The sequence below is a fragment of the Streptomyces sp. Inha503 genome (assembly GCF_047215865.1).
In the GTDB taxonomy this organism is placed as follows: Bacteria; Actinomycetota; Actinomycetes; order Streptomycetales; family Streptomycetaceae; genus Streptomyces; species Streptomyces lycopersici.
Genome location: NZ_CP178360.1, coordinates 2,004,289 through 2,119,631 on the forward strand (window position 1 = coordinate 2,004,289; position 115,343 = coordinate 2,119,631).

General features: G+C 71.8%; 68 protein-coding genes and 2 pseudogenes (2 of these 70 only partly in view). 37 read left to right on the forward strand and 33 right to left on the reverse strand.

Annotated features, from left to right (window positions below):
- On the forward strand, positions 1-521 hold the 3' portion of the coding sequence (locus ACJX2R_RS08280) for a lysophospholipid acyltransferase family protein (RefSeq protein ID WP_210945995.1). The gene continues 211 nt to the left of window position 1, outside the view; the window shows 521 of its 732 coding nt (coding positions 212-732); its start codon lies beyond the left edge, outside the window; the stop codon is at positions 519-521.
- Positions 522-645: 124 nt separating this feature from the next.
- On the opposite strand, the gene ACJX2R_RS08285 is transcribed toward ACJX2R_RS08280, so the two are convergent.
- From ACJX2R_RS08285 to ACJX2R_RS08295, 3 genes are read right to left on the reverse strand one after another with little or no spacing between them, the layout of a single operon-like run.
- Entirely contained in the window at positions 646-1,707 is a 1,062-nt protein-coding gene (locus ACJX2R_RS08285) for a threonine aldolase family protein (RefSeq protein WP_413099482.1), read from the reverse strand.
- Positions 1,704-2,486, reverse strand: a complete 783-nt coding sequence (locus tag ACJX2R_RS08290; protein WP_078957079.1) for an SDR family NAD(P)-dependent oxidoreductase — start codon at positions 2,484-2,486, stop codon at positions 1,704-1,706. The genes ACJX2R_RS08285 and ACJX2R_RS08290 overlap by 4 nt, the downstream gene beginning before the upstream one ends.
- 53 nt (positions 2,487-2,539) lie before the next feature.
- Entirely contained in the window at positions 2,540-3,937 is a 1,398-nt protein-coding gene (locus ACJX2R_RS08295) for a DUF6421 family protein (protein WP_413099483.1), read from the reverse strand.
- A 308-nt stretch (positions 3,938-4,245) separates the two neighbouring features.
- Here ACJX2R_RS08295 and ACJX2R_RS08300 point away from each other — a divergent pair, with 308 nt between their 5' ends.
- Positions 4,246-4,929, forward strand: coding sequence for a glycerophosphodiester phosphodiesterase (locus ACJX2R_RS08300; RefSeq protein WP_121823819.1), 684 nt, complete (start codon positions 4,246-4,248; stop codon positions 4,927-4,929).
- A 108-nt stretch (positions 4,930-5,037) separates the two neighbouring features.
- On the opposite strand, the gene ACJX2R_RS08305 is transcribed toward ACJX2R_RS08300, so the two are convergent.
- Complete coding sequence (locus ACJX2R_RS08305; RefSeq protein WP_413099484.1) at positions 5,038-5,595, reverse strand: GNAT family N-acetyltransferase; 558 nt, start codon at positions 5,593-5,595, stop codon at positions 5,038-5,040.
- Between the two features lie 202 nt (positions 5,596-5,797).
- Here ACJX2R_RS08305 and ACJX2R_RS08310 point away from each other — a divergent pair, with 202 nt between their 5' ends.
- Complete coding sequence (locus tag ACJX2R_RS08310; RefSeq protein WP_413099485.1) at positions 5,798-6,184, forward strand: VOC family protein; 387 nt, start codon at positions 5,798-5,800, stop codon at positions 6,182-6,184.
- A gap of 66 nt (positions 6,185-6,250) precedes the next feature.
- On the opposite strand, the gene ACJX2R_RS08315 is transcribed toward ACJX2R_RS08310, so the two are convergent.
- Complete coding sequence (locus ACJX2R_RS08315; RefSeq protein ID WP_413099486.1) at positions 6,251-6,670, reverse strand: PPOX class F420-dependent oxidoreductase; 420 nt, start codon at positions 6,668-6,670, stop codon at positions 6,251-6,253.
- 217 nt (positions 6,671-6,887) lie between these two features.
- On the opposite strand from ACJX2R_RS08315, the gene ACJX2R_RS08320 reads away from it, so the two are divergent.
- From ACJX2R_RS08320 to ACJX2R_RS08330, 3 genes are all read left to right on the forward strand, one after another.
- Positions 6,888-7,514 carry a DUF5134 domain-containing protein gene (locus tag ACJX2R_RS08320; RefSeq protein WP_413099487.1) on the forward strand — a complete coding sequence of 209 codons (627 nt, stop codon included), beginning with the start codon at positions 6,888-6,890 and terminating at the stop codon, positions 7,512-7,514.
- A 120-nt stretch (positions 7,515-7,634) separates the two neighbouring features.
- A complete protein-coding gene (locus ACJX2R_RS08325; RefSeq protein WP_262698935.1) occupies positions 7,635-8,570 on the forward strand; it encodes a M56 family metallopeptidase in 936 nt (311 codons plus the stop codon).
- A 54-nt stretch (positions 8,571-8,624) separates the two neighbouring features.
- Positions 8,625-9,314, forward strand: coding sequence for a phosphatase PAP2 family protein (locus ACJX2R_RS08330; protein WP_413099488.1), 690 nt, complete (start codon positions 8,625-8,627; stop codon positions 9,312-9,314).
- A 49-nt stretch (positions 9,315-9,363) separates the two neighbouring features.
- On the opposite strand, the gene ACJX2R_RS08335 is transcribed toward ACJX2R_RS08330, so the two are convergent.
- The gene (locus ACJX2R_RS08335; protein WP_413099489.1) at positions 9,364-10,041 is read right to left on the reverse strand and encodes an O-methyltransferase; all 678 of its coding nucleotides are present in this window, start codon (positions 10,039-10,041) and stop codon (positions 9,364-9,366) included.
- 123 nt (positions 10,042-10,164) lie between these two features.
- Between ACJX2R_RS08335 and ACJX2R_RS08340 the strand changes: the two genes are divergently transcribed.
- Complete coding sequence (locus tag ACJX2R_RS08340) at positions 10,165-11,139, forward strand: pirin family protein (protein WP_413099490.1); 975 nt, start codon at positions 10,165-10,167, stop codon at positions 11,137-11,139.
- Positions 11,140-11,170: 31 nt separating this feature from the next.
- Here the strand turns inward: ACJX2R_RS08340 and ACJX2R_RS08345 are convergent, their stop codons facing one another.
- Entirely contained in the window at positions 11,171-11,572 is a 402-nt protein-coding gene (locus ACJX2R_RS08345; RefSeq protein ID WP_262698931.1) for an ArsR/SmtB family transcription factor, read from the reverse strand.
- Positions 11,573-11,679: 107 nt separating this feature from the next.
- On the opposite strand from ACJX2R_RS08345, the gene ACJX2R_RS08350 reads away from it, so the two are divergent.
- Positions 11,680-13,653 carry a heavy metal translocating P-type ATPase gene (locus ACJX2R_RS08350; RefSeq protein WP_413099491.1) on the forward strand — a complete coding sequence of 658 codons (1,974 nt, stop codon included), beginning with the start codon at positions 11,680-11,682 and terminating at the stop codon, positions 13,651-13,653.
- Between the two features lie 5 nt (positions 13,654-13,658).
- Here ACJX2R_RS08350 and ACJX2R_RS08355 read toward each other — a convergent pair whose 3' ends face one another.
- The 3 genes from ACJX2R_RS08355 to ACJX2R_RS08365 all read right to left on the reverse strand — a co-directional run bounded on the left by ACJX2R_RS08355 (position 13,659) and on the right by ACJX2R_RS08365 (position 17,278).
- Positions 13,659-15,149, reverse strand: a complete 1,491-nt coding sequence (locus tag ACJX2R_RS08355; protein WP_413099492.1) for a hypothetical protein — start codon at positions 15,147-15,149, stop codon at positions 13,659-13,661.
- On the reverse strand, positions 15,146-15,982 hold the full coding sequence (locus ACJX2R_RS08360; RefSeq protein ID WP_413099493.1) for an undecaprenyl-diphosphate phosphatase: 837 nt from the start codon (positions 15,980-15,982) through the stop codon (positions 15,146-15,148). The genes ACJX2R_RS08355 and ACJX2R_RS08360 overlap by 4 nt, the downstream gene beginning before the upstream one ends.
- A 63-nt stretch (positions 15,983-16,045) precedes the next feature.
- A complete protein-coding gene (locus tag ACJX2R_RS08365) occupies positions 16,046-17,278 on the reverse strand; it encodes a glycosyltransferase family 4 protein (RefSeq protein WP_413099494.1) in 1,233 nt (410 codons plus the stop codon).
- A gap of 242 nt (positions 17,279-17,520) precedes the next feature.
- Here ACJX2R_RS08365 and ACJX2R_RS08370 point away from each other — a divergent pair, with 242 nt between their 5' ends.
- Positions 17,521-17,898 carry a BlaI/MecI/CopY family transcriptional regulator gene (locus ACJX2R_RS08370; RefSeq protein ID WP_020873437.1) on the forward strand — a complete coding sequence of 126 codons (378 nt, stop codon included), beginning with the start codon at positions 17,521-17,523 and terminating at the stop codon, positions 17,896-17,898.
- Positions 17,899-17,913: 15 nt separating this feature from the next.
- Positions 17,914-18,846: a M56 family metallopeptidase gene (locus tag ACJX2R_RS08375; RefSeq protein WP_413099495.1), complete on the forward strand. Its 933-nt coding sequence runs from the start codon at positions 17,914-17,916 to the stop codon at positions 18,844-18,846.
- 13 nt (positions 18,847-18,859) lie between these two features.
- On the opposite strand, the gene ACJX2R_RS08380 is transcribed toward ACJX2R_RS08375, so the two are convergent.
- From ACJX2R_RS08380 to ACJX2R_RS08390, 3 genes and pseudogenes are all read right to left on the reverse strand, one after another.
- On the reverse strand, positions 18,860-23,131 hold the full coding sequence (locus ACJX2R_RS08380) for a molybdopterin-dependent oxidoreductase (RefSeq protein ID WP_413105801.1): 4,272 nt from the start codon (positions 23,129-23,131) through the stop codon (positions 18,860-18,862).
- Positions 23,132-23,332: 201 nt separating this feature from the next.
- Positions 23,333-23,695, reverse strand: a complete 363-nt coding sequence (locus tag ACJX2R_RS08385; RefSeq protein ID WP_413105802.1) for an ArsR/SmtB family transcription factor — start codon at positions 23,693-23,695, stop codon at positions 23,333-23,335.
- Between the two features lie 69 nt (positions 23,696-23,764).
- Positions 23,765-24,217, reverse strand: a pseudogene (locus ACJX2R_RS08390) (tellurite resistance TerB family protein); the annotation flags it as partial.
- Positions 24,218-24,521: 304 nt separating this feature from the next.
- On the opposite strand from ACJX2R_RS08390, the gene ACJX2R_RS08395 reads away from it, so the two are divergent.
- Genes ACJX2R_RS08395 through ACJX2R_RS08415 form a run of 5 tightly spaced genes read left to right on the forward strand, consistent with a single transcriptional unit; the run spans position 24,522 to position 69,654 of the window.
- The gene (locus ACJX2R_RS08395) at positions 24,522-45,164 is read left to right on the forward strand and encodes a type I polyketide synthase (RefSeq protein WP_413099496.1); all 20,643 of its coding nucleotides are present in this window, start codon (positions 24,522-24,524) and stop codon (positions 45,162-45,164) included.
- A gap of 58 nt (positions 45,165-45,222) precedes the next feature.
- The gene (locus ACJX2R_RS08400; RefSeq protein ID WP_413099497.1) at positions 45,223-55,458 is read left to right on the forward strand and encodes a type I polyketide synthase; all 10,236 of its coding nucleotides are present in this window, start codon (positions 45,223-45,225) and stop codon (positions 55,456-55,458) included.
- 26 nt (positions 55,459-55,484) lie between these two features.
- Positions 55,485-67,238 (forward strand): SDR family NAD(P)-dependent oxidoreductase, encoded by an 11,754-nt coding sequence (locus ACJX2R_RS08405; protein ID WP_413099498.1) that lies wholly within the window; start codon positions 55,485-55,487, stop codon positions 67,236-67,238.
- Between the two features lie 8 nt (positions 67,239-67,246).
- Complete coding sequence (locus ACJX2R_RS08410) at positions 67,247-68,020, forward strand: arylamine N-acetyltransferase family protein (RefSeq protein ID WP_413099499.1); 774 nt, start codon at positions 67,247-67,249, stop codon at positions 68,018-68,020.
- 17 nt (positions 68,021-68,037) lie between these two features.
- A complete protein-coding gene (locus tag ACJX2R_RS08415; RefSeq protein ID WP_413099500.1) occupies positions 68,038-69,654 on the forward strand; it encodes a bifunctional 3-(3-hydroxy-phenyl)propionate/3-hydroxycinnamic acid hydroxylase in 1,617 nt (538 codons plus the stop codon).
- A gap of 70 nt (positions 69,655-69,724) precedes the next feature.
- Here ACJX2R_RS08415 and ACJX2R_RS08420 read toward each other — a convergent pair whose 3' ends face one another.
- From ACJX2R_RS08420 to ACJX2R_RS08445, 6 genes are read right to left on the reverse strand one after another with little or no spacing between them, the layout of a single operon-like run.
- Complete coding sequence (locus ACJX2R_RS08420; protein WP_413099501.1) at positions 69,725-70,018, reverse strand: O-linked N-acetylglucosamine transferase; 294 nt, start codon at positions 70,016-70,018, stop codon at positions 69,725-69,727.
- A 4-nt stretch (positions 70,019-70,022) separates the two neighbouring features.
- A complete protein-coding gene (locus ACJX2R_RS08425) occupies positions 70,023-72,083 on the reverse strand; it encodes a carbamoyltransferase (protein WP_413099502.1) in 2,061 nt (686 codons plus the stop codon).
- Positions 72,084-72,134: 51 nt separating this feature from the next.
- Positions 72,135-73,253 (reverse strand): HAD-IIIC family phosphatase, encoded by a 1,119-nt coding sequence (locus ACJX2R_RS08430; RefSeq protein WP_413099503.1) that lies wholly within the window; start codon positions 73,251-73,253, stop codon positions 72,135-72,137.
- A complete protein-coding gene (locus ACJX2R_RS08435) occupies positions 73,250-74,383 on the reverse strand; it encodes an acyl-CoA dehydrogenase family protein (RefSeq protein ID WP_413099504.1) in 1,134 nt (377 codons plus the stop codon). Before ACJX2R_RS08435 ends, ACJX2R_RS08430 begins: the two co-directional genes overlap by 4 nt.
- Complete coding sequence (locus ACJX2R_RS08440; protein WP_262698916.1) at positions 74,380-74,655, reverse strand: acyl carrier protein; 276 nt, start codon at positions 74,653-74,655, stop codon at positions 74,380-74,382. The genes ACJX2R_RS08435 and ACJX2R_RS08440 overlap by 4 nt, the downstream gene beginning before the upstream one ends.
- Positions 74,652-75,518, reverse strand: coding sequence for a 3-hydroxyacyl-CoA dehydrogenase family protein (locus tag ACJX2R_RS08445; protein ID WP_413099505.1), 867 nt, complete (start codon positions 75,516-75,518; stop codon positions 74,652-74,654). The genes ACJX2R_RS08440 and ACJX2R_RS08445 overlap by 4 nt, the downstream gene beginning before the upstream one ends.
- Before the next feature lie 229 nt (positions 75,519-75,747).
- Between ACJX2R_RS08445 and ACJX2R_RS08450 the strand changes: the two genes are divergently transcribed.
- Complete coding sequence (locus ACJX2R_RS08450) at positions 75,748-76,404, forward strand: O-methyltransferase (protein ID WP_413099506.1); 657 nt, start codon at positions 75,748-75,750, stop codon at positions 76,402-76,404.
- Positions 76,405-76,492: 88 nt separating this feature from the next.
- On the opposite strand, the gene ACJX2R_RS08455 is transcribed toward ACJX2R_RS08450, so the two are convergent.
- The 5 genes from ACJX2R_RS08455 to ACJX2R_RS08475 all read right to left on the reverse strand — a co-directional run bounded on the left by ACJX2R_RS08455 (position 76,493) and on the right by ACJX2R_RS08475 (position 85,183).
- Positions 76,493-79,294, reverse strand: a complete 2,802-nt coding sequence (locus ACJX2R_RS08455) for an AAA family ATPase (protein ID WP_413099507.1) — start codon at positions 79,292-79,294, stop codon at positions 76,493-76,495.
- 219 nt (positions 79,295-79,513) lie between these two features.
- The gene (locus ACJX2R_RS08460) at positions 79,514-80,602 is read right to left on the reverse strand and encodes a 3-dehydroquinate synthase family protein (RefSeq protein ID WP_413099508.1); all 1,089 of its coding nucleotides are present in this window, start codon (positions 80,600-80,602) and stop codon (positions 79,514-79,516) included.
- Between the two features lie 83 nt (positions 80,603-80,685).
- Complete coding sequence (locus tag ACJX2R_RS08465; RefSeq protein WP_037961789.1) at positions 80,686-80,880, reverse strand: ferredoxin; 195 nt, start codon at positions 80,878-80,880, stop codon at positions 80,686-80,688.
- A 119-nt stretch (positions 80,881-80,999) separates the two neighbouring features.
- Complete coding sequence (locus tag ACJX2R_RS08470; protein ID WP_413099509.1) at positions 81,000-82,193, reverse strand: cytochrome P450; 1,194 nt, start codon at positions 82,191-82,193, stop codon at positions 81,000-81,002.
- A gap of 146 nt (positions 82,194-82,339) precedes the next feature.
- Entirely contained in the window at positions 82,340-85,183 is a 2,844-nt protein-coding gene (locus ACJX2R_RS08475) for an AAA family ATPase (protein WP_413099510.1), read from the reverse strand.
- 819 nt (positions 85,184-86,002) lie between these two features.
- Between ACJX2R_RS08475 and ACJX2R_RS08480 the strand changes: the two genes are divergently transcribed.
- Together ACJX2R_RS08480 and ACJX2R_RS08485 are read left to right on the forward strand one after the other, a co-directional pair.
- Positions 86,003-86,716, forward strand: coding sequence for an HAD family hydrolase (locus ACJX2R_RS08480; RefSeq protein ID WP_413099511.1), 714 nt, complete (start codon positions 86,003-86,005; stop codon positions 86,714-86,716).
- Positions 86,717-86,901: 185 nt separating this feature from the next.
- On the forward strand, positions 86,902-87,543 hold the full coding sequence (locus tag ACJX2R_RS08485) for a TetR/AcrR family transcriptional regulator (RefSeq protein ID WP_262698909.1): 642 nt from the start codon (positions 86,902-86,904) through the stop codon (positions 87,541-87,543).
- An 11-nt stretch (positions 87,544-87,554) separates the two neighbouring features.
- On the opposite strand, the gene ACJX2R_RS08490 is transcribed toward ACJX2R_RS08485, so the two are convergent.
- A complete protein-coding gene (locus ACJX2R_RS08490; protein ID WP_413099512.1) occupies positions 87,555-89,036 on the reverse strand; it encodes an LVIVD repeat-containing protein in 1,482 nt (493 codons plus the stop codon).
- 192 nt (positions 89,037-89,228) lie between these two features.
- Between ACJX2R_RS08490 and ACJX2R_RS08495 the strand changes: the two genes are divergently transcribed.
- The 3 genes from ACJX2R_RS08495 to ACJX2R_RS08505 all read left to right on the forward strand — a co-directional run bounded on the left by ACJX2R_RS08495 (position 89,229) and on the right by ACJX2R_RS08505 (position 93,061).
- A complete protein-coding gene (locus ACJX2R_RS08495) occupies positions 89,229-89,912 on the forward strand; it encodes a DUF305 domain-containing protein (protein ID WP_413099513.1) in 684 nt (227 codons plus the stop codon).
- A gap of 215 nt (positions 89,913-90,127) precedes the next feature.
- On the forward strand, positions 90,128-91,471 hold the full coding sequence (locus ACJX2R_RS08500) for an FAD-dependent oxidoreductase (protein ID WP_413099514.1): 1,344 nt from the start codon (positions 90,128-90,130) through the stop codon (positions 91,469-91,471).
- 201 nt (positions 91,472-91,672) lie between these two features.
- Positions 91,673-93,061 (forward strand): nucleobase:cation symporter-2 family protein, encoded by a 1,389-nt coding sequence (locus ACJX2R_RS08505; protein WP_413099515.1) that lies wholly within the window; start codon positions 91,673-91,675, stop codon positions 93,059-93,061.
- Here the strand turns inward: ACJX2R_RS08505 and ACJX2R_RS08510 are convergent.
- Both ACJX2R_RS08510 and ACJX2R_RS08515 read right to left on the reverse strand, forming a co-directional pair.
- Positions 92,975-93,376 (reverse strand): ArsR/SmtB family transcription factor, encoded by a 402-nt coding sequence (locus ACJX2R_RS08510; RefSeq protein ID WP_262698904.1) that lies wholly within the window; start codon positions 93,374-93,376, stop codon positions 92,975-92,977. The genes ACJX2R_RS08505 and ACJX2R_RS08510 overlap by 87 nt on opposite strands.
- Positions 93,377-93,489: 113 nt before the next feature.
- Positions 93,490-94,569, reverse strand: coding sequence for an NADH:flavin oxidoreductase/NADH oxidase (locus ACJX2R_RS08515; protein ID WP_413099516.1), 1,080 nt, complete (start codon positions 94,567-94,569; stop codon positions 93,490-93,492).
- A gap of 230 nt (positions 94,570-94,799) precedes the next feature.
- Between ACJX2R_RS08515 and ACJX2R_RS08520 the strand changes: the two genes are divergently transcribed.
- The 5 genes from ACJX2R_RS08520 (at position 94,800) to ACJX2R_RS08540 (ending at position 99,911) form a co-directional block, all read left to right on the forward strand.
- Positions 94,800-95,888, forward strand: coding sequence for a WD40/YVTN/BNR-like repeat-containing protein (locus ACJX2R_RS08520; protein ID WP_413099517.1), 1,089 nt, complete (start codon positions 94,800-94,802; stop codon positions 95,886-95,888).
- A 78-nt stretch (positions 95,889-95,966) separates the two neighbouring features.
- Positions 95,967-96,644, forward strand: coding sequence for a uracil-DNA glycosylase (locus ACJX2R_RS08525; protein WP_413099518.1), 678 nt, complete (start codon positions 95,967-95,969; stop codon positions 96,642-96,644).
- A 39-nt stretch (positions 96,645-96,683) separates the two neighbouring features.
- On the forward strand, positions 96,684-97,505 hold the full coding sequence (locus ACJX2R_RS08530; RefSeq protein ID WP_262698900.1) for a phospholipid scramblase-related protein: 822 nt from the start codon (positions 96,684-96,686) through the stop codon (positions 97,503-97,505).
- Positions 97,506-97,509: 4 nt separating this feature from the next.
- Positions 97,510-98,568, forward strand: coding sequence for an N-acetylglucosamine kinase (locus tag ACJX2R_RS08535; RefSeq protein ID WP_413099519.1), 1,059 nt, complete (start codon positions 97,510-97,512; stop codon positions 98,566-98,568).
- A gap of 344 nt (positions 98,569-98,912) precedes the next feature.
- The gene (locus tag ACJX2R_RS08540) at positions 98,913-99,911 is read left to right on the forward strand and encodes a hypothetical protein (RefSeq protein WP_262698898.1); all 999 of its coding nucleotides are present in this window, start codon (positions 98,913-98,915) and stop codon (positions 99,909-99,911) included.
- 86 nt (positions 99,912-99,997) lie between these two features.
- Here ACJX2R_RS08540 and ACJX2R_RS08545 read toward each other — a convergent pair whose 3' ends face one another.
- Positions 99,998-101,032, reverse strand: coding sequence for a lactonase family protein (locus ACJX2R_RS08545; protein WP_413099520.1), 1,035 nt, complete (start codon positions 101,030-101,032; stop codon positions 99,998-100,000).
- 103 nt (positions 101,033-101,135) lie between these two features.
- On the opposite strand from ACJX2R_RS08545, the gene ACJX2R_RS08550 reads away from it, so the two are divergent.
- Both ACJX2R_RS08550 and ACJX2R_RS08555 read left to right on the forward strand, forming a co-directional pair.
- Positions 101,136-101,816, forward strand: a complete 681-nt coding sequence (locus ACJX2R_RS08550) for an HAD family hydrolase (RefSeq protein ID WP_413099521.1) — start codon at positions 101,136-101,138, stop codon at positions 101,814-101,816.
- A gap of 115 nt (positions 101,817-101,931) precedes the next feature.
- Positions 101,932-102,873 (forward strand): D-alanyl-D-alanine carboxypeptidase family protein, encoded by a 942-nt coding sequence (locus tag ACJX2R_RS08555; RefSeq protein ID WP_262698895.1) that lies wholly within the window; start codon positions 101,932-101,934, stop codon positions 102,871-102,873.
- An 88-nt stretch (positions 102,874-102,961) separates the two neighbouring features.
- On the opposite strand, the gene ACJX2R_RS08560 is transcribed toward ACJX2R_RS08555, so the two are convergent.
- Entirely contained in the window at positions 102,962-104,392 is a 1,431-nt protein-coding gene (locus ACJX2R_RS08560) for a DUF1996 domain-containing protein (RefSeq protein WP_413099522.1), read from the reverse strand.
- A 308-nt stretch (positions 104,393-104,700) separates the two neighbouring features.
- Between ACJX2R_RS08560 and dacB the strand changes: the two genes are divergently transcribed.
- Positions 104,701-106,044, forward strand: a complete 1,344-nt coding sequence (dacB, locus tag ACJX2R_RS08565) for a D-alanyl-D-alanine carboxypeptidase/D-alanyl-D-alanine-endopeptidase (RefSeq protein WP_413099523.1) — start codon at positions 104,701-104,703, stop codon at positions 106,042-106,044.
- A 57-nt stretch (positions 106,045-106,101) separates the two neighbouring features.
- Here the strand turns inward: dacB and ACJX2R_RS08570 are convergent, their stop codons facing one another.
- On the reverse strand, positions 106,102-106,791 hold the full coding sequence (locus tag ACJX2R_RS08570; protein ID WP_413105803.1) for an SDR family NAD(P)-dependent oxidoreductase: 690 nt from the start codon (positions 106,789-106,791) through the stop codon (positions 106,102-106,104).
- A 36-nt stretch (positions 106,792-106,827) separates the two neighbouring features.
- Between ACJX2R_RS08570 and ACJX2R_RS08575 the strand changes: the two are divergent.
- Positions 106,828-106,938 (forward strand): annotated as a pseudogene (locus tag ACJX2R_RS08575) (TetR family transcriptional regulator); the annotation flags it as partial.
- 166 nt (positions 106,939-107,104) lie between these two features.
- Positions 107,105-107,461: a hypothetical protein gene (locus tag ACJX2R_RS08580; RefSeq protein ID WP_413099524.1), complete on the forward strand. Its 357-nt coding sequence runs from the start codon at positions 107,105-107,107 to the stop codon at positions 107,459-107,461.
- A gap of 30 nt (positions 107,462-107,491) precedes the next feature.
- On the opposite strand, the gene ACJX2R_RS08585 is transcribed toward ACJX2R_RS08580, so the two are convergent.
- Together ACJX2R_RS08585 and ACJX2R_RS08590 are read right to left on the reverse strand one after the other, a co-directional pair.
- Positions 107,492-108,151, reverse strand: a complete 660-nt coding sequence (locus ACJX2R_RS08585) for a response regulator (RefSeq protein ID WP_413099525.1) — start codon at positions 108,149-108,151, stop codon at positions 107,492-107,494.
- Positions 108,124-109,386, reverse strand: a complete 1,263-nt coding sequence (locus tag ACJX2R_RS08590; RefSeq protein ID WP_413105804.1) for a sensor histidine kinase — start codon at positions 109,384-109,386, stop codon at positions 108,124-108,126. Before ACJX2R_RS08590 ends, ACJX2R_RS08585 begins: the two co-directional genes overlap by 28 nt.
- Positions 109,387-109,580: 194 nt before the next feature.
- Between ACJX2R_RS08590 and ACJX2R_RS08595 the strand changes: the two genes are divergently transcribed.
- Both ACJX2R_RS08595 and ACJX2R_RS08600 read left to right on the forward strand, forming a co-directional pair.
- Positions 109,581-110,318: an ABC transporter ATP-binding protein gene (locus tag ACJX2R_RS08595; protein WP_413105805.1), complete on the forward strand. Its 738-nt coding sequence runs from the start codon at positions 109,581-109,583 to the stop codon at positions 110,316-110,318.
- Entirely contained in the window at positions 110,312-112,777 is a 2,466-nt protein-coding gene (locus ACJX2R_RS08600) for an FtsX-like permease family protein (protein WP_413099526.1), read from the forward strand. The genes ACJX2R_RS08595 and ACJX2R_RS08600 overlap by 7 nt, the downstream gene beginning before the upstream one ends.
- Before the next feature lie 66 nt (positions 112,778-112,843).
- Here the strand turns inward: ACJX2R_RS08600 and ACJX2R_RS08605 are convergent, their stop codons facing one another.
- Positions 112,844-113,263 (reverse strand): YjbQ family protein, encoded by a 420-nt coding sequence (locus ACJX2R_RS08605; RefSeq protein ID WP_262698887.1) that lies wholly within the window; start codon positions 113,261-113,263, stop codon positions 112,844-112,846.
- Positions 113,264-113,364: 101 nt separating this feature from the next.
- Between ACJX2R_RS08605 and ACJX2R_RS08610 the strand changes: the two genes are divergently transcribed.
- The 4 genes from ACJX2R_RS08610 to ACJX2R_RS08625 form a co-directional block, all read left to right on the forward strand.
- Positions 113,365-113,448: a putative leader peptide gene (locus tag ACJX2R_RS08610; protein ID WP_350203233.1), complete on the forward strand. Its 84-nt coding sequence runs from the start codon at positions 113,365-113,367 to the stop codon at positions 113,446-113,448.
- A gap of 131 nt (positions 113,449-113,579) precedes the next feature.
- Positions 113,580-114,389 carry an ABC transporter permease gene (locus ACJX2R_RS08615; protein WP_262698886.1) on the forward strand — a complete coding sequence of 270 codons (810 nt, stop codon included), beginning with the start codon at positions 113,580-113,582 and terminating at the stop codon, positions 114,387-114,389.
- The gene (locus ACJX2R_RS08620; RefSeq protein WP_413099527.1) at positions 114,362-115,177 is read left to right on the forward strand and encodes an ABC transporter ATP-binding protein; all 816 of its coding nucleotides are present in this window, start codon (positions 114,362-114,364) and stop codon (positions 115,175-115,177) included. The genes ACJX2R_RS08615 and ACJX2R_RS08620 overlap by 28 nt, the downstream gene beginning before the upstream one ends.
- Before the next feature lie 114 nt (positions 115,178-115,291).
- Positions 115,292-115,343 carry the beginning of an ABC transporter substrate-binding protein gene (locus tag ACJX2R_RS08625; protein WP_413099528.1) on the forward strand. It continues 983 nt past the right edge of the window, so the window shows 52 of its 1,035 coding nt (coding positions 1-52); the start codon lies at positions 115,292-115,294; its stop codon lies off the right edge, out of view.

A 115,343-nucleotide genomic window follows, 5' to 3' on the forward strand; every position in this document is an offset into this window, starting at 1 on the left:
CGGTCTTCCGGCACAAGGTCTCCGGGCCGCTGATGCGCGCGATGAAGCACATTCCGGTGGACCGCGCGGCGGGCATGGACGCGTACAAGCACGCCCTGCGGGCGCTGCGCTCCGGCGAGATCATCGGCGTCTTCCCGGAGGCGACGATCTCGCGGTCCTTCACGCTCAAGAACTTCAAGTCGGGCGCGGCCCGGCTGGCGCAGGAGGCGGGCGTTCCGCTGCTGCCCATGGCGCTGTGGGGCACGCAGCGGCTGTGGACCAAGGGCCAGAAGCGGGCGCTGGGCCGCCATCACTTCCCGATCACGATGCGGGTCGGCGAGCCGATGGAGGCCGACCCGACCGAGCCCTCGGACACCCTGACCGAGCGGCTGCGCGGCCGGGTGCAGGAGCTGCTGGAGGCGGCACAGCGGGCGTATCCGGTGCGGCCCAAGGGCCCGGAGGACACCTGGTGGGTCCCGGCCCACCTGGGCGGCACCGCCCCCACCCCGGCCGAGGCGCTGGCCCTGGACCGAGGCCGCTGAGCGCTCCGTTGGAAGTGCCCTGGCCTGCCGTCGATCGGCTGCGGCGCCGTCGTGGCCGACTGAGGACGGACGACCGCGGGGCGGGCCGTGCGGCCCGCCCCGTGCGCTCATTACCGGAAACGGCCTACCGGCCCATCTCCTCCTTGAGTGCCGTGAGGAAGCCGTCCACGTCCTCCTCCGTGGTGTCGAAGGAGCACATCCAGCGCACATCGCCCGCGGCCTCGTCCCAGAAGTAGAAGCGGTAGCGCTTCTGGAGGCGTTCGCTCACCTCGTGCGGGAGCCGGGCGAAGACCGCGTTGGCCTGGACCGGGTGGAGGATCCGCACCCCGTCCACCGCGCGCACGCCGTCGGCCAGCCGCTGGGCCATGGTGTTGGCGTGGCGGGCGTTGCGCAGCCAGAGGTCGCGGGCGAGCAGCGCCTCCAGCTGGACGGAGATGAACCGCATCTTGGACGCCAGCTGCATGGACAGCTTGCGCAGGTGCTTCATGGCGCCCGCCGCGTCCGGGTCGAGGACGACGACGGCCTCGCCGAAGAGCATCCCGTTCTTGGTGCCGCCGAACGACAGGATGTCGACGCCCACCGCGTTGGTGAACGCGCGCATCGGCACATCCAGGGACGCGGCCGCGTTGGCTATCCGGGCGCCGTCGAGGTGGACCTTCATCCCGCGCTCGTGGGCGTGGTCGCAGATGGCGCGGATCTCGTCCACCGTGTAGACGGTGCCGAGCTCGGTGTTCTGGGCGATCGAGACCACCTGCGGCATCGCCCGGTGCTCATCGTCCCAGCCCCACGCCTGGCGGTCGATGAGCTCGGGGGTGAGCTTGCCGTCCTCGGTGGGGACGGTGAGCAGCTTCAGCCCGCCGACGCGCTCGGGCGCCCCGCACTCGTCCACGTTGATATGGGCGGACTCGGCGCAGATGACCGCGCCCCAGCGGTCGGTGAGGGCCTGGAGGGCGACGACGTTGGAGCCGGTGCCGTTGAAGACCGGAAACGCCTGTGCGTGCGGGCCGAAGTGGCTGCGCATGACGAACTGGAGATGCGCGGTGTAGTCGTCCTCGCCGTAGGAGACCTGGTGGCCTCCGTCGGCGAGGGCGAGCGCGGCGAGGATCTCCGGGTGGGTGCCGGCGTAGTTGTCGCTGGCGAAGCCGCGCACCTCGGGGTCGTGGTGGCGGCGGGCGTCGGTCCTCACTGCTTGGGGGTCAGCCACTGGCGGGTTCCGTTCACTTCCTGGGCGGGCCGGTCCCAGAGTCCGGTGATGGCCTCGGCCAGCTCCTTGACGTCCGTGAAGCCCGCGAACTTCGCGTTGGGGCGCTCCGCCCGCATGGCGTCGTGCACCAGCGCCTTGACCACCAGGATGGCAGCGGCGGCCGGCGGACCGCTCTCGCCCCCCAGTTTGCGGAAGGAGTCGGCGAGCGCGAGCGTCCACGCCTCGGCGGCGGCCTTGGCGGCGGCGTACGCGGCGTTGCCCGCGGTGGGCTTGGACGCGCCCGCCGCGCTGATCAGCACATAGCGGCCCTTGCCGCTGCGCAGCAGGGCGTCGTGGAAGGCGAGGGAGGTGTGCTGGGCGGTGCGGATCAGCAGATTGTGCAGGGTGTCCCAGTCGGCGAGCGGGGCGTCGGCGAAGGTCTTGCTGCCGCGCCAGCCGCCGACCAGGTGGATCAGCCCGTCGACCCGGCCGAACTCCTTCTCCGTGCGGTCGGCCCAGGCGCGGGCGGCGCCGAGGTCGAGCAGGTCGACCGTCTCGCCGGTGACGCTGGCGCCGCCGTGGGCGTAGCGCGCCGCGTCCACGGCCTCGGCCAGCCGGGCCGGGTCGGCGTCGGAGGCGACGACGGTGGCGCCCGCCTCGGCGAGGCGGAGCAGCGTGGCCCGGCCCGCGGGGCCGGCCGCGCCGGCCACCGCCACCACCGCGCCGTCCAGCGGCCGCTCGCCCGGCTCGTTCGGGCTGGGGCTCGACGTCGGTGTGGTCATGCTCGCCGCCTCCTTGTCCTGCCCCGCCTGGGGGCTGTGCGCCGCTGCGGTGCTCATGCCGCCGCCGGCAGGTCGCTGTCGGCCGTGATGCCCTTGGTGGAGGCGACCACGTCCCGCAGCTTCTTCCCGAGCGCCTCGTAGAACATGCTCAGCGGAAACTCGTCGGGGAGCACGTCGTCGACGAGTTTGCGCGGCGGCTGGCTCAGGTCCAGGGCTTCGGGGCCCTTGGCCCAGACCGAGCCGGGGTGCGGGGCGAGATAGGTCGACACCAGCTCGTACGCCTTGAACCAGTGGACGAGCTTGGGGCGGTCGATGCCGTCGCGGTAGAGCTTCTCGATCTCGCCGCACAGCTGGTTGGTGACCTGCGAGGCGCGGGACCAGTCGATGTGCAGGGTGTTGTCCGTCCAGCGTACGACGTCGTGCTGGTGGAGGTAGGCGAAGAGCAACTGGCCGCCGAGCCCGTCGTAGTTGCGGACCCGCGCACCGGTGACCGGGAACCGGAACATCCGGTCGAAGATCACGGCGTACTGGACGTCACGGCCCTGGGTGACGCCCTCGGCGTCCAGCTTCACGGCCTCCTTGAAGGCGGTGAGGTCGCAGCGCAGCTCCTCCAGCCCGTACATCCAGAACGGCTGCCGCTGCTTGATCATGAAGGGGTCGAACGGCAGGTCGCCATGGCTGTGGGTGCGGTCGTGGACCATGTCCCACAGGGCGAACGCCTCCTGGCAGCGGCGCTGGTCGGCGAGCATGTCCCGGATGTCGTCGGGGAGTTGGATGCCCAGGGCCCGGACGGCGGCCTCGCTGACCCGGCGGAACCGGGCCGCCTCACGGTCGCAGAAGATGCCGCCCCAACTGAACCGCTCGGGGGCCTCGCGGACGGCGATGGTCTCGGGGAAGAGCACCGCGGAGTTGGTGTCGTAGCCGGAGGTGAAGTCCTCGAAGGCCAGTCCGCAGTAGAGCGGGTTGTCATAGCGGGTGCGCTCCAGCTCGGCCAGCCACTCCGGCCAGACCATGCGCAGCACCACGGCTTCCAGATTGCGGTCCGGGTTGCCGTTCTGCGTGTACATGGGGAAGACCACGAGGTGCTGGAGGCCGTCGGCGCGCGTGCGGGCGGGCTGGAAGGCGAGCAGCGAGTCGAGGAAGTCGGGGACGCCGAATCCCTCCTCGGTCCAGCGGCGCAGATCCGCGACGACCGCCCGGTGGTAGTCGGCGTCGTGCGGAAGCAGCGGGGCGAGCTCCTCGATGGCCGCGATCACCCGGTCGACGGTCGCCGCGGCGGTCTCCCGCGTGGGTGCGCCCTCGGCGTCGAAGTCGATGGAACCGTCCTTGGACTGCCACGGGCGAAACGTTTCGACAGCGTTCTTGAGGGTTGGCCAGGCCGAATGATCGACCACACGCTCTGCGGGCAGAACGGCACCTTCAGCTATCGCAGACGAAAGGATTTTCGCCATGACCACTCCTTCACCGAAGAAACTCGCGTATGACCACCGTATCTATGGACCCTCCCTCGCTCAAGCGGTGGTACGGGAAATCATCCTGCGCCACACCCGCACCACCGCAGTTTTTCCTGCCCCCATCGGCTCAGCTCATGCCACGGCCCCGCTTGAACGGTCCGGTCATGAGCGGCCGGTATGGTGTGCGCCGGTCCGGGCGGCCCGTCCGCCGCGTGCCGATGAATCAGCCACCCCACTGCCTCCCCCGACCCGACGTGGACGACCCGGCGAAGGCCGTCGAGGGCCGTCAGAAGAGCGAGACAGCGTTGACTTTTCTCACCATCGGACACCGCGGAGTGATGGGTGTCGAACCGGAGAACACCCTGCGGTCCTTCGTTCGCGCCGAGCACGAGGGCATGGACGTCATCGAGCTGGACCTGCACCTCAGCAAGGACGGCGCACTCGTGGTGATGCACGACGCGGACGTCGGCCGCACCACCGACGGCAAGGGCCCGATCAGCGACTTCACCCTCGCGGAACTGCGTGGGCTGGACGCCGGGGAGGGTGAGCGGATCCCGGTCTTCGAGGAGGTCGTGGACGCCGTGGAGGCGCCGCTCCAGGCCGAGATCAAGGACACGGCGGCCGCGCGGGCGCTGGCCCAGGTGCTGACCCGTCGCGATCTGCTGGACCGGGTGGACATCCTGTCCTTCCACGACGAGGCGCTCGCCGAGATCCGCACCCTGCTCCCGACCGCCCGCACCGCCCTCGTGGCCAGCCGCTACGGCCTCGATGTGATCGACCGGGCGCATGCCGTCGGCGCCGGGATGCTGGTGCTCAACATCCGCAGGCTGACGCTGGAGCTGGTGGAGAAGGCACACGCCGACGACCTCAAGGTCATCGGCTGGACCGTGAACACCCCCGACCATCTGAAGCTGGCGCGCGGCCTCCGCCTGGACGGCGCCACGACCGACTTCCCGGAGATCCGGCGGGCGGCACGCTTCACGGCGTGACGCACTCGCGGGCGACAATCACCCGTACGGCGTAAGCGGCGCGAGACCCTCGGGGGCCTCAGGAGGGCTCCTCAGAGAGGGGCCCTCGGAGGGGGCCCTCGGAGCGGTTCAGCCGAGGGGCTTGATCAGCAGCTCGAACTCGAGGTCGGCGCGGCGCGGCACGCCGAAGCGCTCATCGCCGTACGGGAACGGGGTCATCCGGCCGGTACGGGCGTAGCCGCGCCGCTCGTACCAGGCGATCAGCTCCCCACGGGCGGAGATCACCGTCATATGCATCTCCTTCGCGCCCCACTCCGCCCGCGCGAACCGCTCGGCCTCGGCGATGATCACCTTACCCAGGCCCCCGCCCTGGAGCGCGGGCCGGACCGCGAACATGCCGAAGTAGGCGTGGTCACCACGGTGCTCGAGGCGGCAGCAGGCGATCAGCTCACCGTTCCGCTCGACGATCACCATCCGGCCGTTCTCGGCGCCCACCACGTCCGCGACGTCCTGCGGGTCGGTGCGCTGCCCGTCCAGGAAGTCCGCTTCCGTGGTCCATCCGACGCGGCTGGCTTCCCCGCGGTAGGCCGACTCGATCAGGGCCACCAGCCCCTCCACATCGGCCTCGGTGGCGGTGCGGAAGGTGAGCGGGTCGGTGGCTCGTACGGTGGCGTCCGCGGTGTCCATGACGTCGGCGGGATTCCCTTCGGTGACGGCCGGGCGGCCGGTGGCGGATGGCGGGTGGCGGATGGCGGGTGGCGGGTGGCCGATGTGGCCAACCGGTGGCCGGTGTGGGCCGGTGTGGCGGTGGGTGGCGACCGGTGGCGACGGTGGCGGCAAATAGACCTTAACCTGCTCCGAAGGGGTCAGGTTGCGTAGGGTCGCGGGCATGGTTCACGTACTGAGCAGCCGCGTCCTGCTGCGGCCGACGGACCCCGAGCGCTCCCGTGCGTTCTACGGCGAGGCCCTGGGCCTGGCGGTCTACCGGGAGTTCGGCACGGGCCCCGAGCGCGGCACGGTCTACTTCCTCGGCGGGGGCTTCCTGGAGGTCTCCGGCCGCTCGGACACCCCGCCCGCCCCGGGCCTCCAGCTGTGGCTCCAGGTGGCGGACGCGACGGCGGCGCACAAGGAGCTCACCGCGCAGGGGGTCGAGGTGCTGCGGCCGCCTAAGAAGGAGCCGTGGGGGCTGGTGGAGATGTGGATCGCGGATCCGGACGGCGTGCGGATCGCGGTCGTGGAGGTCCCCGAGGACCATCCGCTGCGCTACCGCCCCTGATGGCTCGTCCTCGTCCGTCGGCCCCGCCACAGCTCGCGGTGGCGGGGCGGGCGGCGCCGAGGGGACTCAGCCGGGCTGGGTGTTCTCCTTGTGCTCGCCCCAGCCGTGCCAGCGGTCGATCTCGATCCAGGCGCTGATCCGGCCGCGGTCCCGCTGCGGATAGTCCTTGCCCAGGTACTGCTGGGCCAGCCGGTCGATTCCGGCCAGGTCCTTGTCGTCCTGGAGCTCGACGACCCGGCCGATGAGGGTGATGTGGTTGTACCAGTTCGCCTCGTCGATCACGGTGAGCGTGACCCTGGGGTCGTTGCGGATGTGGTCGAGCCGCTTGCGGCCCTCGTCCATGTTGACCAGGACCCGGCCGTCGTCCCAGAGGTACCAGGTGGCCGTGGACACCGGCTGACCGTCGGACCGGATCGTCGCGATCACGGCCGGATTGGGCTTCTCGAGCATGGCGACCGCGGCCTCGGGAAGCGGTGGATTCGACACGGGCTCTCCTCCTCTTTGGACAGCTGTTCACGTTCCCGTGGTGCGGCTGGGGCCTGCGTGATCCACGGGCCGCACCTCTCACCGTGCCATACCGCTCCTCGCGCTCCCCACCACTCCGCACGCCTCGCGCTCCCCCACTGCGCCCGTGCGCTCCCGTGGCCGGTGCCGGGGAAGGGGATGTCTCCTGGTATTACGTCCCCGTTCGGGAGGTGTGACCGTGCACGGACCTCCGCTCATCGGCTGGCTGCTGGTCGCGCTGTGCGCGGCCACGGGTGGCTACTGTCTGCTACAGATGCGCGGTGAGCCGCCCGGCCCGGGACGGCGGGTCGCGGGCGCCGAGGCGCTGATGGGATTGGGGATGGCCGTGATGGCGGTGCCGTCCACCGTGCTGGACCCCCGGCCCTGGGGTCCGCCCGCCTTCGCGGCGGTCTTCGCCGTGGCAGCCGTAAGGGCGTTACTGCCGGTCCCGCGCGGCGTGGGGCTCCCGGGGCACCGTCTGCATCACGCCGTCGGGGCGCTGGCGATGGTCTATATGGCGCTCGCGATGATGGTGGGCACCACGGGCGGCCACCATCACACCGGCGGGATGGCCCCGGGCCGGATGGCGGGCGGGGTGCCGCTGCTGACCGGGGTACTGCTCGTGTACTTCGCGGTCTACGTCGTACGGTCCGGGCTCCGGCTCGTACCGATGACGGACGGGGCCGTGGACGGCGCGGTGGACGGCACGGTCGACGGCGCGAGGGCGGGACCGCCCGGCGCCGGATGGTCGCGGCGGCCCGAGCTGCGGCATGCATGCAGGCTGTCGATGGGGATAGGGATGTTCGCCATGCTGCTGGCCCTGTGAACGGGCGGCGGGCCGGGCCGTGGCCCGATCCGTAGCGCATCCGTATCCGCACCGTGGTATGCGTCACTTCCCCGCCGTGACCGTACCCGGCCCGAGCGTCGCGATCATAGGCTGACGGCCATGATGGTCCCGTTCGCGCTGATGGGCCTCGGCGCACTGGCGGCGGCAATGGCGCCGCGCCTGTTGTCCCGCTCCGACTGGATCGACCGCGAACCTGTGCTCGCCCTCTGGGTGTGGCAGTGCGTGGTCGTCGGGGTGCTGTTGTGCTGTGCGCTGACCATGGCGCTCACCGGGGCGGCCGCCTGGGACGCCGTGCGCGGCAATGTCTTCGCCCCCGCGCCCAAGGGCGTGGTGGAGGCGTACGCGCTGTCCGGCTACGGGCCGTTGGCCGCGCCCGTCGCCCTCGTGCTCGCCTTCGGGGCCGTCTGGAGCGCGGTGATGCTCACCCGCGAGATCGGCCGCGCCCGCGCCTGGCGCAGGCAGCACCGGGCCGAACTCCTCGTCCGCTCCCCCGCCTTGCCCGGTGAGGAGCCCAGCGAGGAGCGTCTGGTGGTCCTGGAGAGCGACAAGCCGGACGCCTGGTGGCTGCCGGGCACCACGCCCCAGCTCGTCATCACCACGGCGGCGCTGCGCCGCCTCAAGGGCCGTCGGCTGGACGCCGTCATCGCCCATGAGCAGGGCCACGCCCGCGCCCGCCACCACTGGCTGCTGCACTGCTCGGGCGCGCTGGCCATCGGCTTTCCGCGGGTGACCATGTTCGCCGCGTTCCGCGACGAGGTGCACCGGCTGGTCGAGCTGGCCGCCGACGACTCCGCGTCACGGCGCTTCGGGCGGACGACCACCGCGCTCGCGCTGGTCGAACTCAACGAGGACCGCGGGGTGTTCGGCCCCTGCCCCAGCGCGCTCGCCCAGGTGCCGCAGCGGGTGGACCGGCTGCTGGCCCCGGCCTCCCGCCTCCCCGTGGCGCGCCGCTGGCGCCTTACGGCCACCGCGGCGCTCGTCCCGGCCGTCCCGCTGCTGGTCACGTTCGTCCCGGCGCTGCGGGTGCTGGGGTAGACGTTCTCGCGTTCTCGGCGTACTCAGTACAACGTTCTTGGTACAACTCGACCCATGCAGCCGGCAAACCTCCACCGCCGGGCCGCCCGCGCCGCGGCCGTGTTCACCGCGCTCTTCCTGGTGCTGCTCGCCCTGGTGGCCGCCCATTGGGGGCCGCTGTGGACCGTCGACCGGGACATCGTCGTCGCCCTGCACCACTCCGCCGTGCGGCACCACGGCCTCACCCGGGCCAACAGAGTGCTCACGGACTGGGTCTGGGACCCCTGGACGATGCGTGCGCTGCTGGCCGTGGCCGTGGGGTGGCTGCTGTGGCGCCGGGAGTGGCCGCTCGCGCTCTGGGTGGCCGTCACGGCGGCGCTGGGCACGGCGCTGCAACAGGCGGTGAAGGCCGCGCTCGACCGGGAGCGCCCCCGGTGGTCGAACCCGGTGGACTCGGCGCACTACGCGGCCTTCCCCTCCGGCCACGCCCTGACCGTGACCGTCGCCTTCGGGCTGTTGCTGTGGCTGCTGACGCTGCACGGGGCACCGGCGAAGTGGCTACGGCTCATGGCCGCCGTAGGGGCCGTATCCGTGCTGGGCGTCGGCTTCACCCGCCTCTATCTGGGCGTCCACTGGCCCAGCGACGTCCTGGCCGGCTGGCTGCTGGGCGCGGCACTGGTGTACGGGGCGATCGCCTCGTACGGATACGTCCGGAGCCGTACGAGCGAGCGCGAGGCGTCCCCCGAGGGGAGAGTGCGGTCATGAACCCCGAAACCGCGCTCCGGCCTGCGGGAAGGGCGGCCGCACCCGGGTGCTAGCCGAGCCGCACCCCGGCCAGGATCCCGTGGGCGACCGGCAAGCGCAGCGAGAGATAGCCGCTCGCGGGGTCGGCGAGGTACTCCCGCATCTCCCGGTGGATGTCGAAGCCGAACTCCATGTCCATGTCGTCCACGAGCACCAGCGCGCCCCGGCGCAGCCGGGGTTCCACCACCTTGAGCACCTCCCGGTTGAGGTTCGGCCAGCCGTCCATCAGCAGCAGGTCCACCGACCCGGGCAGGTCCCGCAGCGTCTCCCGCGCGTCGCCGACGCGGACGGTGGCGATGTCGGAGAGCCCGGCGGCGGCGATGGCCTCCGTGGCCCTGGCCACCTTGTCCGCCTGAAGCTCCGTGCCGATCACCTGCCCGCCGCCGTTGTCCCGCACCGCGCTGGCCAGGTAGAGGGTGGACACGCCGAAGGAGGTTCCGTACTCGACGACGGTCCGCGCGCCGGTCGCGCGGGTGAGCAGGTAGAGCAGCTCACCGCCCTCCTTGGACACCGACATGGAGGCGTCCTTGAACGTCTCGGCCATCTGACTGGCGTCCAGTTCGGCCCAGGCCGACTTGGGGTCGGTCACACCGGTCTCGGCGAACGCGCGCTCGTCGCCTTCGCGCTCGGCCTCCAGCAGTCCGTCCAGGACGGTCGCCACGGGCTCGGTGTGCAGTGTGGACGGCATGCGATCTCCTTCAGGGTCGGTGCGGTCACCGGATAGATTCTTCTTCCGGCGGCGATCCGACCGCCCCCTAAACATCCCCCTGGCTCCCCCTGAGCCGCCCGGGGGCGATGGGAGAGTGCGGTCATGAGCAATCTCGATCTGAGGCCCGCGCCGACCGTGTGCGGCGGCCGCCAGGACGTCACCGCCCAGCCGGTCCGCGAGCTGCTGGCCGCCAAACGGGTCCCGCTGGGCGAATCCACCATGGTGCGCCGGCTCCTGCCGAACCTCGGGCGGCGCATGGTCGGCGCCTGGTGCTTCATCGACCACTACGGCCCGGACGACATCGCCCAGGAGCCGGGCATGCGGGTCCCGCCGCATCCGCACATGGGACTCCAGACGGTCAGCTGGCTGCACGACGGCGAGGTGCTGCACCGCGACAGCGTCGGCAGTCTCCAGACGGTACGCCCCGGCGAGTTGGGGCTGATGACGTCGGGCCGGGCCATCTCACACTCCGAGGAGTCCCCTCGCGAGCACGCCCGGCTGCTGCACGGCGCACAGCTGTGGGTCGCGCTGCCCGACGGCGACCGCCATATCGCCCCCATGTGGGAGCACCACGCCGAGCTGCCCCGGGTGACCGGCGGCGGCGGGCTGCGGGCGACGGTCGTCCTCGGCGAGCTGGACGGCGCGGCCTCGCCCGGCACCACGTTCACTCCGCTGATGGGCGCGGACATCGCCCTCGCGGCCGGCACCGACGCCCGGCTGCCGGTGCGGCCCGACTTCGAGTACGCGGCCCTCACCATGTCCGGTGAGTCCGAGGTCGACGGGGTACGCCTCGCCCCCGGCTCGCTCCTCTACCTCGGCTGCGGACGCGCCGAACTGCCGCTGCGGGCGGATGTGGACAGCGCGCTCATGCTGCTGGGCGGGGAGCCCTTCGAGGAGAAGATCGTGATGTGGTGGAACTTCATCGGGCGCTCCCACGACGAGATCTCGCAGGCCCGCGAGGACTGGACGTCGGGCTCGGGCTCCCGCTTCGGCGAGGTCCACGGCTACGACGGCGCCCCCTTGCCCGCCCCGGAGCTGCCGCCCGTACCCCTGAAGCCACGCGGCCGGGCGCGCTGACCCGCGAATCACGGGCGCGCTGACCCGCGAATCAGAGGGCCGCGGACACCTCGTCCACGTCCCCGGCCGATTCGGCGGAGGCGTCGCTCAGCCCCAGCCGCAGGTGTTCAACGTGGTAGAGGGCCTGGTCCAGCAGTTCGGCGACATGGTTGTCGTACAGCGAGTACACCACCGAGCGGCCCTCGCGGTTGCCCACGACCAGGCCGAGGTTGCGTAGCAGCCGCAGCTGGTGGGAGCACGCGGACTGCTCCATCCCGACCGCGGCGGCCAGTTCGGTGGCCGGCAAGGGCCCCTCCCGCAGCCGGGCCAGGATCAGCAGCCGGGATGGCGTCGCCAGCGCCTGAAGTGTCGCGGCGACTCTCGGGGCGCTGCCGGCGTCCAGGCGGGCGCGCGGTACGGCGTTGTCAGCGGCGGGTGCGACTCCATGGCCCATGCGTCCAGCCTACCGACCCGTTCAGGAATACATGAAGAGCTGTTCATTCAGTCCTGTAATGTGTGGGGCGAGCCCATTGCCACCTCCCCTGAAGGACGCCTCCTGCCATGTCGTCGACCCTCACCCGCCCGGCCGCGCCGCCCGGGGTGGTCCGTGATCCGGTGGCGCCCGGACGCCGGACGCGGATCTTCGCCCTGCCCGAGGCCCGCTGGGCGGCGGCCGCCCTGGCGCTGTTCCTGATCGCGCTGCCGCTCCAGCTGTTCGGCGCACCGGCATGGGCCTGGGGGCCGCTCTACGCGCTCACCTACGTCACCGGCGGCTGGGAGCCGGGATGGGCCGGAGTGCGGGCCCTCAAGGACCGGACCCTGGACGTCGACCTGCTGATGGTGGTCGCCGCGCTCGGCGCGGCCGCGCTCGGGCAGGTGCTGGACGGGGCGCTGCTGATCGTCATCTTCGCCACCTCGGGGGCGCTGGAGGCCATCGCCACCGCGCGGACCGCGGACTCGGTGCGCGGTCTGCTCGACCTGGCCCCGGCCACCGCCACCCGGCTGTCCGGGGACGGCGCCGAGGAGACGGTGCCCACCGAACAGCTGACGGTGGGCGATGTGATCCTGGTACGTCCCGGGGAGCGGGTCGGCGCGGACGGCCGGGTGCGGAAGGGCGCGAGCGAGGTCGACCAGGCCACGATCACCGGGGAGCCGCTGCCGGTGGCCAAGGCGGCCGGTGACGAGGTGTTCGCCGGCACGCTCAACGGCACGGGCGCGCTGACCGTACGGGTCGAGCGCGATCCGTCGGACTCGGTGATCGCACGGATCGTGCGGATGGTGGCGGAGGCCTCGGAGACGAAGGCCCCCACCCAGCTGTTCATCGAGAAGGTGGAACAGCGCTATTCGCTGGGCATGGTGGCCGCCACCCTGGCGCTGTTCGCGGTGCCGCTGCTCTTCGGCGCGGCACTCCAGCCGACCCTGTTGCGGGCGATGACCTTCATGATCGTCGCTTCCCCGTGCGCCGTGGTGCTGGCGACCATGCCGCCCCTGCTGTCCGCCATCGCCAACGCCGGGCGCCACGGTGTGCTCATCAAGTCCGCCGTGGTCATGGAGCGGCTCGGCCAGGTCGACGCCGTGGCCCTCGACAAGACGGGCACCCTGACCGAGGGGACCCCCCGGGTCACCGACGTGTGCCCGCTCGACCACTCGGGACTGACCGAGGAGGCCCTGCTGACCCTGGCGGCGGCGGCCGAGCACCCCAGCGAGCACCCGCTGGCCCGGGCCGTCGCCGATGCCGCCCGGAAGCGTGGCCTGGAGCCTCCGGCGGTCCAGGACTTCGACTCCGCCCCGGGTACCGGCGTGACCGCCACGGTCGACGGACACACCGTCACGGTGGGCAGCCCCGGCCGGCTGCGGGAGCCGCGCCCCGGCCACCCCGCCGCCGCGTCGGTGACCCGGCTGGAAGCGACCGGCCGTACCGCCGTCCTGGTGGAGGTCGACGGCTCGGCCGTCGGTGTGCTCGGCATCGCCGACCGCCTGCGCGAGGACGCCACCGCCACCGTCGCCGCGCTCACCACGCTGACGGGCACCGCACCGGTGCTGCTCACCGGGGACAACCCCCGCGCCGCCCGCCTTCTGGGAACCGAGGTCGGGATCACCGATGTCCGCGCCGGGCTGCTGCCCCAGGACAAGGTCACCGCGGTCGGGGAGTTGGCGGGCGCGGGCCGCAAGGTGCTGGTCGTCGGTGACGGCGTGAATGACGCGCCCGCCCTGGCCGCCGCCCATACCGCCGTCGCCATGGGGCGAGCGGGCTCGGACCTCGCCCTGGAGACCGCCGACGCCGTCGTCGTCCGGGACGAGCTGTCCACCATCCCCACCGCCGTCTCCCTCTCCCGGCGCGCCCGGCGCCTGGTCGTGCAGAACCTGGTGATCGCCGGGGTGTTCATCACCGGCCTGGTCGTCTGGGACCTGGTCGGCACCCTGCCGCTTCCGCTCGGTGTCGCCGGGCACGAGGGCTCCACGGTCATCGTCGGCCTCAACGGCCTGCGACTATTGCGCGACGCGGCCTGGCGGAGCGCCCGGGACCACGCGTAGGGCCGTCAGCGGGCGGCGCGGTGCGCGGGAGGCGGGGCCGCGGCCGTCGGGGTCCCCTTCCGGACGTACGCGGTGAGCCCGGTGCCCGGCAGGCGGTGAGGGGTCCAGGCGCGGGCGTAGTGGGGAGGGCCGGAGCGGGTCCTGCCGAGGGCGGCGGCGGGTTCGCGGGCGGCGCGGCGCAGCAGGGCGTGCGCGGTGGTGTCGCGGTTGTTGCCGCCGACGTTGGCCGAGGCGCAGCCGGCGTCGTAGCCGATGGGCGGGGCGTGTTCGCCACTGACCAGGCAGGGCGGGGTGAGCCCGAGGCGGCGCAGGTCGTGGGCGGTGGTGCGGTAGCGGGCGGCGGTGGCGCGGGCGGCGGCCGTGTCGCGGTCGAGGATCTCGTACTGCGCGGACAGGTGCAGGGCGAGCAGCGCGGCTGCCAGCCCGGCGGCCAGGGCGCGGGCGCGGGGCGGGCGGACGGCCCGCGCGGAGTGTGCGGCCAGGGCGGCGAGCGGAAGGGAGAGCAGGGCGTAGACGGGCAGCAGGAAGCGCGGCGCGGAGTAGTCGACGAGCAGCAGATAGGGGACGCTCAGCGTGGCGGCGCAGGCGATGGGGAGCAGGATGACCGCGTCGCGCCGGGAGCGCCAGGCCAGGACGCAGGCGATGAGGGCGAGGACGGGCAGGGCCAGCCACCACAGGGTGAGCTCGGGGTGGGTGAGCGGGACGTGGCAGGGGCGGCAGAGCAGGGGGCCGTTGAGGCTGCGCCATGCCATGCCGCCCGCCCAGTGCGCGCCCATGCCGCCCTCGGTGGCGCTGGAGACGTGCAGCCGGGCGCCGACCCCGCCCCAGCGTGCGTACGCCTCCGCGATCCACTCGGCGCCACCCACGGCGAATCCGCCGGCCACGGCGAGCGCGGGCGCCGGGCGCCGCCGGGCCGGGACGATCGCGCACGCCGCGAGCAGGGGCAGGGCGAGCCAGCCGCCGTCGGAGAAGCGGAAGCAGGTGGCGGCCGCGACCATGGCGCCCGTGCCGAGCAGGGCCCGCCGGCCCGCATGGGGGTGTGCGGCACGCAGGAACCAGCCGACTGCCGCCACCGCGGACAGGGCCACCCATAGGTTGGGCATGGCCTGCGGTCCGTAGAGCAGGGTGGTCCACAGGCCCGCGAACAGCAGCGCGGCCAGGGCGGTCCGCCCACGGCCGAGCAGCGGCTGCCAGATGCGGTAGGCCGCGTACAGGGCGGCGGCGGAGAGCAGCGCCAGCACGATCCGGAGCACGGTGGTGGAGTCGGTGATGGCGAGGACGGGGGCGGCCAGAAGGCTGATGCCGCGCGAGCGCGGGGCGCTGAAGTACGCCGCCGGGCGGTGCGGGTCGGCCTGGGAGAGGTACACCGTTTCGTCCCAGCCCAGCCCCAGATGCGGGACCACCAGGGCGAGCTGGGCCACGGCATAGGCGAGGGCGACCAGCGCCAACCACGGGATCCGGCGCGGTGGGCGGATGGCCGTACGCGAAGCGATCATGCCGTGAGCGCTCCGGTGCCCAGCAGGCCGAGGAGCAGCAGGCCGACGGCGACGCGGTAGATGACGAACGCGTTGAAGGAGTGCTTGGCGACGAACTTCAGCAGCCAGGCGATCGAGGCATAGGCGACCACGAACGAGACAGCGGTGCCCACCACGAGGGGGGCGGTGCCAACCCCGGCGCCGACCGCGTCCTTCAGCTCGTACAGACCCGCGCCGGTCAGCGCCGGAATGCCGAGGAAGAAGGACAGACGGGTGGCGGCCACCCGGTCCAGATCGAGGATGAGCGCGGTGGACATGGTGGCGCCGGAGCGCGAGAAGCCGGGAAAGAGCAGCGCGAGGATCTGCGAGCAGCCGACCAGCATGGCGTCCTTGAAGCCCGTGTCGTCCTCGCCACGCTTGTGGCGGCCCATCTGGTCGGCCACCCACATCACACCGGACCCGACGACGAGGGAACCGGCGACCACCCACAGGGATGCCAGCGGGCCCTCGATGAGGGGTTTCGCGGCCAGGCCCACGATCACGATCGGGATGGTGGCGCAGATGACCCACCAGGCGAACTTGTAGTCGTGGTGGTGACGCCGTTCGCGGTGGGCGAGTCCGCGGCCCCAGGCGGAGACGATCCGCACGATGTCCTTGAAGAAGTACACCAGCACCGCGGCGATCGCGCCCACCTGGATGACGGCGGTGAAGCCGACCACGGAGGTGTCGTCGACCGGGATGCCCATCAGCCCTTCGGTGATCTTCAGATGGCCGGTGGAGGAGACGGGCAGGAACTCCGTGATGCCTTCGACGATGCCGAGGACGGTCGCCTGGCCGATGCTGATGGCACTCATCTGGATCCGTTTCTGTGATGGCTCGAGCGGGCCGTGTCCGTAGGGGAAGACGGCGCGGCGCGGTCAGCGGGATGGGGGTCGGCGGCGCAGCCGGCGCAGGGCCCGGCCCGCACGGTTGCGCCAGCGGGCCTTGCGGCGCCGCCAGGCACGCGAGGAACGCGTGACGGCGAGGTCGCCGAACAGTTCCTCGTAGGCGTGCGCGACATGGGCCGGGTCGAAGCGGCGGGCGGCGGCACGGGCGGCCTCGCCCATGCGGCGGCGGCCGGGCTCGTCGGCGACGAGGTCGGTCAGCGCGGCGGCCAGCGCCTGCCGGTCGCCCGTGGGGACCAGGCGGCCGTCGACGCCGTCGTCGATGATCTCGGCGGGGCCGAGCGGGCAGTCGGTGGCGACCACCGGTATGCCACAGCGCATCGCCTCGACCAGCGTCATGCCGAAGGACTCCGCGTCGGAGGCGGAGGCGACGATGGACGCCTTCGCGAACTCGGCCTCGATCGGGGACACCGCGCCCATCAGCGCCGCCCGGCCGCCCAGTCCCCGCTCCTCGATCAGCCGCTGGAGCCGCTCCTTGTCGGCGCCCGCGCCATAAACCCGCAGCGACCAGTCGGGGTGCTTGGCGGCGACATCGGTGAACGCCTCGATGAGCAGGTCGAAGCGCTTGGCACGCACCAGGCGTCCGGCGGCGGCGATGACGGGGGCGCTGCCTTCGGCGGGCGACGGGCCCGGGTCGGGCACGCCGTTGGGGACGGCCAGGATCCGCACGCCCGGCAGCCGCATCCTCGCCCGGTAGACGGCCGCGTCGGCGTCGGTCGTGGTGACCACGGCATCCAGGTCGCGGTAGTGCCGGGCGAGCTGGGCGCGCAGCTTCTTGGTGTGCATGTCGTGGGTGAGGTGTTCCTGGGCGATGCGCAGCGCCCGGGGCGGGGCGAAGCGGGCCAGGTACACGTTGATGCCCGGCCGGGTGCCGACGATCACGTCCGCGTCGCAGCTCCGCAGGTACTCCCGCGCCCGCTGGTCGGTGAGGCGGCTGTACTGCTTGTACCGCTTCTCGGCGGTGGGGAAGACCTCGGCCGGCCGGCGCAGCAGCGGATCGCCGCCGTCCGCGCTGTTCTCCCGCAGGTCGACCAGGGGCACCACCGTCACCCGTGGATCGATGGCGAACCGCGGGCGGGCGCGGTGCCGGAGCATCGACACGATCGTCACCTCGTGCCGGTCGGCGAGGGCCGCGGCGAGATTGAGCGTGGTGCGGATCGTGCCGCCGATCGCGTACACGTTGTGGATCAGGAAGGTGATCTTCACTTGGCGCTCCCCACGGTCGGCGCGGCGGCGATACGGGTCCGGGCGCGGCGGCCGACCGGCGGTTGGGCGGCATCCAGCGGTTCGAGAGCCATGGGCACCGCGGGTTCCTTTCCGGCCGTGCGCCGCCCAGGGCAGGGTTCGGCCCGGGTACGAGCGCATGGCACACTTGGAGGACAGTGACTTTTACACCGGTGTAGGAGTTCTACACGACTGTAGAAGATGAGGGAAGGGACGCCAAATCCATGGGCACCCGGACACCAGGACAGGGCCCCAAGCGGCCCAACGGTGCACGCGAGGCCGAGATCCTCGAACTGCTCCAGCGGGCCGACGGCGCGCTGACCCCCCGCGAGGTCACCGAACGCCTCGGCAGCCAGCTGACCTACAACAGCGTGGTGACGATCCTCACCCGCATGCACACCAAGCAGCTGCTCACCCGCACCCCGCGCGGCCGCGCCTACGCCTACGCCCCGGTGACCGACGACCCCGGCTTCGCCGCCCGCCGCATGCGCTCGGTCCTGGAAGAGCGGTCCGACCGCCAGGACGTCCTCGCCCGCTTCGCCGACGGCCTGTCCACCACGGACGCGGACCTGCTGCGCCAACTGCTCGACCCCGACCAGTAGGAAGAGGCCGCCCAGATGCGCATCGCCGTCTACGTCCCCCTGCTGCTCTCCCTGCTCGCTCCCCTCGGAGCACGCCCCCTGGCGGAGCGATGCGAACCCCGCCTGGCGACCTGGCTGCTCACCGCCTCGGCCCTCGTACTGGGCACGGCGACCACCATCTCACTGGGGCTGCTGGCCATCACCGGGCTGATCCGCTTCCCCCAGCTGGCCGGTCTCGGCCACTGGTCGGCCCACACCGCGCAGCGCGACGACCCCGCCGAGCTGTCCGTCGCCCTGATCGCCGGGCTGCTGCTCGGCGCCGCCGTCCTCATGGCCGCCCGCATGCTCTGGCGGCGCGCCCGCACCCTGGCCACCGCCGCCCTGGAAGCGGCCTGTATGCCCGCCGAAGACGGCCTGGTCGTGATCGAGGACGAGACCCCCAACGCCTTCGCGATCCCCGGCCTGCCCGGCCGCGTCGTCGTCTCCACCGGCATGCTGCACACCCTGGACGAGACCGAGCGCCATATCCTGCTCGCCCATGAACGCGCCCATCTGACGAGCCGCCATTACGCCTTCGTCGCCCTGGCCCAGCTCGGTGCCGCCGCCAACCCCCTGCTTCGCCCCCTCGCCACGGCCGTGACGTACACCATCGAACGGTGGGCCGATGAGAGCGCGGCCGCCGCCACCGGCGACCGCGAGCGGGTCGCCCGCACCGTCGGCAAGGCCGCCCTCGCCGCCCACAGCGCCCCCGGTCGCACCCCGGGTGCCGCCCTGGCCATCCTCGGCCGCCGCACCCCGCTCGCCGCCGCCGGGCCCGTGCCCCGCCGCGTCGCCGCCCTCCTCGCTCCCCCCTTCGGCCGCCACCCCGTCCTCGCCGCCGCGACAGCCACGGTCCTCGCCATCACCGTCATGTCCACCGCCGAGGCCGCCCACGACCTCCATCTCCTGCTGAAAGCCGTCGGCGCCTGACAGAACGCGGCGGTCAGTAGACGTCGCGCAGATAGCGCTTGTCGGTGGCGAGCTGCTTGACGTACGCCGCCGCCTCGGCCTCGTCCAGGCCGCCGTGGACGGTGGCGATGTCCCGCAGGGCCTGGTCGACATCCTTGGCCATGCGGGAAGCGTCGCCGCAGACGTAGAAGTGGGCGCCGTCCTGGAGCCAGGACCACAGCAGGGGGCCGTGTTCCCGCATGCGGTCCTGGACGTATTTCTTGGCGCGCTCGTCGCGGGAGAACGCGGTGTCCAGGCGGGTGAGGACGCCCTCGGCGAGGAACCCGGTCAGCTCCTCCTCGTAGTAGAAGTCGGTCGCGCGGTGCTGTTCCCCGAAGAACAGCCAGTTCGGGGCGCGGTGGCCGCGGGCCCGGCGCTCCTCCAGGAAGGCGATGAAGGGCGCGATACCGGTACCGGGGCCGACCATCACCGTCGGCGTGGCGGGGTCGGCGGGCGGGCGGAAGTGCGGGGCCCGCTGGACCCGGACCGGCACCGGGGTGCCCGGCTCGGCGTCGGCGAGGAACGGGGAGCAGACGCCCTGGCGCGGACGGCCGCCCAGGTTCTCGTAACGGACGACGGAGACCGTCAGCGACACCAGGTGCGGGTCGGTCAGCGGGCTGGAGGATATGGAGTACAGGCGGTGCCGCAGGCGCCCCAGCAGATCGGTCCACTCCTGCGCCCCGGCCCGGACGCCGGACTCGGCCAATACGTCCACGGCCTGCCGTCCCCAGGACCACTTCGCCAGCTCCCCCTTGTTGTCCGGGCGCAGGAGCTTCCGCAGATCGCGGGGGCCGCGGGTTCGATCGGCGACGAAGCGCAGCAGGCCGGGAGTGATGCGGGTGATGTCGAGGTGGCGCGACAGGGCCTCGGCGAAGGGCACCTCCCCCACGCTCTCGACCTGGACGGTCGCGTTCGCGTCGAGACCGGTGAGGGCCAGCCACTCGGTCACGAGCTCGGGCCGGTTGAGCGGTTGCACCGCCAGGGCGTCACCCGCCTCGTAGCCCAGTGGGGTCTGGCCGTCGCGGGTGTCGAAGGTGATGCGGCGGACCTCCTTGCCCGCGCCCGGCAGGCTCAAGCGACGGTTGCCGGTCAGGCGGGCGGTGGCAGGAGCGGGACGGCTCGGCCGGGGGGCCGTCCCGGCTATGGGGGCCGGAGCGGGTGCGGGGGCCGGGGCCGGGGCGGGGGCGAGGGCCGGGGCGGGGACCGGTTGCTCCGCGCTCTTCAGCGCGATGAGCACCTGGTCGAGCCATGCCCCGGCCTCGGTCTCGTAGTCCGGTTCGCAGTCGGTGCGCGGCGCCAGCCGCACCGCGCCCAGCTCTTCCATACGCCGGTCGAGGCGGCGGCCGTGGCCGCAGAAGTCGTCGTAGGAGGAGTCGCCGAAGGCCAGGACGGAGTAGCGCCGGTCCGGCAGGCGCGGGGCGTCGGACGCGGCGAGGGCGGCCCAGAAGCGGGCGCCGTTGTCCGGCGCGTCCCCGTCGCCGAAGGTGCTCGTGATCAGCAGCAGGTCGGCGTCGGATGGCAGCGCGGCGAGGTCGGCCTCGTCCATGGACACGCGGGAGGCGGTGTGGCCGTGCGCGGTGAGCCGCTCCACCGTGGCGGCCGCGAACTCCTCGGCGTTCCCGGTCTGGGAAGCCCAGAGGATCACGACCTGGCGGCGCGGCGCGTCGGCGGGCGGGGAGGGCGGCCGCGGCGAGTCGCCGACGTCGTGCGCGGTGGGACGCGTCACCTCGGTTCTGGAGTACATCCCGGCCAGCACGCCGTTCACCCACAGGGCGTGCGACGGGCTGAAGGGGGCGTCCACGGGCAGCACCGGCACGCCTGGGGTGCCGGACGGGATGCCGGCGAGGAAGCCGGTCAGATAGCGGCGTTCGGGTTCGGTGAGGACCGGCGGCGGGGCGGGTTCCAGCCCGAACAGGCCGGGAGCGGACGCTGTGGGGAGGACGGCGGGCGGGGGCGGGACCACCGTGCCCGCGGTGGACGACACGGCCTTGGTGGCCGCCGTGGCCGCCGTGGCCGCCGTGGCCGCCGTGGACGACGCGGGCGCCGCGGACTGTGCGTCCGCCGTCCCCGGAGTCCGCACCGTCACCGGAGTGGCCACCTTGGTCAGCGAAACCGCGCACACCTTCAACTCGGGCTGGAACGACAGCGGATCGACGGCGTCGCCGGTCACCGCGTTCACACTGAGGTACTCCCCGAAAAGGTCGTTCCAGTGGAACGGCGCGAAACAACAGCCCGGCCGCACCCGGTCGGTGACGACCGCGGGCAGCACGGCCCGGCCGCGCCGCGAGGCGACCTCCACCGAATCCCCCTCGGCGACGCCCAGCTCGGCCGCGTCCCGCGGGTGCAACTCCACGAAGGGACCGGGGTTGAGCTTGTTCAGCCCGGGCACCTTGGCCGTCTTCGTCAGCGTGTGCCACTGATGCTGTAGTCGGCCCGTGTTGAGTGTGTACGGGTAGTCGTCGTCGGGCAGCTCCGCGGCCGGTATGTGCGGGCGGGGGTGGAAGACCGCACGGCCGCTCGCGGTCGGGAAGCTCAGCGAGCCGTCCTCACCGACGTACCGGATCGGATTGCGGTCGGCTCCCTCGGCGCTCGCGGCGGGCCACTGGACCGGGGTGGAGCGCAGCCGCTCGTAGCTCACTCCGCGCAGGTCCCAGCCGGTCGACGGGTTGAAAGCGCGCCTGATCTCCTCGAAGACCTCCTCCGCGCTGTCGTACGCGAAGCCCCTCTCGAAGCCCATGGCACGCGCCACGGCCGCGATGATCCGCCAGTCCGCCATCGCCTCGCCGGGCGGATCGGCGGCCGGCCGGGCCAGGGTGAGGTCGCGCTCGCTGTTGATCAGGACGCCCTCGGCCTCGGTCCACAGCGCGCCGGGCAGCACGACATCGGCGTACGCGTTTGTCTCCGTCTCGGCGAAGACATCCTGCGTGACGACGAATTCGGCCGCCTCCAGGCCCTCGATGACCGTCTTGCGGTTCGCCACGGAGGCGACCGGGTTGGTGCAGATGATCCAGCACGCCTTGATGTCCCCGTCGGCCATCTTCCGGAACATCTCGACGGTGCCCTTGCCGACGCCGTCCGCGCGGATCGTGTCCGGCGGCAGCTCCCACAGGTTCTCGACGAAGGCCCGGTCGGTGTCGGCGAGCACCGACCGCTGACCGGGGAGGCCCGGACCCATGTAGCCCATCTCCCGGCCGCCCATGGCGTTGGGCTGCCCGGTCAGGGAGAAGGGGCCGCTGCCCGGGCGGCAGATCGCGCCCGTGGCGAGATGGAGGTTGACGAGCGCGTTGGTGTTCCAGGTGCCGTGCGTGGACTGGTTGAGGCCCATCGTCCAGCAGCTCATCCACTCGCCCGCCCCGCCGATCAGCCGGGCGGCCTCGCGGATGTCGTCTTCCGGGATGCCGGTGATCTCGGCGACGGTGGCGGGCGGGTAGTCGGCGAGGAACTCCGGCATCGCCTCCCAGCCCTCGGTGTGCGCGGCGATGAACCCGGCGTCGGTGTGGCCGTTCGCATGCAGCAGGTGCAGCAGACCATTGAGCAGTGCCAGATCCGTACCCGGCTTGATCTGCAAGAACAGGTCGGCCTTGGCCGCGGTGGCGGTTCGGCGCGGATCGACGACGATCAGCTTGGCACCGGCCGACTTCACCCGGTCCATCATCCGCAGGAAGAGGATGGGGTGGCAGTCGGCCATGTTGGAGCCGATGACGAGGAAGACATCGGCTTTGTCGAAGTCCTGATAGGAGCCCGGTGGCCCGTCCGCGCCCAGCGAGAGCTTGTAGCCGGTGCCGGCACTGGCCATGCACAGCCGGGAGTTCGACTCGATCTGGTTGGTGCGGAGGAACCCCTTGGCGAGTTTGTTCGCGAGGTACTGCGCCTCCAGGCTCATCTGCCCGGACACGTAGAGGGCGACCGCGTCCGGCCCGTGCTCGTCGACGATCGCCCGCAGCCGGCGCGCCGTCTCGGCGATCGCCGCTTCCCTGGATATCGGCACCGGCTCTTCCTCACGGTGCGGACGCCGGAGCGCCGTGGTCAGCCGCCCGGGGGCGGCGAGCACATCGGCCGTGGTGGCGCCCTTGGTGCACAGCCGGCCGAAGTTCGCGGGGTGTTCCTTGTCCCCGGAGGCCCTCAGGACCGTACGGCGCCCGTCCGGCCCCCTGCCGACGTCGAGGACCAAGCCGCATCCCACACCGCAGTACGAGCAGACCGTCCGCACCTTCGTCGTGTTCGTCGTGTTCGTCGTGTCCTCGCTCCGGGAACCCGACGCGACCACGGGCGCCTCCTTGTCCTGTGCTCGGTCCAGTCCAGCCTTCCGTGACCGTACGAACCGCTCATTGCGCAGGTCTCTCAGGCCGGTCACCAGGGGTTAACTCCACCGCACAGGGCCTGGAGGGCGCCTGTGAGCGGGGATCATACGGCCTGTGGGCCCCGCGAAGGCGCCCGATCCGGCGAATCCGTGCGGTCGCGGCACTAGTCATGGGCTGGGAGGGGGGTCCTGCGGTTCGGAGGGGGCGAGGAGGTAGGAATGGAGCTGCCCGAGCAGTTCGGCGATGCCCTCCCGGTCCGCGCGGTAACGGACCAGCTTGCCGCTGCGGGTCGACTGGAGCAGGCCGCCGCGCCGGAGGACCGCGAGGTGCTCGGAGGTGGTCGACGGGCCGAGTCCGGCACGTTCGGCGGCCTCGCCGACGGTCAGCTCCTCCCCGTCGGCGAAGTGCGCGAAGAGCTTCTGACGGGTTCCGCTGGTCAGCGCCTTGAGGAAGACCTGGAGGTCGTCGCCGGGTACGGCCGCCCCGGGGCGTATCCCCCGTCCCGTACCGGCGTCCGCCCGCCCGGACACCCGGCCGCCGGCCGCCCCTGGGAGCTCGTCCGGGGCCCGGTAGGGGCGGGGGACGCGGAGGGGGCGGTGGAGGTCGAACTCGGTCGGGGGGATGTCCAGGGCTGAGCACGCCTCGCGGACGACGTCCCGTTCGCTCTCGTCGAAGTAGCCGTCGGCGCAGCCGATGACGATGCCGATCTGGATGACGGCCCGCGCCTCGGCGGGCCTCCGCTTCGCCTTGCCGATCTCCCGCATGGCGCTCGCCGTGCCGAGCACGAAGTCCGTGATGAGCTCGTCGAGGTGGTCCTCGAAGCGGCGGTGCAGATCGTCCGGGGGGAAGTTCTGGAGCACGTCATTGGTGGCGATGAGCTGGGCGACACGCTGCCGCTCGGACGGGTCGATCGTGCCGTCCGCCGCCGCCACCAGGGCGCACATGGCCATGCTCGCGTCCCGGAAGGCCCCGCTCTGCAACTCGTGCTTCTTCGCCGTGAGCTGAGCCTGCATCGTCTGGACCGAGTCCCTGAGGCGGTCCCACAGCGTCATCTGCATCTCCTTCTCAGTAATACCTCCATTGTGGGGAGAAAACAGAATCTACATGCTTGTAGAGCCCCCGTGCGAAAGCCTCAGGGGGAATGAGGGGGATGTTTAGGGGACGGTCCGCTCGCTGCCGGAACAAGAATTTCCACAACAGCGGCGAGCTTCTTCGAGCTCGTTGGAGCTTTCTCTCCCGGGCCTTCTTTCCCTCGGGCCGCGCAACCGGAGCGCGGCCGTCCCGCGCACGGGGCGATTCCGCGCGGGTCGGTCGCCACTCCCGCGCGCCCTGCTTCGAACCGAGAGGTGTGGCGGCATGCTACGGACTGACCTGATCCGGCCGGTGCCGGAACTGCTCCAGGCCAACGCGGATCGCTTCGGTGACAAGCCGGCCTGTTCCGATGGCCATCGTACGGTCAGCCACGCCGGACTCGAGCGCCGTACCCGGCGGCTGGCCGGTCATCTCGCCGGGCTGCGGCTGCACCCCGGCGACCGCGCGATGATCTGTCTGGGCAATCGCGTCGAGATGCTGGAGAGCTACTTCGGCGTCCTGCGCGCGAACGCCATCACGGTGCCGGTCAACCCGCGTTCGACCGATGCGGAGCTCTCGTATCTGCTCGCCGACAGCGGCGCCCGGCTGGTGCTCACCGACATCGCCCACGCCGATCAGTTCGACCGGCTGCGGGAGCGGTTCCCGGAGCTGAGGGTGGTGGTCAGCGGGGACGGTCCGCTGCCGAAGGGATTCGTCGCGTTCGAGCCGCTGCCGGACACGGAGCCGGAGCTGGCGGCCCGCGATGACCTGGGCCTGGACGAGATCGCGTGGATGCTCTACACCTCGGGCACCACCGGCCTGCCGAAGGGCGTGCTGTCCACACAACGGAACTGCCTGTGGTCCCTGGCCGCCTGCTACGTACCCGTGACGGGGCTGACCGCCGAAGACCGCGTGCTGTGGCCGCTTCCCCTCTTCCACAGCCTTTCGCACATCGTATGCCTGCTGGCGGCGACCGCCGTGGGGGCCAGCACCCGGATCGTGGACGGGGTGTCGACGGCCGATGTGCTGGAGGCGCTGCGCGAGGACCGCTCGACCTTCGTCGCCGGAGTACCGACGCTCTACCACCACCTGATCGAGGCGGCGCGGGAGCGTGACTTCGCCGCGCCCCAGCTGCGGATCGCCCTCGTGGGCGGGGCGGTGGCCACGGCGGACCTGGTCAGGTCGTTCGAGTCCACCTTCGGGGTGCCGCTCGTCGACGCGTACGGCAGCACCGAGACCTGTGGCTCGATCGCGGTGAACTGGCCCACCGGCCAGCGGGTCGAGGGCTCGTGCGGGCTGCCGGTGCCGGGGCTGACGGTGCGGCTGGTGGACCCGGACACCGGTGTGGACGTTCCGGCCGGGCAGGAGGGCGAGTTCTGGGTGTCCGGGCCGAACATCATGGCCGGGTACCACAACCAGCCGGAGGCGACGGCCGCGGCGCTGCGCGACGGCTGGTACCGCACCGGGGACCTCGGCCGCCGCGACAAGGCCGGATTCTGCACGGTGACGGGCCGGATCAAGGAACTCATCATCCGCGCCGGGGAGAACATCCACCCGGGCGAGGTCGAGGCCGTGCTGCGCACCGTGCCCGGTGTGGCGGACGTGGCCGTGGTGGGCAAGCCGCACCCGGTGCTCGGCGAGGTGCCGGTGGCCTTCGTGGTGCCCGGCCCGGACGGCTTCGATCCATCGGCGCTGCTGGCCACCTGCCGCGAGCGGCTGTCGTACTTCAAGGTCCCGGAGGAGATCTACGAGATCGCGCGGGTGCCGCGCACCGCCTCGGGGAAGATCACCCGGCATGTGCTGCTGGAGCTGCCCGCACGGCTGCGGGCCGCCGGGGACGGCCAGTACGACTCGCTGCTGCGGCTGGACTGGGTGCCGCAGGCGGCGCTGCCGAACGCCCCGGCGGGGAACGGCGGGAACGGCACTTGGGCGCTGGCGGACTCCGACGCGCTCGGCCTCGCGGAGGGGTTGCGGGGCGTCGGGCTGGACGTACGGGTGGTGGACAGCGCTGTTGTGGCGGACGGCTCACCGAGCCCGGATGTGGTCGTGGTGGCGCCCGCGGTGCGGGATATGCCGGATGAGGGGCAGGACCCGACCGGCGGTTTGGCGGCCCGGCTGGGCGCGTGGCTGGCCGACGACCGGCTGGCCGGGACGAGGTTCGTGGTGGCCACGACGGATGCGGTGGCCACGGGCGCCGTGGAGGCCGCGCCGGAGCCATTGGCGGCGGCGCTGTGGGGTGTGGTGCGGTCGCTACAGGCGGTGTACCCCGGCCGTTTGACGCTGGTGGACGTGGGCGGGGACGGGGACGAGGGCGTGGCCGGGGATGGGGGCGTGGCCGGGGGCGGGGGCGTGGCCGCGCACCGGGACATGGACGTGTCCGCGGACGGGGACGCGTTCGGAAACGGGGACGTGTCCGCACACGGCGATGTGTCGGCACGCGGTGACGTGTCCATGGACGACGGCGGGGGCGGGGAGGACGGCCGGGAGGCCGCGCTGCGGCGTGCCGTCGAGGACGGGCACGACCAGGCGGCGATACGTACCGGCGTACTGCTGGTGCCACGCCTGACGCGGATCTCGGTCCCGGCGGAGCCGGACCCCGCCCCGGCCCTCGACCCGGACGGACTGGTCGTGATCACCGGCGGCGACACCGCCCGTGGCACCGCGCTGGCCCGCCACCTGGTGACCGCGTACGGCGCCCGCCACCTGCTGCTGCTCAGCGCCAACGGTCTGCCGGAGGACGCGGCGGCCGCGTTGCGCACCGAGTTGGGGCTGGTCGGGGCAGAGGTCTCGATGGCCGTATGCGATCCGGCCGACCGGACGGCGCTCGACGCGGTGCTTGACGCACTGGACCGGCCGGTGACCGCCACGGTGCACATCGCGGACCCCGGCCCGGAGCGGTCGCTCGACGCGTCGCTGCGTGGCATGACACATCTGGAGGAGCGGACCCGGCGGGCCGGCCCGGCGCTGTTCGTCGTCGTCACCTCCGCGGCGGGGGTGCTGGGCTCGCCGGGCCGCCCGGAGCGGGCGGCCACCGACCAGTTCGGCGAGGCCCTGGTGCGGCGGCGCCGGGCGCTGGGCCTGGGCGGGCTGGCCCTGGCATGGGGCCCGCTGCCGGGCGAGCATGGCGCCGCGCCGGTGGCCGGTGCCGTTCCCCTGCCCGAGGCGCTGGCGCTCTTCGACGCGGCGCTGACCGCCGACCAGGGCCCGCTGGTGCTGCTCCGGCCGAGCACCACGGGTCTGCCGGGCGGCGAACCGGTGCCCGCGGTGCTGCGCCACCTGGTGGACGCGCCGTCCGGCGTACCGACGTCGGACGAGCCCGCCGTCGCGGAGTTCCGGCGGCGGCTGGAAGCCGAGAGCGAGTCCGGCCGACAGCGCACGGCGCTGGCGCTGGTGCGCGAACACGCGGCTGCGGTACTGGGGTTGGCCTCGGCCGACGCCGTTGAGGCCGACCAGGCGTTCAGCGCGTTCGGCTTCACCTCACTGACCGCGGTCGCGCTGAGGAACCGGCTGAACGCGGCCACCGGCGCACGGCTCACCGCCACGGTGGTCTTCGACCACCCGACCCCCGCCGCGCTGGGGCACCATCTGGTGCGGGAGATCACCGGGCGGCGGGGGGAGCGGGAGCAGGCGCCGGTGCGGGCGCGCGGGGTGTCCGACGAGCCGGTGGCGATCGTCGCGATGGGCTGCCACCTCCCGGGCGAGGTCAGGACGCCCGAGGACCTGTGGCGACTGGTCTCCGACGGCAGGGATGCGATCGCCGGGTTCCCGGAGGACCGGGGCTGGGACCTGGCCGGGTTGTTCGACGCCGATCCGGACGCGGTGGGCACGTCCTACGTACGCGAGGGCGGCTTCCTCGGCGACGCGGGCGGGTTCGACGCCGCCTTCTTCGGCATCTCACCCCGTGAGGCGCTGGCCATGGACCCGCAGCAGCGGCTGCTGCTGGAGACGGCGTGGGAGACGTTCGAGAACGCCGGAATCGACCCGACGTCGCTGCACGGCACCGACGTCGGCGTATTCAGCGGAGTGATGTACCACGACTACGGGACCGACGCCGGGACCGCGGCGGAGGGCCTGGAGGGCCATCTCGGCGTGGGCAGCGCAGGGAGCGTCGTCTCCGGACGCGTGGCCTACGCACTGGGCCTGACCGGGCCCGCGGTGACCGTGGACACGGCCTGCTCGTCCTCGCTGGTGGCGCTGCACCTGGCGGTTCAGGCGGTGCGCACGGGCGAGTGCTCGTCGGCGCTCGCCGGGGGTGTCGCGGTGATGAGCAGGCCGACGTCGTTCATCGAGTTCTCCCGCCAGCGCGGCCTCGCCCCCGACGGCCGCTGCAAGTCCTTCGCGGAGGGCGCGGACGGCACCAACTGGTCCGAGGGTGTCGGTCTGGTGCTGCTGGAGCGGCTGTCGGACGCCCGCCGCAACGGGCACCAGGTGCTGGCCGTCGTCCGTGGTACGGCGGTCAACCAGGACGGGGCGAGCAACGGCCTCACCGCGCCCAACGGCCCCTCCCAGGAACGGGTGATCCGGCAAGCCCTGGCGAACGCCGGGCTCTCGGTGGCCGATGTGGACGCGGTCGAGGCACACGGCACCGGTACGAGCCTCGGCGACCCGATCGAGGCCCAGGCCCTGTTGGCCACCTACGGGCAGGAACGGTCGGAGGATCGGCCGCTCTGGCTGGGGTCGTTGAAGTCCAACATCGGGCATGCGCAGGCGGCGGCGGGTGTAGCCGGTGTGATCAAGATGGTGCAGGCCATGCGGCATGGCGTGCTGCCGAAGACGCTGTACGCCGACGAGCCCACGAGCAAGGTGGATTGGGCTTCGGGGGCGGTATCGCTACTGTCCGAGGCGCGGGCATGGCCGGAGACGGGACGCCCGCGTCGCGCCGGAATCTCCTCCTTCGGCGTCAGCGGGACGAACGCGCACGTGATCCTGGAACAGGCACCGGAAGTTGCCATGGCCGAGGCGGAGTCGGATGGCGCGGGTGCTCCTGGGCTGGTGGCCACCGGCGGGGTGGTGCCGTGGGTGCTGTCCGGGAAGACACCTGCGGCGCTGCGGGCTCAGGCGGAGCGCCTGGTCAGCCACCTGGAGGCGGCGGATGCTCCGCGTGCGGTGGACGTGGGCTGGTCACTGGCCACCACCCGCGCCGCACTGGAACACCGCGCGGTCATCCTCGCCACGGACACCGACGCTGGCATTACCACCGCCCGCGCACTGGCGGAAGGACGGCCCGACCCAAAGCTGATCACCGGACAGACCGGGGCGGACGGCAAGACCGTGTTCGTCTTCCCCGGTCAGGGAGCCCAATGGGTCGGCATGGGAGCACAACTCCTGAAGACCTCGCCGGTCTTCGCCGCCAGGCTGAACGAATGCGCCGAGGCCCTGGCCCCGTACACCGACTGGTCGCTGATCGACGTCATCACCGGCGCACCCGACGCGCCGAGCCTTGAGCGTGTCGATGTCGTCCAGCCCGCCACCTTCGCCGTCGTCGTCTCCCTCGCCGCCCTCTGGCAATCCCTAGGCATCCACCCCGACGCCGTCATCGGCCACTCCCAAGGCGAAATCGCCGCCGCCCACGTCGCCGGACACCTCACCCTCCCCACCGCAGCCAAAATCGTCGCCCTCCGCAGCCAGACCATCGCCCACCACCTCGCCGGACACGGCGGCATGATGTCCCTCGCCACCCCCGCCAACACCATCGACCTCACCCCCTGGCACGGCAAACTCTGGATCGCCGCCCACAACAGCCCCAACGCCACCGTCATCGCAGGCGACACCAACGCCCTCCACCAACTCCACACCCACTACACCAACCAAGGCACCAGGGCCCGCATCATCCCCGTCGACTACGCCTCCCACACCGGACACGTCGACACCATCAAAGACCAGCTACACCACGTCCTCGACGGCGTCACCGCCTCCCCCGGCACCACCCCCTGGCTCTCCACCGTCACCGGCCAATGGATCGAAGCCGACGCCCCCGACACCGACTACTGGTACCGCAACCTCCGCCAAACCGTGCAATTCGAGCACACCATCCGCACCCTCGCCGACGACGGCTACCGCACCTTCATCGAAGTCAGCCCCCACCCCGTCCTCACCACCGCCATCCAAGAAACCCTCGAAGCACACGACACCCCCCACACCACCGTCACCGGCACCCTCCGACGCGACGACGACACCCCCACCCGCTTCCTCACCCACCTCGCCGAACTATTCACCGGTGGCCACACACCCAACTGGACCACCCTCTACACCACCACCCAGCCCCACCCCACACCCCTCCCCACCTACCCCTTCCAACACCACCACTACTGGCTCACGCGAGGCAGCGGCGCGGGCGATGTGAGTGCCGTGGGTCTCCAGGACACCGGCCATCCGTTGGCCGGGGCCGTGGTGAGCGTGCCCGACACCGGCGGGGTGCTGCTCACCGGGCAGTTGTCGCTGGCCACCCACCCCTGGCTGGCCGACCACGCCGTCTCCGGAACGGTGCTGCTGCCCGGCGCCGCGATGGCCGAGCTCGCCATCCGCGCCGGAGACGAGACCGACACCCCCACCCTGGAAGAGCTGGTCATCGGCCAGCCGATGACACTGCCCGAAGACGGCGCGCCGCACGTACAGGTGCTCGTCGGCGGCGCGGAGAACGGGCGGCGAAGCGTGCGGATCTACTCCCGCGCCGACGCGGCCCAGGAGTGGCTTGAGCACGCCTCGGGCACACTCGCCACACAGCCGGACGGCTCGGCCGAGGACGGCACGCGGGACGGCATGCGGGACGGCCCGGAGGACGGCGCCGCCGAGTGGCCGCCGCCCGGTGTCGAGCCGGTCGCTCTGGACGACTTCTACGACACCCTCGCCCAGGCCGGGTACGAGTACGGGCCCGCGTTCCGCGGATTGCGGGCGGTGTGGAAGCGCGACGGCGAGGTGTACGCGGAGGCCGCGCTGCCGGAGGAGCAGTCGGAGGTGGCCGGCCGGTTCGGAATCCACCCGGCGCTGCTGGACGCCGCACTGCACGCGAGCAACTTCTGTGTTCCCCCGACCCCGGGCCAGACCCCACTTCCCTTCGTATGGAACGACGTACGGCTGCTGGCGGCGGGAGCCACCGCCGTCCGGGTGCGCGCCCGCGCCACCGGCACGGATTCGTTCACCATCAGCCTGTTCGACAGCACCGGCTCCCCCGTCGCGTCGGTGGACTCCCTGGTGCTCCGGGCCATCAGTGCCGAGCAACTGGCCGCCGCCTCCAGCGGCGCCGATCGGTCCGCTGACGCGCTCTTCGCGCTGGACTGGACCGAGCACCCCGCCACCGCCGGCACCGAGGTCTCCTGGGCCACCCTCGGCGACGCCGACGCGCACGCCGACCGCGACGCCCATGCCAACGTGGACGCACTCATCGCGCGCGTCATCGCGGGCGAGGACCGGCCCGAGGCCATGGTCATCGACACCACGGCCTGGGCCACCGATGGCGTCGGCCTGCCCGCCCGAACCCGGGACCTGGCCACCCACGCTCTGGAACTGGTGCGGCAGTGGGTCGACCGACCCGAACTCACCGACGTCCGGATTGTGTTGCTCACCGAAGGCGCGGTGTCCGTGCACGACACCGCCGAGGTCACCGATCCGGCCGCCGCCGCGATCTGGGGCCTGGTCCGCTCCGCCCAGTCCGAACACCCCCGCCGTATCGCCCTGGTGGACACCGACGACGCATCGCGGGAGGCGCTGTCGGCCGCGGTGGCGTCCGGCGAACCGCAGTTGGCGCTGCGCCGTGGGCTGCCGTGGGCGCCTCGTCTGGTGCGGTCGCCGCAGGGTCTCGCCGTACCCGAGCACGAACACTGGTATCTGGACGTCTCGGAGAAGGGCAGCCTGGAGAACCTGGTGCTGCGGCCGGATCCGGAGGCCACCGCGCCACTGGCCACCGGTCAGGTCCGGATCGAGGTCCGGGCCGCCGGTCAGAACTTCCGGGATGTGCTCGTCGCGCTCGGCGGCGTGGCGGGCCAGGAGGGCCTTGGCGGCGAGGGTGCCGGTGTGGTGACCGAGGTCGGTCCGGGTGTCGAGGGTCTGGCCGTGGGCGACCGGGTGATGGGCCTGTTCCCGCGCTCGTTCGGCCCGGTGGCCACCGCGGACGCGCGAACCGTGGCGCCGATCCCCGAGGGCTGGTCGTACGCCACGGCCGCCGGGGTGCCGGTGGCCTATCTGACGGCGCTGTACGGGCTGCGGGACCTGGGCGACGTCCAGCCGGGTGAGAGGGTGCTGGTGCATGCCGCCGCGGGCGGGGTGGGCATGGCCGCCGTCCAGCTGGCGCGGCACTTCGGCGCCACCGTGTATGCCACCGCCCATCCGTCGAAGCACCATGTGCTGACCGCGCTGGGGGTGCCGGAGGAGCACCTGGCGTCCAGCCGCGACCTCGGCTTCGCCTCGGCGTTCCCCGCGCAGGACGTGGTGCTGAACTCCCTCACCGGCGAGTATGTGGACGCCTCGCTGGGGCTGCTCGGCGCCGGTGGCCGGTTCATGGAGATGGGCAAGAACGACATCCGCGACCCCGCCGCGGTCGCCGAAGCACATCCCGGTGTGGGCTACCAGGCGTACGACCTGGGAGGCGACGCGGGGCCGGACCGCATCCGGGAGTTGCTCGCGGAGCTGGTGGAGCTGTTCCGACAGGGCGCGATCCAGCCGCTGCCCGTACGGCACTGGGACGTCACCCAGGCGCCGACGGCCTTCCGCTGGATGAGTCAGGGCCGTCACACCGGCAAGATCGTGCTCACCCTCCCCCGCGCCCTGGACCCTGACGGCACGGTCCTGGTCACCGGCGGCACCGGAACCCTCGGCGCCACCATCGCCCGCCACCTCATCACCCAGCACGGCGCACGCCATCTGCTGCTGCTCAGCCGCCAGGGCCCCGACGCCCCCGGCGCCACGGACCTGACCGCCGAACTCACCGAACTCGGCGCCACCGTCCGCATCGCCGCTTGCGACGCCGCCGACCGCGGCCAACTCGCCGCCGCCCTCGCCGCCATCCCGGCCGACCATCCCCTCACCGCCGTGGTCCACACCGCCGGGACCCTGGACGACGGCATCCTCACCGCACTCACCCCGGACCGATTCGACACCGTCTTCCGCCCCAAGGTCGACGCCGTCACCCACCTCCACGACCTCGTCCAGGACAACCACGACCTGGCGGCGTTCGTCATCTACTCCTCCGCCGCCGGAACGCTCGGCAACGCGGGCCAGGCCAACTACGCCGCCGCCAACGCCTTCCTCGACGCCTTCGCGCAGTGGCGGCACGCCCGCCACCAGCCCGCCACCTCGCTGGCGTGGGGGCTGTGGAGCGAGACCAGCACGCTCACGGCGACGATGGACGCCACCGACGTACGCCGCACCCGGCGCGCGGGGGTGCTGGGCATGGACAACGCCGAGGCGCTGCGGGTGTTCGACACCGGGCTGCGGTCCGGGCTGCCCGCGCTCATGGCCGCGAAAGTCGACCTCACGGCCCTCCGCGCGCCGGACGCCGAGGTGTCCCCGCTGCTGCGCGGGCTGGCACGGCCGGTGCGGCGCACCGCGCGCGCCGTGGCCTCGGTCCCGGCGGCCGGTGGCCTCGCGGGGCAGCTGGCCGCGCTGTCGCCCGCCGCGCGCCAGGAGTTCCTGCTCAACCTGGTGCGGGCGGAGGCCGCGGTGGTCCTCGGCCACTCCGGCCCGGAGGCGATCGAGCCGACGGTGGCGTTCAAGGAGATGGGCTTCGACTCGCTGACGGCGGTCGAGCTGCGCAACCGGCTCAACTCGGCGACCGGGCTGCGGCTGCCCGCGACGCTGCTCTTCGACCACCCGGCCCCGGCCCTACTCGCCGAGCTGCTCCACACCGAGCTGGGCGGCGGTCCGGCGCCCGCCGCCGCGGCCCCGGTGGCCGTGCGCACCGTGGCCGCGGCGGACGAGCCGATCGCCGTGGTGGCGATGAGCTGCCGACTGCCGGGCGGAGTGACCGACCCGGACGGGCTGTGGGACCTGCTGCTGGGCGAGCGCGACGGCATCACCGACTTCCCCCGCGACCGGGGCTGGGACCTGGAGGCGCTGTTCGACGCGGACCCGGACCACAGTGGCACCTCCTATGTGCTGCGCGGTGGCTTCCTCGAGGACGCGGCCGGTTTCGACGCGGACTTCTTCGGCATCTCGCCGCGCGAGGCGCTGGCGATGGACCCGCAGCAACGGCTGTTCCTGGAAGCCTGCTGGGAGGCGTTCGAGCGGGCGGGCATGGATCCGACGGCGGTGGGAGGCCGGGACATCGGCGTGTTCGCCGGTGTCATCAACCAGGACTACGGCGTGCGCGGCGGGCCCGCCCCCGAAGACCTGGAGGGCTACCTGCTCACCGGCTCGGCGACGAGTGTCGCCTCCGGCCGGGTGGCGTATGTACTGGGCCTGGAGGGCCCGGCGGTCACGGTGGACACGGCCTGCTCCTCCTCACTGGTGGCCATGCACTGGGCCGTACAGGCGTTGCGGCAGGGCGAGTGCTCGATGGCCCTGACCGGGGGCGCCACGGTGATGGGGCGGGCCTCGGCGTTCGTGGAGTTCTCGCGCCAGCGCGGTCTGGCGCCGGACGGCCTGTGCAAGGCGTTCGGCGCGGGCGCGGACGGCACGACCTTCAGTGAGGGCGTCGGCGTACTGCTGCTGGAGCGGCTGTCCGACGCCCACCGCAACGGCCACGAGGTGCTGGCCGTGATCCGCGGTACGGCGGTGAACCAGGACGGGGCGAGCAACGGCCTCACCGCGCCGAACGGGCCGTCGCAGCAGCGGGTGATACGTCAGGCGCTGGCGAACGCGGGGCTGTCGGCGGCCGATGTGGACGCGGTCGAGGCACACGGCACCGGTACCGCCCTCGGCGACCCCATCGAGGCCCAGGCGGTCCTGGCCACCTACGGGCAGGAGCGCACGGGGGACGAGCCGCTGTGGCTCGGATCGCTGAAGTCGAACATCGGACACACGCTGGCGGCGGCGGGCGTGTCCAGCGTCATCAAGATGGTGCTGGCGATGCGGCACGGCACCCTGCCGCGGTCCCTGCACGCGAACGAGCCAACGCCTGAGGTGGATTGGGCGTCGGGGGCGGCGTCCCTGCTCACCGAGGCCCGGCCCTGGCCGGAGACCGGCCACCCACGCCGAGCCGGGATCTCCTCCTTCGGCATCAGCGGGACCAACGCCCACCTCATCCTGGAGCAGGCACCCGAACCGGAACCCGAAGCCGCGCCGAAGCCGGACTACGGTACGGACACCCCCGGGCTCGTGGCGACCGGCGGGAGCGTGCCCTGGGTTCTGTCCGCCAAGAGCCCGGCAGCCCTGCGGGCGCAGGCCCAACGCCTGCTGGACCACCTGGAATCCGGCGTGGACGCACACCCCGTGGACATCGGCTGGTCCCTGGCCACCACCCGCACCCTCCACGACCACCGCGCCGTCATCATGACCGACACCGAGGGCAGGGAGGCCACGGCCGCTCTCACCGCCCTCGCCACGGAACAACCCCACCCCAGCCTCACCACCGGTCACGCCACCACCCACGGCAAGACGGTCTTCGTCTTCCCGGGCCAGGGAGCGCAGTGGGCAGGGATGGGAGCCCAACTGCTCCAGACCTCACCCGTCTTCGCGGCTCGGCTCCACGAGTGCGCCGAGGCCCTGGCCCCCTACACCGACTGGTCGCTGATCGACGTCATCACCGGCGCGCCCCATCCCCCGTCGCTGGACCGCGTTGACGTCCTTCAACCCACCACCTTCGCCATCATGGTCTCCCTCGCCGCACTCTGGCAGGCCAACGGCATCCACCCCGACGCCGTCATCGGCCACTCCCAAGGCGAAATCGCCGCCGCCCACGTCGCCGGACACCTCAGTCTCACCACCGCCGCCAAGATCGTGGCCCTGCGCAGCCAGGCCATCGCCCGCCACCTCACCGGACACGGCGGCATGATGTCCGTCCTCGCCACCCAAGAATGGGTCGAGGAAGCACTGGCCCCGTGGGACGGACGCCTGTGGATCGCCGCCGTCAACGGCCCCGCCTCCGTCTCCATATCCGGAGACCCCGACGCACTCGCCGAATTCGGCAAAACCCTCTCCAAAGCCAAGATCTACCGCTGGCAACTCCCCGGCGTCGACTTCGCCGGACACTCCGGCCACGTCAACACCATCAAGGATGAGCTGCACCAACTGCTCGACGACGTGACCGCCACACCCGGTGAGGTCGCCTGGATGTCAACCGTAGACGCCGACTGGGCCGACCCCACCCACATCACCAACGACTACTGGTACCGCAACCTCCGCCACACCGTCCGCTTCCACCAAGCCACCCAAAACCTCCTCCACCACGGCTACCGAACCTTCATCGAAATCAGCACCCACCCCGTCCTCACCACCGCCATCCAAGACACCACCGAAACCCACCCCGACACACCCACCACCATCACCGGCACCCTCCGCCGCGACGACGACAGCCCCCACCGCTTCCTCACCCACCTCGCAGAACTCTCCACCACCGGAATACCGGTCCAGTGGCCCATCGCCTACGCCGGAACCTCGCCCTCCCAAGTCCCCCTGCCCACCTACCCCTTCCAGCACCAGCACTACTGGCTGGCCGCCACGGGCCACCCCGGAGACGTCGGCTCCGTCGGCCTGCGCGAGGCGGCGCATCCGCTGCTGGGGGCCGTGGTGAGCGTGCCGGACACCGGAGGCGTGCTGCTCACCGGGCGGCTGGCGCCGTCGGCGCAGTCCTGGCTGGCGGACCACATGCTTTCGGGTGTCGCCCTGGTGCCGGGTACGGCGATCGTGGAGCTGGCCGTACGTGCGGGGGACGAGACCGGTACCCCGGTGCTGGAGGAGCTGGTCCTCGGCCGGCCCATGCCGCTGCCCACGGACGGCGCGCTTCAGGTGCAGGTCCTGGTCGGTGCGGCAGAGGACGACGAACGCCGTGCGGTACGGGTCTACTCCCGCCTCGACGAGTCCGAGCCCTGGGTCGAGCACGCCTCGGGCGTACTGTCCCCGCGGGTGGTCGCTCCCGTCGAGGCGGAGCGGCAGTGGCCGCCCGCCGGGGCGGAGCCCGTCGCCCTGGAGGGCTTCTACGACCGCCTGGCCGCGACGGGTTATGAGTACGGACCGGTGTTTCGCGGGCTCACCGCCGCGTGGACCCTCGACGGTGAGGTGTTCGCCGAGATCAACCTCAGCGACGAGCAGCATGAACTCGCGGGCCGCTTCGGCATCCATCCGGCGCTGCTGGACGCCGCGCTCCACGCGAGCAACTTCTGCCCGGACAACGAGCCCGGTGGCGCGACGTATCTGCCGTTCTCGTGGAACGGCGTGCAGTTGCACGCAGGCGGCGCCACGGCCCTGCGGGTTCGGGTCACCTCCACCGGGCCGGACAACCTGTCGCTGCACGCGACCGATCCGCACGGCGTGCCCGTGGTGACCGTCGGATCGCTGGTGCTGAGGGAGACCACCGCGGAGCAGCTTCGCGCCACATCGCCCTCGTCCAGCGTGGACTCCCGGTTCTCCCAGTTCGCCGTGGAGTGGACCGAGCATCCCCTTGCCCGGCACGAGGCGTCGTGGACGGACCTGGACGCCGTGCGCGACGACGACGCGTGGCCGCCGGTGGTCGTGGCCGACACCCGGGCGTACGGCGCGGAGGGCGGCGAACTGCCGGAGCGCGCCCGTGAGCTGACCGGTCGGGCACTGGCCGCGATACAGCGTCTGATCAGCGATGAAGGCCTCGCCGACAGCCGCCTGGTGGTGCTCACCGCGGGCGCCATGGCGGTACATGACGACGCCGAGGTCACCGACCCGGCCGCCGCCGCGGTGTGGGGCCTGGTGCGCGCCGCGCAGGCCGAACACCCGGGCCGGGTGTACGTGATCGACACCGACGACCGGTCGGCCGAGGCCCTGCCCGCCGCGCTGGCCACGGAGGAACCCCAGCTCGCCCTGCGTGGCGGAGTCGCATGGGTGCCACGTCTGGTGCGGGTGCGCCCGGGACTGGCGGTACCGGCATCCACCGCGTGGCATCTGGACGTCACCGAACGCGGCACGCTGGAGAACCTCGCCCTGGTGCCCCACCCCGTGGCGGAGGCGCCGTTGGAGGCGGGCCAGGTGCGGATCGCGGTGCGCGCCGCCGGCCAGAACTTCCGCGATGTGCTCATCGCCCTCGGGATGTACGAGGCGGAGATCGGCACCGAGGGGGCCGGTGTGGTGACCGAGGTCGGCCCGGGTGTGGCGGATCTGGCCGTGGGCGACCGGGTGATGGGCATGCTGCCCGGTTCGTTCGGGCCGCTGGTGGTGGCGGACCGGCGGACGGTCGTACGAATGCCGCGCGACTGGTCGTTCACGACGGCGGCCGGAGTGCCGGTCGCCTTTCTCACCGCGCTGTACGCTCTACGGGACCTGGGCCACGTCCGGCCGGGTGAGACGGTGCTGGTGCACGCCGCCGCCGGTGGTGTCGGCATGGCCGCCGTACACCTCGCCCACCACTTCGGCGCCACCGTCCTCGCCACCGCCCATCCCGCCAAACACCACATCCTCGAACAGCTCGGCGTGCCCGAGGAACGGCGCGCCTCCAGCCGCGACCTCGCCTACGCCCGGACCTTCCCCACCGCCGACCTCGTCCTCAACTCCCTCACCGGCGAACACATCGACGCCTCGCTGCGACTGCTCAACCCCGGCGGCAGGTTCATCGAGATGGGACGCACCGACATCCGGGACGCGGCCGAGGTGAGCGCCGCCCACCCGGACCGCGTGTATCGCGCGTTCGACCTGGGCGCGGACGCGGGGCCGGACCGTATCCAGGAGCTGCTGGTCGAGCTGGTGGACCTGTTCGAGCGGGGCCTGGTCCCCCCGCTGCCCACCCGGCCGTGGGACATCACCCGCGCTCCCGACGCGTTCCGCTGGATGAGTCAGGGCCGCCACACCGGCAAGATCGTGCTCACTCTCCCCCGCGCCCTGGATCCGGATGGCACGGTCCTGGTCACCGGCGGCACCGGCACCCTCGGCTCGGCCGTCGCCCGCCACCTCGTGGCCCACCACGGCGTACGCCACCTGGTCCTCGCAAGCCGCCAGGGGCCCAACGCCCCCGGGGCGGCCGAACTCCACGACGAGCTGGCCACGTTCGGCGCGCGGGTGCGGATCACCGCCTGCGACATCGCCGACCGCGGCCAACTCGCGGCCCTCCTGGCCGACATCCCGGCCGCACACCCCCTCACCGGGGTCGTGCACACCGCCGGCGCCCTCGCCGACGGCACCATCACCACCCTCGACCCCGACCGCGTCGACACCGTCTTCCGCCCCAAGGTCGACGCGGTCACCCATCTGCACGACCTCACGCGCCACCACGACCTGTCCCTCTTCGCCGTGTACTCATCCGCCGCCGGAATCCTCGGGAACGCGGGCCAGGCCAACTACGCCGCCGCCAACACCGTCCTCGACGCCTTCATGCAGCAGCGGCGCGCGGCGGGGCTGGCCGGGCTGTCACTGGCCTGGGGTCTGTGGGCGGAGACCAGCGACCTGTCCGCCGCGCTGGTCACGGCGAACCGGGATCGCGCCAAGCACGGTGTCGTCCGCCCGATGAGCACCGAACACGCCCTGAGCCTCTTCGACAGCGCCCTCGGCCTGGGGCTGCCCCTGGTCGTACCGGCGAAGCTGGACACGGCGAGGCTGGACGCCGCGAGGCTGGATTCCGGCGCGCTGCGGGGCGAGCCCGCTCCGGGTGATGTGTCGCCACTGCTCACCGGCCTCCTCCGGCCGACCCGCCACACCCTGCGGTCCATGGCGGGCGCATCCGCCGAGGGAGGCCTTACGGCCCGGCTTGCGGCGCTGTCCGAGGCCGACCGGCACCGGCTGCTGCTGGACCTGGTAAGGGACCACACTGCGACCGTGCTCGGGCACACCGGGAGGGACGCCGTGGACGCCCGGCGTGCGTTCAGCGAGATCGGTGTCGACTCGCTCATCGCGGTGGAACTGCGCAACCGGCTCTCCGGCGCGACCGGGCTGCGCCTGCCCGCGACGGTCGTGTTCGACTACGCGACACCGGAGGCGATGGCCACACATCTGCGGTCCGTGGTGGCCGGGGACACGGCCTCGCCGTCGGCGTCGGCGGTGGTGCGCGCCGCGGCGGTGGACCCGGCCGATGACCCGGTGGCCATCGTGTCGATGAACTGCCGACTGCCCGGCAAGGTCACCGGCCCGGAGGAGCTGTGGGATCTGGTGTCCCAGGGCCGGGACGCGATCGGCCCGTTCCCCTCGGACCGGGGCTGGGACCTGGACACACTCTTCGACCTCGACCCGGACGCCGTGGGCAAGTCGTATGTGCGCGAAGGCGGATTCCTCAGCGGTGCCGGCAACTTCGACGCCGAATTCTTCGGCATCTCGCCGCGTGAGGCACTGGCGATGGATCCGCAGCAGCGGCTGCTCGCCGAGACCTCATGGGAGCTGTTCGAGCGGGCGGGCATCGATCCGATGTCCGTGCGCGGACAGGCCGTCGGGGTGTTCGCCGGAGTCATCGACCAGGGGTACATCGGCCACTCCGAGGCGTCCCCGCCGGAGTTGGAGGGGTACCTGATGACCGGCAGCACCACGAGTGTGGCCTCCGGTCGCGTGGCCTATCTGCTGGGCTTGGAGGGCCCCGCGGTGACGGTGGACACGGCGTGCTCGTCGTCGCTGGTGGCGCTGCACCTCGCCGTACAGGCGCTGCGGGCGGGCGAGTGCTCGATGGCCCTCGCCGGTGGTGTGACGGTGATCGCCAAGCCCAGCGGTTTCATCAGCTTCTCCCGCCAGCGAGGGCTCGCGCCGGACGGCCGCAGCAAGTCCTTCAGCGAGGGCGCCGATGGCACGACCTTCAGCGAGGGTATTGGGCTGGTGCTGCTGGAACGGCTCTCCGAGGCTCGTCGCAACGGGCACGAGGTGCTGGCCGTGATCCGCGGTACGGCGGTGAACCAGGACGGCGCGAGCAACGGCCTCACCGCGCCCAACGGCCCCTCCCAGCAGCGGGTGATACGTCAGGCGCTGGCGAACGCCGGGCTGTCGGCGGCCGATGTGGACGCGGTCGAGGCCCACGGCACCGGCACCGCCCTCGGCGACCCCATCGAGGCCCAGGCGCTCCTCGCCACCTACGGGCAGGAGCGCACGGGGAACGAGCCGCTGTGGCTCGGATCGCTGAAGTCCAACGTCGGCCATACCCAGGCCGCCGCGGGCATCGCGGGCCTCATCAAGATGGTGCTGGCGATGCGGCACGGCACGCTTCCGCAGTCCCTGCACGCCGATGAGCCGACCACCAAGGTCGACTGGTCGCAGGGCGCGGTGTCGCTGCTGTCCGAGTCGCGGGCGTGGCCGGAGACGGGACGCCCGCGTCGGGCCGGGATCTCGTCGTTCGGCATCAGCGGGACGAACGCGCACGTGATCCTGGAGCAGGCACAGGAAGTTGCCGTGGCCGAGGCGGAGTCGGATAGCGCGGGTGCTCCTGGGCTGGTGGCCACCGGTGGGGTGGTGCCGTGGGTGCTGTCCGGCAAGACACCTGCGGCGCTGCGGGCTCAGGCGGAGCGCCTGGTCAGCCACCTGGAGGCGGGGGATGCTCCGCGCGCGGTGGACGTGGGCTGGTCACTGGCCACCACCCGCGCCGCCCTGGAACACCGCGCGGTCATCCTCGCCACGGACACCGACGCTGGCATTACCACCGCCCGCGCACTCGCAGAAGGACGGCCCGACCCGAAACTGATCACCGGACAGACCGGGGCGGACGGCAAAACCGTGTTCGTCTTCCCCGGTCAGGGAGCCCAATGGGTCGGCATGGGAGCACAACTCCTCAAGACCTCGCCAGTCTTCGCCGCCAGGCTGAACGAATGCGCCGAGGCCCTGGCCCCATACACCGACTGGTCGCTGATCGACGTCATCACCGGCACACCCGACGCGCCGAGCCTTGAGCGTGTCGATGTCGTCCAGCCCGCCACCTTCGCCGTCGTCGTCTCCCTCGCCGCCCTCTGGCAATCCCTAGGCATCCACCCCGACGCCGTCATCGGCCACTCCCAAGGCGAAATCGCCGCCGCCCACGTCGCAGGACACCTCACCCTCACCACCGCAGCCAAAATCGTCGCCCTCCGCAGCCAGACCATCGCCCACCACCTCACCGGACACGGCGGCATGATGTCCGTCCTCACCTCACGAGAAGAGATCGAGGAAACACTCACCCCCTGGCAGGGCAAACTCTGGATCGCCGCCCACAACAGCCCCAACGCCACCGTCATCGCAGGCGACACCGACGCCCTCCACCAACTCCACACCCACTACACCGACCAAGGCACCAGGGCCCGCATCATCCCCGTCGACTACGCCTCCCACACCGGACACGTCGACACCATCAAGAACGAACTCCAACAGACCCTGGCCGACATCACCACCAAGCCCGGCACCACCCCCTGGCTCTCCACCGTCACCGGCCAATGGATCGAACCCAACACCCCCGACACCGACTACTGGTACCGCAACCTCCGCCAAACCGTGCAATTCGAGCACACCATCCGCACCCTCGCCGACGACGGCTACCGAACCTTCATCGAGGTAAGCCCCCACCCCGTCCTCACCACCGCCATCCAAGAAACCCTCGAAGCAAACGACACCCCCAACGCCATCATCACCGGCACCCTCCGACGCGACGACGACACCCCCACCCGCTTCCTCACCCACCTCGCCGAACTATTCACCGGTGGCCACACACCCAACTGGCCCACCCTCTACACCACCACCCACCCCCACCCCACACCCCTCCCCACCTACCCCTTCCAACACCACCACTACTGGCTCACGCCGTCCGAGGTACCGGAGGCGGTGGCCGACGGGGTGTTCTGGGACGCCGTGGAGCGGGGCGACCTGTCCTCCCTCGCCGATTCGCTCGGCGTCGAGGAGAAGGCGCTGGAGCCCGTTCTGCCGGGGCTGACGTCGTGGCGGCGGCGCAATCAGGACCAGTCCACCGTGGACAGCTGGTCGTACCGCATCGCGTGGGATCCGGTGGCGACCGGGGAGCCGCCGATACTGCCGGGAACGTGGCTGGTCGCCGTCCCCTCGCCACAGGCGGACGACGCCGTGGTGGCGGATGTGGTCGCCACGCTGGCCGAGCACGGCGCCGACCCCGTGGTGGTCGAGGTGGACACCGTGGAGCAGGCGGAGTTGACCGCGTGCCTGCGGGAGCGGATGTCCCACGACTCCGATGACGAGTACACCGGCGTGGTGTCCCTGCTGGCATGGGACGAGCGGATCCGCGAACCCGGCACCCTCTCCCGGGGCGTGGCGGCCACGGTGGCGCTGATGCAGGCCCTGGAGGAGATCGGGCTCGCCGCTCCCCTGTGGTGCGTGACCCGTGGTGCGGTCGCCGTGTGCGAGCCCTCCGAGGTGACCAGTGAGTTCCAGCCGCTGGTGTGGGGAATGGGCGTGGTGCAGGGGCTGGATCAGCCGTCCACCTGGGGCGGGATCGTCGATCTGCCGCAGACACCGGACGGGACGGCTCTGGCCCGGCTGTGCGCGGTCCTCGCCGGAGTGGACGCGGAGGACCAGGTCGCGGTGCGCGCGTCGGGGGTGTTCGCCCGGCGGATGCGGCGCGAAGCGGTGACCCCGGCACCGGTGTGGCAGCCACGGGACACGGTACTGATCACCGGCGGCACCGGCGGCCTCGGCTCATACGTGGCCCGTTGGGCCGCGGGGCACGGCGCCCGGCATGTGGTACTGCTCAGCCGTCAGGGTGCGCAGGCGCCGGGCGCGGCGGAGCTAGAAGCCGAGTTGATCGAGCTGGGCGCGGACGTGACCATCGCGGCCTGTGATGTGACCGACCGGGAGCAGCTCGCCGCCGTACTGGCGGAGCTCCCGGACGGCGCGCCGCTGTCGGCCGTGGTCCATGCCGCCGGGCTGGCACTGCCGGAGAAGCCGCTGTCGAAGATGACACTCGCCGAGTTCGCCGACATCGGCCAGGCGAAGATCGCCGGGGCGCGGCACCTCGACGACCTGCTGTGGGAACGGGAGTTGGACGCCTTCGTCCTCTTCTCGTCCGGTGCGGCGGCCTGGGGCAGCGGCGGCCAGAGCGCCTACGCCGCCGGCAACGCCTACCTCGACGCGCTGGCGCAGCGCCGTCGCGCCCGGGGGCTGGCGGCAACGTCGGTGGCGTGGGGCGCCTGGGGCGGCGGGCTCGGCACGATCGACGCGATGATGGGCGCGCAGTGGCGCCGCACGGGTCTGATGACCATGGACCCGCGGCTGGCGGCGCTGGCGATGGCACACATGGTGGGCAGTGGCACCGCCCACGGAGTGGTGGCCGACATCGACTGGGAACGGTTCGCCCCCGGCTACACCATGGCCCGGTTCCGGCCGCTGCTGCGAGGACTGCCCGACGTCATCGAGCTGCTGACCGAGGACGCGCCCGAGGTCGGCGCGGGACAGCCGGAGCTGGTCGCACGGCTGGCCGGGCTGAGCCCCGAGGACCAGGAGCGGCTGCTCACCGAACTGGTGCAGGCGGAGGCCGCGGCCGTACTCGGGCACGCGAGCGCCGACGCGACCGGGGACCGCCCGTTCAGCGAGATCGGCTTCGACTCGCTGACGGCGGTGGAACTGCGCAACCGCCTCAACTCCGCCACGGGGCTGCGGCTGCCCGCCACGATGGTGTTCGACCACCCGCGGCCCAGTGTGCTGGCCCGCCGTATCCGCGCCGAACTCGGCCAGACCGACACCTCGTCGGTGGACTCGGTGCTGGCCGAGCTGGAACGGCTGGAGGCCAGTCTGGTGGCGCTGCCAAAGGAGAAGATCGAACGCGCCCGGATCACTACACGGTTGCAGCGGATGACCACCAAGGTCGCCGAGATCGAGGCGGTCGGCGCGAACGGCGACACCGTCACCGAACGACTCGACACGGCGAGCGCCGACGATGTGTTCGCCTTCATCGACCAGGAGTTCGGCGTGGACTGATTCCCCCCTCGCGTCCCCGCTGACCGATTTCACCCACGAGGCTCTTGGCGAGGTTCAGATGGCGAATGACGAAAAGCTCCTCAACTACCTCAAGCGGGTCACCGCCGATCTGCACCAGACGCGGGAGCGGTTGCGCAAGGCCGAGACGGCGACGGAGGAGCCGATCGCCATCGTCGGCATGGGCTGCCGCTACCCGGGCGGTGTGACCACTCCGGACGGGCTGTGGGATCTGGTGGCCGACGGCCGGGACGCGATCGGCGGCTTCCCGGAGGACCGCGGCTGGGACCTGGAGAACCTCTTCGACGCCGACCCGGACGCCGTGGGCACCTCCTATGTGCACGAGGGCGGTTTCCTCGCCGACGCGGCGGAGTTCGACGCCGAGTTCTTCGGCATCTCCCCACGGGAGGCGCTGGCCACCGACCCGCAGCAGCGGCTGCTGCTGGAGACCGCGTGGGAGACCTTCGAGCAGGCCGGTATCGACCCGAGTTCGCTGGCGGACAGTGACGTCGGCGTGTTCACCGGCGTGGCCAACGGCGACTACGCGCTGACCGTCGACCAGGTGCCGGAGGGCTTCGAGGGGTATCTGGGGATCGGTGGCGCGGGCAGTATCGCGTCCGGCCGTATCTCGTACTCGCTCGGTCTGCTCGGCCCGGCGGTCAGTCTGGACACCGGCTGCTCCTCGTCGCTCGTGGCGATGCACCTGGCCAGCTATGCGCTCCGGTCCGGGGAGTGCTCGATGGCGCTCGCCGGTGGCGCGATGGTGATGGCCACCCCTGGTGGCTTCGTCGGATTCTCCCGGCAGCGGGGGCTGGCGCGCGACGGCCGCTGCAAGTCCTTCGCGGAGGGCGCGGACGGCACCAACTGGTCCGAGGGTGTCGGTCTGGTGCTGCTGGAGCGGCTGTCGGACGCCCGCCGCAACGGGCACCAGGTGCTGGCCGTCGTCCGTGGTACGGCGGTCAACCAGGACGGGGCGAGCAACGGCCTCACCGCGCCCAACGGCCCCTCCCAGGAACGGGTGATCCGGCAAGCCCTGGCGAACGCGGGGCTCTCGGTGGCCGATGTGGACGCGGTCGAGGCACACGGCACCGGTACGAGCCTCGGCGACCCCATCGAGGCCCAGGCCCTGTTGGCCACCTACGGCCAGAACCGCCCGGAGGATCAGCCGCTCTGGCTGGGCTCCATCAAGTCCAACATCGGCCACACCCAGGCCGCCGCGGGCGCCGCGGGCATCATCAAGATGGTGCAGGCCATGCGGCATGGCGTACTGCCGAAGACGCTGTACGCCGACGAGCCCACGAGCAAGGTGGATTGGGCTTCGGGGGCGGTATCGCTACTGTCCGAGGCGCGGGCATGGCCGGAGACGGGACGCCCACGTCGCGCCGGAATCTCCTCCTTCGGCGTCAGCGGGACGAACGCGCACGTGATCCTGGAGCAAGCGCCGGAAGCGGACCCGCCCGAAGCGGAGACGGACGAGGAGAGTACGCCTGGGCTGGTGGCCACCGGCGGGGTGGTGCCGTGGGTGCTGTCCGGCAAGACCCCGGCGGCGCTGCGGGCTCAGGCGGAGCGCCTGGTCAGCCATCTGGAGGCGGCGGATGCTCCGCGCGCGGTGGACGTGGGCTGGTCACTGGCCACCGGCCGCGCCGCCCTGGAACACCGCGCGGTCATCCTCGCCACGGATACGGAAGGCGGCACATCCACTGCCCGCGCACTGGCGGAAGGACGGCCCGACCCGAAACTGATCACCGGCCAGACCGGCGCGGACGGCAAAACCGTGTTCGTCTTCCCCGGTCAGGGAGCCCAATGGGTCGGCATGGGAGCACAACTCCTGGAGACCTCGCCGGTCTTCGCCGCCCGGCTGAACGAATGCGCCGAGGCCCTGGCCCCATACACCGACTGGTCGCTGATCGACGTCATCACCGGCACACCCGACGCGCCGAGCCTTGAGCGTGTCGATGTCGTCCAGCCCGCCACCTTCGCCGTCGTCGTCTCCCTCGCCACCCTCTGGCAATCCATAGGCATCCACCCCGACGCCGTCATCGGCCACTCCCAAGGCGAAATCGCCGCCGCCCACGTCGCCGGACACCTCACCCTCACCACCGCAGCCAAAATCGTCGCACTCCGCAGCCAGACCATCGCCCACCACCTCGCCGGACACGGCGGCATGATGTCCCTCGCCACCCCCGCCAACACCATCGACCTCACCCCCTGGCACGGCAAACTCTGGATCGCCGCCCACAACAGCCCCAACGCCACCGTCATCGCAGGCGACACCAACGCCCTCCACCAACTCCACACCCACTACACCGACCAAGGCACCAGGGCCCGCATCATCCCCGTCGACTACGCCTCCCACACCGGACACGTCGACACCATCAAGAACGAACTCCAACAGACCCTGGCCGACATCACCACCAAGCCCGGCACCACCCCCTGGCTCTCCACCGTCACCGGCCAGTGGATCGAAGCCGACGCCCTCGACAGCGACTACTGGTACCGCAACCTCCGCCAAACCGTGCAATTCGAGCACACCATCCGCACCCTCGCCGACGACGGCTACCGAACCTTCATCGAGGTAAGCCCCCACCCCGTCCTCACCACCGCCATCCAAGAAACCCTCGAAGCAAACGACACCCGCAACGCCATCGTCACCGGCACCCTCCGCCGCGACGACGACACCCCCGCCCGCTTCCTCACCCACCTCGCCCACCTCACCACCCACGGCCACACACCCAACTGGACCACCCTCTACACCACCACCCACCCCCACCCCACACCCCTCCCCACCTACCCCTTCCAACACCACCACTACTGGCTCACCCGCGCCACCAGCGCGGGCGACATCGCCTCGGCCGGTCTCCACGACCCCGCGCATCCACTCCTCACCGCCGCCGTCCACCTTCCCGACACCGGGGGTGCCGTCCTCACCGGGCGCCTCTCCCTGACCACCCACCCCTGGCTGGACGACCACACCGTGTCCGGCGCCGTGCTCCTCCCCGGCGCCGCGATGGCCGAGCTCGCCATCCGCGCCGGGGACGAGACCGACACCCCCACCCTGGAAGAGCTGGTCATCGAGCAGCCACTGGCCCTGCCGGACAGTGGCTCCCTGGACCTCCGGGTGGTCGTGGGCGGCCCCGACGAGTCCGAGCGGCGGGGCGTACGCGTCTACTCGCGCGCCGAGGAAACCGCCCCCTGGACGGAGCACGCCACCGGCACGCTGGCCCAGGACACGGCCGCTCCCCCGCCGCCCGCCGTGGCCGAATGGCCGCCCGCCGACGCCGAGCCGGTGACCGTCGAGGGGCTGTACGAGCAGATGGCCGAGGGAGGTTACGACTACGGCCCGACCTTCCAGGGCCTGAGGGCGGTCTGGACCCGCGACGGCGAGGTGTTCGCGGAGGCCGCGCTGCCGGAGGAGCAGACGGAGGCCGCCGGCCGGTTCGGCATCCACCCGGCGCTGCTGGACGCCGCGTTGCACGCGAGCAACTACTGCCTGCCCGGGGAGCCCGGCAGCCGCATGCTGCTGCCGTTCGCGTGGAACGACATACGCCTGCACGCCACCGGTGCCACATCGGTGCGGGTACACGCCCGTTACACCGAGGACAGCGGGCTCTCCGTCAACCTGGTCGACGCGGCCGGAGGGCCGGTCGCGTCAATCGGCTCGCTGATATTGCGGGAGGTCGACGCAGGGCAGCTCGAAGCGCTCACCTCCACACCGCTCAACGACGCGCTGTGGACGGTCACCTGGACCGAACACAGCACCACCACCGCCACGGACGAGGTTCCGTGGGGCACTCTCGGGGAGGTCTCCCCCGCCCTCGCCACCGCAGAAGCCCCGGCCTTCGCCGATGTCACAGAGGTCGGCGAGGCCGAGGACCGCCCCACCCTGATCGTCGCCGACACCACCACGTGGCAGTCGTCCGACACCGCCCCCTCCACCCGCGCACGCGAGTTGGCCACCCGGGCGCTGGACCTCTTGCAGCGGTGGGTGACGCTGCCCGAGCTGTCGGACACACGCCTGGTCATACTCACGCGCGGCGCCATGGCCGTGCACGACTCGGCCGAGGTCACCGACCCCGCCACGGCGGCGATCTGGGGTCTGGTCCGCTCGGCCCAGTCCGAGCACCCCGACCGTATCCACCTCATCGACACCGACGGCCACTCGGACCAGGCACTCGCCACCGCGCTCACCACCGACCAGCCCCAACTGGCCCTCCGCGACAACACCCTCTGGGCGCCCCAGCTCACCGCCGCACAACCCACCACCACTCCAGCCCAGCCACTCCCCCTCGACCCCGAGGGAACCGTCCTCATCACCGGCGGCACCGGAACCCTCGGCGCCCTCACCGCCCGCCACCTCATCACCCACCACGGCGCCCAACACCTACTACTCACCAGCCGCCAAGGCCCCAACGCCCCCGGTGCGAGCGAACTCACCACCGAACTCACCAAACTCGGCGCCACCATCCGCATCACCGCCTGCGACACCGCCGACCGCGACCAACTCACCACCCTCCTCACCGACATCCCGACCAACCACCCCCTCACCGCCGTCATCCACACCGCCGGAACCCTCGACGACGCCCTACTCACCGACCTCACCCCACAACGCCTCAACACCGTCTTCCGCCCCAAGATCGACGCCCTCACCCACCTCCACGACCTCACCCAGAACCACGACCTCTCGGCCTTCATCGTCTACTCCTCCGCCACCGGCACCCTCGGCACCCCCGGCCAAGCCAACTACGCCGCCGCCAACACCTACGCCGACGCCCTCATCCACCAACGCCACGCCGCCGGACTCCCCGCCACCTCACTCGCCTGGGGACTATGGGAAACCACCAGCGCCCTCACCGCCACCATGAACACCGAGGACCGTCGGCGCACCCACCGCGGCGGTGTCGCGCCCCTCACCGATGACGAGGGTCTCGCCCTCCTCGACATCGCGCTCACCGCCACCCACCCCCACCTCGTCCCGATCAAGATCAGCCCGGCCGCGCTTCGGGCCGACGACAGGGCGCGGCCCGTTCCCCCGTTGCTCCGCCATCTCGTACGGCGCCCCACGCGCCGTACGGCTCACACACCGGCGCCCGCCGACACCTCGTCGGCCATGCGGCGGCTCGCCGCCCTCGACCACGGCGAACGGCTGCGCCACCTCACCGAGCTCGTCCGCACCGAGGCCGCCGCCGTGCTCGGACATACGACGATCGACAGCGTCGGGCCGGACCAGCCCTTCCGGGAGGCCGGTTTCGACTCGCTGACGGCGGTGGAACTGCGGAACCGCCTCAACACCGCCACGGGGCTGCGGCTCCCCGCGACCGTGGTGTTCGACTACCCGACCGCCGCGATCACCGCCGGGTATCTGCGGGACGAGCTGTTCGGCTCGACGCAGGCGGCTCCGGCCGCCGTCACCGAGCCCGGGGCCGACGCGGACGACCCCGTGGTCATCGTCGGTATGGCCTGCCGGCTCCCCGGACGGGTGACCGACCCGGATGGGCTGTGGCGGCTGGTGGCCGATGGGGAGGACGGCATCGGGGCGTTCCCCACCGACCGCGGTTGGGACCTGGACACGCTCTTCGACCCGAACCCGGACCGGGTGGGCACGACCTATGTGCGCGAGGGCGGGTTCCTGGAGGGGGCCACCCAGTTCGACGCGGACTTCTTCGGGATCTCGCCACGCGAGGCCGTGGCGATGGACCCGCAGCAACGGCTGCTGCTGGAGACCGCGTGGGAGACCTTCGAGCAGGCCGGTATCGCCCCGCGGTCGATGCAGGGCAGCGACACCGGTGTGTTCGCCGGGCTCATCTACCACGACTACGCGACGAACGCCGGTGAGCTGCCCGAGGGGTCCGAGACCTATCTGAGCACGGGGAAGTCGGGGAGCGTGGTGTCCGGGCGGGTGGCCTACGCACTGGGCCTGACCGGTCCGGCGGTGACGGTGGACACGGCGTGCTCCTCCTCGCTGGTGGCCATCCACTGGGCGGCCAAGGCGGTGCGTGCGGGCGAGTGCTCAATGGCCCTGGCCGGGGGTGTGACGGTGATGTCGACTCCGGACGGGTTCGTGAGCTTCTCGCACCAGCGCGGTCTCGCGCCGGACGGCCGCAGCAAGTCCTTCAGCGAGGGCGCCGACGGCACCACCTTCAGCGAGGGTGTCGGGCTGGTACTGCTGGAACGGCTCTCCGAGGCGCGCCGCAACGGCCATGAAGTCCTGGCCGTCATCCGTGGCACGGCGGTCAACCAGGACGGCGCGAGCAACGGCCTCACCGCCCCCAACGGGCCGTCGCAGCAGCGGGTGATACGGCAGGCACTGGCGAACGCCGCGCTGTCCCCCTCGGACATCGACGCGGTCGAGGCCCACGGCACCGGCACCGCCCTCGGCGACCCCATCGAAGCCCAGGCGCTCCTCGCCACCTACGGCCAGAACCGCCCCGCCGACCGACCCCTCTGGCTGGGCTCCCTCAAGTCCAACATCGGCCACACCCAGGCCACCGCGGGAATCGCGGGCGTCATCAAGATGGTGCAGGCCATGCGCCACGGCGTACTGCCCAAGACGCTCCACGCCGACGAGCCCACCACCAAGGTGGATTGGACAACGGGCGCGGTGTCCCTGCTCACCGAGGCCCGCCCCTGGCCGGAGACCGGGCGCCCCCGCCGAGCCGGAGTCTCCTCCTTCGGCGTCAGCGGCACCAATGCCCACCTCATCCTCGAACAGGCTCCGGAAGCAGCGGCCGCCGAGACGGAGACCACGGAAGCGGAGGCTCCCGGGCTGGTGGCCACGGGAGGCGTGGCGCCATGGGTGCTGTCCGCCAAGAGCCCGGCGGCGCTACGGGCGCAGGCCGAGCGTCTGAGCGCCCACCTTCGTAACCACCCGGACACCGACCCGGTGGATGTGGGCTGGTCGCTGGCCACCACCCGCGCCGCCCTGGAACACCGCGCGGTCGTCCTCGCCACCGACCGCGACCAGGCGACAGCCGCCCTCACCGCCCTCAGTGAAGGGCACCCCCATCCCAACCTGGTCACCGGGGAGACCGGCACCGACGGGAAGACCGTGTTCGTCTTCCCCGGCCAGGGGGCACAGTGGGCAGGCATGGGAGCCCAGCTCCTCGACACCTCGCCCGTCTTCGCCGAACGCCTCCGCGAATGCGCCGGGGCCCTGACCCCCTACACCGACTGGTCGCTGATCGACGTCATCACCGGCGCACCCGACGCACCCTCGCTCGACCGCGTTGACGTCCTTCAACCCACCACCTTCGCCATCATGGTCTCCCTCGCCGCACTCTGGCAGGCCAACGGCATCCACCCCGACGCCGTCATCGGCCACTCCCAAGGCGAAATCGCCGCCGCCCACGTCGCCGGACACCTCACCCTCCCCACCGCCACCAAAATCGTCGCCCTGCGCAGCCAGACCATCGCCCGCCACCTCACCGGACACGGCGGCATGATGTCCGTCCTCGCCACCCAAGAATGGGTCGAGGAAGCACTGGCCCCGTGGGACGGACGCCTGTGGATCGCCGCCGTCAACGGCCCCGCCTCCGTCTCCATATCCGGAGACCCCGACGCACTCGCCGAATTCGGCAAAACCCTCTCCAAAGCCAAGATCTACCGATGGCAACTCCCCGGCGTCGACTTCGCCGGACACTCCGGCCACGTCAACACCATCAAGGATGAGCTGCACCAACTGCTCGACGACGTCACCGCCACACCCGGCCACACCGCCTGGATGTCAACCGTAGACGCCGACTGGGCCGACCCCACCCACATCACCAACGACTACTGGTACCGCAACCTCCGCCACACCGTCCGCTTCCACCAAGCCACCCAAAACCTCCTCCACCACGGCTACCGAACCTTCATCGAAATCAGCACCCACCCCGTCCTCACCACCGCCATCCAAGACACCACCGAAACCCACCCCGACACACCCACCACCATCACCGGCACCCTCCGCCGCGACGACGACAGCCCCCACCGCTTCCTCACCCACCTCGCAGAACTCACCGCCACCGGAACGCCGGTGGACTGGACCACCCTGTTCGCCGGGTCCGCGGCCCGTAGAGTCCCCCTGCCCACCTACCCCTTCCAGCACCAGCACTACTGGCTGGAGCCCGCCAGGACACCGACCCGGGCCGAGACCGCCGACAGTTCCCTGTGGGCGGCCATCGAGGACGGAGACGCGCAGTCACTGGCGCGGGATCTCGAGGTGGACGCGGCGGCCCTCGGCACGGTGCTGCCCGCGCTGGCCTCATGGCGCCGCCGCAGCCGGGAGGACTCGCTCACCGACGCATGGCGGTACCGGGTCGGCTGGACCCGGGTGGCCGCCGCCGATCCACGGCTGTCGGGCCGGTGGCTGGTGCTGGTCCCGGCCGTACGGGCCGGTTCGGCGCGGGTACGCGCGGTGCTGGACGGGCTGGCCGCACGGGGTGCCGAGGTGGTGGCCGTCGAGGTCTCCGAGACCAGCCGGGAGGCGCTGGGCGACCAGGTCAAGTCGGCGGACGGCTGCGCCGGGGTGGTTTCCCTGCTCTCGTGGGACGACCGCCCCGACACCGAGTACGGCACGGTGTCCGTTGGTACCGCGGCGACGCTGGCGGTGGCGCAGGCGTTGCGGGACCACGGCGTCACCGCACCGCTGTGGTGTGTCACCAGTGGCGGGGTCGCGGTGGCCGGTGAGGCCGCCGACCCGGTGCAGTCGGCGGTGTGGGGATTCGGGGCCGTGCTCGGGCTCGATCACCCCGACACCTTCGGCGGACTGATCGACCTTCCGGCCCAAGGGGGCGGTGGCGACGGGGAGTTGCCGGATGGGCTGTTCACGGCGCTGTCCTCCCCGGAGGGGGAGGATCAGCTCGCGGTGCGCGCCGACGGCCTCTTCGCCCGCCGGATGCTGCGGGACCGGGACGGCTCGGGCGGCGCCTGGAAGCCGCGTGGCACCGTGCTGGTCACGGGCGGCACCGGCGGGCTCGGTTCACATGTGGCGCGCTGGCTCGCCGCGAGTGGGGCGGACCATGTGGTGCTGCTGAGCAGGCAGGGCGGTGACGCGCCGGGCGCGGCCGAACTGGTGGCGGACTTGGCGGATGTGCGGGTCACGGTCGCCGCGTGTGATGTGACCGACCGGGACGCCGTGGCCGCGGTGCTGGCGGAGGCGGAGCGGACACATCCGCTGACCGCGGTGGTGCACACCGCCGGTGCCGGGCTGCTCCCGGGGCCCATCACCGAGGTGACCACGGAGGAGTTCGCCGCCGTGACGGGGGCGAAGGTGCGTGGCGCGCTGGTGCTGGACGAGCTCGTCGGCGACCGGGAGCTGGACGCGTTCGTGTTGTTCTCCTCCGGCGCCGGTGTCTGGGGCAGTGGCGGCCAGGCCCCGTACGCGACGGGCAACGCCTTCCTGGACGGGCTGGCGCAGCGCCGCCGCGCCCGGGGGCTCGCGGCCACGTCGGTGGCATGGGGCGGCTGGGGCGGCGGTCTCGGCATGATCGACGCCGATGGCGGCGACCAGTGGCGTCGTATCGGGATCCTGCCGATGGACCCGGCGCCCGCGCTGCGTGCGATGGCGCGTGCCGTGGGCGGTGGCCCGTCGAATGTGATCGTCGCCGACATCGACTGGGCGCGGTTCGTGCCGGGTTACACGATGGCCCGGGAGCGGCCGCTGCTGCGGCAGTTGCCCGAGGTCGCCGAGATCCTGGCGGCGGACACGCCGGGCGGGGGCGCGTCGCGGCGCGAGGTGATCCTGGGCAGTCTGGCCGAGCTGGCCGGCCCGGAGCAGGAGGCGTTCCTGACCGACCTGGTGCGGCGCGAGGCGGCGGCCGTACTCGGGCATGCCGACGGTGACGCGGTGGAGCCGGGGCGCGCGTTCAAGGACACCGGGTTCGACTCGCTGACCGCGGTGGAGCTGCGCAACCGGATCAACGCGGCCACCGGCCTCCAGCTCTCCCCCACCGTGGTCTTCGACTATCCGAAACCCACCACGCTGGCGAGGAAGCTGCGTACCGAGCTGCTGCCCACCGCGGACGGGACCGCCATCGGAATCGGGGACGGGCTCGCGAACGGCGGGGCCCCCGACGCCGAGGGCCGCGAACGGGAGATCCGGCGGGTGCTGGCCTCGGTCCCGTTGCGCCGCTTCCACGAACTCGGGCTGCTGGACGCGCTGGTGCGCCTCGCGGACTCCACGGCCGGTGAGCCGGGCGAGCTGAGTGGTCCGGGCGAGCCGAGCACCGCCACCGAGGCGGAGAACACCGCGATCGCGGACCTGGACGCCGACGAACTGGTGAGCCGGGCGATGCGCGGCACGACCTTCGGAAACGACTGACGCCGCGGTTGCGGAGAGGAGTACACATGGCTGCGTCCCGGGAAGACCTGGTCAAGGCGCTGCGTACCTCGCTGATGGACGTCGAGCGGCTGCGGCGGGAGAACGACCGGCTGATCGCCGAGTCCACCGAACCCGTGGCGATCGTGGCGATGGCGTGCCGGCTGCCGGGCGGGGTGACCGACCCGGAGTCGCTGTGGGAGCTGGTGGCCGAAGGACGGGACGCGATCGGCCCGTTCCCCACGGACCGCGGCTGGGACCTGGAGACACTCTTCGACTCCGATCCGGACGCCGTGGGCAAGTCCTACGTACGCGAGGCGGGATTCCTGGAGGGTGCGGGCGGGTTCGACGCCGCGTTCTTCGGGATCTCCCCGCGCGAGGCCCTGTCGCTTGATCCGCAGCAGCGGCTGCTGCTGGAGACCGCGTGGGAGACGTTCGAGCGGGCGGGGATGGATCCGCGGTCGGTGGAGGGCCGGGACATCGCGGTGTTCGCCGGGGGCAGCGGCCAGGGGTACGGCGGCGGCCCTGGTGACGCGCCCAAGGGCCTGGAGGGCTATCTCGGGGTCGGCGCCTCCGGCAGCGTCATCTCCGGGCGCGTGTCGTACACGCTCGGGCTGACCGGGCCCGCCGTGACCGTGGACACCGCCTGCTCCTCCTCGCTCGTGGCCACCCATCTCGCCGTACAGGCGCTGCGGTCCGGCGAATGCTCCATGGCGCTGGCCGGTGGTGTCGCCGTCATGGGCCGGCCCACCGCCTTCGTGGAGTTCTCCCGCCAGCGTGGGCTGGCGCCCGACGGGCGCTGCAAGTCGTTCGGCGAGGGCGCGGACGGCACCACCTGGTCCGAGGGCGTCGGGCTCGTGTTGCTGGAGCGGCTGTCCGACGCCCGGCGCAACGGCCATGACGTCCTGGCCGTCATCCGGGGCACCGCGGTCAACCAGGACGGGGCGAGCAACGGCCTCACCGCGCCCAACGGCCCCTCGCAGGAGCGGGTGATCCGTCAGGCGCTGTCCAACGCCGGGCTGACGGTGGCCGACGTGGACGCGGTCGAGGCACACGGCACCGGCACCGCCCTCGGCGACCCCATCGAGGCCCAGGCGGTTCTTGCCACGTACGGCCGGAACCGCCCGGCAGACCAGCCGCTGTGGCTGGGGTCGTTGAAGTCCAACATCGGCCACGCACAGGCCGCCGCCGGGATCGCCAGTGTCATCAAGACGGTCATGGCGTTACGGCACGGCCGGCTGCCGAAGACCCTCCACGCCGAAGCGCCCACCTCCAAGGTGAACTGGGCCACGGGCGCGGTGTCCCTGCTCACCGAGGGGCGGGCGTGGCCGGAGACGGGACACCCACGCCGCGCGGGCATCTCGTCCTTCGGCGTCAGCGGAACGAACGCGCATGTCATCCTCGAGCAGGCCCCGGCGGAGAACACCGCCCCACGGCCGGAGGAGTCCGCGGAGCCCGGTCCCGTCGCCACCGGCCGCGTCGTGCCGTGGGTGCTCTCGGGCCATACGGAGGCGGCGTTGCGGGCCCAGGCCGCCCGGCTGCTGACCCATATGCGGAAGACGGACATCGACAGCGCTCGGGATGTGGGCTGGTCGCTGGCCACCACCCGGACGCTCCACGACCACCGCGCGGTCGTGCTGTGCGCGGATGCCGCCGATGCCGCCGATGCCGGGGAGGCCGGGGAGGCCGGGGAGGCCGTCGCGGGGCTGGAGGCGGTGGCCTCGGGGGCGTCCGCCCGGTCGGCGGTCACCGGGTCCGTGGTGTCCGGCAAGCTCGCGGTGCTGTTCACCGGCCAGGGCAGCCAGCGCGCCGGGATGGGCCGGGAACTGCACGGCCACTACCCGGTGTTCGCGCGGGCCTTCGATGACGTATGCGCCCAGTTCGGCGACCTGCCCGCTGAAGATGGGGGCGGGGGCGGGGACCACAAGGTCTCGCTCGCCGAGGTGGTGTTCGCCGAGGAGGGGTCGTCGAGGGCGGCGCTGCTGGACCGGACCGAGTTCACCCAGCCCGCGCTGTTCGCGCTGGAGGTGGCGCTGTACCGGCTCGTGGAGTCGTGGGGGGTGCGTCCCGCGTATGTCCTGGGCCACTCGATCGGCGAGGTGGTGGCGGCCCATGTGGCCGGGGTCCTGTCCCTGCCGGATGCCTGCACGCTGGTGCGGGCGCGCGGGCGGCTGATGCAGCGGCTCGACGCGACCGGGGCGATGGTCGCGGTGGAGGCGGCCGAGGACGAGGTCGTCCCCCTGCTCACCGGGAAGGAGCACCAGGCCTCCATCGCCGCCGTCAACGGCCCGACGTCCGTGGTCGTCTCCGGTGACGAGGACGTGGTCACGGCGGTGGCGGAGACGCTGGCGCGGCAGGGCCGCAAGACCAAGCGCCTCGTGGTCTCGCACGCGTTCCACTCCCCTCATATGGACGGGATGCTGGACGCGTTCCGCGAGGTGGTGTCCCGGCTGACCTATGCGCCGCCCCGGGTGCCCGTGGTGTCGAACCTGACCGGCGGGGTCGCGGATCCCGAGGAGCTGTGCACCCCGGAGTACTGGGTGCGGCATGTGCGGGGCGCGGTGCGGTTCCTCGACGGTGTCCGCGCACTCGCCGACGCGGGCGTACGCACCCATCTGGAACTCGGCCCGGACGGGGTGCTGACCGCGATGGGCCAGGACTGCCTACCGGACGCGGACGCGGACACGGATGCGAACACGGACATGGACACGGACGCGGCCGGGGCGTTCGTACCGTCCCTGCGTCCGGGTGTCCACGAGGCCCAGGCGGTGCTGGCCGGTCTCGCCGGTCTGTACGTGCGCGGTGTGCCGGTGGACTGGGGCGCGTTGTTCACCGGGGCCGGCGCCCGGCGCGTCCCCCTCCCGACGTACGCCTTCCAGCATGAGCACTACTGGCTGGAGCGGGCCACCGGATCCGGCGATGTGGGCGCGGTGGGCCTCGGGGAGGCGGGCCACCCGCTGCTGGGCGCGGTGGTACAGCTGCCGGAGACCGGCGGTGTGCAGCTCAGCGGGCGGCTGTCGGTACGGGCCCAGCCGTGGCTGGGCGAACACGTCATCTCCGGTGCGGTGTTGGTGCCCGGTACGGCGATGGTGGAGCTGGCGGTGCGCGCCGGGGACGAGACCGGCACCCCGGTGCTGGAGGAGCTGGTGATCGGGCAGCCGATGACGCTGCCCGCCGACACCGCCCTGAGCGTGCAGGTCGTCGTGGGCGCGGACGAGGGCGGGCGGCGCACGGTGCGGATCTACTCCCGCGCCGACGGGGGCGTGGACTGGACCGAGCACGCCACCGGCACGCTCACGGCGCAGGTCCCGGCACCGCAGGACGGGACGGTCGGCGAGTGGCCACCCGCCGAAGCCGAGCCGATTCCGGTGGCGGACTTCTACCGTTCGCTCGTGGACGCCGGTTACGCGTACGGACCGGCGTTCCGCGGGCTCGTCGCCGCGTGGCGCCGGGACGGTGAGGTCTTCGGCGACGTGGCGCTGCCGGAGGCTTACACCACGGAGGCCGAACGGTTCGGCATCCACCCGGCGTTGCTGGACGCCGCGTTGCACGCGGGCAGTTTCTGCCTGCCCTCCGATCCGGCGCGACAGGTGACCCTGCTGCCGTTCGCCTGGAACAACGTGCGTCTGCACGCGGGGGGCGCGACCGCGGTCCGGGTGCGTGTGCGGCCGGTGGGCGACGACGCGTTCGCGGTGCGTCTGACCGACGGCTCGGGCCGGACGGTGGCCTCCGTGGACTCGCTCACCCTGCGGGCGGTGGACCCGGCCCAGCTGGAGAGCGGCACAGCCGATGACGCGTTGTGGACGGTCCGCTGGAGCGAACACGCCTTGCCGGACGGCGGCGCGGTCTCCTGGGCGCCGCTCGGCGCAGCAGGAGGCGCCGCGGACCCCCTTCCCGACGTCCTCGTGGCCGATACGCGCGGGTGGGCCGATGACCTCACCGCACCGCTGCCCACACGCACCCGGGAGCTCACCGGCCGCCTGCTGGAGGAAATGCAGCGGTGGGTCGGCGACGACACCATGGCCGGGACGCGGCTGGCCGTGGTCACCCGCGGGGCGGTCGCGGTGCACGGGGACGCCGAGGTCACCGACCCGGCCGCCACCGCGGTCTGGGGCCTGGTCCGCTCGGCCCAGGCCGAACACCCGGGGCGACTGGCCCTGGTGGACACCGACCGCGCGTACCAGGAGCTCCCCGAGCTGCCCGCCGGTGTGTGGTCCGCGTCCGGGGACGAGCCCCAGCTCGCGGTGCGCGGTGGCGCGACATGGGTGCCGCGCCTGGCCCGGGTCGAGCCCGGCCTGCGGGTGCCCGCGCAGCCGTCGTGGCATCTGGACTCGTCCGAGTACGGCACCCTGGACCATCTCGCGCTGCTGCCCGACGAGGCCGGAACCGCACCGCTGGAGGCCGGTCAGGTACGGATCGAGGTCCGTGCCGCCGGGCTCAACTTCCGCGATGTGCTGGTGACTCTCGGCATGTATCCGGGCCGGTCGGTGATCGGCACCGAGGGCGCCGGTGTGGTGACCGAGGTCGGCCCGGGTGTCGGGGACCTGGCCGTGGGCGACCGGGTGATGGGCCTGTTCTCCGGCTCGTTCGGCCCGCTCGCCACCGCCGACGCGCGCACGGTCATCCGGATGCCGGAGGGCTGGTCGTTCGGTACGGCGGCCGGGGTGCCGGTGGCCTATCTGACGGCGCTGTACGCGTTGCAGGACCTCGGGAGGGTCCAGCCGGGCGAGACGGTGCTGGTGCACGCCGCCGCGGGTGGGGTGGGCATGGCCGCCGTCCAGCTCGCACGGCACTTCGGCGCCACCGTCCTGGGCACCGCCCACCCCTCCAAACACCACGCCCTGCACCGGCTCGGCGTCCCCGCCGAACGGCTCGCCTCCAGCCGCGACCTCGCCTACGCCGACACCTTCCCCACCGCCGACGTCGTCCTCAACTCCCTCACCGGCGAGCACATCGACGCCTCCCTCGGACTTCTCCGTCCCGGCGGCCGGTTCCTGGAGATGGGGAAGACCGATCCGCGGGAGCCCGGTGAGGTCGAGGCGCGGCACCCAGGAGTCAGCTACCGGGCGTTCGACCTCGGTGGCGAGGCACCCGCGGAGCGGGTGCGGGAGTTGCTGGGCCAGCTGGTGGAACTCTTCGAGACGGGCCGGATCGAGCCGCTGCCCGTACGGCACTGGGACATCACCCGTGCTCCTGAGGCGTTCCGGTGGATGAGCCAGGGCCGTCACACCGGCAAGATCGTGCTCACCCTCCCCCGCACCCTGGATCCGGATGGCACGGTCCTGGTCACCGGCGGCACCGGCGCCCTCGGCGCCACCGTCGCCCGCCATCTCGTCAGCCACCATGGCGTACGCCATCTGCTGCTGCTCAGCCGACGGGGACCGGACGCCCCGGGTGCCACGGACCTCAGCACCGAACTCACCGAACTCGGCGCACACGTCGACATCGCCGCCTGCGACACCGCCGACCGCGACCAACTCGCCTTCGTCCTCGGCGACATCCCGGCCGACCATCCCCTCACCGCCGTGGTCCACACCGCCGGGACCCTGGACGACGGCATCCTGACCGCACTCACCCCCGACCGATTCGACACCGTCTTCCGCCCCAAGGTCGACGCCGTCACCCACCTCCACGACCTCACCCAGGACAACCACGACCTGGCGGCGTTCGTGGTGTACTCGTCCGCCGCCGGCGTCCTCGGCGGGCCCGGACAGGGCAACTACTCCGCCGCCAACGCCTACCTGGACGGCCTCGCCCAGTGGCGGCGGGCGCACGGGCTCCCCGCCACCTCGCTGGCGTGGGGCATGTGGGCGGAGGCCAGTGGCATGACGTCCGGGCTCGGTTCCGGCGATCTGCACCGGATGCGGCGCGGGGGCATCGTCGGGCTGTCCACCACGGAGGCGCTGGGCCTGTTCGACCGGTCGGTGGTGTCCGGTCTTTCGGTGCTGGTGCCGATGAGGTTCGACCTCGCCGCCCTCGGCGCCGAGACCGCTGAACCCCCGCCACTGCTGCGGGGTCTGGTCCGGCCGACGCGGCGTACGGCCCGGCCGGTGCCGAACTCCGGTGAGGGCGGTCTCGTCGAGCGGCTGGCCGGGCTGTCGGCGGCCCAACAGGAGCGTGTGCTGGTCGAGTTGATCCGTGCAGAGGCCGCTTCGGTGCTCGGGTTTCCCACGGTCGACCCCATCGGTCCGGAACAGGCGTTCCGGGACATGGGATTCGACTCGCTGACCGCGGTGGAGCTGCGCAATCGCCTCAACACCGCCACCGGGCTGCGGTTGCCGGCGACGCTGGTCTTCGACCACCCGAGCCCCGTGGCCACCGCCGAGTCTCTACGCGACCGACTGGGCGGGCGACTGGGCGGGCGTACGGCCGAGGCCACGCCCCGGCCGGTGCGGCGTGACCGGACCGCTCCGGACCAGGCCGAGGACCCGGTGGTCGTGGTCGGCATGGGCTGCCGCCTGCCCGGGGACGTCCGTACTCCCGAGGATCTGTGGCGGCTGGTCGCCGCCGGAGACGATGCCATCGGACCGTTCCCGCGGGACCGGGGCTGGGATCTGGCCGAGCTGTTCGACTCCGACCCGGATGCCCTGGGCAAGTCCTACGTACGCGAGGGCGGTTTCCTCACCGACGCGGGCGGGTTCGACGCGACCTTCTTCGGCATCTCCCCGCGCGAGGCGCTGTCGATGGACCCGCAACAGCGCGTACTGCTGGAGACCGCCTGGGAGACCCTGGAACGCTCGGGGATCGTTCCCACGTCACTGCGCGGACAGGAGGTCGGCGTCTTCGTCGGGGCCAGCGGCCAAGGCTACGGCGTCGGTCCGGGCGCGGTGCCGGAGGGCCTGGAGGGCTACCTCGGAGTGGGCGGCGCGACGAGCGTGGCGTCGGGTCGGGTGTCGTACACCTTCGGGCTGACCGGTCCCGCGGTGACCGTGGACACCGCCTGCTCCTCCTCGTTGGTGGCTCTCCACCTCGCCGTACAGGCCCTGCGCTCCGGCGAATGCACGATGGCACTCGCCGGGGGCGTCGCCGTCATGGGCCAGCCCGGCGCGTTCGTCGAGTTCTCCCGCCAGCGCGGCCTCGCGTCGGACGGGCGCTGCAAGTCCTTCGGCGAGGGCGCCGACGGCACCAACTGGTCCGAGGGGGTCGGCCTTGTGCTGCTGGAACGGCTCTCGGAGGCCCGTCGCAACGGGCACGAGGTGCTGGCCGTGATCCGTGGGACGGCGGTGAACCAGGACGGCGCGAGCAATGGCCTCACCGCACCGAACGGGCCGTCGCAGCAGCGGGTGATACGGCAGGCGCTGGCGAACGCGGGGCTGTCGGCGGCCGATGTGGACGCGGTCGAGGCCCACGGCACCGGCACCGCCCTCGGCGACCCCATCGAGGCCCAGGCGCTCCTGGCCACCTACGGGCAGGAGCGCACGGGGGACGAGCCGCTGTGGCTCGGATCGCTGAAGTCCAACATCGGCCACGCCCAAGCGGCCGCGGGCGTGGCCAGTGTCATCAAGATGGTGCTGGCGATACGGCAGGGCACGCTTCCGCGGTCCCTGCACATCGACGAACCCACCAGTCAGGTGGACTGGACATCGGGCGCGGTGTCCCTGCTCACCGATGCTCGCCCCTGGCCGGAGACCGACCACCCACGGCGTGCCGGGATCTCCTCCTTCGGCGTCAGTGGCACCAACGCCCACCTCATCCTGGAGCAGGCACCTCAGCCCGAAGCCGTACCGAACGTCGGCGAGGGCACGGACCCGCCTGGGCTGGTCGCCACCGGCGGAATCGCGCCCTGGGTCCTCTCCGCCAAGAGCCCGGCGGCACTACGCGCCCAGGCCCAACGCCTGCTGGAACACCTGGAATCCGGGGTGACCGCGCACCCGGTGGACGTCGGCTGGTCCCTGGCCACCACTCGCACCCTCCACGACCACCGCGCCGTCATCATCACCGACACCGAAGCCGATGGCGACGAGGCCACGGCCGCTCTCACCGCCCTCGCGACCGGACAACCACACCCCCGCCTCACCACCGGCCACGCCACCACCCACGGCAAGACGGTCTTCGTCTTCCCCGGTCAGGGAGCCCAATGGGTGGGCATGGGAGCACAACTCCTTGGCAGCTCACCGGTCTTCGCCGCCCGGCTGAACGAATGCGCCGAGGCTCTGGCCCCGTACGTTGACTGGTCGCTGATCGACGTCATCACCGGCGCACCCGACGCGCCGAGCCTTGAGCGTGTCGATGTCGTCCAGCCCGCCACCTTCGCCGTCGTCGTCTCCCTCGCCGCCCTCTGGCAATCCCTAGGCATCCACCCCGACGCCGTCATCGGCCACTCCCAAGGCGAAATCGCCGCCGCCCACGTCGCCGGACACCTCACCCTCACCACCGCCACCAAAATCGTCGCCCTCCGCAGCCAGACCATCGCCCACCACCTCGCCGGACACGGCGGCATGATGTCCCTCGCCGCCCCCGCCAACACCATCGACCTCACCCCCTGGCACGGCAAACTCTGGATCGCCGCCCACAACAGCCCCAACGCCACCGTCATCGCAGGCGACACCAACGCCCTCCACCAACTCCACACCCACTACACCAACCAAGGCACCAGGGCCCGCATCATCCCCGTCGACTACGCCTCCCACACCGGACACGTCGACACCATCAAAGACCAGCTACACCACGTCCTCGGCGGCGTCACCGCCTCCCCCGGCACCACCCCCTGGCTCTCCACCGTCACCGGCCAATGGATCGAACCCGACGCCCCCGACACCGACTACTGGTACCGCAACCTCCGCCAAACCGTGCAATTCGAGCACACCATCCACACCCTCGCCCACGACGGCTACCGAACCTTCATCGAGGTAAGCCCCCACCCCGTCCTCACCACCGCCATCCAAGAAACCCTCGAAGCACACGACACCCTCCACACCACCGTCACCGGCACCCTCCGACGCGACGACGACACCCCCACCCGCTTCCTCACCCACCTCGCCGAACTGTCCACCAGGGGAACACCAATGGACTGGCCCACCGCGTACACCGGATCGCAACCCTCCCAAATCCCGCTCCCCACCTACCCCTTCGAACACGAGACGTTCTGGCTGGACCGCGGCGGTCCGGGCGACGTCCGTGCCGTGGGGCTGGAGGACACCGGCCATCCGCTGGTCGGGGCCGTGGTGAGCGTGCCCGACACCGGAGGTGTGCTGCTCACCGGACGTCTCTCCCTGCGCAGCCACCCCTGGCTGGCCGACCACGCCGTCTCCGGTACCGTCCTGCTCCCCGGGACGGCGATGGTCGAGCTGGCGGTGCGCGCCGGGGACGAGGCGGACACCCCCACCCTGGCAGAGCTGGTCATCAGCCGCCCCATGACGGTGCCGGAAGAGGGCACTCTGCACGTCCAAGTACTCGTCGGCGGCGAGGACCGCGGGCGCCGCAAGGTGGGGATCTACTCCCGCCCCGAGGGCACCCGGGAGTGGACCGAGCACGCCACCGGCACCCTGACCGGAGGCGCTACCGGCACACCGGCCGCAGGGGTCACCGTCCCACCGCCCGAGGTCGCTCAGCCGTGGCCGCCCGAGGGCTCGGAGCCCGTCGCACTCGAAGGGTTCTACGAGCATCTGGCCGAGGTCGGATACGAATACGGCCCGGCGTTCCGCGGTCTGAGGGCGGTGTGGAAGCGGGACGACGAGGTGTTCGCCGAGGTGTCGGTGCCGGGGGAGCAGACCGGGGTGGCCGGGCGGTTCGGCATCCATCCGGCGTTGCTCGACGCCACCCTGCACGCCGGTAACTTCTGCTTCCAGTCCGATGGTGAGCGGCCCACGATGCTGCCGTTCGCATGGACCGATGTACGGCTCCACGCCGTGGGCGCCACCGCCGTGCGGGTGCGGGCGACGGTGTCCGACGGGGACGGGCTGTGCGTACGGATCACCGATCCGCAGGGCGCTCCGGTGGCCACGATCGGCTCCCTCCAGCTCCGGGAGACCACACCCGATCAGTTGCGCGCGCTGTCCGCCGCGTCGGGCGGCGATGGGCTGTGGGCGGTCGACTGGGCCGAATACGGGCTCGGCGCCACGGAAGCGCGGTGGGCCACGATCGGGGAGAGCCGACTCCCGGATTCCGCGCCGGGCTATGCCGATGTCTCCGAGGCCGCGGAGGCGGAGGCCGCGGAAATCGCGGTGACCGGGGAGGCCGGGGAGGCCGGGGAGACTGTGGAGCGGCCCGCCGTGCTCGTCGCCGACGTGTCCGCCTGGGCGCCGGAGAAGACCGGGCCCATCGACCGTACGCACGCGCTCTGCGCCCGGGTCCTGGATCTGCTGCGGCAGTGGGTGGACCGGCCCGAGCCGGCGGACACCCGCCTGGTCGTCCTCACGCGCGGCGCCATGGCCGTACACGACACCGCCGAGGTCACCGACCCGGCCGCGGCCGCCGTCTGGGGTCTGGTCCGCTCGGCCCAGTCCGAGCACCCCGGACGTATCCAGCTCATCGACATCGACGACCACTCCCACGAGGCGCTGCCCGCCGCCCTCGCCACCACCGAGGACCAACTCGCCCTCCGCGACGCCATCGCCTACACCCCCCATCTGGCGCCCGCGCCCGCCACCACACCCGAGCCCATCACCCTCGACCCCGAGGGAACCATCCTCATCACCGGCGGCACCGGAACCCTCGGCGCCCTCACCGCCCGCCACCTCATCACCCACCACGGCGCCCAACACCTACTACTCACCAGCCGCCAAGGCCCCAACGCCCCCGGTGCAACCGAACTCACCACCGAACTCACCAAACTCGGCGCCACCATCCGCATCACCGCCTGCGACACCGCCGACCGCGACCAACTCACCACCCTCCTCACCGACATCCCGACCAACCACCCCCTCACCGCCGTCATCCACACCGCCGGAACCCTCGACGACGCCCTACTCACCGACCTCACCCCACAACGCCTCAACACCGTCTTCCGCCCCAAGATCGACGCCCTCACCCACCTCCACGACCTCACCCAGAACCACGACCTCTCGGCCTTCGTCATCTACTCCTCCGCCACCGGCACCCTCGGCACCCCCGGCCAAGCCAACTACGCCGCCGCCAACACCTACGCCGACGCCCTCGCCCACCAACGCCACGCCGCCGGACTCCCCGCCACCTCACTCGCCTGGGGACTATGGGAAACCACCAGCGCCCTCACCGCGGGGATGACCACCACCCAGCAGCAACGCACCCGCGACAGCGGCGTCATCCCCCTGACCGACGCCGACGGCATGCGCCTCCTCGACACCGCGCTCGCCACCCCCCGCCCCCATCTCGTCCCCCTCAAGCTCGACCTCGCCGCCCTCCGGAACAACACCGGCCCGCACACCCTTCCGCCCCTGCTGCGCACCCTCATACGCGGCCGCCACCGGCCGACCGCCCACACCACGGCCCGGCCCGAGGACGACGCCCCGTCCCTCGCCCAGCAGTTGGCCGCCCTTGACCCGACCCAGCGGCACCAGCGCCTCACCGAACTCGTCCGAGCCGAGGCCGCGGCCGTCCTCGGACACGCCACCCCGGACGCGGTGGGGCCGGACGACGCCCTCTTCGAGATCGGGTTCGACTCGCTGACCGCGGTGGAACTGCGCAACCGCCTCAACGCGGCCACCGGCCTCCAGCTCGCGGCGGCGATGCTGTTCGACTACCCCACCCCGTCGATGGCCGCCGAGCACCTCCAGGACCAGCTCGCGCTGGACGCGACCACCACGGACACGAACGTGGCAGCGGGGGAAGCGGCGCAAGACGACGACCAGAGCACGGAGAGGTGAGACAAGGCATGTTCGACGTGGCGAAGTATCTGCGGCGCATCGGGGTGGAGGGGACGCCCCCACCGACCCTTGACACCCTCCGTCATCTGCACAAACGGCATCTCATGGCGGTCCCGTACGACAACTCCACGGCCCCCGACCGGCTCCCGGCCTCGCGGCATCTGACGAACGTCCCGCTGGACCTGGTCTTCGAGCATGTGGTGACCGAGGGCCACGGCGGAGTGTGTTACGAGCTCAACCGGCTGTTCCACACCCTGCTGGCGGAGCTCGGCTACGACGTGCGCATGGTGGCGGCCGCGGTGCGGCAGGCGAACGGCACCTTCGGCCCGGAGCGGGAGCACACCTTCGACCTGGTCCTCCTCGATGGCCGGACCCACCTGGTGGACGTCGGCTTCCCCGGGCCGTCGTATTCGGAGCCGCTGTATCTGTCCGAGGAGGAGCAGCACCAGTACGGCTGCTCGTACCGCGTGACCGAACACGACGGCTACCGGGTGGTGGAACGGCGGCCCAAGGAGGGCGACTGGCAGCCGGTGTACCGGTTCCGGCCGGAGCTGGCCGACCCGTCCGGCTGGGACGCGGTACGGCTGGACAGCCTGGACGACTACGCACAGGACTCGGTGCTCGCCGGAACCACCTTCCGCAGCCGGGCCACGGACAACGGGAAGATCGTGCTGATCGGCAGGCGCTGCTTCACCGTCGAGGACGGGGTGGAGCGCACCAAGGTGCTGGTGAAGGCGGACGAATTCCAAGGCGTGGTCGATCTGATCCTGGCGGGCGCATGAGCGGGAAGGAGGCGGCGGTGGACACCGCGCGAGAGACGGACGGCGTCGAGACCGAAGTGCTGATCGTCGGCTATGGGCCGGTGGGCCAGCTGCTGTCGGTACTGCTGGCCCAGCGCGGCCGGCGGGTGACGGTGGTGGAGCGCTGGCCGGAGCCGTACCGGCATCCCCGGGCGGTCGGGTTCGACAGTGAGGCCGCGCGCATCCTGGCCTCGGCCGGAATCGGCGACTCGCTCGACCAGTTCACCGAACCCGCGCGGGACCACGCCTGGCAGAACACCAAGGGCGAGACGCTGATCGACCACGAGGTGGCCGGCCGGGGCCACTGCACCTGGCCGGAGGCGCTGTCGGCCTATCAGCCCGCCCTGGAGTCCGCGCTGATCGAGCACGGGGCGACGCTGCCGTCGCTGCGGATCCTGCGCGGATACGAGGCGGTGGGGCTCGCGGACGACGGCGGCCATGTGACCTTGACCGTGGTCGGCCCGGACGGGGAGAAGCGGGACCTCACCGCGCTGTGGGTGGTCGGCTGCGACGGTGCGAACAGCCTGGTGCGGACGAGTGTCGGCACCACGATGACGGACCTCGACTTCTCGTACGACTGGCTGATCTGCGATGTGCGGTTGCACGAGCACCGCGAGTTCCGGCCGAACAACCTGGAGATCTGCGATCCCGCGCGCCCCCGGACGGCGGTGTCCGCGGGCCCCGGCCACCGGCGGTACGAGTTCATGCGGGTGCCCGCGGACGACCCCGAGCACTTCGGCACCGTGGAGAGCGCCTGGGAACTGCTGCGGCTGTTCGATGTGACGCCCGGCAACGGCGTCCTGGACCGGCACGCGGTCTACACCTTCCAGGCCCGCTGGGCGGAGCGCTGGCGGGCCGGACGGATGCTGCTGGCCGGGGACTCGGCACACCTGATGCCGCCGTTCGCGGGGCAGGGCATGTGCTCAGGATTCCGCGACGCGGCCAATCTGGCCTGGAAGCTGGATCTGGTCCTGGGCGGACACGCGGCACCGGCGCTGCTGGACACGTACACCACCGAGCGGCGGGCACATGTGCGCCACGCGGTGGAGATGTCGGTGGGCCTGGGCCGGGTGGTGTGCATGGCGGACCCGGCCGCGGCGGCGGACCGTGACGCGGCGATGCTGGCCGCGCGCAAACGCAACATCGGCCCGAGCGCGGCCCGCCGCTCCGTGGTGAGGCCGCTCGTGGACGGGCTGCTGCGGCAGGACGACCAGGGCCGCCCGGCACCGTACGCCGGCCAGGCGGGCCCCCAGTGGCGAGTGCGCCGCGCGGGGACCACCGGCCTGTTCGACGACGTGGTGGGCACCGGTTTCGTCCTCCTCCACGCCGAGGACGTGGTCCCCGCGCTGGACGCGCGGCGCCTGAAGTTCCTCGACGCCATCGGCACCCGACTGGTGCGCCTGGTCCCCGCGGACACCCCCACGGCCTCCTTAAGGCCACGGGACACGCTGGACGTGGAGGGCCGGTACCTGCCCTATCTGTCGGAGATGGACGCGCTGGCGGTGCTGGTGCGCCCGGACTTCTACCTCTTCGGCATCGCGAGGGACGAGGACGAACTCCGCTCCCTCGTGGACGACTTGGCCACACGGCTGAACCCGTCCCCCGCCCCGTCGTAGGGCGCTCCCCGGCCCGGACATGACTGGTCCCTTCCCCCGGGCCGCTTGGGGGAAGGGACCACCGGAGCGTCTAGGTGACGCTCTCTCCCGTCCGTGCCCGTGCCGCGCGGCGGCGTTCGTCACCCGCCTTGACCAGGGCGTATCTGATGGCGAGGGCCGCCGCGTTGACCGCGTGCAGCGCTTCTTGGGCGCCGGTGTCCGGGTGTTCCTGGCCGGTGGCGGCGGCCGAGGTGCGCTGGGCGGCTTCCAGGCAGGCCACGCACGCCTCCACGAGGGCGTCCGGGCGGGTGCCGGAGGATCGGCCCAGTTTCGTCAGCAGCCGGGTGATCTCCCGGTGCGCTTCGCTGATCGGGTCCGCCGCCATCGGGTCAGCGCCCCCGCGTACCGTCGTCCGCCAACGGCCCGGTGTCCCCGGCCGGGACCAGGGTGAGGAACCGCTGCTCCCACAGGGCGAACACCTCGGTGGCCAGCGCCTCCGACAGCCCGCCCGCGACCGTCTTGGCCAGATCCCCGAGCGTGGCGGTGCCGTCCACCGCGCCGAGCAGTTCGTACAGCTCGGGCGAGACCTTCGCGGTCGGGCCGCCGTCGTAGTCGAGGGAGATCTCGTGGGTCTTCGCTCCGGCCGAGGCGTCCGGCCCGGCGGTCCTGCGCTCGACCAGCCGGGTCACCGGGCGGAATCGCGGCACCAGGGCGCCCAGGTCGGGCGAGGGCTTGGCGCGTATCAGGCAGTCCTCCACCACCAGGGCGTCCAGGTCGGTGGTGAGGAAGCTGGTCACCACGTCGTCGAGGCTCTGCACGATGGGTTCTGCGTTGTTGTTGAAGGAGGTGTTGAGGAGCACCGGGGTGCCGGTCAGCTCGCCGAACCGCCGCACCAGGCGGTGGAACCGCTCGCCCGACTCGGCCGATACGACCTGCACCCGGGCGGTGCCGTCCACGTGGGTGACCGCGCCGAGTTCCGTACGGCGCTCCGGCAGCACCGGCACCACGAAGGACATGAACTCGTGGTGGCCCTCCGCGCCGGAGAGGTCGAAGTAGTCGGGGGCCGCTTCGGCGGTGACCACGGGGGCGAACGGCCGGAAGCCCTCGCGCTTCTTCACCATCGCGTTGATGCGGGTGCGGTTCTCCTCGGGGCGCGCGTCCGCGACGATGCTGCGGTGGCCCAGGGCGCGGGGGCCGAACTCGGACCGGCCGTACGCCCAGCCGAGCACCTCTCCCCCGGCGAGGAGTCCGGCCGCGGTCTCCACGGCGTCGTCGGGGAACTCCACATCGATCAGGGGTGCCCAGTCGGCCAGCCGGGCCCTGATCCGCGCCCGGTCGCCGAGCGCCGGGCCGAGGCTCGCGCTGAGCAGCCGCTTCTTCGGCCGCTGGAGGGTGCCGAGGCTCGCCGCCGCGGCGTAGGCGGCACCCTCGCCCGCGCCCGCGTCATGCGAGGCGGGGTGCACGAACACCTCGTCGAACAGCCCGGATTTGAGGATCAGGCCGTTGAGGCTGGAGTTGTGGGCGACACCGCCGCCGAAGCACAGGCGCGACAGGCCGCTGGTCTTCGCCCAGTGCTGGAGGATGTGCAGCACGATCTTCTCGACCGCCTCCTGGAGCGCGGCGGCGAAGTCGCGGTGTGCTTGGGTGAACGGCTCGCCCTTGCGGCGCGGCCGGAAGCCCTCGGCGTAGAACAGCGGGCTGACGAGGTTCGGCACCATGATGTTGCCGTGCAGCTCGTACTCGCCGTTGTCGCGGAGGGTGTAGAGCTTGGCGAAGGTGTCGCGGTAGGTCTCGGGGTCGCCCCAGGGGGCCAGGCCCATCACCTTGTACTCGTCGCCGAAGCCGTAGCCGAGGAGATAGGTGGCGTTCAGATAGAGCCCGCCCAACGACTTGGGCACGGGGTAGTCGGCCAGCTTCTCCAGATGGGTGCCCTCGGCGCGGTAGACGGTGCCGGAGTGCAGCTCGCCGCGGCCGTCCAGCACCAGGACCAGGGCCTGATCCATGCCGGAATGCAGATACGAGGAGTACGCGTGTGCCTCGTGGTGCGGTACGTACACCAGCTTCTCGTCCGGCAGGTCCCAGTGCAGGCCCTCCCTCAGCCGCTCCCGGATCAGCTCCCGGGAGTAGCGCAGCGGTACCTTCGGATATTCGGTGTAGAGGTGGTTGAGGACGGTGTCGATGTGGTTCTCGGGAAAGTAGTAGCCCACCGCGTCGACGTCCTCGGGCCGCGCACCGGCCAGGGCCAGACACTCGCGGACCGCGTTGATGGGGAATTTGGTGGTCTTTTTGATCCGGTTGAGCCGCTCCTCCTCCACCGCGGCCACGAGTTCGCCGTCGCGGACCAAGGAGGCCGCCGAGTCATGGAAGAAGACCTCGCCCAGCTGCGGCACCACATCGGTGTCCGCGGCGGAGAAGTTGCCGTTGAGCCCGAGCACAAGCACAGTGATCACCCAAACCAGTCAGAGGCGAACGCGAGGATCCGGGGCGGAGGTGCCCGCCGGTCAGCGGGAGTGCGGCAGCGCCGCGTCGGCGAGCTCAGGCGCCGTCAGCCGCAGTGTCGTCGGGGCCGGCTGGAACGCGGGGGTGAGGTGGAGGCGGTCGACCCCCTCCTCGCCGGGGGCCGCGAGGGCGGTGGTGCACCCGCAGGTGGTTTCGGCGAACCCGGCGAAGCGGTAGGCGACCTCCATCATCCGGTTGCGGTCGGTGCGCCGGAAGTCGGCGGCCAGGTGCACCCCGGCCCGTGCCGCCTGGTCGGCCAGCCAGTTCAGCACGGTGGACCCGGCCCCGTAGGAGACCACGCGGCAGGAGGTGGCGAGCAGTTTGAGATGCCATACCTTCGGGTGCCGCTCCAGCAGCACGATACCGACGGCCCCGTGCGGGCCGAACCGGTCGGCCATCGTGATGACCAGCACCTCATGGGCGGGGTCGGTGAGCAGTCCGCGCAGTACGGAGTCGGAGTAGTGCACACCGGTGGCGTTCATCTGGCTGGTGCGCAGGGTCAGTTCCTCGACCCGGGACAGCTCCCGCTCGGTGGCGCGGGCGATGGCCATCCGGATGTCCAGGGTGCGCAGGAACTCCTCGTCGGGGCCGCTGAACCCGGCCCGCTCGGCGTCCCGGCGGAACCCCGACTGGTACATGGTCCGGCGCTGCCGCGAGTCCACGGTGACCACGGCGGGGCTGAATTCGGGCAGTTCGGTGAGCCCGGCCACGTCCTCGGCGGTGTAGCAGCGCACCGCGGGGAGCTGGTAGGCGACCTCGGCCCGTTCGGCGGGCTGGTCGTCCACGAAGGCCATGGCGCGGTGGGCGAAGTTCAGCCGGTCCGCGATGGCGCGCACCGCCTCCGACTTGGGCCCCCAGCCGATGTGCGGCAGGACGAAGTACTCGGCGAGGCCCAGCGCCTCCAGGCGCGCCCAGGCGTGGTCGTGGTCGTTCTTGCTGGCGACCGACTGGAGGATGCCACGTTCGTCGAGGGTGGTGATGACATCGCGCACCCACTCGAACGGCGGCACCTCGCCGTCCTCGAGCAGGGTGCCTCGCCACAGGGTGTTGTCCAGGTCCCAGACGAGACATTTGACGGCCGTCGGCGGCTCGCTCCCGCTCACGGGCTTCCCCTCCGTCATGCTTGCACCTTCCTCCGCGTGTACTGGGCCGGCTTCCGCGTGTGCTGGGCCAGGATGAGCTGGCAGATCTCGCTGGTGCCCTCGATGACTTCCATCAGCTTCGCGTCGCGGTACGCCCGGGCCACCACATGGCCGTCACGGGCCGCGGCGGACGCCAGGAGCTGTACGGCGCGGGCCGCGCCCTCGGCCGCCTCGCGCGAGGCCACGTATTTCGCGTGCACCGCGTCCACCGCCAGGTCGGGCGAGCCGGTGTCCCAGGAGGCGCTGGCGTGTTCGCAGACCGCGGTGGCGTGCCGCTCCGCGACATACAGCTCGGCGAGGTGCCGGGCCACCAACTGGTGGTCGGCGAGCACGCGACCGGACTGCTCCCGGGTGGCGGTGTGCGCGGCGGCGGCGTCCAGACACGCGCGCAGGATGCCGACGCATCCCCACGCCACGGACATCCGCCCGTAGGTGAGCGCGGCGGTGGTCGCGAGGGGCAGCGGCAGCCCGGTGCCACCGAGTACGTGATCGGCGGGCACCCGGACCGCGTCCAGGGCGATGTCCGCGTGGCCCGCGGCACGGCAGCCCAGCGGGTTCGCCACCCGTGTGATGCGGACCCCGGGGGCCCGTGCGGGTACGACCACGGCAGTGGCGCCGCCCCGGTACTTGCCGAACACCACCAGCAGGTCGGCGTAGTGGGCGGCGGTGATCCACACCTTCCGCCCGGTGACGACCACCTGTGCGCCGTCGTCGGCGATCTCGGTCTCCATCGCGGACAGGTCGCTGCCCGCCCCGGGCTCGCTGAACCCGACCGCCGCCAGGTCACCGGAGGTCAGCCGGGGCAGGAAGGTGTCCCACTGCTCCGCGCCGCCGAGCCTCCGCACGGTCCAGGCCGCCATGCCCTGCGAGGTCATCACGCTGCGCAGGGAGCTGCACCGGGCGCCGACCCGCGCGGTGAGCTCCCCGCTCGCGCGGCTGTCCAGGCCGGTGCCGCCGTGCTCGGGGCCGACCTGTGCGCACAGCACCCCTGAGGCGCCGAGTTTGACCAGCAGGTCGCGGGGCAGTTCCCCGGCCACGTCCCAGGCGTCGGCCCGGTCCCCGATCAACCCGCTGACCAGTTCCGCATGGCTGGTGGCGGTGTCGGTCACGGCTGTGCCTCGCGCAGGCGCAGGACCATCGCGGTCATCGCGTTCACCGTGCGGAAGTTGTCCAGCGCCAGGTCGGGGCCGCTGATCATCACGTCGAAGGTCGACTCCAGGTGTACGACCAGCTCCATGGCGAACATCGAGGACACGGCACCGCTGCTGAACAGATCGGTGTCCGGGTCCCAGGTCTGCTTGGTGCGCTGTTCGAGGAACCGCTGCACCTCCTGCGCCACCGTCTCGGCGGTGTGGCTGCCCGGCTTCGATGAGATGGTCACGCCAGTTCCTTCCCGTATGCGTAGAACCCTCGGCCCGACTTGCGGCCCAAGTGGCCGTCGCGGACCTTCTCCAGCAGCAGTTCGGCCGGTGCGCACCGGGAGTCCCCGGTGCGTATCCGCAGCACGCGCAGCGAGTCGGCGAGGTTGTCCAGGCCGATCAGGTCCGCGGTGCGCAGCGGCCCGGTGCGGTGGCCGAGGCACTCCCGCATGAGGTCGTCCACGGCCTCCACCGTCGCGGTGCCCTCCTGCACCACCCGGATCGCGTCGTTGATCATCGGGTGCAGCACCCGGCTGGTGACGAACCCCGGCCCGTCGCCGACGACGACCGGCTTGCGCTCCAGCGCCCGCAGCAGATCCGTCACGGCGGTCATCACCGCCTCCCCGGTGCGGGGGCCGCGGACCACCTCCACCGTGGGGATCAGATAGGGCGGGTTCATGAAGTGGGTGCCGACCAGCCGTGCCGGATCGGCGATGAAACCGGCCAGTTCGTCGATCGGGATGGAGGAGGTGTTGGAGATCAGCGGCACCTGGGCTCCGGTGAGCCCGGCGACCGCTTCGAGCACCTTGGCCTTGGTGGGGGTGTCCTCGGTGACGGCCTCGACCACGGCGGTGGCGTCCCGGCCGTCGGCCGGGGACGCGGTGACCGTCAGCTCGCCCCGTGGGCGGCCGGCCGGCAGGGCTCCCATGAGCTGGGCCATGCGGAGCCGTTCGGTGACCGCGGCCCGTGTCCGGCCGATCCTGGCCTCGTCCACCTCGACGACCGTCACCGGGATTCCGTGGCCGATGGCGAGCGAGGTGATTCCCAGTCCCATCGTTCCCGCGCCCAGCACCATCAGCCGCGGCGCTTCCGCATGTCCGCTCATTCATCGCCTCCGCAGCGCGTTGTGAACAACGTGCCGACCATGACACGCGCTTCCGCGTTCACGATATTGTCCGGGCGATCGCGCAAATCCCCTAAGAATCCCCCCTAGACCCCCCTCAGCGGAATATGCGCTCCGGCATTCCGGCAGGCGCCATTGCGCGATGCGCCGGCGGATTCCTAGCATCGGCCGCATTGGCTTTCCCTTCACCTTTGCGGGGTGCGGCAATCCGATGGCTCAGCAAGTCGATGTGACCGAAGAAATTCTCGGCTATGTACGGGAACTGTCCCTGCGCGATGACGAGATCCTGGCCGGGCTGCGAGCGGAGACCTCCGGTCTGCCGGCCGCGCAGGCCATGCAGGTGATGCCCGAGGAGGGCCAGCTCCTGGGGCTGCTGGTGCGGCTCGTCGGCGCCCGTTCGGTGCTGGAGATCGGCACCTTCACCGGATACAGCACGCTGTGCATGGCGCGGGCGCTGCCGAGCGACTCCACGCTGATCACCTGCGACATCACACCGAAGTGGCCGGGGCTCGGCCGCCCGTTCTGGGAGCGTGCCGGAGTGGCGGACCGCATCGATGTACGCATCGGTGACGCGCGGGACACCCTGGCCGGACTGCGGCGGGAGGGCCGGGAGTTCGACCTGGTCTTCATCGACGCGGACAAGACCGGATACGCCCACTACTACGAGGAGTCGCTGGCGCTGCTCAGGCGCGGCGGGCTCATCGTCCTGGACAACACCCTCTTCTTCGGCCGGGTGGTCGACCCGGCCGCGCAGGACGCCGACACCGCCGCCCTGCGCGAGGTGAACAAGCTGCTCCGGGAGGACACACGCGTCGAGATCAGCATGCTCACCGTGGGTGATGGCATCACGCTCGCGGTCAAGCGCTGACACCCTCGCGGTCAAGCGCCGACACCGCACGACCGCATAGACACGACGGCCGTGCCCCGGGGGCCTCCCGGGGCACGGCCGTCCGCCGTCACGCCAACTCCATGCGGTCGGCGTAGAGTTCGGTGGGCAGTTGCTCCCGGTGCCTGATGTCCAGCTTGCGGAACACCCGGGTCAGATGCTGCTCCACGGTGCTGGCCGTGACGTACAGCTTCCCGGCGATCTCCCGGTTGGTGTAGCCCATGGCGGCCAGCGAGGCGACACGTCGTTCGGAGTGCGTCAACCGCTCGATCCCGGTGTCCGACTTCGGCATCAGCGCCGTGGCCTGGGGCGGGTCGTCGGCCGGCAGCCACTCCTCGTACAGCGACGCCGCGTGGCACATCTTCGCCACGTGCCAGGCCCGGCGCATGGTCCGGCGGGCCTGCTTCTTCTCGCCGAGCGCGTGGTACGCCTGGCTGAGGTCCCACAGCGTACGGGCCAGCTCGTACTTGTCCTCCTGCTCGGTGAACAGCCCCACCGCCTCGTTGAGCAGCTGCGGCCGCCGCTTGGCCGAGCTGGTGGCCGACAGGAGGCGCAGCGACTGCCCGCGGGCCCGGGCGCCGTCCGTGTGCGGACGGCTAAGCTGCTGGTAGACCAGGATCCGGGCCTGGTCGTGGTTGCCCTGCGCGAGCCATGCCTCCGCCGCCCCGATCCGCCACGGCACCGGGTCGCAGCCGCTGCTCAGGCCCCAGTCGGTGAGCAGCTCACCGCACAGCAGGAAGTCCGCGAGCGCCGCCTGGTGGCGGTCGGCCGCGAGGAAGTAGTGGCCGCGGGCGTACAGGTAGTGGAGCCCGTAGGAGCTCTTGAACATGGCGTTGGGCACGCTCTGCGCGACGTGTAACCCCGCCTCCGCGTACCGGCCCATCCGTGTGCACGCCAGGATGAGGGAGCCGAGCGGCAGCCCGATCGTCACACCCCAGGAGCCGGGGGAGGCATGGGTGAGGGCCGCCCGCGCCCGCTCCGCGGCCTCGGCGAGGTCACCGCGGCGCAGGGCGATCTCCGACCTGGCCGCCGCCAGCACCGCCTGCCGCATGGGGACGTGCGGCCCCCCGCCGGTCTCGCCGAGCGCGCCCTCGCACCAGGCGGACGCCAGGTCGATCCGGCCGCCGTAGACCAGCGCGAGCAGGGCGAACAGCCCCGCCTGTTCCTGACACGCCGGGTCGTGGCCGAGCTGTAGTTCGCGCAGTACCTCCTCGGCGCGCCGTACGGTGTCGTGGGTCTGGCCGCCGGTGAGCACGTCCGCCAGCACCGTACCGGCCCTGGGCCACACCGCCGCCCGCGTGGCCGCTGAGCCACCGTGGTGCGCCGGGGCGGTCCGCCGCTCGGCCAGCCAGGGGTAGGTGCAGGTGAGCGCCGCCTCGATGGCGTGCAACTGGTCCGCGGCGGCGGGGTCGTCGCGCAACTGGGCGAGCAGCCCCTCCACGTCGGTCAGACCGCCCTTCCACAGGAGCTGCATGAGCAGGGTGACGCTGTCGGGGATGCCGAGCCGGCCGGCGCGGACGGCGCCGTAGAGCGGTGTGTGGTGGCGGGTGGCGGTGGAGGGGTTGATCTTCCATTCCGCCTCGGCGAGTTTGGCTCGCAGGGCGGCGCGCCGCTCTTCGTGCGGACACTGCTCGAAGGACTGCTCCAGCAAGTCGACGGCGATGGACGGCTCTTCGCCCACCGCCACCTGCTCGGCCACCTCCAGCAGCACCTCCGCGGGCCAGGAGTCGGGGATCCGCCCCGCCCGCACCAGATGGCGGGCGATCGTGGTGGCGGGCCTGCCCTGGTCGTGCAGCAGCCGCGCGGCCCGCTGGTGCAGGGTCCGGCGCGCCGGCGCCGGCATGTCGTTGAGCACGCCGAGCCGCGCCGTCTCGTGCCGGAACGCGCCCTCGTCCATCAGCCCGGCCCCGGTCAGCGCCGCCAGCACCTGGCTGATGGGCTCGGGTTCGTGTCCGGTCAGCCAGGCGAGGTCGGCGGCGGGTAAGGGGGCGCCCACCACGGCCAGCGCGCGCACCACGTCCAGGAAGATCGGCTCATTGCGGTGCAGACAGCTCAGGAAGGACTGCCCGTAGCCCGCCTGGCGGGGCTCGCCGTGCTCGCCGTAGTCGGAGAGCAGGGTGTGCAGCAGCAGCCGGTTGCCACCGGTGGCCGCGTAGACGTCACCGGCGCGGTGGCGCTCGGCCTCCCCAAGCTCCGCCACGACCACGTCGGCCACTTGGCCGGGGGTGAGCGGGCCCAGGCCGATGCGTCGCAGGCTCTGGGAGCGCAGCAGTTCGTAGCGGAGCGGCAGGGACGGCGCGGGCAGGCTCAGGTCGTCGGTGAACACGGCCGCGATCCGTGCCGAGTCCAGGCGCCGCACGAGCTGGAGGAGGAAGTGTGCGGAGGCCGGATCGCCGTGCCGGACATCGTCCACGGCGAGCAGCAGCGGCGTGTGCTCCGCATGGTCGATCAGGGATGTACACAGCCGATGGCACAGCCGGGCGATCTCGGCCTCGTCCGCCGGATCGCCGGTCCCGTGGAGGATGGCCGACAGCCCCGGCACCTCGGGCAGCGCGCCCGGTGACTTCCAGACCCCGCGGGCGAGTTGCGAGACGACCCCGAAGGGGAGGTCCCGCTCGTTGGGGGAACACGTCGCCGTGACGGCGAGAAGACCGGCCTCCGGGGCTCGCTCGGCGAACGACCGGAGCAGGGTCGTCTTTCCGCATGCCAGCGGTCCGTCCACGAGAAGGGCCTGCCCGGGCCGCACCGGAGAGTCACCGAATGGATGTCCGAGGTGCGCCGCGGCATTCCATATTCTGTCCGTCGGACGGTCCGTCGGACGGGAATTCCGCTCGGTATTCACCGGCACGGCATAGCTGTAGGGCATCTTCATGGTCCCCGATCGAGGTCGACGAAATACGGACTCGCGGCCCTTGGGTCAGACCAAACGTTGATCGGGAAAAGATTCCATCAGCACGCCCGTACCAGCATCAACCCCTACCGGAACCTCCGCCCCCTAACCGACCCCGAGGCATCTCGATTTATGCGCCGCGCCGTTCTGATATCCAGGGCGGGCCCCGTACGGTCAACCCCCTACCGGGACTGTGTGCCCCTAAAGCGATGGGTCCGAATACCTCGGCGTATGGCGATCCCGGGGCATCTCCGCGAGGGTGGCGCCGACCGTCTCCTCGGAGATCCCGCGCACCAGTCCGGGCCCCTCGGGGCCGTCCAGGACGAACGTCAGCCCATCGGTGGCCTTCTTGTCCAGCCGCATCAGCTCCACCAGCTCGGGGACGGCGACCTGCGGGGGCAGCCCGGTCGGCAGGCCGTAGCGGGCGACCACGTCACGGTGCTCGGCGACCCGCTCCGGGCCGATGCGCCCCAGCGCGCCGGCGAGCCGCCCCGCGAACACCGTGCCGATGGCCACGCCCTCCCCGTGCCGCAGCGCGAACCCGGTGGCACGTTCCAGCGCATGCCCCAGGGTGTGGCCGTAGTTGAGGAGGTGGCGCGGGCCCGTGTCGCGTTCGTCCGCGGCGACGACGCCCGCCTTGAGCGTCACACTGGCCGCGATCTGGTCGAGCAGCGGCAGCCGGTCGAGATCGGGCGCGCCGATGAAGTGGCAGCGGGCGATCTCGCCGAGGCCGTTGCGCCACTCCCGTTCGGGCAGGGTGTCCAGGTGGTCGAGGTCGCAGAGCACGGCCGCGGGCTGCCAGTAGGCGCCGACGAGGTTCTTGCCCTCGGGCAGATTGACCGCGGTCTTCCCGCCGACGCTCGCGTCCACCTGGGCCAGCAGCGAGGTCGGCACATGGACGACCGGTGTGCCCCGGTGGTAGAGGGCGGCGGCCAGGCCCACCGTGTCGGTCGTGGTGCCGCCGCCGCAGGACACCACCACATCCGAGCGGGTCAGCCCGAATCCGACGAACCGGCGGCACAGGTCCGTCACGGCGGCCAGATCCTTGGCGTCCTCCCCGTCGCGCGCCTGTACGACGAGCGAGGGCACACCCGGGTCGGGGGTCCGCTCGGGGGGCCGCGCGGTGACCACCACCGCCTTGCGCGCGCCCAGGGCGGCCACCACCCGCGGGAGCAGCCGCTGCACACCGTGTCCGATGTGGACGGTGTACGAGCGTTCCGCCAGACCTACGGTGACCTGCCGGGAGGCAGACGCGGAACTGGCGGCCGGACTGGAAGTCGACGTGGTCAAGACTGCCTTCCCCTCGCTTGCGCGGCCCCGGCGAGAAGCGTCTCACCGGGGCCGCGATCGGGTGTGGAGCGCTTGCTGATCCGCTAATCCTCTACCGCGATCGCGGCGGCCGGGCAGAGGAACGACGCCTCGGCGACGCTGTCGCGGAGCGCGAGCGGCGGGTTCGGATCCAGCAGGACGACGGCCCCGTCCTCCTCCCGCTGGTCGAACACCTCCGGCGCGGCCAGCGCGCAGTGTCCTGCCGCACAGCACTTCTCCTGATCCACCGAGACCTTCACCATGGTGCTCCCCTCTCCTTCTGTTGTCCGCCCGGCCTCCGGTCCGCGGTCACCGGCCTCCGGTCCGCGGTCACCGGCCATCGGTCCGCGGTCACCGGCCATCGCCCATCGGCCATCGGTCACCAGGCGACGGGCACACGGGCCACGCCGAAGTTCATCGACTCGTACAGGAACGCCAGATCCTCGAACGGGGCCTCCAGGCGCAGCGTCGGCAGCCGGCGCACCAGGGTCTCCAGGGCGATCTGGAGCTCGACCCGGGCGAGGGTCTGCCCCAGGCACTGGTGCACTCCGAAGCCGAACGCGACGTGCTCACGGGCGTTCGGCCGGCTCAGGTCCAGCTCGTGGGCGTCCGCGAAGTGGGGGTCGCGGTTGGCGCTGGGCAGGTTGATGATCACACCTTCACCGGCCGGGATGAGCACGCCGCCGACCTCGACGTCCTCGATGGCCACCCGTCCGGTGCCCTCCTGGACGATCGTGATGTACCGGAGCAGTTCGTCCACCGCGTTGGGCATCAGCCCGGGGTCCGCCCGCAGCCGGGCGAGCTGGTCGGGGTTTCGCAGCAGCAGGACGGTGGACAGGGCGATCATGTTGGCTGTGGTCTCATGCCCGGCCAGCAGCAGCACCAGGGCGGTGGCGACCACCTGCTGCTGGGTGAGCGCGCCCGTACGCTCCTGGTCGACGATGAGCCGGCTGAGGAGGTCGTCTCCCGGGGCGGCGCGCTTGGCCGCACACATCCGGGAGACGTAGTCCACCATGACCCCGAGCGCGGCGCCCATCTCCTCGGTCGACACGGTGAAGTCCATGACGCCCTGCGACGCCCGCTGGAATTCGGCGAAGTCGGCGTCCGAGACCCCCAGCATCACGGCGATCACCCGGGACGGCAGGGGGAAGGCGAAGTCGGCCACCAGGTCGGCCGGCGGCCCCTCGGCGACCAGCCGGTCCAGGAGGCCGTCCACGATGTCCTGGATCATCGGCCGCATGGCCTCGGTGCGCCGGATGGTGAAGTGCGCGGTGAGCATGCGGCGGATCCGGGCGTGCTCCGGATCGTCCATCCTCCCGAGGTTGAACACATCGGCGGGCACCTCGAACTTCACAAAGCGCGGCATCGCCTTGTGGGTGCCGTCGGCGCTGAACCTGCCGTCGCCGAGCACGGTCCGCGCCTCGTGATAGCCGGTGACGAGGAACGGGGTGCTGCCGTCCCACATCCGCACCCGTGTGACGGCGGACCGCTCGCGCAGCTCCTCGTATCCCGGTGGGGGTGAGAACGGGCATGCAGCAGCCCGAAGTTCGGGGTAGTCGCGTATCTCGTCCATGCCTGTCCGTCCCGTCAGTCGCTCCGTCGCCACCACTGCGCCGCCCTACGGATTGCCAAGTCTGGTCCGCGCGCCGACCCCCCGGTCCCCTAACCACTCCCCTATCCCCCCTTGCCTCGGCCCGGCGCCATCAGCGGGCGGCGCGCTCAGCAGGAGGACGCTCCCGTGGCACCGATGAGCAGCCACAGACGGCGTGACAGCTCCTGCCGATTTCCCACCGAGAGCTTGCGGTAGATGCGGGTCAGATGCTGCTCCACGGTGCTGACGGTGATGTACAGACTCTTGGCGATCTGTCGGTTGGTCATTCCGGACGCCGCCAGCGTGGCCACCCGCCACTCGGCCTCCGACAGCACGGGCAGCTCGCCGTTCTCGGCCGCCGGGCCGGGGGCGTCGTCCTCGGTGTGTTGAGCCTCCCCGGCATCCTTGGGCGGTTGAGGGCTCCCGACGCTCTCAACGCCGTCCACCACGAGCTCTCGCCGACTTTCGTGCTGGGCGCTCATCCCGCACTCGTCCATCAGCTTCCGCGCCTCGTGCCAGGTGGTGCGCGCCTGTTGGGTCTCCCCGGTGCTGAGGTAGTCCTGGCTGAGCTCGGCCAGCGTGCGGGCGAGTTCATAACGGTCGCCCTGCTCGCGCAGGCACTTGGCGGACTGGTAGAGGAGCAGCCTGCGCTTGTCCGGGTCCTCGGCCATGGCCAGGACGCGCAGCGCTCTGCCCCGGGTGCTCAAGGGCCGGTCCGGCGACAGCTTGAGTTCTTCCAGGGCGAGTCTCTTGGCCTCCGCCGGTTCATGGACCCGCAGATACGCCTCGGCGGCGTCGACGCGCCAGGGCGCCAGGTCACCGAAGTCCACGGGCCACTGGTCGATCAGCATCCCGCTCACCATGAAGTCGTTCAGCGCGGCGTACGGGCGGTTGGTGGCCAGGCAGTACTGCCCCCGGGCCCGGAGGTACTCCAGTCCCACCACGCTGTCGAACATTTCCTTCGGCACCCAGTAATCCAGATACCGCTGGGCCTCTTCGAGTCTGCCGATGGCGGTGTGGGCCGCCACCAGCACGGACAGCGGCAATCCGATGGCGACGCCCCAGCCGCGCGGCGGGATGGACCGCAGTGCCGTACTCGCGAGATCAATGGCCGAAGTGAAGTCCCCATGGCGGCATCGGATATACGCGCGCATGGACAGGGCGACGGCGCACGGAGTCTTCATGTTCAACTTGTCGGCCGCGGTGAAAAGCGCGCCGCACAGCCGGTCCGCCGTCTCCGATTCTCCTCTGGCGGCCAATGCCCAGACGATCCGGCAGGCGTATGCGTAAGCGAACCAGAAATGGTTGGAGGGCGACAGGAGATGCATGGTGTCGGGAGAGAAGTCCGCGACCTGCTGAGGATCCTGAAGGTGCCCGATCTCCATTCCCAGCTCGTCAAAGGAGAGCTGAAGACCGTGCTCCAGGTTGGCCGCCCACAAACCGTCGACTTCCCCGTCCGGTCCATCCTGTCCGGGAAAGTCATGGATCAGCATCGGTTTGAGGAAGGTGACCCACTGCCGGGTCACCCGGAGAGCGGCCGTACTGGACGCGGTATCGGTGTCACCACTGCCCGACGACCATTTGAAGGTTTCTTCCGCGTCGGCGTACCGGCCGAACCACAGCACCATGAAGAGCAGGAAGCACTGATACTGCTCCGGGATGTCCGCGGGGGATTCCGCCCGGATCTCGGCCAGCAGGCGGTCCAGCTCGGGTTCGGCGGTCGCCGGATTGCTGGACCATAAGGCTCCGATCAGCGCCATGAGAATGTCCATGTGCTCCCGCCGGCTGAGGTCCGCGCGGTCGGCGAGGCGCAGACTGGCGATCGCTTCCTCCGTGCGACCCTCGTCGAGATTCTTCTGGGCCGCCTGCCAGAGGACCGCCACGCCCTTCTGGTCCGGCGTTTTGCCGGCGGTGACCAGGAGTTCCGCCACCGCGATCGGATCGGCCCCCTCGGCATACAGAAGTTCGGCCGCTTTCGCGCTGAGCCGGGCCCGGTCGTCCGCCGCCAGCGTCTCCAGCGCGACGGAACGGGCGGCGGGGTGCCGGAAACGCCCGTCCTCCAGCAGGCCCGCGGAGTTGAGGAGTTCCACGGCCCGGGACGCGCGTTCCGTACCGTATTCGAGCAGACCGGCCACCCGCCATGGACTGGCGTACGGGCCGAGCACCGCGATCGCCCCGGCCACCTGGAGCAGCGTCTGATGGCGTAGCAGGCACCGGCGGTAGGACTCCTGGAACTCCGCTCCGACCGTGACGCCTCCGCCCGCCCCACTCCGAGCGGCCTTGAGGTGGTCCCGCAACAGGGCCTTGACCAGCCTCGGGTTACCTCCGCTGACGGCGTGGCAGGAGGCGCGGATCCGGTCGGCCAGGTCGGCGTCGCCGTGCCGCTCCAGCAGGCGTCCGACCCCGGATTCCGGGAGGGTGCCGATCTCGATCTTGTAGAGGTGGTGGAAGCTGTGAATGCGAGTGCACAGGTGGCGGGTCTTGCCGCTGGTCATCACGACGAGCGTGCGAGTGCCTGACGCATGCCGGGCGATATGCAGAAGGCACATCAGGGAGGGGTAGTCGGCATGCTCGGCATCATCGACCGCGAGGATCAGTGGTCTGCCGCCCGCGATGCGGTGCAGCACATCGGATATCTCCCGGACCAGACTTCTCAGCAGGCCCTGTTCGGCCTCCGCGTACCGCTCTCCGGCGGTCCTCCAGCGTGCCACGACGTCCAACGCACCGGTGGAGGTGGAGGACCGGATCAGCTGTTCCACGATATTGAACGGAATGACGGCGTCGTCCGCGAATCCGGTCGCCGTGAGACAGACCGCACCCGAAGCGGCCGCCTGTTCCTTCAGGCTCCCCAATAAGGTGGTCTTCCCGACACCGGGGCCCCCAATCACTTGCAGAAGCCCGCCATTTCCTTCTGCTGCCGTGCCGAGAACGTCGCGGAGCTCGGATTGATAATCTGTCAGTGTCATACTCATCAGTCCTCGCTGTGGGGGTTGCGTTTGAGCGATGAGTTGGCCTCCGCGGTCATCCCACCCCGCGGAAGAAGAATTCCCTGACGAGACAGATATCCGCTGCGTCAGCGGCAAATTCCCTGATGTGGATCACCTCCGGTGGGAGCCAGTGGTCTTGATGGCCATATAAGCAGAGACGCAACCGGAGCGATAGCTTCCACCGGTTGTGACCTCAGCCACGGTCACCCGCCCCGTGTGCCCCCGTGTGATCGTGCCCGACTGAGCGGGCGGCCTGTCCGCACGCCCCGGAAAGGGCGGGACACCACCGGCGCCGGCGCGCAGGAGAAAAGGAGAGTGCGGCATGCCGACGCGAATACCACTCAGCCTATGAAACCGGTTGTGGAACCGGCAATAGTCTTTGCTTTTTGCGAAGCTGGTGTTTACCAGCAGCCACCCCGGCCGGCCACCGCTCCCCGCCCGCCGCAGCGGACTCCGGACCGGCACGCACCCAACCCGTGGCCATCCCCCGGTTGCCTCAACGTCATGTCACTTACCATTACCGGCAACCTCCTCGCCCTCAGCAGATATCGCCTGCCCCGACTCGGTCGCGGAGTTGCGGGGATTCACCCCTGTATGATCACCACGACAGCGAGACCATAAACGGCCTCCACCTCATGATTCCCCTAAACCCTGCGCCTTGATTCGGCCGGGATTTATCTGACGGCAAAACGGCCGAAACGGATGCGCCGGTGGCCGAACGAGGCCGGGCCGAGGCCGGATCCACGGCATACGATGCCGGAAGTCCCGGCTCCTGGCCACATCGAAGATGAGGGAGCGTCAACTGTGACCATAAAGGGCGCCCTGTTCGACTTCTCGGGGACGCTGTTCCGCATCGAGTCCACTGAGTCCTGGCTCCGCGCCGCGCTGGAGCGGACCGGGACCGCCGTCCCGGACGAGGAGGCCGTACGGTACGCACGGGACCTGGAGGACGTCGGGGCACTTCCCGGCGGCGCCCCGCCGGTCGCGGTGCCACCGCACCTGGAGGAGGTGTGGCGCGTACGGGACCGCGACGCCGAGTTGCACCGGGCCGCCTACACCGGTCTGGCCCGCCAGGTGCCGCTCCCCCGCCCCGAGCTCTACGACGCCCTCTACGACCGCCATAGGGAGCCCGCCGCCTGGCGGCCCTACCCCGACGCCCCCGAGGTGCTGGGCGAGCTGCGCCGGCGCGGTGTGCGGATCGCGGTGGTCAGCAACATCGGCTGGGATCTGCGCCCGGTCTTCCGCGCCCACGGCCTGGACGGCCTGGTGGACGCCTATGTGCTCTCGTACGAGCACGGCGTCCAGAAGCCGGACCCACGGCTGTTCCAGGCCGCGTGCGACGCGCTGGGGCTGGACCCGGGCGACGCCGTGATGGTGGGCGACGACCGCCGGGCGGACGCGGGAGCGGCGGCCCTGGGCTGCCGGGTCCATCTGGTGGACCATCTCCCGGTGGACCGGCGCCCGGACGCGCTGCGGGCGATTCTCGGCCCGCCGCCGGACGCCACCACGGCTCCCTAGCGCCCGGAGGCCGGGCCCCGCGAGGGATTCCAAAGGCGCCCCAACGGGGCGAACCCACCGGTTCGGGCGATCCCCCCGTGTCGCCCGAACCGGCGGAGACATGCGGCCGCCCTCAGGGGAACGGCGGACAACCGCACGTCCTCTGAGTATATTGGCTGACAGCCAGCCAACGCAGGAGTTTCAGCATGGTCCCCCGAAGCCCGTCGGTCAATGAGGAGTTGCGGCGCCGATCCCAGGCCCGTCTGCTGGAGGCGGCGGTCGAGCTGATCGGCGAGCACGGTTACGAGGCGACCACCCTCGCCGATATCGCCGACCGGGCCGGGGCGGCCCGCGGTCTGGTGTCGTACTACTTCCCGGGCAAGCGGCAGCTGTTGCAGACGGCCGTGCACCGGCTGATGCACATGGAGCTGGCGCGCGGGCTGGAGCGGGAGCCGCGGCCGGAGGGCGAGGAGGCCGGGCGGGAGCTGCTGGCGCGGGCCATCGACGCGATCCTGGGCCTGGCCCGGGACCGGCCCCGGCTGATGCGGACGCATATGGCGGGGATCCTCACGGCCGAGGGCTTCATCCAGTGCCCCGAGCAGCAGCGGCTGGCCGCCCTGCTGCGGGACACCGTCGCGCGCTACGGCTCCGAGGACCCCGAGACCGACTACCGGCTGCTGCGCGCCCTGCTGATGGGCGCCGTGGTCGCGGTGCTGCTGCCGGGCGCGCCGATGGCGCCCGAGCGGCTGCGGGCGGAGCTGTTCCACCGCTACGGACTGGACTGGGAGCTGGGGCTCCCGCCGGGCGATGAGCCGCCCGGCGGGAGCCGGATGAGCGCTTTGGTCTAGGGCGCCGGCGCTCAGCGGTAGTCGGGCTGCGTCTGCGCGTTGAGCTCGCGCAGCCGGACCGAATCGGCGCTGTCGGTGCGCCGGTCGTGGATCTTCAGGACGTCGAAGCCCTTCTGGATGTCATTGGAGTAGACGTAGCCGTTGTAGTAGTACGCGGACCAGGAGCCGCCGGTGACGAGCGTGTCGCTGGAAAGCGGCCCGCGCTCGAAGTAGCCGATCTCCTTCGGCCGGTCGGAGTCGGTGAAGTCCCAGATGGACACGCCGCCCTGGTACCACGCCTGGACCATGATGTCGCGGCCCTTGGCCGGTATCAGCGAGCCGTTGTGGGCGACGCAGTTCTCGGTGTCGGCCTGGTGGCGCGGGATCTTGAAGTAGCTCCGGAAGACCAGCTTGCGCTTGTCGCCCTTGCCGACGATGTCGTAGATGCCGTCGGCACCGCGGTCCTGGCCCACCTCGGCGTTGCAGGTGGCGGCCACACCGCCGCCCAGCTCATCGGTGAACACGACCTTGGTGCCGCGCTCGTTGAAGGTGGCCGAGTGCCAGAAGGCGAAGTTCACGTTGTCCTCGACCCGGTCGATGACCCGCGGCTTGGCGGGGTCGGCGATGTCGAGCAGGATGCCGTCGCCCATGCACGCGCCCGCCGCCAGCTTCAGCTCGGGGAACGTGGTGAGGTCATGGCAGCCGGTGGTCTGGGAGACGCCGGGGTTGGCGGGCGCACCGGGGTTTCCGCCGTCCGGGAAGAGCACGGGGAAGTCGATGACCGCGGCCTTCTCGGGCGCCTCGCGGGGCACCTTGATGACGGAGATGCCGTCGTGCGGGGGCTGGCAGTCCGGGAAGGTGGCGCTGGGCGCGTACGAGGAGACGTAGATGTACACGTCCTTGCGCTCGGGCACCAGGGTGTGGGTGTGCGATCCGCAGGAGGTCTCGACGGCGGCGACGTACTCCGGGTTCCGCTTGTCGCTGATGTCGAAGACCTTCATGCCCTCCCACGAGGACTTCTCGGTCGCGGGCTGGGTGGTGCTGTTGCAGGAGTTGTCGCTGCGCGAGGAGTCAGTGGAGAGGAAGAGCAGGTCTCCTGAGACCGACACATCGTTCTGCGCCCCCGGGCAGAGCACCTGGCTCACGATCTTCGGGCTCTTCGGCCGGCTGATGTCGTAGATGACGAAGCCGTCGTAGTTGCCCGCGAAGGCGTACTTGCCCTGGAAGGCCAGGTCGGTGTTGATGCCCTTGAAGTCCTGCCTGGGGATGTTGGTGAGGTGGCTGACATTGTCGCTGTGGACGATCTGGTCCACGCCGGGGATGTCGCCGTTCTCGATGGCTGCCTTGGCTTCCGACTGCTGACTCTTCGTCACCCGCTCCTTGTGGGGAGCGTCACCGGGGTCGGGCGTCGCGGCCGCCGGGCCCGCGGCCAGCAAGGTGGCCACCAGTCCGAAGGCGGCCGCGGCCGCGCCCAGGTATCTGCGCCGCTGTGGAGGTCTTTCCCACGGCTTCACTGCGTCCTCCCTTTGTCGCCGTCTCCGTTCGGAGTTGAACGGTTGACGGACCGGGGGAAGTATCGCTCTATCCATGTAGACCACAACAGGTGGCAACATGTTCGTAAAGAGATTTTCCCAACGCGCCCGGATCGGGAGCCCCGCTGACGTGCTAAGACGGTCTGCGGATCCCAAGCGCCCCAGGAGGCCACGGTGTTGAACCGCCGTACGACGCTCCACTCCGCATCCCTCGCGGCCGCCGCGGCGGCGGCCGCCCTGGTACTCGTCCTGACCGGCTGTGACGCGGAGAGCGGCGGTGGGGCCGACGCGGGGAAGGGCAAGGACGGAAAGCCCGCGGTGATCGCGCCGGGCAAGCCCGGCGAGGCGGCGAAGAAGCTGTCCGCCGAGGAGGCGGCGAAGGCGGGCGACGACGACTCCCCCAACACGGCCGACCGCTCCTACGTCCGCATGATGATCGAGCACCATCGGCAGGCCCTGGTGATGACCGGCCTGGCCGCCGACCGCGCCAAGTCCGGGAAGGTCAAGCGGCTCGCTGAGCGCATCGCGTCCGGGCAGAAGCCGGAGATCGAGGCGATGCGCGCCTGGCAGAAGACGACTGGCGGCGGGCCGAAGGGCGGCGACGGGGACGGCCACGAGGGCCATGACGCGAAGATGCCGGGGATGGCCACCGGGGCGCAGCTCGCGCGGCTGCGCGCCGCCGAGGGAGCCGACTTCGACGCGCTCTTCCTCAAGCTGATGATCACCCATCACCGGGGCGCGGTCTCCATGGCCACGGATGTGCTGGCCCAGGGCAACAACGTGCGGGTGGAGGAGATGGCGAACGACGTGATCGCGCAGCAGAGCAGCGAGATCCGGCGGATGCGGCAGATGTCGTAGCGGACGGCGCATGGAGCGCCGAGCCCTGGCGGACCGTTGGACCGGTTTGGAGCCGGGCTCGCTTGGACCGCTTTGGAGCCGGGCTCGCGGCGCGGTCGCGGGCCCCTGGACCGACGGCCGGGCGGTATCACCCGCGCCGGTCCCGCGGCGCGTAGTGCCGGACAGGGCGCCCCGCCGGGTGGGATGCTGGAGACATCCTGCGGAAGGAGCTCCTCGTGCTTCGCGTCGCGGTCGTCGGTTCCGGGCCGAGCGGGGTGTACGCCGCCCAAGCGCTCGTCCAGCAGCAGGCCGTCCCCGAGGTGTCGGTCCATGTGCTGGACCGGCTGCCCTGTCCGTACGGGCTGGTGCGCTACGGTGTCGCGCCCGACCACGAGAAGATCAAGTCACTCCAGAACACGCTGCGCGCGGTGCTGGAGCACCCCCGGGTCAGCTTCCTCGGCAATGTGCAGGTGGGCCCGCCCCCGCTGGTGCCCGAGCGGCTGCTGGGGCTCTACCACGCGGTGGTCTACTGCGTGGGCGCGGCCACCGACCGGCGGCTCGGCGTTCCGGGCGAGGAGCTGCCGGGCAGCTTCTCCGCGACCGAGTTCGTCTCCTGGTACAGCGCGCATCCGGACGCGACCGTCGACTCCTTCGCGCTCGGGGCGGGCTCCGCCGTCGTCATCGGGGTGGGCAATGTGGCGGTGGACGTGGCGCGCGTTCTGGCCCGTGGGGCGGAGGAGCTGAGGCCCACCGATGTGCCGCACGCCGCCCTCGGGGCGCTGTCCGAGAGCCGGGTCTCGGACATCCATATGGTCGGCAGGCGCGGGCCGTCGCAGGCGAAGTTCACCACCAAGGAGCTGCGCGAGCTGGGCGCGCTGACCGGCGCCGATGTGCTGGTGCGCCCGGAGGAGCTGGCGCTGGACCCGGCGTACGCGGACCCGTCGGGGCTGCCGGGGATCAACCGGCGCAATGTCGAGGTGCTGCGCGACTGGGCGCGGCGCGCGCCCACGGGCCACCCGCGCCGGATCCATCTGCGGTTCTTCCTCAAGCCGGTGGCGCTGCTGGGCGAGGGGGCGGTGCGGGCGGTGCGCTTCGAGCGGACCGCGCCGGACGGGCACGGCGGGGTGGCGGGCACCGGGGTGTTCGAGGACATCGAGGCGCCGCTGGTGCTGCGGTCGGTGGGGTACCGGGGTGTGCCGCTGCCGGGGCTGCCGTTCGACGAGGAGCGCGGCACGGTCCCCAACGCGGCGGGGCGGGTGCTGCGCGGCGGCGTTCCCTCGCCCGGGGAGTACGTGGCGGGCTGGATCAAGCGCGGGCCGACCGGCGTGATCGGCACCAATCGCCCGTGCGCCAAGGAGACCGTGGCCTCGCTGCTGGCCGATGCGGACGCGCTCGCCGCCCGCCCGGTGGTGGCGGATCCGCTGCGGGCGCTGCGCGAGGCCGGGGTGGAGCCGGTGGAGTGGACCGGCTGGCTGCGGATCGAGGCGGCCGAGGCGGCGCTCGGCGAGGCGCTGGGGCGTACGAAGGTGAAGATCCCGGACTGGACTGGGCTGCTGGGCGCGGCGCGCGGGCGGGAGTGAACCGGGCCGGGCGCCGGCCGGCTTCCACCGGCGGTCCGCAGGTCCGCGCGGTCCAGGGGGTTGGCACAGGGCGGCAAGTCCGCGCGGTCCAGGGGGTTGACACAGGGCGGCAACACCCCTGAAATCAACAGATTGTTTAAGCCTTCTACGGTCGCCTCACCCTGATCCGCCGCCCACCCCCGCGCCGCGCGAGGAGCCGCCATGACGTCCGTACGCCATCCCGTGGACGAGGTGCCGCCGCCCGGTCGGCTCGCCGCCTTCGGACTCCAGCATGTGCTGGCCATGTACGCGGGCGCGGTGGCCGTGCCGCTGATCGTCGGCGGGGCGATGAAGCTGTCCGCCGCCGACCTGGCGTACCTCATCAACGCCGATCTGCTGCTGTGCGGTATCGCCACGGTCCTCCAGTGCGTGGGGTTGTGGCGGTTCGGCGTCCGGCTGCCGATCATGCAGGGCTGCACCTTCGCGGCGGTCACCCCCATGGTGCTGATCGGCACGGAGGGCGGCGGGCTGCGGGCGATCTACGGCTCGGTGATCGTGGCCGGGGTCGCGATGATCGTGCTGGCGCCGGTCTTCGGGCGGCTGCTGCGGTTCTTCCCGCCGCTGGTGACCGGCACGGTGATACTGATCATTGGCCTTTCGCTGCTGCCGGTCGCGGGCAACTGGGCGGCGGGCGGCCAGGGCGCGCCGGACTTCGGCACGCCGAAGAACCTGGGCCTGGCCGCCGGGGTGCTGGTCCTCGTCCTGGCCGTGCAGCGCTTCGCGCCCGGATTCCTCGGCCGGGTGGCGGTGCTGGTGGGGATCGTGGCGGGGACGGCGGCCGCGATACCGCTTGGCTTCACCGACTTCTCCGGGGTGGGCGACGCCGACTGGGTAGGCGTCTCCACCCCTTTCCACTTCGGCAGCCCGACGTTCGAGACCCCGGCCGTGGTGTCCATGCTGGTGGTCGCGCTGGTCACGATGACCGAGACCACGGGTGACTTCATCGCGGTGGGCGAGCTGACCGAGCGCCCGGTCGACGGGCGGCGGCTGGCGGACGGACTGCGCGCGGACGGCGCCGCGACCGTGCTCGGCGGGGTCTTCAACACCTTCCCGTACACCGCCTTCGCGCAGAACGTCGGCCTGGTGGGGATGACCCGGGTGCGCAGCCGCTGGGTGGTCGCGGCCGCGGGCGGGCTGCTGGTGCTGCTCGGGCTGGGCCCGAAGCTGGGCGCGGTGGTGGCGGCGATCCCGGCGCCGGTGCTGGGCGGGGCGGGTCTGGTGATGTTCGGTACGGTCGCGGCGAGCGGGCTGCGCACGCTGGCCGGGGTGGACTTCCGGGACAACCACAACCTGACGGTGGTGGCGGTGTCGGTCGCCGTGGGGCTGCTGCCGGTGGGCGTGCCGGGGATCTACAAGGAGTTCCCGGACTGGTTCCAGACGGTGATGGACAGCGGGATCAGCGCCGGGTGCGTCACCGCGATCGCGCTCAATCTGCTCTTCAACCACCTGCCGGGCGGGCGGACTTCAGCCCCGGTCGCCGCCGAGGCGCCCCTCCTCGAGGGCCGCGGCGGCGAGGACGCTGTCGAGCAGTCCGGGGAACAGCGCGTCTAGGTCGTCGCGGCGCAGCGCGCTCATCTTGGCGGTGCCCCGGTAGATCTGGTGGATCACACCGCATTCGCGCAGCACCCGGAAGTGGTGGGTGGTGGTGGACTTGCTGACCGGCAGGTCGAAGACCGAACAGGACAGCTCGCAGTTCTCCTCCTCGAGCGTCCGCACCACCCGCATCCGCATGGGGTCGGAGAGCGCGTGCAGCACGTCCTCGAGGCGGATCGCCTCGCGCCGTGGATGCTCCAGTGAGCGCCCGGACGCCTGGGGCTGGGACGGCGCCCGGGACTGGGGCGCGGTCGGCGTGGTCTGCGTCTGCACGGCTGCTCCTCATCGCCTCGTTCCGAGACCTCCAGTGTAGTTTGACGATCGCCGTACTACTTCGGCTCCGAACTATTCGAGGCCCGGACCGGACGACGGTGACGTTCGCGGTTCTACCGGACCGCGCGGTGGTACTGGTCCGGGCTGTGCACCTGACCGCCCAGTTCGACCGCCGCACGGCGGGCGAAGTAGGGGTCACGGAGCAGTTCACGGCCCAGCAGGACGGCGTCCGCCTCACCATTGGTGACGATCTTCTCGGCCTGCTCCGCCTCGGTGATCAGCCCGACCGCGGCCACCGGCAGCCCGGTCTCCCGGCGCACCCGCGCGGCGAACGGCACCTGGTAGCCCGGCTCCACCGGAATGCGCACACCGGCGGCGTTGCCACCGCTGGAGACGTCGAGGAGGTCCACGCCGTGGTCCTTCAGCAGGGCGGCGAGCCGGACGGTGTCCTCCGGGGTCCAGCCGTTCTCCGCCAGCCAGTCGGTGGCCGAGATACGGAAGAACAGCGGCAGTTCCTCCGGCCAGACCGCCCGGACCGCGTCGACGACCTCCAGCGCGAAGCGGACGCGGTTCTCGAAGGAGCCGCCGTAGCCGTCGGTGCGGTGGTTGCTGTGCGGGGAGAGGAACTCGCCGATGAGGTAGCCGTGGGCGCCGTGGATCTCGGCCACCTCGAAACCGGCCGCGAGCGCGCGCCGTGCGGCGTCCGCGAACTGGCGGGTGATCTCGCCGATCCGCTCCTGGGACAGCTCGTCCGGCACCGGATGGCCCTCGTCGAACGGGACCGGGCTCGGCGCCAGCGGCTGCCAGCCCCGCTGGTCGGCGCCGAGCGGTGCGCCGCCCCGCCAGGGAGCGTCGGTGGACGCCTTACGGCCGGCATGGGCGAGCTGGATGCCCGGGACGGTGCCCTGCCCCTTGAGGAAGCCGACGATCTTACGGAACGCCTCGACCTGGGTGTCGTTCCAGATGCCGAGGTCTCCGGGGCTGATGCGGCCCTCGGGGGACACGGCCGTGGCCTCGACCAGGATCAGTCCGGTGCCGCCGGTGGCGCGGGCGCCGTAGTGGACGAAGTGCCAGTCGTGCGGGACCCCGGCGCCCTCGTCCGGGTCCGCGCAGTACTGGCACATGGGCGACATCCAGAGGCGGTTGGGGATGGTCAGCGACCGCAGGGTGAAGGGGTCGAAGAGGGCACTCATGAACGTCTCCGTTTCTCCTCGTGGGGTCCGGCCGGACCACCGCCTAATACGGTAACCATCGTAGTACGACGATCGTCAAATTACGAAGCCTCTCGTATGACGCGACCGCTTCCGGACCGTTGTCGGTGGCCGCTTCCGGGCCGTTGTCAGTGGGTGGGTGCAGACTCAGTGATGACGGACACATCCATCCGTTTCACCGTCCCGTCCCGCACTCCAAGGAGTGAGCCGTCATGAACGATGTCCTGCTCGCCGTCGGCACCCGCAAGGGTCTCTTCCTCGGCCGCCCCGGCTCCAGCGGGAGCTGGGATTTCACCGGCCCCCACTTCCCCATGCAGGCGGTGTACTCCGTCGGCATCGACACCAGGGGCGACCGCCCCCGGCTGCTGGCCGGCGCGGACAGCTCGCACTGGGGCCCCTCGGTCTTCCGCTCCGACGACCTCGGGGCGAGCTGGCACGAGCCCGCCAGGCCCGCGGTGAGGTTCCCCGAGTCCACCGGCACCTCGCTGGAGCGGGTGTGGCAGCTGGAGCCGGCCGGGCCCGACGAGCCGGAGGTGGTCTACGCGGGCACCCAGCCGGGCGCGCTGTTCCGCTCCGAGGACGGCGGCGAGACCTTCGCCTTCGTCCGCAGCCTGTGGGACCACCCGCAGCGGCCGGAGTGGGGCGAGGGGTTCGGCGGGCAGGCCGTGCACACGGTCATCACCGATCCGAGGGACCCGCGGGCGCTCATGGTCGCCGTGTCCTCCGGCGGGGTGTACCGCTCGGCGGACGGCGGGGAGAGCTGGGCACCGTCCAACAGCGGACTCAGGGCGGAATTCCTGCCGGATCAGTATCCCGAGTTCGGGCAGTGCGTCCACAAGATCGCCCGGGATCCGGTCGACCCCGACCGGCTCTACCTTCAGAACCACGGCGGGGTGTACCGCAGCGACGACGGCGGGGCGCACTGGGCCGAGATCAGCGAGGGCCTCCCGGCGGACTTCGGCTTCGCGGTCGCCGTCCATCCGCGCCGGAGCGGCGTCGCGTACGTCTTCCCGGCCGCCGACGGCTCGGACCGCTACCCGCCGGGCTACCGCTGCCGGGTCTTCCGCACCGAGGACGCGGGCGCCAGCTGGGAGGAGCGGTGCGCCGGGCTGCCGGGCGAGCCGCACTACGGGGTGGTGCTGAGAGACGCCCTGCGCACCGATGACGCCGATCCGGCCGGGGTCTACTTCGGCAATCGCAACGGCGAGGTGTACGCGAGCGCCGACGAGGGCGAGAGCTGGCGGCAGATCGCCCGCCACCTCCCCGATGTGCTGTGTGTCCGGGCCGCGGTGGTCGGCTGAGGAGCGATCGCCGTGATCGGCCGAGAGTGATCGTGAGGTGGCACGCGGCCACCCGCTGAGCCACTAGAGTGACGCGGTGTGGCAGCACGACCGTTGAATGAAATTGTGGAAGCGGGCTGGGCCAAGGCACTTGAGCCCGTCGAGGAACGCATCGCGGCGATGGGCGACTTCCTGCGGTCCGAGATCGCGGCAGGACGCACCTATCTGCCCGCCGGGCCGAATGTGCTGCGCGCCTTCCAGCAGCCCTTCGACGAGGTGAAGGTGCTGATCGTCGGTCAGGACCCGTATCCCACGCCCGGACACGCGGTGGGGCTCAGCTTCTCGGTGGCGCCCGAGGTGCGGCCGCTGCCCGGCAGCCTGGAGAACATCTACCGCGAGCTGCACACCGACCTCGGGCTGCCGCGTCCCTCCAACGGCGATCTGACGCCCTGGACCCAGCAGGGCGTGCTGCTGCTCAACAAGGCGCTCACCACGGCCCCGCGCCGCCCCGCCGCCCACCGCGGCAAGGGCTGGGAGGAGGTCACCGAGCAGGCCATCCGGGCGCTGGCCGGGCGCGGCCGCCCCCTGGTGGCCATCCTGTGGGGCCGCGACGCCCGTAACGTACGGCCGCTGCTGGGCAGCCTTCCGGCGGTCGAGTCCGCGCACCCCTCCCCCATGTCCGCCGACCGCGGGTTCTTCGGCTCCCGTCCCTTCAGCCGCGCCAATGAGCTGCTGGCGCGGCAGGGGGCGCAGCCCGTGGACTGGCGCCTTCCCTGACCTCATCGTTCCAGGTGGGCGAGGGGTAGTCTGCCCGCCATGACATCACCTACGAACACCCCTGCGGGCTGGTACGCCGACCCCCAGGGCACGCCGAACCAGCTGCGCTGGTGGGACGGTGCCCAGTGGACCGCACATACCCACGCGGGCCAGCCCGGACAGCCCCCGCCACAGCAGGCCGCCCCGCCCAACCCCAACCCCGCCAAGGTCCAGCACCAGGTGCAGCAGCAGGCACATGTGGGACCCTCGGCGGGCGGCGGCGGCACGCTGTTCACCGAACCGGTGCTGGTGGTGAACCAGAAGGCCAAGCTGATCGAGCTCACCAATGAGTACAGCGTCTTCGACCAGCACGGGCGCACCATCGGTTCGGTGGTCCAGGTCGGCCAGAGCACGCTGAAGAAGGTCGCGCGGTTCGTCTCGAGCCTCGACCAGTTCATGACGCACCGGCTGGAGATCCGCGACGCCAACGGGCAGCCGCACCTGGTGCTCACCCGGCCCGCGAAGTTCGTGAAGTCCAAGGTGCTGGTGACCCGTCCGGACGGACAGCCGGTCGGTGAGATCGTCCAGCAGAACGTCTTCGGCAAGATCAACTTCGGCATTCACGTCAACGGCCAGCAGGTCGGCGCCATCAAGGCGGAGAACTGGCGGGCCTGGAACTTCGCCATCGTCGACCACACGGACAGCGAGGTCGCCCGGATCACCAAGACCTGGGAGGGCCTGGCGAAGACGATGTTCACGACGGCGGACAACTACGTCCTCCAGATCCACCGCCAGCTGCCCGATCCGCTGCTGAGCCTTGTGATCGCCACGGCCCTCACCGTGGACACGGCGCTCAAGCAGGACTCGCGCGGATTCGGCTGAGCCGGTGGCCGATACGGTGCCCGACGCCGCGGCGACGCATGTGCTCGGGATCGATTCGGGCGGCTCGGGCGTACGGGTGGGGGTGGCCCGCGCGGACGCCTACGGCGGCTCCGCCGCGCAGAACCCGCCGACCGGGTCCCCGCCGCCCATGTCGTCAGCGCCGCTGGGGTGGTCCTCGCCGCCGCTGACGTGGTCCTCGTCCACGCCCGTCGTCGTCGGCGACCGGGGCATCGACGCGGAGGACCTGCTGGCCCGGGTCCTGCCCGCCGCCCGGGAGCTGCTGCGCGAAGCCGGGGCCCGGCGCCTCGGCGCGGTCTGCGTCGGCGCGGCGGGCATGGCCACACTCGGCGACGACCTGCGCGCCAGGCTCCCGGACGCCCTCGCCGACGCCCTGGGCGTACGGCGACTCGCCCTGGCGGCCGACGCGGTGACCGCGTACGCCGGGGCGTTGGGCCAGCGCCCCGGCGCGGTGGTCGCGGCGGGGACCGGACTGATCGCGCTGGGGGCGGGGGCCACCACCGGCTGGCGGCGGGCCGACGGATGGGGCCATCTGCTGGGCGACTGCGGCGGCGGTGCGTGGATCGGCCGGGCGGGCCTGGAGGCGGCGATGCGCGCGTACGACGGGCGCGACGGCGGTTCCAAGCCACTGCTGGCCCGTCTGGAAGCCGTGTTCGGCCCCGCGACCGGACTGCCGGGGAAGCTGTATCCGCGCCCCGACCGCCCCGCCGTCCTGGCCTCCTTCGCCCCCGAGGTGGCCCGGTGCGCCGCCGAGGACCCGGTTGCGGAGGCGATCCTGCGGACCGCCGCCCGCCATGTCGCCGAGGCCGCCGAGGCGGTCTGCCCCCGGCTGGAGCCGAGCGAGGTGGCGCTCACCGGCGGGCTGTTCCGCATGGGCGCGCCGCTGCTGACGCCCGTGCGCGAGGAGCTGGCGGCGCGGCTGCCCGGGGTCCGGGTCACCGAGGCGGCCGGGGATCCGCTGGACGGGGCGCTGTGCGTCGCGGCGGCGCTGGCGGCGGACGAACTGCGGCTGCCGCGGGACCCGGCGCTGCTCAGCGTCGTCTGAGCCCACGCCCGGTACGGAAGACGACGGGGGCACGAGGCAGTACGCCCGCCACATGACGCGGGACGCCCGCCACACGACGCCCGACACGACGGCCGGCGTGGGACGCCCGACACACAACGCCCGTCATGGGACGCCCGACACAGGTGTCCCATACGGGTGCCCCATACCCGGCGACCCATATCGGACGCCATGACCGACCATTCCGGACACATGACTGATTCTTCGGCCAAGTATGGCCGCTGAGCGCACATCAACACACAACACCGGTCGACAGAGTGGGACATATGCCCCCAGTCACCCCCTCCCGAACAGCCGAGCCCATTGAGCGACTAACATGCGGCGCCATGAGCTCCCCCACAGGGCCCGCGTCCGGCCTGCCTGTACGAATGCCGCGTCCCCGCCAGCCCGGACGGCACCGCCGACCGGAGCCCGCCGCCGTACCTCTCGGCGCGCCTCCGCTGGTGCTGGCCGTCCCCGGTGCGCCGAATGACGGTGCCCGGCGCCTGGCCGAGGAGCTCCTGAGCATCGCCCGCTCCGAGATGCCGGGGCTCGACGCCCAGGTCGGCTTCCTGGACGGCGACGGCGAGGAGTTCCCGCAGCTCGAGGCCGTGCTCACGCGCGCCGCCCAGGAGAACCCCGAGCGTCTGCGGCAGGCGGCCGAGGCCGCCAAGGCCCTCGCCGACGAGGCGGCGGAGGCGATCGCCGCGGCCGAGGCCGCGGGCGAGGTCGTCGACGAGGTCCCGCCCGTCCCCACGGTCCCCACGGACGGCCCGGCGGCCGTCGTGGTCCCGCTGCTCGCGGGCCCGGACAACGGCCAGCTGCGCCGGATACGCCAGGCCGTCATGAGCAGCGGCTCGGCGGCCGAACTCACCGACGTCCTCGGCCCGCATCCGCTGCTCGCCGAGGCCCTGCACGTACGCCTGTCGGAGGCGGGCCTGGCCCGCGCGGACCGCGCCCGGCTCTTCACCGTCGCGACCGCCGCGGACGGCATCATCCTCGCCACGGTGGGCGGCGAGGAGGCGGCCCAGGCCGGTGGCATCACCGGCATGCTGCTCTCCGCGCGCCTCGCGGTGCCGGTTATGGCCGCCGCGCTGGACGAGGACGGGGCCGTCCTCCGCGTCGCCGAGCAGTTGCGCTCGGCGGGCTCCGCGCGGCTCGCCCTCGCGCCGTACCTCATCGGCCCGGAGGTCTCCACCGAGCTGATCTCGGCGGCGGCCGAGGAGGCGGGCTGCTCGGCGGCCGAGGCGCTGGGCGACTACCCGGCCGTGGGCAAGCTGGCGCTGTCGAAGTACGCGGCGGCGCTGGGGATCACGCTCCAGCAGGCGTCCCCGGCGATGCGCTGACGCGGCGGGCGGCGGAACGACGGAAGACGAAGTGGGGGCGGTGACCACCAAGGTCACCGCCCCCGCTCAGATGAACCCGACGAGCGTCACCCGAAGACCACACAGGACGCCGCCGGGGCCGGAACCGAACCCCCACGGCGCGGCACCCCGCTCGACGGATCGATGTCGAACCAGGTGACATCGCCCGAGCGCTCATTGGACACATAGAGCCGTCGTCCCGACGGGCCGAGCGTCAGATCGCGCGGCCAGTGCCCGCCGCAGGGCGTGGTGGTGACCAGCTCCATGCGGTCGCCCGACGCGTCGAGGGCGAGCGTCGCGATGCTGTCGTGACCCCGGTTCGCGGCCCATACGAAGCGGCCGTCCCCGGAGACCACGACCTCGGCGGGGTAGGTCTCGACGTCCGTGCCCTCGGGCACCACACGGGTCTCACCGAGCGGTTCCAGAACGCCGGACGCCGCGTCCCAGCGGCAGGCGGTGATCGTCGGGTCGAGCTCGTTGATGACGTACGCGCGGTCGCCCCGCGGATGGAACGCCAGATGACGCGGGCCGCTCCCCGGGCGCAGCCGGACCTCACGATGCGGACGCGGCCCGGGCAGCGCGTACACCCGCACCGCGTCGATCCCCAGGTCCACGGCGAGCAGCCAGCCGCCCGACGGATCGGCCGCCACCGCATGAGCGTGCGGCCCCCGCTGCCGCTCCGGATGCGGCCCACTGCCCTCGTGCCGCAGCACCGCCACCGACTCCCCGAGCCGGCCGTCCTCCAGCACCGGCAGCGCGGTGACACTGCCGGACCCGTAGTTGGCCGTCAGCAGCTGCCCACCGGCGAGCGCCAGATGAGTGGGCGCCGCACCGAGCACCGGCACGGCCTCACCGACCAACGACGGCGGATCCTGCCCGACGTCCAGCGCGGCGACCGCCCCGTCGTCGGCCTCACTCACCGCGTACAGCACCCGCCCACCGGGCGCGACCGCCAGATAGGACGGGTTGACGACCACATCCGTAGAGTTCCGGATCCGCAGCGCCCCGGTCTCGTCATCGACATCCGCGACGGTGACCCCGGCACCACCCGCCGAGGTGAACGACCCGATATACGCCCGCCACCCACTCCCTGTCGCACCCACCGCACTCCCCTTCCGCCGACTCCGGTTCGGTATCCGATCGGGGCCGACGCTAACAGAGCGGTCTAGACCAACACGCCGTCACGCGAATTGGCATGCTGTCCCCATGAGCACCATGCCCGCCGTGATCTTCGACCTGGACGGCACGCTAGTGGACAGCGAGCCCCTTTACTACGAGGCGGGGAGGCGGACCCTCGAGCGGTATGGGGTCGCCGGCTTCAGTTGGGAGGAGCACACGCAGTTCATCGGGATCGGGACCCGCGAGACGCTGGAGACGCTGCGCGAGCGGTACGGCATCGAGGCGTCCGTGGAGGAGCTGCTGGCCGTCAAGAACCGGCACTATCTGGAGCTGGCGGCCACGACCGAGATCTTTCCCGAGATGCGGGCGTTCGTGGAGCGGCTGAGGGACGCCGGGCATCCGCTGGTCGTGGCCTCCGGCTCGTCCCGTTCCGCGATCGAGACGGCGCTCAAGGCCACCGGGCTGGACGCGCTGCTGCCCGGCTATGTGTCCGCGGAGGACGTGGGCCGTGGCAAGCCGGAGCCGGATGTGTTCCTGGCCGCGGCGCGGCTGCTGGCCGTCGATCCGGGGCAGTGTGTGGTGATCGAGGACGCCGGTCCCGGGGTGGAGGCGGCGCGGCGGGCCGGGATGCGGTGTATCGCGGTTCCGTACGCGGGCGGGCCGTCCCCGGACGGGGAGCTGTTCGCCTCCGCGGGGCTGCTCTTCCGGGGCGGGCAGCCGGAGTTCGACGCCCGGCGGGCCTATGAGTGGGTCACCAGCGGTAGTTGACGGCCCCCGCGACTGATCGTGGCGGCACCCCGGACCGCGGTCACCGTCCCTCCAGTGAGACGATGCGCGCATGCCCGGACATTCACCGGCATGTCACAGGAGAGACGGAGGGCGTATGGAAAGACGTGGGGGTAAGGCGATCCGCCGCTGGGGGACGGCGGTCATCGCCTCGGCGGCGGCCTTGGCGGTCGCCGTGCCGGCGAGCTCCGCGCAGGCCACCGAGGCCGCGCGCGGGCCGTCGGGGGTCAGCGCCAAGGGCGCGTATCTACTGGACAACGGCACCAACGAGCAGCTGTGGGCCAAGGCGGCCGACACCAAACGGCCGATGGCGAGCACCACGAAGCTCATGACGGCGATGGTGGTGCTCGACAGCCGGGGGCTGAATCTCGACAAGAAGGTCTCCGTCAAGCAGTCGTACATCGACTACACCGCGCGCGTCGGCGGCAGCAAGGCGGACCTCCAGAAGGGGGACAAGCTCACCGTCAAGCAGCTGGTGTACGGCCTGCTGCTGCCGTCCGGCTGCGACGCGGCCATGGCGCTCGCCGACACGTTCGGCACGGGTGACACCACCGCCAAGCGCACCAAGTCGTTCATCGCGCAGATGAACAAGAAGGCGTCCGCGCTGGGGATGACCCGGACCCACTACGACACCTTCGACGGCATCTCGGAGGGCGGACAGAACTACACCACTCCGCGCGACATGGCCAAGCTGGCCAGGCACGCGCTGCGCAACACCACCCTCCGCACGGTCGTCAAGTCCGTCGACACCATCCAGAAGGCCCCGGCCGCCAACGGCAGGACCAGGACGTACTACTGGAACAACACCAACCGGCTGCTGGGCTCGTACAGCGGCGCGATCGGCATCAAGACGGGCACCGGCACGGCGCCCGGCAGGTGCCTGGTCTTCGCCGCGAAGCGTGACGGACGCACCGTCGTGGGAGTGATCCTGAACGCGCCCAAGCGGTACCCGGACGCGAAGAAGATGCTCGACTGGGCCTTCCGGGCCAACACCACGGTGACATGGCGGCAGCTGCCCAAGGGCACGCCCCAGGACTGAACCGGCTGAACCACATGTGGGCGGTGCCCCGGCCGGATCTCCGGATGTGAAGTCCGGCCGGGGCACCGGGCCTTGCGTGCCGCGGCCGTCAGCCGCACTTACGCCCGGTGTTGATGCACTTCACGGCCTTTATCATCAGCGAGTCGGACATCACGTTGATGAAGTCGCCGTGGTCGGTCACCGGCTTGTGCAGCTGCTCGGGGAAGCTGTCGACCGCGAAGAGCGAGCCTGGTGCGACCTTGTAGGTGATCCGCTGGATCAGCTGCGGAATGGCCTTGAACCCCTTGGCACACCCGCCCTTGGCGTCCGCGAACGCCACATGGGTGCGGTGGTTGGCGCTGTCGGCGTTCTTGCCGTCCCAGCAGCTCTGGAACTTGAACGTACGGACCACCTTGCTGCCCTTCGGGCAGAGCGGGTACTTGTCCTTCAGCTGCCGGTTCTCGAAGCCGGTGCAGCTCCAGGAGGCGTTGGCGTTGGCCGTGCCGTTGGTGAAGGCCTTGGCGTCGCCGGTGATGATGCGCAGGAACTTGGGCATCGCCACGACCTTGGACACCGCGCTGCCGCGGAAGGTGATCGACGCGGTGGTCGGCCGCAGGATCTTCCCGATGTTGCCCTCGGTACCGCCGCCGGGCGCGTCGGCGTCGACCTCCTTCGTCCCGTCCTGGAGCCGCAGGACCGGCCAGTAGTGGGTGGAGCGGTCGCCATTGGTGCAGGTGGTCCCGGCGGCGGCGAGGCTGTCGTTGGTGGAGAAGGCGTCGGTGTCGCGGTTGCCGACGTAGTCGTGCATATGGTGGGCGCCGTTGGACACACCGGGGGCGACGATCACGTTGTCCGAGTTGAAGTGCTTGTTCTCATTGCGTCCGCAGCGCGATGAGAAGGTGCCGCGGGAGGCGTTGCCCCGGTTGCGGGGGTTCTTGACGTTCGGCTTCACCTTGCGGATGTCCACGAAGTCCGCCCGCACCGGGCCGGACCGCGCCTGGCCGCCCGCGGCCGGAGCGGCGGGGGCGGCCGTTCCCGCGGCGGGGGTGGCGCCCGCTGACGCGGCGGCGGGTGCGGCGGCGGGGTTGGGCGCTTCCTGCACGGTGCAGGAAGCCATCGTGTCCAGGCCGGACGGGCGGCTCGCCACCCGGCCGATCTCGTTCCCGATGCGGTTCAGCGCGCCACGCCGCTGGGCGGTCAGCGGCTCCAGCACCCGGGTGCGCACCCAGTCCCGGTCGGCGCCGGGGCCGCGCGCGGCCAACTGCTTGTAGGCGTCGGCCACCTGGCTGTCCATCGTCGCCAGTTCCTTGTCCACGGTGGGCCGCGCCCGCTGCGGCACACTCGCCAGCCGGGTCGCGGCATCCGGACACTTGACGGTCATCGCCGTCCGCGCCGCCGCCTGCTGCCCGGTCGGCTGACGGGCGGCGGAAGCGTCGTTGTCGGTCATCAGGAGCGCCCCGCCGCCCACGGCCAGTGCGGTCACTCCGACCACGGTCAGCCCGATGACCCTGGATCGCTTGTGTCTTTTCTTGTTCCTCATCCTTCGCCCCTCATCGGCAGTCTCCATACGCCGGGGACGCCTTGCCCTCGGCCATGTCGGAGCGCGCTCCCCCATCCGTCCCGGAGTGGAGGGCGCAGCCCGACGCCGATGGATACGGACGACGGGGCGATCGTTCTCAACGATGGTCGCGATATCTCGTAAATAGCCGGAGGAGTCGGTGCGATGACGTATCTCCGCATCGGCTTCACCACATGTCCACGGACTGACGGGACGAAGGTGATCAGCTACGGCTAAAGTGAGTTCTTCGTTTCACCCCCCATGTCCCTCCACGCGCCCCGGAGCCCCCCATGTCCAGCGCGACCTCGTCCACCGGGCGTCATCGCAAAGCCAAGCCCATGAGCCTCGCCGTGCGCCGCGCGTTCATCGTCGCGGCCGTCCCGGTCACGGGCGCGCTGCTGTCCGCTCCGTCCGCGCTCGCCGCCGACAAGAGCACCAAGACCACCACGACGGCCCAGTCCGCGGCCGCCGACGGGCTGGACCCCGCCGAGCGGCGGATCGCGGAGAACCTCAACACCCGCGCGCAGAACCCGAGCCTCGGCGACACCTTCAGCGGCATCGTGCTGGACTCCGCGTCCGACAAGGTCATTTGGGGGCATGACGCCGACACCGCCCTGATGCCCGCGTCCAACGCCAAGCTGGCCACCGCCACGGCGGCGCTGACCGTGCTCGGCCCCGAGCACCGGTTCACCACCAGGGTGGTCTACGGCGACGGCACGCTCACCCTCATCGGCGGCGGCGACCGCATGCTGACCACCGCCGATCTCACCGAACTCGCCAAGACGGCCGCCGCCGGGGTGAAGCTCGGGGGCCTGGGCTCGGTCAAGGTCCGCGTCGACGACAGCCTCTTCCCCGAGCCGACCCTCGCCACCGGCTGGAACGACTCCTACTACGACGACCAGGTGTCGCCGGTGCGCTCCCTGGTGGTGGACGGCAAGCTGTCCGCGGACACCTCCATCGACGCGGGCAAGGTCTTCGCCCAGCAACTCGCCGACCAGGGCGTCACCGTCGACGGCGAGGTCACCCGCGGCACGGCCTCGGCGACGGACGTCCCGGTGGGGCAGCACCTGTCCCCCAAGCTGTCCGAGACGATCAAGAAGATGCTCAAGACGAGCGACAACGACATCGCCGAGACGGTGCTGCGCATGACCGCGCTCGGCGCCGGCAGGCCCGCCACCTACGAGGGCGGCACGGCCGTGGTGCGGGACGTCCTCAGCCACCGCTACGGGGTCTCGATGACCAACTTCGAGATCCACGACGGCAGTGGGCTCTCCCGCGCGGACCGCATCCCGGCGCGGACCGTGGCGGACATCCTCGACCTGGTCACCGACCCGCGCTACCGCGGCCTGCTGCGCTCCATCGACGAGGGCCTGCCGGTGGCGGGCGAGGCGGGCAGCACCCTGGGCCCCGAGTGGGGCCGCTTCGACACCCCGGACTCCCAGTGCGCCGTCAACCAGGTCAAGGCCAAGACGGGCACGCTGACCGGCGCCATCGCGCTCAGCGGCCTGACGAAGGCGGAGGACGGCCGGTGGAAGGTGTTCTCCTTCATCGAGAACCAGTCCTCCGCCGACCCGGCCGCCACCAAGGACACCCTCGACGGCCTGGCCGCCACGGTCAACGGCTGCTGGGCGTAGCCGCACGGCTCAGGCCGCTGGGCGTAGCCGCACAGCCCGAGCCCCCGGCCCCGCGGGTCACCCGGCGGTGGCCTGCGGGGCCGGGGGCTCCGGGTGGAACTGCTCGACGCGGTCGCGCTTGATGTACATGTCCCAGTAGTGCTCGGCGAGGTCGTCCGGGTCGGCTACGGGGAAGTTCGCGAGCGCTTCGGCGTCGGCCGCGGACAGGGTGGCCGACTCGGCTATCTCGCTGCGCTCGATCATGGCCCCGATGGTGAGGGTGCCCGCGTAGACGCCGGTGTCGGCGAGTTCGCCGTTGAGCGAGTACAGGTAGTTGCGGGCGGCGGCCATCACCGGGCCCACGCCGCTGAGGTGGGGCATCGGCCGCGCCGCCGAGCAGCCGTGGGTCAGCAGGAAGGCGCCGTCGCCGCGCTCGGTCCACTCCGGCAGCACGGCGCGGACCACCTCCACCGGGGTGAGCAGGAGCAGCGGGATCAATCCCTCCAGGGTGGCCGCATCCAGCCGGGTGGCGGCGGTGAAGCCCTGGTCACCGCTGATCGGCCCGTATTCGATGGCGTCGATCCGGCCGAAGCGGTCGCGGATGGCCGCGACCAGGGCGGGCACCTCGTCAGACTTCGACAGATCGGCGGAGAAGGCGGCCGCCTCGACGCCTTCGCCCGCGAGCCGCTCGACGAGCCCGTCCAGGCGGTCCTTGCGGCGCGCCACCAGGGCGACCCGGAAGCCTTCGCGCCCGAACCGGCGGGCCATGGAGGACGCCACGCCAGGACCAGGAGGAACGACCGGATGCGGGCCGACGCGCAACGAAACGCGGAGAAGCTGCGGGCAGCCGCCGCCGAGCTGTTCCAGGAACGTGGCCTCCACGTACCGCTGAAGGAGATCGCCCGGCGGGCCGGAGTGAGCCACGGCACGCTCTACAACCTCTTCGGCACCCGCGAGGCGCTCATCGACGAGGTGGTGACCGACCTGGCGGCCGAGCGCCTCGAGGAGATCGCCGAAGGGGCCCTGGCCAACGAGGACGCCTGGGAGGGGGTTCGCGTACTACATCGAGCAGCTCTGCCGGATGCAGGCCGTCGATCCGGCGGTCGCCGATGTGGTCGGGGGCCGCTACCCGGGCGCCGAACGCCTCATGGCCGTCTGCGGCCGGACGCTGGACGCCGCCAAGCGCATCATCGAGCGGGCCCAGGACTCGGGTGCGCTGCGCCCCGACTTCACCACAGAGGACCTGGTGTTCGTCCTCGGCTCCAACTCCGTGCTGGCCCGCACCACCCCCCGCACGGCCCCCGACGCCTGGCGCCGCAATATCGCCTTCCTCCTCGACGGACTGCGCACCGAGGCCGTCCGCCGGCCACTTCCCGTGGGCCCGCTCACCCCGGACCAGGTCCACGAGGTGATGGAGAACCTCACGGGCAAGCGATAGCCGGGCCGGTCCTCCCGGTCGTCCTCCGCGTCACGCCCGCAAGTAGGCGAGGACCGCCAGCACCCTGCGATGCGTCTCCTCCGCCGGAGGAAGGTCCAGCTTGGTGAGGATGCTGCCGATGTGCTTTCCCACGGCCGCCTCGGACACCACCAGCGCACGGGCGATGGCGCCGTTCGACTTGCCCTCCGCGATCAGCCCCAGCACCTCCCGCTCCCGCGCGGTGAGCCGTTCCAGCGGATCGCGGCGCCGGCGCAGCAACTGGCGTACCACTTCGGGGTCGACGACGGTGCCACCGTCCGCGACCTCGCACAGGGCGGCCACGAAGTCCGCCACCTGACCGACGCGGTCCTTCAGCAGGTAGCCGACGCCCGTGCCGTCACCGGAGTCCAGCAGTTCCGAGGCGTACGTCCGCTGCACATACTGGCTGAGCACCAGGACGGGCAGTGTGGGCCGCTTCTCGCGCAGCCGCACGGCCGCGCGCAGGCCCTCGTCCTGGAGCCCCGGGGGCATCCGCACATCCGTCAGGACGATGTCGGGAGCGTGCTCCTCGACCGCGGCGAGCAGCGCGGGAGCGTCGCCGACGGCCGCGACGACATCGTGCCCGCAGCGGCCGAGCAGGCCGATGAGCCCCTCCCGCAGCAGCACACTGTCCTCCGCCAGTACTACGCGGAGCGGTCGGTCCGTACGCAAGGGATCTCCACACGCAACAGGGTCGGTCCGCCCGGCGGACTGGACAGGGAGATTCTGCCATCCAGCGCCGAAACCCGGTCCGCGAGTCCGGTCAGGCCGGTTCCGGCGCCTGCGTCCGCACCGCCCCGGCCGTTGTCGCGCACCTCGAGGAGCAGCCGTCCGTCCCGGTGGCTCCCACGCACCTCCGCGCGGCTCGCCGCGCTGTGCCTGGCGACGTTGGTCAGGGCCTCGCGGACGACGAAGTACGCGGCGGCCTCGACCGCTTGGGGCAGCCGTCCGGACAGGGCCAGATCCACGTCCACGGGGATCGCGGAGCGGTCCGCGGCGTCGGCGACGGCCGCGGGGAGGCCGTGGTCCGACAGCACCTTGGGGTGGATGCCGCGGATGAGTTCGCGCAGCTCCGCGAGCACCTGGTCCGCCTCCTCATGGGCCTTCTCGAGCTGATCGGCGACCGGTCCGGGAGGGGCGTCCAGACGGGCCAGACCGAGCGTCATCGTCAGTCCCACCAGCCGCTGCTGCGCCCCGTCGTGCAGATCGCGCTCGATGCGCCGCCGTTCCGCCTCGAAGGCGTCCACCAGCCGGAGGCGGGAACGGGTCAACTCGACGACCCTGGTGCCCAGTTCGGCCTCGCGCGGAGCGACCAGCAGACGTGTCAGTCCGGCCCGGGCGCCCGCCACCACCCCCAGGACGTAGGCGCCCAGCAACAGGAGCACCACACCGAGGACGGCGATACCGGAGGCCGCCGGCCAGGTGGTGACCGTCCACTGCTTGAGCACCTTCGCCTCCTGGCCACCACCGACCGTGGCCATCAGCAGCGGGGTCGCGACCATGGACAGCGGGCAGAGCAGGGCCACGGCCACGACGAGCGCGTCGACCGGCCACAGCACCACCGCGAACAGCAGGGCGTGGCCGAGCTCCCGCCACGTCACCTGCTCCCGCATGCGCGTGGTCAGCCAGGGCCACAGGCCATGGGCGGCGGGCGCCCGGTGCGGGTCGACGGCGGGGTCCGCGTCGATCAGACGCATCCGGTGCCGTTCCACCCAGGCGACCGGGATTCCGGTGAGGGCCGCGAGGACGAGCAGCGGGATTCCCACCAGTACGAGGGCGAGAACGGCTCCGGCCGCCGCCGTGGCCGCGATCACCACGAGCGCGACGACACCGGTCACCGCTCCGGTGAGCAGATATCCGGCGGCGCGCCACGGCCACGACGACAGCAGGAAGCCCGGTCCGGACATGGCGTGCCACACGTTCCGCGGGTGCATGGGGGCCACCGTAGAAGGCCCCGCCCCGCCGCTGCCATCGGGCCAGGGAGTCCTTCGGGGGTATGCCTGGCCCTACCCCAGGTCTCGCCCCTGCCGTACTGCGGCGCGGTGCCCCCGCGCGGTTTCGTGAGGTCACCGAGGACGACAACCCGGCGGAGTGGGGACAGATGAACAACGACGTGATCCAGTTGCGTTCCGTCAGCAGACGCTACGGTTCCGGCGATGGCGCGGTGACGGCGCTCGACGACGTCTCGCTGACGTTCCCCAGGGGATCGTTCACCGCCGTCATGGGCCCCTCGGGATCCGGCAAGTCGACGCTGCTTCAGTGCGCCGCGGGGCTGGACCGCCCCACGTCGGGGTCGGTCACCATGGCCGGGACCGAGCTGACGAAGCTGAGCGAGACCAGGCTGACCCTGCTGCGCCGCGAGCGCGTCGGGTTCGTGTTCCAGGCGTTCAACCTGCTGCCGTCCCTGACCGCGGAGCAGAATGTCACGCTGCCCCTGCGCCTCGCCGGCCACCGCCCCGCCAAGGCCCGGGTGCGTGAGGTGCTTCAGCGGGTCGGGCTCGGCGAGCGGGCGCGGCACCGGCCGGCGGAGCTGTCCGGTGGCCAGCAGCAGCGCGTCGCCCTGGCCCGCGCCCTGATCACCCGGCCCGATGTGCTCTTCGGCGACGAACCGACCGGTGCGCTCGACTCGCGGACCGGCCGTGAGGTGCTGAGGTTGCTGCGTGACATGGTCGACGGCGAGGGCCAGACGATCGTCATGGTCACGCACGACCCGGTGGCCGCCTCCCGGGCCGACCGTGTGCTCTTCCTCGTCGACGGGCGGGTGAGCGGCGAGTTGGCCGGGGCCGGGGCCGACGCCATCGCCGCGCACATGGCCACGTTGGAGGCCGTGCCGTGCTGAGCGTCGCCCTGCGCACCCTGCGCACCCGCTGGGCCACCTTCGCCGGCAGCTTCGTCGCCCTCGCGCTGGGTGTCGCGCTGACCGCGGTGATGGGCCTGGCGCTCGCCTCGTCCCTGGACGCGCCCGACCGCGGGCCCGAGCGGTTCGCCGCCGCGCCGGTCGTGGTCAGGGGAGCCGACACCCTGCGGGTGGACACCCCGACCGGCGTCCAGGTCCGGAAACTCGCACATCCGCGGCCCGTGCCCGCCGGGACCGTCGCGAAGCTGCGAGGGCTGGGCGCCGTCGTCGCGGACCGGTCGTTCGCCGTACGGGCGCGGGGCGGCCCGGACGACCTGATGGGGCACCCCTGGTCCACCGCCGCCTTCGCCCCGTACCGGATCGACGCGGGACGCCCGCCCCGCGCGGCCGACGAGGTCGTGGTCAGCGGGGCCTGGGCGAGGCCGGGGAAGCGCGTACGGACCGACCGCGGCACCGTGCGGGTCGTCGGAACCGTCGCCGGGCGCGGCTTCGAGAACGCCGTCTTCTACACCGACGCACGTGCCGCCCGGCTGTCACCGGTCAGCGTCCAACTCGTCGTGGACGCCGCCCCGGCCGCCGTGCGCGAGGCGGTACGCGGCAGCGACGGCGTCCGGGTCCTCACCGGGCAAGGACGCCGCCAGGCCGACCCCGACCCGGACCGGGACCGCGACGCCCTCGCGGCGATGAACGCGATGTTCGGCACGGCCGGGGGCGTCGCCGCCTTCGTGTCGGTGTTCGTGGTGGCCTCCACCTTCGCGTTCGCGGTCGCCCAGCGGCGCCGGGAGTTCGGGCTGCTGCGGGTGGCGGGGGCGACCCCGGGCCAGATCCGCCGGATGGTCTTCGCCGAAGCGTTCGTGGTGGGTGTGCTCGCCTCGGCCACCGGCTGTCTGCTCGGCGCGTACGGTGCGCCACGGCTGGCCGACCTGGTGGCCGACGGTGGTCTCGCGCCGCGCTGGTTCACCATCGGCGACCACATCTGGCCGTACCACCTGGCCTTCTGGACGGGGCTGTTCGTCGCGCTGTGCGGCGCCGCGGCCGCGTCCTGGCGGGCGGGCCGCACCGCTCCCGCCCAGGCGCTGCGCGAGGCGTCAGCGGACACCACGACGGGCGGCACGATGACCTGGGGCCGATGGCTGTCCGGCCTGGCCCTGCTGGCGACCGCCGCCGTGACGCTGTGCCTGGCCCTGTTCACCGACCCGGGCGACCTGCTGCACCGGAAGACCTATGTGAGCCGGCCGATGCTGCTGATCAGCGCGGTCGCGCTGCTCGCGCCAGTCGCGGTGCGCCCGCTGACCCGGCTGATCGCCTGGCTCCCGGCCCGGCTGCCCGGTGCCGGCGGCATGCTGGTGCGGGAGAACGCCGCCGCCGGTGTGCGCCGTACGGCCGCGATCGCGGCGCCCGTACTGGTCACGGTCGCCCTCGCCGGTTCGCTCCTGGGCGCCACCGCGACGCTGAACCGGGCGCGGGCCACCGAGACCCGTCAGCGGACGGCCGCCGACTTCGTCATCACCCCGGCCGGGGGTGCGGGCTTCGATACGGCGGCGCTGCGCAGGCTGCGCGAGGTACCCGGGGTCGAGGTGTCCGCGACCTCGTCGAGCGCCGTGTACGTCCTGGAGGACGGTGTGTCGCTCCGCGAGTCCGACGCCCGCGCCGCCGACCCGGGCCCGCTCGCCGCCACGTCCCGACTGCCGATCGAGGCCGGGGAGGCGGGCGATCTCGACGACGACTCGATCATCGTCAATGGCGAGTGGCAACGGCACACCGTGGGCGAGCGGGTGCGGGTGTGGCTCGGCGACGGCACGGAGAGATCGCTGCGGATCGCGGCGGTGATGGCCACCGGCACCGGCGACAACGGCGTCTACGTCACCCCGCGCAACGCACCGGGCGCGACCGCGGACCGGGTCGACATCGCCCTCGCAGCCGGCGCCGACGCGGACGCCGCGGCCACCGGGCTGCGTGCGGCGGTGCGCACCACCGGCGGCCACGTCCTGACCAAGAGCCAATGGGTGAGGGCGAGTTACCCCGAGACCAACCGCACGACCCGGCTCGGCTTCCTGCTGGTCCTCGGCATCGCCCTCCTCTACACGGGCATCTCCGTGGCCAACACCATGGTGATGGCGACCGCCGACCGCGTCCGCGACCTGGCCGTGCTGCGCCTGGCCGGAGCCACCACCTGGCAGGTGCTGCGGCTGGTGGGCGCCGAGGCGCTGACGGTGGTCGCGGTCGGCGCGGCCCTGGGCGTCCTGGTCACCGGGGTCAACCTGGTGGGCATGTGGAGCGCCCTGGCCCTGCTGTCGGTACGGACCACGATCGACGTCCCCTGGACGCCGATCGGCGCCGCCGTGGCCGCCTGCGCGGTGCTCGCCGTGGTCTCGTCGGTCGTCCCCGCCGCGTTCGCCCTGCGCCACCGGGCGGTGGCGCTGGCGGGCCTGCGGGAGTGACCACCTCGGCCCACGTCGGCCCAACCTCAACCCATGTCAACCCATGTCAGCCCATGTCAGCCCACGTCAGCCCAGGAAGCTCAGCCGCACCTGGCGGTCGGGGTTGTCCCGGTTGGTGTCGACCAGGCACACCGACTGCCAGGTGCCCAGGCCCAGCCTGCCGCCGATGACCGGGATGGTGGCGTGCGGGGGAACGAAGGCGGGGAGGACGTGGTCGCGTCCGTGGCCGGGGCTGCCGTGGCGGTGGCGCCAGCGGTCATCGGCGGGGAGGAGGTCGCGCAGGGCGGAGAGCAGATCGGTGTCGCTGCCGGCGCCCGTCTCCAGGATGGCGATCCCGGCCGTGGCATGCGGGACGAAGACGTTGAGCAGGCCGTCGCCGCCGTCCGCCACCTCGCGCAGATACGACTCGCAGTCGGCGGTGAGGTCGGCGACGGTCTCGGTGGATCCGGTGGTGACGCTGATGGTGTGGGTACGGAATGTGCTCATGGAACCATCCTGATACGCCGTCGGGTAAAACTCCCGCAACAAAGGTCCGAGGGGCAAGACACCATTGACCGGTTCTGGACGTCCTCGCTAGCTTCGAGGGCATGTCTACGTCAGCCCTGCTCACCACGCGCGGTCATATCGACCTGCTGCGGGTGGCGTCCGCCGCGTGTCCCGGCCTCCGCTGACCTTCTCCCCCCTCCTTCACCCCTCCTCCCCCTCGCCTCGGTCCCGTTCCGCCGTACCGTGCTGACCGTCGTGTCGTACGGCGTGTACGGGCCTGTACCGGCATCGAGGCGTACCCCTTTGTGGAGCCCCCATGTCCCCGGTTCTCGAACCGGTCGTGCCGCTCTCCGCGCGCCGCCGCACCGTGCCGCGATGGCTGCGCCGTACGACCGGACCCCTTCTGCTGCTGGTGCTCTGGCAGGTGTCCAGCGCCACCGGCGTGTTGCCCTCCGACACCCTGGCCTCCCCCGGCACCATCGCCAGTACCGCCTCCGACCTGGTCGAGGACGGCACCCTCCCGCACGCCATGCTGGTGTCCGTGCAGCGGGTGCTGATCGGGCTGGCGCTCGGCGGTGTCATCGGGGTCTCGCTCGCGCTGGTCTCCGGGCTGTCCCGGCTCGGCGAGGATCTCGTCGACGCGAGTGTGCAGATGCTGCGCAGCATCCCCTGGGTCGGCATGATCCCGCTGTTCATCATCTGGATGGGCATCGGCGAGGCCCCGAAGATCGCGCTCATCGCGCTGGGCGTCACCTTCCATCTCTATCTGAACGTCTACGCGGGCATCCGCGGCGTGGACGCCCAGCTCATCGAGGCCGGGAACTCGCTCGGGCTCGGCCGCTGGGGGCTGATCCGCCATGTGGTGCTGCCCGGGGCGCTCCCCGGCGCGATGACCGGGCTGCGCTACTCCCTCGCCACCGCCTGGCTGGCGCTGGTCTTCGGCGAGACCATCAACGCCGACGACGGGATCGGCTTCCTGCTCAACCGCGCACGGGAGTTCTTCCAGACCGATGTGATCGTGGTCTGCCTGATCGTCTACGCCGCGCTCGGCCTGCTCGCCGATTTCATCGTCCGCACTCTGGAGAGGCTGCTGCTGCAATGGCGACCGAACTTCACCGGCAAGTGAGTTCCCTGGAGAAGGACTCCCTGGAGGAGGGGGAGTTGGGGCAGGAGAAGGAGGGCGAGAACGGCGGTGCCGCGGTGCGGGTGCGCTCGCTGACCCGCTCGTTCGACGGCCGCGCGGTCATCGACAACCTCCAACTGGACGTACCGGCGGGAGAGTTCGTGGCGCTGCTCGGCCGCAGTGGCTGCGGCAAGTCCACGCTGCTGCGGGTGCTCGCCGGGCTGGACCGGGAGATCGAGGGCGAGGTGCTGGTGCCGCGCCGCAAGGCCGTCGCCTTCCAGGCGCCCCGGCTGATGCCCTGGAAGCGGGTCTGGCGCAATGTGCTGCTCGGGCTGCCCGGCCGCCCCGGGCGGGCCGTGGCCGAGCGGGCGCTGAACGAGGTCGGGCTCGGCCATCGCGTCGACGCCTGGCCCAAGACCCTCTCCGGCGGCGAGGCCCAGCGCGCCTCGCTCGCCCGCGCACTGGTGCGCGAGCCCGATCTGCTGCTGCTGGACGAGCCGTTCGGCGCGCTGGACGCGCTCACCCGGATCACCGCCCAGCAGCTGGTGGCCGAGCTGTGGCAGCGGCGCGGCTGTGCGGTGCTGCTGGTCACGCATGACGTGGAGGAGGCGCTGCTGCTCGCCGACCGCGTCCTGGTGATGGACGGGGGCGTGATCGCGCATCAGATCCGGGTGGACCGGGACCGGCCGCGCGACATCGGCGATCCGCTCCTCGCCGAGCTGCGCACCGAGCTGCTGGACCGGCTGGGTGTGAAGGCGCCCGAACCGGCCGCCGTCCACAAGGTCGCCTGACGGCCGCCCGGTCCAGCACGTACCGCCGGATCCGGCCCGCCCTCCAGAACTCCCCGTACTCCCGCACCCCCGTACTCCCGTACTTCCCGTACCTCCCGAACGGACCCTGCTGACATGCGACGGCGTATCGTCCCCGCCCTGTCCCTCCCCCTCGCCCTGCTGCTGT

What these genes read in the sequence shown, in the direction of transcription:
- ACJX2R_RS08290 (WP_078957079.1), bottom strand. Translation starts at nt 2,486, where the DNA reads ATGACCACACCGACGTCGAGCCCCAGCCCGAACGAGCCGGGCGAGCGG.
- ACJX2R_RS08295 (WP_413099483.1), bottom strand. Translation starts at nt 3,937, where the DNA reads ATGGCGAAAATCCTTTCGTCTGCGATAGCTGAAGGTGCCGTTCTGCCC.
- ACJX2R_RS08305 (WP_413099484.1), bottom strand. Translation starts at nt 5,595, where the DNA reads ATGGACACCGCGGACGCCACCGTACGAGCCACCGACCCGCTCACCTTC.
- ACJX2R_RS08310 (WP_413099485.1), top strand. Translation starts at nt 5,798, where the DNA reads ATGGTTCACGTACTGAGCAGCCGCGTCCTGCTGCGGCCGACGGACCCC.
- ACJX2R_RS08325 (WP_262698935.1), top strand. Translation starts at nt 7,635, where the DNA reads ATGATGGTCCCGTTCGCGCTGATGGGCCTCGGCGCACTGGCGGCGGCA.
- ACJX2R_RS08330 (WP_413099488.1), top strand. Translation starts at nt 8,625, where the DNA reads ATGCAGCCGGCAAACCTCCACCGCCGGGCCGCCCGCGCCGCGGCCGTG.
- ACJX2R_RS08335 (WP_413099489.1), bottom strand. Translation starts at nt 10,041, where the DNA reads ATGCCGTCCACACTGCACACCGAGCCCGTGGCGACCGTCCTGGACGGA.
- ACJX2R_RS08340 (WP_413099490.1), top strand. Translation starts at nt 10,165, where the DNA reads ATGAGCAATCTCGATCTGAGGCCCGCGCCGACCGTGTGCGGCGGCCGC.
- ACJX2R_RS08345 (WP_262698931.1), bottom strand. Translation starts at nt 11,572, where the DNA reads ATGGGCCATGGAGTCGCACCCGCCGCTGACAACGCCGTACCGCGCGCC.
- ACJX2R_RS08350 (WP_413099491.1), top strand. Translation starts at nt 11,680, where the DNA reads ATGTCGTCGACCCTCACCCGCCCGGCCGCGCCGCCCGGGGTGGTCCGT.
- ACJX2R_RS08355 (WP_413099492.1), bottom strand. Translation starts at nt 15,149, where the DNA reads ATGATCGCTTCGCGTACGGCCATCCGCCCACCGCGCCGGATCCCGTGG.
- ACJX2R_RS08360 (WP_413099493.1), bottom strand. Translation starts at nt 15,982, where the DNA reads ATGAGTGCCATCAGCATCGGCCAGGCGACCGTCCTCGGCATCGTCGAA.
- ACJX2R_RS08370 (WP_020873437.1), top strand. Translation starts at nt 17,521, where the DNA reads ATGGGCACCCGGACACCAGGACAGGGCCCCAAGCGGCCCAACGGTGCA.
- ACJX2R_RS08375 (WP_413099495.1), top strand. Translation starts at nt 17,914, where the DNA reads ATGCGCATCGCCGTCTACGTCCCCCTGCTGCTCTCCCTGCTCGCTCCC.
- ACJX2R_RS08395 (WP_413099496.1), top strand. Translation starts at nt 24,522, where the DNA reads ATGCTACGGACTGACCTGATCCGGCCGGTGCCGGAACTGCTCCAGGCC.
- ACJX2R_RS08400 (WP_413099497.1), top strand. Translation starts at nt 45,223, where the DNA reads ATGGCGAATGACGAAAAGCTCCTCAACTACCTCAAGCGGGTCACCGCC.
- ACJX2R_RS08405 (WP_413099498.1), top strand. Translation starts at nt 55,485, where the DNA reads ATGGCTGCGTCCCGGGAAGACCTGGTCAAGGCGCTGCGTACCTCGCTG.
- ACJX2R_RS08410 (WP_413099499.1), top strand. Translation starts at nt 67,247, where the DNA reads ATGTTCGACGTGGCGAAGTATCTGCGGCGCATCGGGGTGGAGGGGACG.
- ACJX2R_RS08420 (WP_413099501.1), bottom strand. Translation starts at nt 70,018, where the DNA reads ATGGCGGCGGACCCGATCAGCGAAGCGCACCGGGAGATCACCCGGCTG.
- ACJX2R_RS08430 (WP_413099503.1), bottom strand. Translation starts at nt 73,253, where the DNA reads ATGACGGAGGGGAAGCCCGTGAGCGGGAGCGAGCCGCCGACGGCCGTC.
- ACJX2R_RS08445 (WP_413099505.1), bottom strand. Translation starts at nt 75,518, where the DNA reads ATGAGCGGACATGCGGAAGCGCCGCGGCTGATGGTGCTGGGCGCGGGA.
- ACJX2R_RS08450 (WP_413099506.1), top strand. Translation starts at nt 75,748, where the DNA reads ATGGCTCAGCAAGTCGATGTGACCGAAGAAATTCTCGGCTATGTACGG.
- ACJX2R_RS08455 (WP_413099507.1), bottom strand. Translation starts at nt 79,294, where the DNA reads ATGAAGATGCCCTACAGCTATGCCGTGCCGGTGAATACCGAGCGGAAT.
- ACJX2R_RS08470 (WP_413099509.1), bottom strand. Translation starts at nt 82,193, where the DNA reads ATGGACGAGATACGCGACTACCCCGAACTTCGGGCTGCTGCATGCCCG.
- ACJX2R_RS08475 (WP_413099510.1), bottom strand. Translation starts at nt 85,183, where the DNA reads ATGAGTATGACACTGACAGATTATCAATCCGAGCTCCGCGACGTTCTC.
- ACJX2R_RS08485 (WP_262698909.1), top strand. Translation starts at nt 86,902, where the DNA reads ATGGTCCCCCGAAGCCCGTCGGTCAATGAGGAGTTGCGGCGCCGATCC.
- ACJX2R_RS08505 (WP_413099515.1), top strand. Translation starts at nt 91,673, where the DNA reads ATGACGTCCGTACGCCATCCCGTGGACGAGGTGCCGCCGCCCGGTCGG.
- ACJX2R_RS08515 (WP_413099516.1), bottom strand. Translation starts at nt 94,569, where the DNA reads ATGAGTGCCCTCTTCGACCCCTTCACCCTGCGGTCGCTGACCATCCCC.
- ACJX2R_RS08520 (WP_413099517.1), top strand. Translation starts at nt 94,800, where the DNA reads ATGAACGATGTCCTGCTCGCCGTCGGCACCCGCAAGGGTCTCTTCCTC.
- ACJX2R_RS08530 (WP_262698900.1), top strand. Translation starts at nt 96,684, where the DNA reads ATGACATCACCTACGAACACCCCTGCGGGCTGGTACGCCGACCCCCAG.
- ACJX2R_RS08540 (WP_262698898.1), top strand. Translation starts at nt 98,913, where the DNA reads ATGAGCTCCCCCACAGGGCCCGCGTCCGGCCTGCCTGTACGAATGCCG.
- ACJX2R_RS08550 (WP_413099521.1), top strand. Translation starts at nt 101,136, where the DNA reads ATGAGCACCATGCCCGCCGTGATCTTCGACCTGGACGGCACGCTAGTG.
- ACJX2R_RS08555 (WP_262698895.1), top strand. Translation starts at nt 101,932, where the DNA reads ATGGAAAGACGTGGGGGTAAGGCGATCCGCCGCTGGGGGACGGCGGTC.
- ACJX2R_RS08560 (WP_413099522.1), bottom strand. Translation starts at nt 104,392, where the DNA reads ATGAGGAACAAGAAAAGACACAAGCGATCCAGGGTCATCGGGCTGACC.
- dacB (WP_413099523.1), top strand. Translation starts at nt 104,701, where the DNA reads ATGTCCAGCGCGACCTCGTCCACCGGGCGTCATCGCAAAGCCAAGCCC.
- ACJX2R_RS08570 (WP_413105803.1), bottom strand. Translation starts at nt 106,791, where the DNA reads ATGGCCCGCCGGTTCGGGCGCGAAGGCTTCCGGGTCGCCCTGGTGGCG.
- ACJX2R_RS08580 (WP_413099524.1), top strand. Translation starts at nt 107,105, where the DNA reads ATGCAGGCCGTCGATCCGGCGGTCGCCGATGTGGTCGGGGGCCGCTAC.
- ACJX2R_RS08590 (WP_413105804.1), bottom strand. Translation starts at nt 109,386, where the DNA reads ATGTCCGGACCGGGCTTCCTGCTGTCGTCGTGGCCGTGGCGCGCCGCC.
- ACJX2R_RS08595 (WP_413105805.1), top strand. Translation starts at nt 109,581, where the DNA reads ATGAACAACGACGTGATCCAGTTGCGTTCCGTCAGCAGACGCTACGGT.
- ACJX2R_RS08605 (WP_262698887.1), bottom strand. Translation starts at nt 113,263, where the DNA reads ATGAGCACATTCCGTACCCACACCATCAGCGTCACCACCGGATCCACC.
- ACJX2R_RS08610 (WP_350203233.1), top strand. Translation starts at nt 113,365, where the DNA reads ATGTCTACGTCAGCCCTGCTCACCACGCGCGGTCATATCGACCTGCTG.
- ACJX2R_RS08615 (WP_262698886.1), top strand. Translation starts at nt 113,580, where the DNA reads ATGTCCCCGGTTCTCGAACCGGTCGTGCCGCTCTCCGCGCGCCGCCGC.
- ACJX2R_RS08620 (WP_413099527.1), top strand. Translation starts at nt 114,362, where the DNA reads ATGGCGACCGAACTTCACCGGCAAGTGAGTTCCCTGGAGAAGGACTCC.